The organism is Mesorhizobium sp. ES1-1, from assembly GCF_020164785.1.
Classification (GTDB): domain Bacteria; phylum Pseudomonadota; class Alphaproteobacteria; order Rhizobiales; family Rhizobiaceae; genus Mesorhizobium.
Map to the genome: position 1 here is coordinate 223,195 of NZ_JAIUGX010000007.1, position 86,446 is coordinate 309,640.

At 61.4% G+C, this 86,446-nt stretch carries 92 protein-coding genes and 4 tRNA genes (1 of these 96 cut by a window edge); 79 read left to right on the forward strand and 17 right to left on the reverse strand.

From position 1 onward, the window contains the following. A protein-coding gene (locus LB513_RS14410) for a penicillin-binding protein 1A (RefSeq protein WP_224664175.1) crosses the window boundary here: on the forward strand, nt 1–1,344 show its 3' portion. 1,113 nt of this gene lie to the left of the window's left edge; 1,344 of the gene's 2,457 nt are visible here — the last part of the coding sequence; its start codon lies beyond the left edge, outside the window; its stop codon occupies nt 1,342–1,344. 123 nt (nt 1,345–1,467) lie between these two features. Beyond that, nucleotides 1,468–2,599 (forward strand): peptide chain release factor 2 gene (gene prfB, locus LB513_RS14415; protein WP_224664176.1). Its coding sequence is split into 2 segments (ribosomal slippage): nt 1,468–1,533 and nt 1,535–2,599, totalling 1,131 coding nucleotides; the frame shifts between segments, so codons are not numbered across the junction. 116 nt (nt 2,600–2,715) lie between these two features. On the opposite strand, the gene LB513_RS14420 is transcribed toward prfB, so the two are convergent. The 5 genes from LB513_RS14420 to LB513_RS14440 all read right to left on the reverse strand — a co-directional run bounded on the left by LB513_RS14420 (nt 2,716) and on the right by LB513_RS14440 (nt 7,675). Continuing rightward, nucleotides 2,716–3,309: a DJ-1/PfpI family protein gene (locus LB513_RS14420; RefSeq protein WP_224664177.1), complete on the reverse strand. Its 594-nt coding sequence runs from the start codon at nt 3,307–3,309 to the stop codon at nt 2,716–2,718. 65 nt (nt 3,310–3,374) lie between these two features. Next, on the reverse strand, nt 3,375–4,325 hold the full coding sequence (locus LB513_RS14425) for a substrate-binding domain-containing protein (RefSeq protein ID WP_224664178.1): 951 nt from the start codon (nt 4,323–4,325) through the stop codon (nt 3,375–3,377). Between the two features lie 55 nt (nt 4,326–4,380). After that, the gene (locus LB513_RS14430; protein ID WP_224664179.1) at nt 4,381–5,379 is read right to left on the reverse strand and encodes an ABC transporter permease; all 999 of its coding nucleotides are present in this window, start codon (nt 5,377–5,379) and stop codon (nt 4,381–4,383) included. Next, complete coding sequence (locus tag LB513_RS14435) at nt 5,376–6,962, reverse strand: sugar ABC transporter ATP-binding protein (RefSeq protein ID WP_224664180.1); 1,587 nt, start codon at nt 6,960–6,962, stop codon at nt 5,376–5,378. The genes LB513_RS14430 and LB513_RS14435 overlap by 4 nt, the downstream gene beginning before the upstream one ends. A gap of 11 nt (nt 6,963–6,973) precedes the next feature. Then, nucleotides 6,974–7,675 carry a GntR family transcriptional regulator gene (locus tag LB513_RS14440; RefSeq protein WP_224664181.1) on the reverse strand — a complete coding sequence of 234 codons (702 nt, stop codon included), beginning with the start codon at nt 7,673–7,675 and terminating at the stop codon, nt 6,974–6,976. A 192-nt stretch (nt 7,676–7,867) separates the two neighbouring features. Here LB513_RS14440 and LB513_RS14445 point away from each other — a divergent pair, with 192 nt between their 5' ends. The 4 genes from LB513_RS14445 to LB513_RS14460 all read left to right on the forward strand — a co-directional run bounded on the left by LB513_RS14445 (nt 7,868) and on the right by LB513_RS14460 (nt 12,269). Next, the gene (locus LB513_RS14445; RefSeq protein ID WP_224664182.1) at nt 7,868–9,094 is read left to right on the forward strand and encodes an iron-containing alcohol dehydrogenase; all 1,227 of its coding nucleotides are present in this window, start codon (nt 7,868–7,870) and stop codon (nt 9,092–9,094) included. Between the two features lie 17 nt (nt 9,095–9,111). Continuing rightward, entirely contained in the window at nt 9,112–10,599 is a 1,488-nt protein-coding gene (locus LB513_RS14450; protein ID WP_224664183.1) for an NAD-dependent succinate-semialdehyde dehydrogenase, read from the forward strand. 10 nt (nt 10,600–10,609) lie between these two features. Next, the gene (locus LB513_RS14455; protein WP_224664184.1) at nt 10,610–11,437 is read left to right on the forward strand and encodes an alpha/beta hydrolase; all 828 of its coding nucleotides are present in this window, start codon (nt 10,610–10,612) and stop codon (nt 11,435–11,437) included. A gap of 181 nt (nt 11,438–11,618) precedes the next feature. Then, nucleotides 11,619–12,269 carry an OmpA family protein gene (locus LB513_RS14460; RefSeq protein ID WP_224664185.1) on the forward strand — a complete coding sequence of 217 codons (651 nt, stop codon included), beginning with the start codon at nt 11,619–11,621 and terminating at the stop codon, nt 12,267–12,269. Nucleotides 12,270–12,357: 88 nt separating this feature from the next. Here LB513_RS14460 and LB513_RS14465 read toward each other — a convergent pair whose 3' ends face one another. Both LB513_RS14465 and LB513_RS14470 read right to left on the reverse strand, forming a co-directional pair. Further along, nucleotides 12,358–13,950 carry a DEAD/DEAH box helicase gene (locus LB513_RS14465; protein WP_224664186.1) on the reverse strand — a complete coding sequence of 531 codons (1,593 nt, stop codon included), beginning with the start codon at nt 13,948–13,950 and terminating at the stop codon, nt 12,358–12,360. A 193-nt stretch (nt 13,951–14,143) separates the two neighbouring features. Beyond that, nucleotides 14,144–14,917 carry an NAD kinase gene (locus LB513_RS14470; protein WP_224664187.1) on the reverse strand — a complete coding sequence of 258 codons (774 nt, stop codon included), beginning with the start codon at nt 14,915–14,917 and terminating at the stop codon, nt 14,144–14,146. A gap of 629 nt (nt 14,918–15,546) precedes the next feature. Between LB513_RS14470 and LB513_RS14475 the strand changes: the two genes are divergently transcribed. After that, the gene (locus LB513_RS14475; protein WP_224664188.1) at nt 15,547–16,500 is read left to right on the forward strand and encodes an NAD-dependent epimerase/dehydratase family protein; all 954 of its coding nucleotides are present in this window, start codon (nt 15,547–15,549) and stop codon (nt 16,498–16,500) included. A gap of 34 nt (nt 16,501–16,534) precedes the next feature. Here the strand turns inward: LB513_RS14475 and glf are convergent, their stop codons facing one another. Continuing rightward, complete coding sequence (glf, locus tag LB513_RS14480) at nt 16,535–17,713, reverse strand: UDP-galactopyranose mutase (protein ID WP_224664189.1); 1,179 nt, start codon at nt 17,711–17,713, stop codon at nt 16,535–16,537. 23 nt (nt 17,714–17,736) lie between these two features. Continuing rightward, the gene (locus LB513_RS14485) at nt 17,737–18,621 is read right to left on the reverse strand and encodes a hypothetical protein (RefSeq protein WP_224664190.1); all 885 of its coding nucleotides are present in this window, start codon (nt 18,619–18,621) and stop codon (nt 17,737–17,739) included. 169 nt (nt 18,622–18,790) lie between these two features. On the opposite strand from LB513_RS14485, the gene LB513_RS14490 reads away from it, so the two are divergent. From LB513_RS14490 to LB513_RS14505, 4 genes are all read left to right on the forward strand, one after another. Next, nucleotides 18,791–19,807, forward strand: coding sequence for a hypothetical protein (locus LB513_RS14490; RefSeq protein ID WP_224664191.1), 1,017 nt, complete (start codon nt 18,791–18,793; stop codon nt 19,805–19,807). Further along, the gene (locus tag LB513_RS14495; RefSeq protein ID WP_224664192.1) at nt 19,804–20,046 is read left to right on the forward strand and encodes a hypothetical protein; all 243 of its coding nucleotides are present in this window, start codon (nt 19,804–19,806) and stop codon (nt 20,044–20,046) included. The genes LB513_RS14490 and LB513_RS14495 overlap by 4 nt, the downstream gene beginning before the upstream one ends. 172 nt (nt 20,047–20,218) lie before the next feature. Then, the gene (locus tag LB513_RS14500) at nt 20,219–21,508 is read left to right on the forward strand and encodes a sensor histidine kinase (RefSeq protein ID WP_224664193.1); all 1,290 of its coding nucleotides are present in this window, start codon (nt 20,219–20,221) and stop codon (nt 21,506–21,508) included. Between the two features lie 90 nt (nt 21,509–21,598). After that, nucleotides 21,599–22,759, forward strand: coding sequence for a sugar ABC transporter substrate-binding protein (locus LB513_RS14505; RefSeq protein WP_224664194.1), 1,161 nt, complete (start codon nt 21,599–21,601; stop codon nt 22,757–22,759). 534 nt (nt 22,760–23,293) lie between these two features. Here the strand turns inward: LB513_RS14505 and LB513_RS14510 are convergent. Beyond that, nucleotides 23,294–23,662, reverse strand: coding sequence for a DUF6894 family protein (locus tag LB513_RS14510; RefSeq protein WP_224664195.1), 369 nt, complete (start codon nt 23,660–23,662; stop codon nt 23,294–23,296). A gap of 29 nt (nt 23,663–23,691) precedes the next feature. On the opposite strand from LB513_RS14510, the gene LB513_RS14515 reads away from it, so the two are divergent. Then, nucleotides 23,692–24,411, forward strand: a complete 720-nt coding sequence (locus LB513_RS14515; protein WP_224664196.1) for a Crp/Fnr family transcriptional regulator — start codon at nt 23,692–23,694, stop codon at nt 24,409–24,411. A gap of 91 nt (nt 24,412–24,502) precedes the next feature. On the opposite strand, the gene LB513_RS14520 is transcribed toward LB513_RS14515, so the two are convergent. Continuing rightward, nucleotides 24,503–24,578 (reverse strand) — tRNA-Thr (locus LB513_RS14520). Nucleotides 24,579–24,733: 155 nt separating this feature from the next. Between LB513_RS14520 and LB513_RS14525 the strand changes: the two genes are divergently transcribed. From LB513_RS14525 to hyi, 4 genes are all read left to right on the forward strand, one after another. Further along, complete coding sequence (locus tag LB513_RS14525) at nt 24,734–24,901, forward strand: hypothetical protein (RefSeq protein ID WP_224664197.1); 168 nt, start codon at nt 24,734–24,736, stop codon at nt 24,899–24,901. A gap of 173 nt (nt 24,902–25,074) precedes the next feature. After that, a complete protein-coding gene (locus LB513_RS14530) occupies nt 25,075–25,284 on the forward strand; it encodes a hypothetical protein (RefSeq protein ID WP_224664198.1) in 210 nt (69 codons plus the stop codon). 229 nt (nt 25,285–25,513) lie between these two features. Then, entirely contained in the window at nt 25,514–25,825 is a 312-nt protein-coding gene (locus LB513_RS14535) for a BA14K family protein (RefSeq protein WP_224664199.1), read from the forward strand. A 220-nt stretch (nt 25,826–26,045) separates the two neighbouring features. After that, complete coding sequence (gene hyi, locus LB513_RS14540; protein ID WP_224664200.1) at nt 26,046–26,843, forward strand: hydroxypyruvate isomerase; 798 nt, start codon at nt 26,046–26,048, stop codon at nt 26,841–26,843. 67 nt (nt 26,844–26,910) lie between these two features. Here hyi and rlmB read toward each other — a convergent pair whose 3' ends face one another. Further along, on the reverse strand, nt 26,911–27,768 hold the full coding sequence (gene rlmB / locus LB513_RS14545; RefSeq protein ID WP_224664201.1) for a 23S rRNA (guanosine(2251)-2'-O)-methyltransferase RlmB: 858 nt from the start codon (nt 27,766–27,768) through the stop codon (nt 26,911–26,913). A gap of 198 nt (nt 27,769–27,966) precedes the next feature. On the opposite strand from rlmB, the gene LB513_RS14550 reads away from it, so the two are divergent. Both LB513_RS14550 and LB513_RS14555 read left to right on the forward strand, forming a co-directional pair. Continuing rightward, a tRNA-Tyr gene (locus tag LB513_RS14550) sits at nt 27,967–28,051 on the forward strand. Between the two features lie 86 nt (nt 28,052–28,137). Continuing rightward, nucleotides 28,138–28,211 (forward strand) — tRNA-Gly (locus tag LB513_RS14555). A 79-nt stretch (nt 28,212–28,290) separates the two neighbouring features. Here the strand turns inward: LB513_RS14555 and LB513_RS14560 are convergent. Then, on the reverse strand, nt 28,291–28,740 hold the full coding sequence (locus LB513_RS14560; protein ID WP_224664202.1) for a YidB family protein: 450 nt from the start codon (nt 28,738–28,740) through the stop codon (nt 28,291–28,293). A 130-nt stretch (nt 28,741–28,870) separates the two neighbouring features. Between LB513_RS14560 and LB513_RS14565 the strand changes: the two genes are divergently transcribed. Beyond that, nucleotides 28,871–29,128, forward strand: a complete 258-nt coding sequence (locus LB513_RS14565) for a GlsB/YeaQ/YmgE family stress response membrane protein (RefSeq protein ID WP_224664203.1) — start codon at nt 28,871–28,873, stop codon at nt 29,126–29,128. A gap of 246 nt (nt 29,129–29,374) precedes the next feature. Here the strand turns inward: LB513_RS14565 and LB513_RS14570 are convergent, their stop codons facing one another. Further along, a complete protein-coding gene (locus LB513_RS14570) occupies nt 29,375–30,262 on the reverse strand; it encodes a DMT family transporter (protein ID WP_224664204.1) in 888 nt (295 codons plus the stop codon). A gap of 288 nt (nt 30,263–30,550) precedes the next feature. On the opposite strand from LB513_RS14570, the gene tuf (LB513_RS14575) reads away from it, so the two are divergent. The 13 genes from tuf (LB513_RS14575) (at nt 30,551) to LB513_RS14635 (ending at nt 48,846) form a co-directional block, all read left to right on the forward strand. Then, nucleotides 30,551–31,726 carry an elongation factor Tu gene (tuf, locus tag LB513_RS14575; protein ID WP_224664205.1) on the forward strand — a complete coding sequence of 392 codons (1,176 nt, stop codon included), beginning with the start codon at nt 30,551–30,553 and terminating at the stop codon, nt 31,724–31,726. Between the two features lie 222 nt (nt 31,727–31,948). Continuing rightward, on the forward strand, nt 31,949–33,643 hold the full coding sequence (locus LB513_RS14580; RefSeq protein WP_224664206.1) for a hypothetical protein: 1,695 nt from the start codon (nt 31,949–31,951) through the stop codon (nt 33,641–33,643). Between the two features lie 116 nt (nt 33,644–33,759). Beyond that, nucleotides 33,760–35,415, forward strand: coding sequence for a hypothetical protein (locus tag LB513_RS14585; RefSeq protein ID WP_411962706.1), 1,656 nt, complete (start codon nt 33,760–33,762; stop codon nt 35,413–35,415). A 78-nt stretch (nt 35,416–35,493) separates the two neighbouring features. Then, nucleotides 35,494–35,569 (forward strand) — tRNA-Trp (locus tag LB513_RS14590). Between the two features lie 364 nt (nt 35,570–35,933). Further along, nucleotides 35,934–36,137: a preprotein translocase subunit SecE gene (gene secE, locus LB513_RS14595; RefSeq protein ID WP_224664208.1), complete on the forward strand. Its 204-nt coding sequence runs from the start codon at nt 35,934–35,936 to the stop codon at nt 36,135–36,137. Nucleotides 36,138–36,164: 27 nt separating this feature from the next. Next, on the forward strand, nt 36,165–36,692 hold the full coding sequence (gene nusG, locus LB513_RS14600) for a transcription termination/antitermination protein NusG (protein WP_224664209.1): 528 nt from the start codon (nt 36,165–36,167) through the stop codon (nt 36,690–36,692). A gap of 186 nt (nt 36,693–36,878) precedes the next feature. Further along, on the forward strand, nt 36,879–37,307 hold the full coding sequence (gene rplK, locus LB513_RS14605) for a 50S ribosomal protein L11 (RefSeq protein WP_224664210.1): 429 nt from the start codon (nt 36,879–36,881) through the stop codon (nt 37,305–37,307). Between the two features lie 4 nt (nt 37,308–37,311). After that, entirely contained in the window at nt 37,312–38,010 is a 699-nt protein-coding gene (gene rplA / locus LB513_RS14610) for a 50S ribosomal protein L1 (RefSeq protein ID WP_224664211.1), read from the forward strand. A 395-nt stretch (nt 38,011–38,405) separates the two neighbouring features. After that, a complete protein-coding gene (rplJ, locus tag LB513_RS14615) occupies nt 38,406–38,924 on the forward strand; it encodes a 50S ribosomal protein L10 (RefSeq protein ID WP_095089664.1) in 519 nt (172 codons plus the stop codon). 54 nt (nt 38,925–38,978) lie between these two features. After that, nucleotides 38,979–39,356, forward strand: coding sequence for a 50S ribosomal protein L7/L12 (rplL, locus tag LB513_RS14620; protein ID WP_224664212.1), 378 nt, complete (start codon nt 38,979–38,981; stop codon nt 39,354–39,356). Nucleotides 39,357–39,620: 264 nt separating this feature from the next. Further along, nucleotides 39,621–43,757, forward strand: a complete 4,137-nt coding sequence (gene rpoB, locus LB513_RS14625) for a DNA-directed RNA polymerase subunit beta (RefSeq protein WP_224664213.1) — start codon at nt 39,621–39,623, stop codon at nt 43,755–43,757. 145 nt (nt 43,758–43,902) lie between these two features. After that, nucleotides 43,903–48,099, forward strand: coding sequence for a DNA-directed RNA polymerase subunit beta' (rpoC, locus tag LB513_RS14630; RefSeq protein ID WP_224664214.1), 4,197 nt, complete (start codon nt 43,903–43,905; stop codon nt 48,097–48,099). A gap of 81 nt (nt 48,100–48,180) precedes the next feature. After that, nucleotides 48,181–48,846 carry an O-methyltransferase gene (locus LB513_RS14635; RefSeq protein WP_224664215.1) on the forward strand — a complete coding sequence of 222 codons (666 nt, stop codon included), beginning with the start codon at nt 48,181–48,183 and terminating at the stop codon, nt 48,844–48,846. A gap of 129 nt (nt 48,847–48,975) precedes the next feature. Here LB513_RS14635 and LB513_RS14640 read toward each other — a convergent pair whose 3' ends face one another. After that, nucleotides 48,976–49,902, reverse strand: coding sequence for a Gfo/Idh/MocA family protein (locus tag LB513_RS14640; protein ID WP_224664216.1), 927 nt, complete (start codon nt 49,900–49,902; stop codon nt 48,976–48,978). 93 nt (nt 49,903–49,995) lie between these two features. Beyond that, nucleotides 49,996–50,277, reverse strand: coding sequence for a hypothetical protein (locus tag LB513_RS14645; RefSeq protein WP_027028835.1), 282 nt, complete (start codon nt 50,275–50,277; stop codon nt 49,996–49,998). Nucleotides 50,278–50,774: 497 nt separating this feature from the next. Here LB513_RS14645 and rpsL point away from each other — a divergent pair, with 497 nt between their 5' ends. The 40 genes from rpsL (at nt 50,775) to LB513_RS14845 (ending at nt 79,781) form a co-directional block, all read left to right on the forward strand. Continuing rightward, the gene (rpsL, locus tag LB513_RS14650) at nt 50,775–51,146 is read left to right on the forward strand and encodes a 30S ribosomal protein S12 (protein ID WP_006333356.1); all 372 of its coding nucleotides are present in this window, start codon (nt 50,775–50,777) and stop codon (nt 51,144–51,146) included. A gap of 60 nt (nt 51,147–51,206) precedes the next feature. Beyond that, nucleotides 51,207–51,677, forward strand: a complete 471-nt coding sequence (gene rpsG / locus LB513_RS14655; RefSeq protein WP_008875664.1) for a 30S ribosomal protein S7 — start codon at nt 51,207–51,209, stop codon at nt 51,675–51,677. Between the two features lie 29 nt (nt 51,678–51,706). After that, nucleotides 51,707–53,797 (forward strand): elongation factor G, encoded by a 2,091-nt coding sequence (fusA, locus tag LB513_RS14660; protein ID WP_224664217.1) that lies wholly within the window; start codon nt 51,707–51,709, stop codon nt 53,795–53,797. 66 nt (nt 53,798–53,863) lie between these two features. Continuing rightward, the gene (gene tuf / locus LB513_RS14665) at nt 53,864–55,039 is read left to right on the forward strand and encodes an elongation factor Tu (protein WP_224664205.1); all 1,176 of its coding nucleotides are present in this window, start codon (nt 53,864–53,866) and stop codon (nt 55,037–55,039) included. Between the two features lie 69 nt (nt 55,040–55,108). After that, nucleotides 55,109–55,417: a 30S ribosomal protein S10 gene (gene rpsJ / locus LB513_RS14670; RefSeq protein WP_010909272.1), complete on the forward strand. Its 309-nt coding sequence runs from the start codon at nt 55,109–55,111 to the stop codon at nt 55,415–55,417. Nucleotides 55,418–55,478: 61 nt separating this feature from the next. After that, a complete protein-coding gene (gene rplC / locus LB513_RS14675; RefSeq protein WP_224664218.1) occupies nt 55,479–56,189 on the forward strand; it encodes a 50S ribosomal protein L3 in 711 nt (236 codons plus the stop codon). Then, the gene (rplD, locus tag LB513_RS14680; protein ID WP_224664219.1) at nt 56,189–56,809 is read left to right on the forward strand and encodes a 50S ribosomal protein L4; all 621 of its coding nucleotides are present in this window, start codon (nt 56,189–56,191) and stop codon (nt 56,807–56,809) included. The genes rplC and rplD overlap by 1 nt, the downstream gene beginning before the upstream one ends. Further along, nucleotides 56,806–57,099 carry a 50S ribosomal protein L23 gene (locus LB513_RS14685; RefSeq protein WP_224664220.1) on the forward strand — a complete coding sequence of 98 codons (294 nt, stop codon included), beginning with the start codon at nt 56,806–56,808 and terminating at the stop codon, nt 57,097–57,099. Before rplD ends, LB513_RS14685 begins: the two co-directional genes overlap by 4 nt. Nucleotides 57,100–57,121: 22 nt before the next feature. Next, nucleotides 57,122–57,955 (forward strand): 50S ribosomal protein L2, encoded by an 834-nt coding sequence (gene rplB, locus LB513_RS14690; protein WP_024505067.1) that lies wholly within the window; start codon nt 57,122–57,124, stop codon nt 57,953–57,955. A 16-nt stretch (nt 57,956–57,971) separates the two neighbouring features. After that, on the forward strand, nt 57,972–58,250 hold the full coding sequence (gene rpsS, locus LB513_RS14695; protein ID WP_006205463.1) for a 30S ribosomal protein S19: 279 nt from the start codon (nt 57,972–57,974) through the stop codon (nt 58,248–58,250). A 2-nt stretch (nt 58,251–58,252) separates the two neighbouring features. Then, nucleotides 58,253–58,642 (forward strand): 50S ribosomal protein L22, encoded by a 390-nt coding sequence (rplV, locus tag LB513_RS14700; RefSeq protein WP_006205462.1) that lies wholly within the window; start codon nt 58,253–58,255, stop codon nt 58,640–58,642. After that, nucleotides 58,642–59,367, forward strand: coding sequence for a 30S ribosomal protein S3 (gene rpsC / locus LB513_RS14705; RefSeq protein WP_224664221.1), 726 nt, complete (start codon nt 58,642–58,644; stop codon nt 59,365–59,367). The genes rplV and rpsC overlap by 1 nt, the downstream gene beginning before the upstream one ends. A gap of 27 nt (nt 59,368–59,394) precedes the next feature. After that, nucleotides 59,395–59,808: a 50S ribosomal protein L16 gene (gene rplP / locus LB513_RS14710; RefSeq protein ID WP_013531427.1), complete on the forward strand. Its 414-nt coding sequence runs from the start codon at nt 59,395–59,397 to the stop codon at nt 59,806–59,808. A 13-nt stretch (nt 59,809–59,821) separates the two neighbouring features. After that, nucleotides 59,822–60,022 (forward strand): 50S ribosomal protein L29, encoded by a 201-nt coding sequence (rpmC, locus tag LB513_RS14715; protein WP_006205459.1) that lies wholly within the window; start codon nt 59,822–59,824, stop codon nt 60,020–60,022. 11 nt (nt 60,023–60,033) lie between these two features. Next, nucleotides 60,034–60,273: a 30S ribosomal protein S17 gene (gene rpsQ, locus LB513_RS14720; protein ID WP_010909280.1), complete on the forward strand. Its 240-nt coding sequence runs from the start codon at nt 60,034–60,036 to the stop codon at nt 60,271–60,273. Between the two features lie 86 nt (nt 60,274–60,359). Then, nucleotides 60,360–60,728 (forward strand): 50S ribosomal protein L14, encoded by a 369-nt coding sequence (gene rplN, locus LB513_RS14725; protein WP_006205457.1) that lies wholly within the window; start codon nt 60,360–60,362, stop codon nt 60,726–60,728. 12 nt (nt 60,729–60,740) lie between these two features. Further along, nucleotides 60,741–61,055, forward strand: a complete 315-nt coding sequence (gene rplX, locus LB513_RS14730; protein WP_224664222.1) for a 50S ribosomal protein L24 — start codon at nt 60,741–60,743, stop codon at nt 61,053–61,055. Continuing rightward, the gene (rplE, locus tag LB513_RS14735) at nt 61,048–61,647 is read left to right on the forward strand and encodes a 50S ribosomal protein L5 (protein WP_224664223.1); all 600 of its coding nucleotides are present in this window, start codon (nt 61,048–61,050) and stop codon (nt 61,645–61,647) included. Before rplX ends, rplE begins: the two co-directional genes overlap by 8 nt. A gap of 27 nt (nt 61,648–61,674) precedes the next feature. Next, nucleotides 61,675–61,980 carry a 30S ribosomal protein S14 gene (gene rpsN / locus LB513_RS14740; RefSeq protein ID WP_010909282.1) on the forward strand — a complete coding sequence of 102 codons (306 nt, stop codon included), beginning with the start codon at nt 61,675–61,677 and terminating at the stop codon, nt 61,978–61,980. A gap of 12 nt (nt 61,981–61,992) precedes the next feature. Next, entirely contained in the window at nt 61,993–62,391 is a 399-nt protein-coding gene (gene rpsH / locus LB513_RS14745) for a 30S ribosomal protein S8 (RefSeq protein WP_006205453.1), read from the forward strand. Between the two features lie 86 nt (nt 62,392–62,477). Continuing rightward, nucleotides 62,478–63,011, forward strand: coding sequence for a 50S ribosomal protein L6 (gene rplF / locus LB513_RS14750; protein ID WP_224664224.1), 534 nt, complete (start codon nt 62,478–62,480; stop codon nt 63,009–63,011). Nucleotides 63,012–63,150: 139 nt separating this feature from the next. Beyond that, complete coding sequence (gene rplR, locus LB513_RS14755; RefSeq protein ID WP_224664225.1) at nt 63,151–63,510, forward strand: 50S ribosomal protein L18; 360 nt, start codon at nt 63,151–63,153, stop codon at nt 63,508–63,510. A gap of 85 nt (nt 63,511–63,595) precedes the next feature. Continuing rightward, on the forward strand, nt 63,596–64,159 hold the full coding sequence (gene rpsE / locus LB513_RS14760) for a 30S ribosomal protein S5 (RefSeq protein WP_006333394.1): 564 nt from the start codon (nt 63,596–63,598) through the stop codon (nt 64,157–64,159). A 24-nt stretch (nt 64,160–64,183) separates the two neighbouring features. Beyond that, nucleotides 64,184–64,381, forward strand: a complete 198-nt coding sequence (gene rpmD / locus LB513_RS14765) for a 50S ribosomal protein L30 (RefSeq protein WP_224664226.1) — start codon at nt 64,184–64,186, stop codon at nt 64,379–64,381. A 22-nt stretch (nt 64,382–64,403) separates the two neighbouring features. Further along, nucleotides 64,404–64,880 (forward strand): 50S ribosomal protein L15, encoded by a 477-nt coding sequence (gene rplO, locus LB513_RS14770; protein WP_224664227.1) that lies wholly within the window; start codon nt 64,404–64,406, stop codon nt 64,878–64,880. Between the two features lie 189 nt (nt 64,881–65,069). Continuing rightward, complete coding sequence (gene secY / locus LB513_RS14775) at nt 65,070–66,410, forward strand: preprotein translocase subunit SecY (protein ID WP_224664228.1); 1,341 nt, start codon at nt 65,070–65,072, stop codon at nt 66,408–66,410. Continuing rightward, on the forward strand, nt 66,407–67,015 hold the full coding sequence (locus tag LB513_RS14780) for an adenylate kinase (protein ID WP_224664229.1): 609 nt from the start codon (nt 66,407–66,409) through the stop codon (nt 67,013–67,015). Before secY ends, LB513_RS14780 begins: the two co-directional genes overlap by 4 nt. Nucleotides 67,016–67,222: 207 nt before the next feature. Then, nucleotides 67,223–67,591 carry a 30S ribosomal protein S13 gene (gene rpsM / locus LB513_RS14785; RefSeq protein ID WP_006205445.1) on the forward strand — a complete coding sequence of 123 codons (369 nt, stop codon included), beginning with the start codon at nt 67,223–67,225 and terminating at the stop codon, nt 67,589–67,591. Between the two features lie 126 nt (nt 67,592–67,717). Further along, on the forward strand, nt 67,718–68,107 hold the full coding sequence (gene rpsK / locus LB513_RS14790; protein WP_006205444.1) for a 30S ribosomal protein S11: 390 nt from the start codon (nt 67,718–67,720) through the stop codon (nt 68,105–68,107). A gap of 103 nt (nt 68,108–68,210) precedes the next feature. After that, on the forward strand, nt 68,211–69,221 hold the full coding sequence (locus LB513_RS14795) for a DNA-directed RNA polymerase subunit alpha (RefSeq protein ID WP_013531438.1): 1,011 nt from the start codon (nt 68,211–68,213) through the stop codon (nt 69,219–69,221). 99 nt (nt 69,222–69,320) lie between these two features. Continuing rightward, a complete protein-coding gene (gene rplQ, locus LB513_RS14800) occupies nt 69,321–69,752 on the forward strand; it encodes a 50S ribosomal protein L17 (RefSeq protein ID WP_224664230.1) in 432 nt (143 codons plus the stop codon). A gap of 191 nt (nt 69,753–69,943) precedes the next feature. Continuing rightward, nucleotides 69,944–71,431: a DegQ family serine endoprotease gene (locus tag LB513_RS14805; RefSeq protein WP_224664231.1), complete on the forward strand. Its 1,488-nt coding sequence runs from the start codon at nt 69,944–69,946 to the stop codon at nt 71,429–71,431. Nucleotides 71,432–71,478: 47 nt separating this feature from the next. Then, on the forward strand, nt 71,479–72,786 hold the full coding sequence (locus LB513_RS14810; protein ID WP_224664232.1) for a replication-associated recombination protein A: 1,308 nt from the start codon (nt 71,479–71,481) through the stop codon (nt 72,784–72,786). Nucleotides 72,787–72,792: 6 nt separating this feature from the next. Beyond that, a complete protein-coding gene (locus LB513_RS14815; RefSeq protein WP_224664233.1) occupies nt 72,793–73,461 on the forward strand; it encodes a DUF930 domain-containing protein in 669 nt (222 codons plus the stop codon). A gap of 157 nt (nt 73,462–73,618) precedes the next feature. Beyond that, complete coding sequence (locus LB513_RS14820) at nt 73,619–74,449, forward strand: aspartyl/asparaginyl beta-hydroxylase domain-containing protein (protein ID WP_224664234.1); 831 nt, start codon at nt 73,619–73,621, stop codon at nt 74,447–74,449. 111 nt (nt 74,450–74,560) lie between these two features. After that, the gene (gene crcB / locus LB513_RS14825; RefSeq protein WP_224664235.1) at nt 74,561–74,935 is read left to right on the forward strand and encodes a fluoride efflux transporter CrcB; all 375 of its coding nucleotides are present in this window, start codon (nt 74,561–74,563) and stop codon (nt 74,933–74,935) included. A gap of 60 nt (nt 74,936–74,995) precedes the next feature. Further along, complete coding sequence (locus LB513_RS14830; protein ID WP_224664236.1) at nt 74,996–75,976, forward strand: RluA family pseudouridine synthase; 981 nt, start codon at nt 74,996–74,998, stop codon at nt 75,974–75,976. A 47-nt stretch (nt 75,977–76,023) separates the two neighbouring features. Then, nucleotides 76,024–76,896: a DMT family transporter gene (locus LB513_RS14835; protein WP_224664254.1), complete on the forward strand. Its 873-nt coding sequence runs from the start codon at nt 76,024–76,026 to the stop codon at nt 76,894–76,896. Nucleotides 76,897–76,908: 12 nt separating this feature from the next. Next, the gene (locus LB513_RS14840) at nt 76,909–77,700 is read left to right on the forward strand and encodes an ATP12 family chaperone protein (protein ID WP_224664237.1); all 792 of its coding nucleotides are present in this window, start codon (nt 76,909–76,911) and stop codon (nt 77,698–77,700) included. 191 nt (nt 77,701–77,891) lie between these two features. Then, the gene (locus LB513_RS14845; RefSeq protein WP_224664238.1) at nt 77,892–79,781 is read left to right on the forward strand and encodes an MFS transporter; all 1,890 of its coding nucleotides are present in this window, start codon (nt 77,892–77,894) and stop codon (nt 79,779–79,781) included. A gap of 82 nt (nt 79,782–79,863) precedes the next feature. On the opposite strand, the gene LB513_RS14850 is transcribed toward LB513_RS14845, so the two are convergent. Then, on the reverse strand, nt 79,864–80,061 hold the full coding sequence (locus LB513_RS14850) for a DUF2735 domain-containing protein (RefSeq protein WP_224664239.1): 198 nt from the start codon (nt 80,059–80,061) through the stop codon (nt 79,864–79,866). Between the two features lie 305 nt (nt 80,062–80,366). Between LB513_RS14850 and LB513_RS14855 the strand changes: the two genes are divergently transcribed. From LB513_RS14855 to LB513_RS14885, 7 genes are all read left to right on the forward strand, one after another. Then, the gene (locus LB513_RS14855; RefSeq protein WP_224664240.1) at nt 80,367–81,407 is read left to right on the forward strand and encodes a glutamine synthetase beta-grasp domain-containing protein; all 1,041 of its coding nucleotides are present in this window, start codon (nt 80,367–80,369) and stop codon (nt 81,405–81,407) included. Between the two features lie 307 nt (nt 81,408–81,714). Next, a complete protein-coding gene (locus LB513_RS14860) occupies nt 81,715–81,951 on the forward strand; it encodes an Lrp/AsnC family transcriptional regulator (protein ID WP_010909609.1) in 237 nt (78 codons plus the stop codon). Nucleotides 81,952–82,122: 171 nt separating this feature from the next. Beyond that, a complete protein-coding gene (locus tag LB513_RS14865) occupies nt 82,123–83,535 on the forward strand; it encodes a circularly permuted type 2 ATP-grasp protein (protein ID WP_224664241.1) in 1,413 nt (470 codons plus the stop codon). Nucleotides 83,536–83,556: 21 nt separating this feature from the next. Then, the gene (locus LB513_RS14870; protein ID WP_224664242.1) at nt 83,557–84,498 is read left to right on the forward strand and encodes an alpha-E domain-containing protein; all 942 of its coding nucleotides are present in this window, start codon (nt 83,557–83,559) and stop codon (nt 84,496–84,498) included. An 85-nt stretch (nt 84,499–84,583) separates the two neighbouring features. After that, complete coding sequence (locus tag LB513_RS14875) at nt 84,584–85,378, forward strand: transglutaminase domain-containing protein (RefSeq protein ID WP_224664243.1); 795 nt, start codon at nt 84,584–84,586, stop codon at nt 85,376–85,378. Nucleotides 85,379–85,408: 30 nt separating this feature from the next. After that, on the forward strand, nt 85,409–86,140 hold the full coding sequence (locus LB513_RS14880) for a peptidase (RefSeq protein WP_224664244.1): 732 nt from the start codon (nt 85,409–85,411) through the stop codon (nt 86,138–86,140). A gap of 105 nt (nt 86,141–86,245) precedes the next feature. Next, nucleotides 86,246–86,389 (forward strand): hypothetical protein, encoded by a 144-nt coding sequence (locus LB513_RS14885; protein ID WP_224664255.1) that lies wholly within the window; start codon nt 86,246–86,248, stop codon nt 86,387–86,389. Nucleotides 86,390–86,446 lie beyond the last annotated feature (57 nt).

Here is an 86,446-nt window from a genome sequence, read left to right on the forward strand (position 1 = left end):
CGGCAGGCATCTGGGGATATCGTCAAGGAACGTGTGCAGGGGACCGTCAGCAAGGAGGACATGGGCTTTGCCATGCGCCATGTTGTCGGCGGCAAGACCGTCAAGGCAAAGTCCCCCGCGGATGTGTTGAAGCCGGGCGACGTTATCTTCGTTCAGAAGAACGATGGCGCTGACGGGGCCTACAGCCTGCGGCAGGTTCCGGAAGTGGAAGGCGGCCTGATTGCCATGGATCCGCACACCGGCCGGGTGCTGGCGATGGTCGGCGGCTTCTCCTACGCGCAGTCCGAGTTCAATCGCGCCACCCAGGCCATGCGTCAGCCCGGTTCCTCGTTCAAGCCGATCGTCTATTCGGCGGCGCTCGACAATGGCTACACGCCGGCCTCGGTGATCATGGACGGACCCATCACCATCCAGAGCGGCAACACCACCTGGACGCCGAAGAACTACGACGGGGGGGCAGCCGGGCCGGCGACCCTGCGCTCGGGCATCGAGAAGTCGCGCAATCTGATGACGGTCCGCCTTGCCAATGACATGGGCATGAAGCTGGTCGTAGAATATGCAGAGCGCTTCGGCGTCTACGATCATCTGGCGCCCTATCTGCCGATGGCTCTGGGTTCCGGCGAAACGACCGTCATGCGCATGGTCTCGGCCTATTCGATCATGGCCAATGGCGGCAAGTCGATCAAACCGTCGCTGATCGACCGCATTCAGGACCGCTACGGCAAGACGGTCTTCAAGCAGGACGAACGCGGCTGCCAGGGCTGCAACGCACCCGAGTGGCAGAACCAGCAGGAGCCGGAACTCGTCGACAATTCCGAGCAGGTGCTCGATCCGATGACCGCCTATCAGATCACATCGATGATGGAGGGCGTCGTGCAGCGCGGCACCGGCGCCACCATCGGCGAGCTTGGCCGTCACATCGCCGGCAAGACCGGAACGACCAATGACGAGAAGGACGCCTGGTTCATCGGCTACACGCCCAATCTCGTTGTCGGGCTCTATATGGGCTACGACACCCCGCGTGGTCTTGGCCATGGTGCCACCGGTGGTGGTCTCGCCGCGCCGATTTTCAAGGACTTCATGCGCGTGGCGCTGGATGGCACGCCCAATGTCGACTTCAAAGTGCCGGAGGGCATGAATTTGGTCGCGATCAATCGCAAGACCGGCATGCGCTCCGCGGAGGGCGATCCCGGGACCATCATCGAAGCCTTCAAGCCCGGCACCGGGCCGGCCGACAGCTATTGGGTGATCGGCATGGGCGCCGACGGCTCCAACGCCACCGGCGGCGCGCTGTCGCCGCAAGCCAACCAGGAAATCCAGGACGGCGGCGGCGGACTTTACTGACGATTGTCACGAGCCGGTGGGCTGGTCATGCGCCGGCCCATTTCGCTTTACAGCCGGGGGCGCCATCCCTATGTATCGCGCCGACCGAACGCCATTTAAGCAACCAGGATAGAACAGCCAGCCATGCGCGCGGAAACGCAGAACATTGTCGACGAGATCAGGCAGGCGATCACCCTGCTGAGGAGGCATCTTTGACTGGGATCAGGCCATAAAGCGGCTTGAATACCTGAACGTGCGCGCCGAGGACGCCAGCCTCTGGAACGAGCCCCTGGAGGCGCAGAAGCTGATGCGCGAGCGGCAGGGTCTCGAGGATGGGATCGCCTCGGTGAAGCGCCTGACACAGGCGCTTGAAGACAATATCGGGCTGATCGAACTCGGCGAGGAAGAGCGCGACGAGGGCGTCATCGCCGAGGCGGAGGCCGCGCTCCGTTCGATGCAGGGCGAAGCCAAGGCGCGCCAGGTTGAGACCTTGCTTTCGGGCGAGGCCGACTCCAACGACACCTATCTCGAAGTGCATGCCGGCGCCGGCGGCACTGAAAGCCAGGACTGGGCCTCGATGTTGCTGCGCATGTATACGCGCTGGGCCGAGCGCCGCCGCTTCAAGGTCGAAGTGCTGGAAATGCATGACGGCGAAGAAGCCGGCATCAAGTCCGCCACGCTGTTGATCAAGGGCCACAATGCCTATGGCTGGCTAAAGACGGAATCGGGCGTGCATCGCCTGGTGCGCATCTCGCCCTATGACAGCAATGCCCGCCGCCACACCTCCTTTGCCAGCGTCTGGGTCTATCCGGTGATCGATGACACGATCGAGATCGATGTTTCGGAATCGGATGTCCGCATCGACACCTATCGGTCGTCGGGCTCGGGCGGGCAGCACGTCAACACAACCGATTCGGCGGTGCGCATCACCCATCTCGCCACCGGCATCGCGGTCGCCTGCCAGGCCGAGCGGTCGCAGCATAAGAACAAGGCCAAGGCGTGGGAGATGCTGCGCTCGCGCCTTTACGAGGAAGAGCTGAAGAAGCGCGAAGCGGTGGCAAACGCCACCGAAGCGTCGAAGAGCGATATTGGCTGGGGCCACCAGATCCGCTCCTACGTGCTGCAGCCCTATCAGCTGGTGAAGGACCTTCGCACAGGCGTTGAGAGCACGAGCCCGTCGAGCGTGCTGGATGGCGACCTGGACGATTTCATGGAAGCTTCGCTGTCGCAGCGCATCGAGGGTGGCGCCGGCGAGGTGGTCGCCGACCTGGATTAAGCCCAGACATCGTCGTTTCAAGCAAACGGCGAATTGCTCTATCAGCTTGTGTCTACTGAACTCTCCGGGGAAAGCGCCATGCGCTTTCCCCGGAGCCGTTTCACAAGCGCCTTGATCTAGGCGTGGCGGATTTCCGTTCCGAGCACCTTCAGGCATTCGCGGATGAAGGCGGCAAGCGCTGTCCAGCCCTTTGCCGAAACCATCGTACCGTCGACATAAGCATCGGTGGGTGACAGGTCGATATAGGTGCCGCCCGCCAGCGTCACTTCCGGCTCGCAGGCCGCCAGTGCGGCGACCTTCTTGCCCCGCACGACACCGTCAACGGCAATCAGGATCTGGACGCCGTGGCAGATCGTGAAGATCGGCTTCTTGGCTTCATGGAAATGGCGAACGATCGCCTGCACGCGCTTGTCGGTGCGGATGTATTCGGGGCCGCGGCCGCCCGCGCAGTACACGGCGTGATACTGGTCGAGCTGCCGCTCAGCTTCGGAGAAAGTCTTATTGATAAGCGCGTAGTGGCCCATCTTTTCAGTATAGGTCTGGTCGCCTTCGAAATCGTGCAGCGAAGTCTTGATCACGTCGCCGGCATTCTTGTCGGGGCAAACCACGTGAATTGTGTGGCCTACGGCTTCCATCGCTTGCTGGTAGACGAAGATCTCGTACTCTTCGGTGAATTCGCCGGTGAGCATCAGTATTTTCTTGCCTGGCATGGTCGCTTCCTCTCTTGAGTGATGCGCGGGACGCAGTTCCAGCGTCCCGCATTGGCTTCTTGAAATCAGAACGGGGAGTCGGGGAAATAGTATTCCTTGGCGTTTTCCTGGGTGATCAGCGGCGCGTCAAGTTTGACGGTGCCACGCACCGGCGCCTGGCCAACCAGATTGGCGACGGTCATGTAGATCGCGGTCTTGATCATCGCCGGAGGGTAGGGGGTCTCGATCGGCGTCATCGCATCGCCGTCGATCACCTTCTTGACGATATCTTTCATGCCGTTGCCGCCAAGGGCCAGCTTGATATCTGTCCGGCCCGATTGCTTGACCGCTTCCAGCACGCCGAGCAGCATGTCGTCGTCATTGGCCCACACCGCATCGATATGTGGATATTTGGCCAGATAGTCCTGCATCAGTTTGAACGCTTCATCGCTGTTCCAGTGCGCGTACTGAATGTCCAGCACCTTCAGGCCTGTACCCTTGATCGTATCCTGGAACCCCTTGATGCGCTCGTCGTCGATAACGGTCGGGATGCCGCGTAGAACGACCAGGTCGCCCTTGCCACCAAGCTTGTCGATCATAAACTTCGCCGTATTGGCGCCCACGGCGATGTTGTCACCCGCAAGATAGAGATCCTGGACCGAGGCGTCGGTGAGGCCCCGGTCGACGACGGTGATGAAGGTTCCCGCACCCTTGATGGTCTTCACTGGCTGGGTCAGTTCTTCCGAACTGTAGGGCAGGATGACCAGCGCATCCAGTTTGCGGCTGGCGGACAGGTCCTCGAGGGCGCTCACCTGCTCGGCGGCCGACGGAGACGTCTTGACGACGACTTCCACGCCCGGAAACGCCGCGTTGATTTCCTTGGCAGCCTGTTGCGCATGATAAACGACGCCCGCGGTCCAGCCGTGGTCGGCCGCCGGTATCGAAACCGCGACCACTTTCTTGTCTTGGGCCATGACCTGGCCGGCAAGCAGCAGCGAGCCGAGTGCCGCCGCGGCGATCCATTTTGTACCGAACATTAACTTCTCCCAGTGGACCTGCAAAAACTTGACCCCGCGTGGTCCGAAAGCGGGGCTATTTCGAATTGGAAAACCGCTGGATCAGCATGGCGATGATGATGATCACGCCTTGTACGGCGGCAACCAGATATTCGGAGACGAAGTCCGACAGCACCATGAGGTTGGCGATCAGCTCCAGGATCACCGCACCGGCCACGGTTCCCCAGACATGCCCCTTGCCGCCACGCAACGCCGTGCCGCCGATCACCACTGCGGTGATCACCTGCAACTCCCAAAGCTGTCCGGTGGTCGGCGTTGCGGCACCCAGCCGAGGCACATAGCAGATGGCCGCGATCGCGACGCAGACCCCCTGAACGATGTAGGCGATGGTGCGCGTCTTGATCACGGAGATTCCGGAATAGCGCGCGACATCCTCATTGGCGCCGACAGCCGCGCATTTGCGACCATATTTCATCTTGTAGAGGATGAAGGATGCGACGGCGGCGACCGCCACCGAGATCAGGATCGGAATGGGGATGCCCGCTACCGTGCCGAAATAGACCGGCCGGTAGGCTTCACGCAGCGAGCGGTCGATTGGTATCGTGCCGCCGTCGGTCAGGTAGGTGATCAAAGCGCGGAAAATTCCCATCGTACCGAGCGTGGCGATGAAAGGTTCGATGCGGCCGACAGTGACGATGAGGCCATTGGCGAGCCCGCACGCCATTCCCACCACGATCGCTACCGCCATGCCGGCGGGGATGGCCCAGATGCCAGCGTGCGGCGCCACCGCGTTCATGAACATGATGGTGATGCCGGTGATGAAGGCGGCCATCGAGCCCACGGAAAGATCGAGCCCGCCCGACGAGATGACGAAAGTCGCGCCGACCGCGATAATGGCGATGAAGGCGCTGCGGGTGATGACATTGGCGAGGTTGGTGGCGGACAGGAAGTCCTGGTTGATCATGAAGCCGACAACCAAAAGCGCTGCCAGCGCAAGGAAGGGTCCGATATCGGTCCAACTGATGTTGAACTCGCGTTCGCGCCGTGTCGGCGCCGATCCGGTGATCGCGGTCATTTTGTCTCTCCCTCGGCAACCAGCATCGGCTTCGCGCCACTGGTCGCCAGCAATGCGACATTGCTTTCGGTCATCGTTTCGCCGGAAACCTCGCCGGTCACTCGCCCCTCGCGCATCACCAGGATGCGATCGCAGATGCCGATCAGTTCCTGCATCTCCGAAGAGATGACGATGCAGGCCTTCCCCTTGGCGACGAGGCCCTGGATGAAGGCGTAGATCTGCGCCTTGTTGGCGATGTCGATGCCGCGCGTAGGCTCGTCGATGATGACCACCGAAGGATCGGTCAGCAGCACCTTGGCCAACAGCAGCTTCTGCTGGTTGCCGCCTGACAACTGGCCGGCCTTGGCGCCAAGCGACTTCAGCCTGATGTCATACGTCCCGACGGCCACTTCCAACGCCGCAGCCTCGCGGCGTCTCCCCATGGCTAGGCCGGGATGGAATGCGCCGAGCGCGGAAAGCGTCAGGTTCGGGGCAAGTCGTTCATGCAGCAGCAGTCCCTTACCCTTGCGATCCTCTGTCAGGTAGCCGATGCCGGCATCGATGGCGGCGCGCTGCGAATGGAAGTGGACCGTCTTGCCCTCGAGTTCGACCGTCGCGGTCGCAGGGCGCAGACCGACGATGCCTTCGAACAGTTCGGTGCGCCCGGCGCCGATCATGCCGGCAAAGCCGAGGATTTCGCCTTTGTGGACGGTGAAGGACACGTCCTTGGCATGGCCGGGGACGGTGGCGTTGCGCACGCTCAGCATGGGGACGCCGCAAGGCGCGGCGCTCTTTTGCGGGTAGAGCGCTGCCAGTTCGCGGCCGACCATCAGACGCGCCATGTCCATCTGGTTCAACGTCTTGCCGGGATAAGTGCCGACCATCTTGCCGTCGCGCAGCACCGTGACCTTGTCGGCGATCCGCTGCACCTCGTCCAGCCGGTGACTGATATAGAGCACCGCCGTCCCATGCGCCTTCAACTGCAGGACGATCTCCAGCAGCCGCTCGACCTCATCGCCGGTCAACACGGCGGTCGGTTCGTCGAAGATCACCACCCGGTAGTCGTCGAGCAGCGCGCGGGCGATCTGCACCATCTGCCTGTCGGCGAGGGAGATGTCGCGCACCAGCGCTGTCGGCGAGACCATACAGCCGATCTGTGCCAGTTTCTCCGCCGCCAGCCGCCGCATGGCGCGGTCGTCCACAACGGCCCCGTGCGAAAGCTCGCGTCCGAGAAACAGATTGTCGGCCACCGTCAACGCTTCGGCGAGCAGGATTTCCTGATGGACCAGCGCTATGCCGGCATTCTGCGCCTGGGCTGGCCGAATGAATTTCACCGGGACGCCGCCCATGGACAACGAGCCCCGCGTCGGTTCGACATAGCCTGAGAGCAGCCGCATCAAGGTGGACTTGCCGGCGCCGTTCTCGCCGATGATGGCGTGAATCTCGCCGGGCAGAATGTCGAGCTTGATGTCGGACAGTACGGTCACCGGGCCATACTGCTTCGACAGGTTTTCAGCATGCAGAACCGGTTCGGCGGCACCCGGCGCCTCGCCGAGTCGCAACGTGCTTCCTCCCTCTGCGACAATATTGGCGGCAAGCGACATCGGTTACGGCCTCAATCGAACGCCGGCAGCAGGCGATCGCGCGAGTGCTCGATGTGGACGCGCATGGCCCGCTCGGCGGCATCCGGGTCGGCTGAGCCGAACGCTGCCAGGATCGCCTCATGCTCGTCGAGGGCGTCCTCGGTCACGCGTGAATGGAACATCAGGCGAAAGATATGGAAGTGGGTGTGCTGGTGGCTCAATGTCTCGCGAATGAGCTGGTTCTCGGAGAACTCCATGATCTTGTCGTGGAAGATTGCGTCCTGCCTTGCGAAGTTCGAATAGCGCAGCCGATCGTCCTTGCCGCCGCGGCGCGACATGACGCCGGCCGCCTCGAGCAAGACGTTGAGCTTGGCCTCGTCCATGACGGCGGCAGCTTTCGCCGCGCCGTGCGGTTCGAGCAGAAGGCGCATCTCGTACAATTCGTCGAAACGGCGCCGCGTGATCTGCGGGGAGGCGCGATAACCAATCAGATGGGTCTTAAGCACCAGCCCTTCGCCTTCGAGGCGGCCGAGCGCCTCGCGGATGGGGGTGTGCGAGACATTGAACTCCTTGACGAGGCTGTCGACCGTGATGCGCGAACCGGGCGCGATCTTCAGTGCCATCAGTTGGGCGAAAATCGCCTCGTAGACGTCCTCGACCAGACTATTGGAACGCTGGATGCGGCCGGCGCCAGCGATCGTATCGGTCGTATCGGGTATGTTCGCAGTCTGCATCTTTTGCCTCTTGACAGAGAGGATGGCTAACACGATGCTCCGGTCGATGCAATCCTATATCCTATACGATTTTAAAGCGGATATGTTCTAGCGGTCGGGGCGAGCTTGAGACGGTGATTTTTCCGAGCCGAGTTCGCCTGGCCGTGCTCCACCCGCAACTGAAACAGCCGAAGCCAAAGGACGCTGATCATCATGAGCCTTTTCGCCGCCCTCCGGCTTCCGCGCGAAATCCTGTTCGGGAAGGGACAGCGCCATGTGCTGCCGACCGTAGCCGCCAGGCTGGGTAGGCGCGCGCTGGTCTGTACCGACGAACGTTTCGCCGGCACGGCGGTGTTCGCCGAGATGATCGAATCTCTGCGATCTGCAGCGATCGACGTGCTGGTGCACGACCGCGTTCTGCCTGATGTGCCGCGCGATACGGTCCGGATTTGCGTCGACGAAGCGGAAAGGTTCGGGCCTGAAATGGTCATCGGCATCGGTGGCGGCAGCTGCCTCGATTTCGCCAAATGCGCCACCTTGCTGCTTAGCCATGGCGGCAAGCTCGAGGAGTACTACGGTGAGTTCAAGGTGCCGGGCCCGACGCTGCCGCTCATCGCCGTGCCGACGACCGCCGGCACAGGATCCGAAGTTACGCCGGTAGCGGTGATCGCGGATCCGGATCGGACACTGAAGGTGGGCATATCCAGTCCCCATCTCATCGCCGCCGTCGCTCTGTGCGATCCCGAACTGACGATGACCTGTCCCCCCGGCCTGACCGCCATTGCGGGGGCCGACGCATTGACGCACGCGATCGAGGCGTTCACCGCTATGCGACGCGGCGAGGATCCAAATCTGCCGCAACAGCACGTGTTCATCGGCAAGACGGCGCTGACAGACCACTTCGCGCTGTTGGCCATCAAGCTGCTGGGCCGCAGCCTGGAGAAGGCCTGCGCGGACGGCGCTGACGCAGATGCCCGCGCCGACGTGATGATGGGCGCTCTGGCAGCGGGCTGCGCCTTCGGCACGGCTGGAACGGCGGCGGCGCATGCCGTGCAGTATCCCGCCGGCGCGCTGACCCACACTGCGCACGGGCTCGGGGTCGCAACGATGATGCCCTACGTCATGGCTTACAACAGCCGTGTGGCGTCAGCCGAAATTGCCGAGATAGGCACGGCGCTCGGCCTCGAGGCCGAGGGGCGGAGCGCCGAGGATATGGCGGCCGCGACGATCGAGGAAATCAGGCGCCTGTTCTCGGCGATCGGCATCACCCCGACACTGGCGGCTCTGGGCCTTCCCGCAGACAAGCTGGACTGGGCTGCCGAGCAGGCGCTCGGCATAGAGCGCCTGATCAAGAACAATCCGCGCCCGTTCGATCTCGCCGCCATGAGACGCCTGGTCCAGGCGGCCCATGACGGCGATCTCGCCGCCTGCGCCATGTGAACCCACGGAACGAGACAATGAACATTTCCCCAAACGCTCCGCGAATCGATCAGGACGGTTACGACGTGCGCGGCTTCTCCCACGGGCTTTACATCGGTGGCACATGGCGCCAGTCGTCGGATGGCCGCCTCATCGATGTCGTCGATCCGTCCTCCGGGGCGGTGATCGCGGCGGTTCCCAATGCAACGCTTGAGGACGCAAGCGATGCCGTCGAGGCCGCCGCCAAGGCGGCCAAGGGTTGGCGAGAGACAGCCCCTCGCAAGCGCTCGGAAATCCTCAGGCGTTGTTTCGAACTCATGGTGGAACGGTCGGAAACCCTGGCCATGCTGATCTCGCTGGAGAACGGCAAGGCGCTGCGCGACGCGCGCGGCGAGGTGGCCTACGCCGCCGAGTTCTTCCGCTGGAACGCCGAGGAGGCCGTACGCATCACAGGCGAGTTCGGCACCGCGCCCTCAGGCACCAATCGCATCGTGGTCGACTATGAGCCGATCGGCATCTGCGTGCTGATCACGCCGTGGAATTTCCCAGCCGCCATGGCGACACGCAAGATCGCCCCGGCGCTGGCGGCCGGCTGCACGGTTATCCTGAAGCCGGCGAGCGAGACCCCACTGACGGCTTATGCCTTGGCCGCACTCTACAGCGACGCAGGCGTTCCGGCCGGCGTGGTCAACGTGCTCACCACGACCAATCCCGGCCCAATGACATCGGCGATGCTGGCCGACCCGCGGGTCCGCAAGCTTTCCTTCACCGGTTCGACCGGCGTGGGGCGCACCTTGCTCGGTGAGGCGGCGAAGCACGTGATCTCCTGTTCGATGGAACTCGGCGGCAATGCGCCTTTCCTGGTCTTCGACGATGCTGATCTGGATGTCGCTCTCGACGGGGCCATGATCGCCAAGATGCGTAATGCCGGCGAGGCCTGCACCGCCGCCAACCGCCTCTATGTGCAGTCGGGCATCCATGACGCCTTTGCCGAGGGGCTGAGAAAGCGCATGGCTGCGCTCAAGGTGGGCATCGGCACGAATGCCGCCACCGAATGCGGACCCATGATCACCAGGAAAGCCGTCGACAAGATCGACCGCCTTGTCAAGGACGCGGTGGGCCGCGGAGCCAAAGTGCTGTGCGGCGGTTCGGTTCCGGAAGGAGACGGCTTCTTCTATCCGCCGACGGTGTTGACCGAGGTGTCGCCCGAAGCGGAGATGGCGCATGAGGAGATCTTCGGGCCAGTGGCCCCCATCACCCGGTTCGAGACCGAGGCGGAGGCCATAGCGCGCGCCAATGACACCGAGTACGGCCTTGCAGCCTATATCTATACACGCGATGTCGGGCGCGGGATGCGGGTGGCCTCCGGCATCGAGGCCGGCATGATCGGCCTGAATCGCGGGCTGATGTCCGATCCGGCAGCACCATTCGGCGGCGTCAAGCAGAGCGGCCTTGGCCGGGAGGGGGGTCAGCATCACGGCATCGCGGAGTTCATGGAGGCGAAATACATCGCCGTCACGTTCTAAGACGGCTTCCATGGCGAACGATCCATTTCGCATTCGCGACTATGTCCCCGATTTCGATCACATCGTGGCCGACATAGTCGCTCGCAGTGCGGCGACGCGCGCGACGCTGCCCATGGTGGCCGATATCGGCTATGGCTCTCACCTGACGGAGCGGCTCGACCTGTTCTTTCCGAAGGACCGGAGCCGCAACCTGCCGGTGCACATGTTTATCCATGGCGGCTATTGGCGCATGTTTTCGAAAAGCGACTATTCCTATGTCGCCGATACGGTGACGAGTTCGGGCGCCATCGCGGTCATCATTGACTATGCGCTGATGCCGTCGGTGCGAATGGCCACGATCGTCGATCAGGTGCGGCGTGCCAAACAATGGGTCTTGGATAACATTTCGACCTATGGCGGCGACCCTGACTGTTTCACCATCAGCGGACATTCTGCCGGTGCTCATCTTGCAACGATGCTGTTCGACGAAGCAGGTGCGCCATCGAAAGTCCGGGCGGCGCTGCTGCTTGGCGGTCTCTACGACTTGGAGCCTCTCCAGAATTCGTTTCTCGCTGCCGAGATCTCAATCACCGACCAGGAAGTCGCGGCGTTTTCGCCGCTGACGCATGAGTTCGACAGGGATGTTCACGTCAGCATCCTGGTGGGAGGAGAGGAAACTCCGCCTTTCCATCTCCAGGCACAGGCCCTTGCGGCTCGCCTGGAAACTCAGGGCCTGGTCGTAGAGCGAATAGCGCTGCCGGGCAGTAATCACATGAGCAGTGTCCGCGACCTCGGCGTGGCGGGCACGAGGGAAGCAAGCCTGCTGATGAGAGTCGTTGGCGGCATCGCCGCGCGCTGATCGCGCCTTTTCCGGCTGGACGGAGCCGTGGACGTCTAGCGGAGCGTCGGAAATTGCCGCCGGGAAAAGCCGCGGTTCGTCCTTTTCCCGTTCCGTTTTTCGCCGCATTTCATGGTACAAGTCGCCGCAAGGGCTGATTTGGCGCCACTTTATAAGGCGTGATTTGGAGAGGGACCGACCTATGAAGAAGACCGTGCTCGTCGTCGTGGCGACGGCTTTGCTGGTGAGCGCCTGCACCACCACCGATCCGTATACTGGTGACCAGAAGATTTCCAACACTGCGGCCGGCGCCGGCCTTGGCGCGCTGGCTGGTGCAAGCCTTGGCCTGCTTGCCGGCGGCAATGACCGCCGCAACGCCCTGATCGGCGCTGGCATCGGCGCGCTGGCCGGCGGCGCCATCGGCGCCACAATGGACCAGAACGAGGCCGAACTGCGTCGCCAGCTCGAAGGCACCGGCGTGAGTGTCACCCGCAGCGGCGACCAGATCATCCTCAACATGCCGTCCGACATCACCTTCAACACGGATCAGGATGCGGTGAAGCCCGGCTTCTATCGGGTGCTGAATTCGGTCGCGCTGGTGCTGAAGAAATTCAAGCAGACAACGGTCGACGTCTTCGGCCACACCGATTCGACCGGCGGCGATCAACACAATTTCGACTTGTCGCAGCGTCGCGCCTTGGCGGTGGCCAACTATCTCTCCGGTCAGGGCGTCGATCAGCGCCGCTTTGCCGTTACCGGTTTCGGCGAGACGCGGCCGATCGCATCCAATGCAACGGCGGAAGGCCGCGCCCAGAACCGGCGCGTCGAGATCCAGCTGTCGCCGCTTACCTGAACAAGGCGGAATTGAAAAAGAAAACGGCCCTGCGACGGGCCGTTTTTGTTTGAAGCGCCGCCGTCATTGGCGGATCGAACTTCCAGGATCAGACCTTGGCGACGATCCGCATGAAGGCCGGCATGTCGTCACCAAAGCCGACGGTGGAGTCGTTGTCTTCCTGATGGCGCTGGTGGCGGGCAGGGCGGCTGTTATCACGTTGCGGGCGCGTATCGCCCCGCTCTGGCGCGCGCGGTTCGTTGCGATCGGATGACTTGCGCTCGACGTTTTCCGAGCGGATGGCGTCCTTCCGTGCGCGCCGTTCGCTGGTCTCCGCGGTTGCTTGCTCGGCCGCCACGGGCTGTTCGACCTGCGCCACGGCAGCCGGAGCATCCGCATCGGCGCTCCTTGGCTGGCGTTCGCGCGGCTTGCGCTCGCCCCTGTCCTTGCGATCGTCGTCCTTGCGTCCGGCGCGGCGGGGCGCACCCTTGCCACGGCGCGGAGCATCGTCCTCGCCGCCCTCGCTGGCAACCACGGTCGAAAGGTCGCCGTCATGCCACTCGATCTTGGTGCCGATCAGCCGCTCGATCGCGTCGATGTATTTTGTGTCCGACTTGGTGGCGATGGTGAAGGACTTGCCGGAACGACCAGCGCGGCCGGTGCGGCCGATGCGGTGGACATAGTCTTCCGCATGGATAGGCACGTCGTAGTTGAACACATGGCTGACATCGGGGATGTCCAGGCCACGCGCGGCGACGTCGGACGCGACCAGATAGCGAAGCTTGCCGTCACGAAAATTGGCCAGCATCTGCATGCGCGCGCGCTGGTCCATGTCGCCATGCAGCGCGCCGGCGTCGAAATCATATTTCAGCAGCGAGCGGAACAGCTCCGACACCTCGACCTTGCGGTTGCAAAAGATGATGGCGTTCTTCAACTCGGCGTCTTCAGCCTTCATCAGGTTGCGAAGAGTCTCGCGCTTGTCCCATGGCTTGGAGCCGGATTTGACCAGCCGCTGGATGATGTTGGTGGCGGCGGAGGCTGCCTTGGAAACCTCGACGCGCACCGGCGCATGAAGGAATTTCTCGGTGAGCTTGGTGATCTCGGGCGGCATGGTCGCCGAGAAGAACAGCGTCTGCCTGGTGAACGGGATCATTTCGCAGATGCGCTCGATGTCGGGGATGAAGCCCATGTCGAGCATCCGGTCCGCTTCGTCGATGACCAGGATCTCGACGCCGTTCAGCAGCAGCTTGCCGCGCTCACGATGGTCGAGCAGGCGGCCGGGTGTCGCGATCAGCACGTCGGCGCCGCGCTCAAGCTTCTTGTCCTGTTCGTCGAACGACACGCCGCCGATCAGGAGCACGATGTTGAGCTTATGGTTCTTGCCGTATTTGACGAAGTTTTCCTCGACCTGCGCCGCGAGTTCGCGCGTCGGCTCCAGAATGAGCGTGCGCGGCATGCGGGCGCGGGCCCGGCCTTTCTCCAGCCGTGTAAGCATGGGGAGCACGAACGAGGCCGTCTTGCCGGTGCCGGTCTGGGCGATACCCAGTACATCCTTGCCCAGCAAGGCATGCGGAATGGCACCAGCCTGGATCGGCGTCGGCATGGTGTAGCCGGCATCGGTGACTGCGGAAAGGACCTTCGGCGACAGGCCGAGGTCTGCGAAGGTCAACGCTTCTTGAGCGGTCGTGGTGTCTGAGGACAAGTGTTGCTGTCTTTGGCTGGTTCGGGGAAGCGCAACGGCGTCTGTCGCGGCAAGCGCCACGCGCCTGCAAGATTGATATTGCGATTAGGGGCAAGTCCGCGATTTGTCAACAGAAACGGGCGGAGACCGAACCGATTGCGCCGTTGTAAGCTTAATCGAGATGCTTAATCGTGCTTGGGACAGTACTGCCGGCTCAATAGCGGAACTGCTCGGCGAGAATGCGTTCGTTCCAAGAATGATTGGGATCGAACAGCAAAGTGGCCGTCGCCGTCGGTGATTCTCGCACCGTCACCGAGGTGACGGCTTTGACTTCGGTATGGTCGGCGGCAGCGTTCACAGGCCGCTTTTCCGACTCGAGGATATCGAAGCGCACCGTGGCCTTATTGGACAGCAGCGCGCCGCGCCAGCGGCGCGGACGGAACGGGCTAACGGGGGTCAGGGCGAGCAGCGGGGCATCGAGCGGCAGGATGGGGCCGTAAGCCGAAAGATTGTAGGCCGTGGATCCCGCCGGTGTTGCGATCATCACGCCGTCGCAGTTCAATTCGTCGAGCCGGACATGATCGTCGACGGTGATGCGGATCTTGGCCGTCTGATAGGATTGGCGCCAGAGTGCGACTTCATTGATCGCCAGCGCCGAAACCGTTTCGCCTTCCGACGTTACAGCCAACATCTCCAGCGGGCGGATCGTTTCTGCGACGGCCGACGCGATGCGCTCGGTGAGGCCGCCGGAACGATATTCATTCATCAGGAAGCCGATCGTGCCGCGGTTCATGCCGTAGACCTTCTTGCCGGTACCCATCGTGTCGCGCAGGGTCTGTAGCAGGAATCCGTCACCACCAAGCGCTACGACGATCTCCGCGTCCTCGATCGAGCACTGGCCGTAACGTGCTGAAAGGCTGTCCAGCGCTGCCTTGGCGTCAGCAGTGTCGGACGAAACGAATGCGATGCGGCTGGCGGCTGTGCTCATGGCTTTCCGATGACGACCGGTGGGCGATGGCCTGTTGCCGGGCCATTCGAGCGCCGGGGTAGCATGCGCCGGGCACGTCTGCAAAGAGAGACGCCCCGTGCTCGTATGAAGACGTGATGACGGCGTTGGCGCACTCGCGTTTCGTTGCGCCCCACAAGCGAAAGTGATGGTTAAGTCCAGGGTTAAACTCTCGTAAAGGCCGATCGATCATGTTAGCCGAAAATGGACGGGTGGCGTGGGGCCTAGCCAGTCGAGATCGTGCCATTGCCGGTGACGCGCCTGATCATCGTATTCCTGATGCTGGGAAGCTTCGCGCTTGTCTTTGCCGAACTGGTGCGCCGGTCCGAAGAGATGAGCTTCCGTTCCCAACCCACGGCGTCCCGCTGCGGTGATCCCACCGGAACGCCTTGCCCCCAAAGGTCGCTCTGAGCCGTCAGCACCGTTCGATTTTCGGGCATTCAGCCAGGGGACTTGCCTTGGCTGGCTCGTTGCGCTCGCGACCCTCCATGGCGTAGATGGGCGCCGGCGGAAAGGCATTGGACATCGGACACCGATGGCTCCTTGTCCGCTGTTTCTTGGGGACAAGGCCTTCGGCACATCAGCTGCCGGATGTCTTGAGGGGGAAGTCCATGGCGCGCAGTGTTTTGGTTTCGGGTGGGTGCGGTTTCCTTGGGTCGCATCTGGTCGACCGCCTGCTGCGGCGAGACGATGTTGAGAAATTGGTCGTCGTCGATAATCTGTGGACTGGAACGAAAGACAACACCGCGCACATCGTCGACCCACGCTTCAGCCTGCAGATCGTCGATGCGGAGAGTTTTTCGGCCAGCGACCGTTTCGACGAGATCATCCATCTGGCGTCGCCGGCTTCGCCAGTCTGGTACATGCGCGAGCCCACCCGCACCATCCGCGCCAACATAGGCGGCGCGCTCAATCTCCTGTCGTTGCTGAGGCCTGGCGGCCGTTTCTGCTTTACCTCGACGTCCGAAGTCTACGGCGATCCTCTGGTGTCCCCGCAGCCCGAAAACTACAGGGGATCGGTGGACTGCACGGGGCCGAGGTCCTCCTATGATGAAAGCAAGCGTTGCACCGAAGCATTGTTGTTCGAGCAGCAGCGGGTCGGCGATCTCGACGTCCGTGTCGTGCGCCTGTTCAACACCTATGGGCCGCGTACCCGCATCGACGACGGCCGCGCCGTTTCTAATTTTGTCAGCCAGGCGCTGACCACAGGCATCCTGACCGTCTACGGCGATGGCTCCCAGTCGCGCAGCTGGGGTTACGTCGACGACATTGTCGAGGGATTGGAGCGCTTCTTCTGGCGCGACAGCATCTCGCATCGCGGCCCGCTGAACATAGGCAACAACCACGAGGTGTCGGTGCTGGAAACCGCCAGGTTCATCAGCTCGCTCGTCCCGGGCAGCCGCATCGAGCATCATCCTCCAACGCCGCAAGACCCGACCAACCGGTGTCCTGACCTGACAATGGCAAGGCGTGTTCTGCCTGGCTGGGAAGCCAGGACCGGCTACCAGGATGGCATCGCGCGCACACTCGAATGGTTTCGCCGTCAGATCGCGTCGAAACAATAGAGCCGAAGCAGGCGGTGGCAGTTGGCGCAGCCGTTCAGGCCGCTGGTGACGTACGCTCCGGCCTGCCGGCGAAATGCGGTACGAAAACGGTTTCGAAGGCGTTGAGCGCTGCGCCGATCGCCTGATGCATGTCGAGATATCGGTATGTGCCCAGCCGCCCCCCGAGATGCAGGTCCTTCTCGTTGGCCGCCCGCTCGAGATAGCGGCGATAGGTGGCCTGATCGCCGCGCGTGTCGATGGGATAGTAGGGTTCGTCGACGCGGCGCGCGAAGCGGGAAAACTCGCGGCCGATCAGCGTCTTGTCGCTCTTGTGCAGACGCTCCGGATTGAAATGTCTGAACTCCACGATACGCGTGTATGGCACGTCTTCGTCCGCATAGTTCATGATCGCGGTGCCTTGATGATCGGGCGTGTCCATCACCTCGAACTCGATATCGATGGTCCGCCAGCCGAGCTCCCCCTCGCAATAGTCGAAATAGCGGTCGATAGGACCGGTGTAGACGACCGGAAGCCCCTTCGGCAGCGAAGCCTTGATGTCGAAGAAGTCGACATCAAGCCGTGTTTCGATGAGCTCGTGCGCCAGCATCCTCTTGAAGATTGCCGTATAGCCGTCCACCGGCTGTCCCTGGTAGCGATCGTTGAAATAGCCGTCCTCGAATGTATAGCGGACCGGCAGGCGCGCGATGATCTGAGCCGGCAATTCGCGCGGATCGGTCTGCCACTGCTTGGCGGTGTATCCCTTGATGAAGGCTTCGTAGAGCGGGCGGCCCACCAGGGAGATCGCCTTTTCCTCGAGATTGGCAGGCGCGCGGTCACCAAGCTCGGACGCATGGCTGGCGATCAGGGCGCGTGCCTCGTCCGGGCTCAGTCGTCGGCCGAAGAACTGGCAGATCGTGGCCATATTGATCGGTAGTGGATAGACCTTGTCGCGGAAGGTCGAGAACGCCCGGTGGCGATAGGCGGTGAAGCCGGTGAAGTTGTGGAGGTAGGTCCAAACCTCTTCATTGGGTGTGTGGAAGAGATGAGGCCCATAGCGGTGGATTTCGACCCCGGTGATCGGATCCTGCTCCGTATAGGCATTGCCGCCAATATGCTGGCGCCGGTCGATCACCAGCACGCGCCGACCAAGCTGGGTCGCGATCCGCTCTGCAAGCGTCGCGCCGTAGAATCCAGCGCCGACAATAAGGATGTCGGCTTTGGTCAGGAGGTTCATGTCCATTCGCGGCGCTGTCGGTTTCATGGATCGAGAATGACCGGGGAGAGGTCCACCGGCTTGGAAAATTGCCGGCGCAGAAGATGCCAGAGCCGTTTCTTCAGCCGATGCGCCTGACGAAAACTCTTACGGTCAATGAGATAGTCCGCCACCATGCGCAGGCCGATGATCGGCGGCGAGCGCCAATGCCTGCCTTTCCGGTCAACGGCCGCATAGGAAACCGGAAAGAACTCTTTGAAACCGTATTTCGACCCCAGTTGGCGCCCTTCGGATTCAGGTGTCCGGCCGGATTTGAGCATATTCGTTGCGAGGAAAATCCCGACTGGCCTGGTGTGGCGGACCGGCAAGGCATCGAAAACCGCGGATGTTCCGGCATTGTCTGATGAAAGCCTCGTCCACAAGGAATCGAGCCCAAAGCCGCTCATGGAAGTTTTGAACAATGGCAGCATCCTGGCCATGACATCCGCTCTCAGGCAGGGCGCCATGATCTCGATCCTGTCCACCAGGCGGAACTCGAAGCTCTTGCATCGCAGAAACGCCAGATGCGTAAAGTAGCTATCCAGCGTCAGCGCCGGCTGTCCGACATGCAGGCCAAGCCGGCGCATGCCGGCGAACAGGCCTTCGATCGTCGGCCGGTCGGCCTCGAGATCGTCGTCCGGTAACCAGACATATTGGTATTGCTTGAGCAAATCCGGCCGTTGCGTGATCAGGGCGTGGATGCCGTCCCATTTTCCACCATGGTGGTCGACCCGGTTTTCGAATGGCAACCGGAATGCCGACGGATCGCTTCCGTAATAGCTGACGATCAAATCGAATGCGCAACCGGCATCGCCGGCTCCCCACCCGCGATGCAGGGACCCGTCGCCAGCCCTCACGATCACCAGGTTTCGATGGGAGGCGCTCGTCAAAAGTCTGCTTCCATTCCAGCATGGTCCCTGAATTCATGGGCGTGGTGAGCGGTACACCAAAGCAAGATCAATGCGAAGGCAGCAATGCGACCTTGTGGCTGTTCGACATGGGCCTCACGTCACGCGCACTCAGGGCAGGGGACGAATCGGAATGAGCCTGCTACGGCTGTTGCTGGCGCCGCGGCACGACCAGGATTGCAATGGCGAATTTGCCGGCCAACACGGACTCCCGGTCGCACGCGCATCGAGGAATGACCTTGCCATGAAGCTGATCATTGTGACCCCCGCGGGCAGGGAAAGATATCTTCGCCTGCTCAGCCATCATGTTCTGAAATGCCCGGATGTGGATGAGTGGCATTTGTGGGACAATTGCCGCAATGAAGCGGACCGCGCCTATCTGCAGCATCTGGCTGCGGCCGATCCTCGTTGCAAGATAAAGACCCTTCCGCACGCCGATGGGACCTTCAACGTCATCGGTGATTTTTACCAGTTTTGCGACGATTCTGACGCTTTCTATCTGCGCCTCGACGATGATGTGATTTTCGTCGAGGACGGTTTCTTTCCGAAGTTCATGGCCAGGGTTATGGCGGAAAGAGGCTCCGCCCTCTGGTACGCCCCGCTGATCATCAACAACGCCATATGCAACTCGTTGATCAAGCAGCTCTCCAGGGTACGGGTGGATGGCCCGCTGACATGCCAGGCCTCGTGCCAATTTTCCTGGGCCCATGCGAGCTTTCCGCAGGCGCTTCACCCGGTCTTCGTCGAAGCCGTCCGCACCGGCCGGCTGGATGATTTCCGCGTGCCGGACCGCGACATCGGGCTGTCGCGTTTCTCGATAAACGCGCTCGGTTTCTTCGGATCGGACATTGTCGATCTTGGGGACGCATTTCACCCGATCGGTGACGAGGAGGAATGGCTGTCGGCGACCCTGCCAATGAAGCTCGGCCGGCCGGGCAAGATCTTTGGCGACCTGATCGTGGCGCATTTCAGCTTCTATACGCAGGAGCGCCAATTGCTGCGCACCAACATCCTGGACAGCTACTACCAACTCGCGGGCCTCGCTCCTCCGATTTACGAGAAGCATCCGATCCGCCTGAGGGACCGGCTAAAGCAATGGAGGAGAGGTCGACGGGCATCGAGACCGCCGCGCTATACCATCTCGTTGCCCACGGCCGTCTCGGATTGACCTATCCGGTTCTCTACCAATGGTTGGCGATCCCGCTATTGTTCAGCCTGGACACGCTCTGGATCTCGTCGATCATGGGGGTGCCCGTCAGTCAGCTGATTGTCGGAGAGGCCCTGGTAACCCTCCTGGTCTCGTTCATGGTGACCGGCCTCTGGGTCGCTTACGTGTACCGGTCTGTTCGGGTAAGGAACACCTTCACCGATGAAAACGCGTCGGTCCGGGCTGTGGCCGCCTCATAGGTAGCTCCGCTTCGCGATTGAGGGCTCAGTTTGCGAAGCAAATTGCCTGTCCGTATTCACGAGATGATGGCGCCTCCGCTGAAAATCGGGCAGAGATGCGCCAATGCCTGCCTCAAGCCGAAACTTTGTCCGACTGACAACCACCGCTCTCCTGATAGGGTTTGTGGCGCTCATGGCTATCGTCGCCACCAACTTCTGGCTGGGGCAGAGAGCTCAATCCTATTTCGACAATGCGATCGAGGCGCGCGACACGCGGATCGCGGCCGTTGAGCTGAGAAACGCGATGCAGACGGCAGAGGCGAGCGAGCGCGGCTTTGTGATCACCGGAAACGAGATCTATCTAGGCCCTTACCAAACCGCCAAGGCCCAGGCGCAGCGCCATCTCAAGGCGCTGCAGGCCTTGCTGACGACCTATCCCGATTCCGAATCCACCCTGCGCAGGCTCTCGGCGATCTTAATCACCAAATTCGACGAACTCGATCAAACAATAGCGCTCAAAAGAGACAACCGCGACGCGGAGATACTGGCGATATTCCGCACCAACAGGGGCAAGGCGCTGACCGACGAAGCGAATGTGTTCTTCTCGGGCATCATTGGAAGAGCGGATGACCGGCTGACGTCGGGCGTGGCCGAGCAACGCGCCAACAGCAGGTGGCTGCGGCTTGTTTCCGCCATCGGCGGGCTTGTGATCGTCGCCGTTGTTGCCGGTGCCGCCTATGGGGCCGCTCGCTACACCAGGGAATTGCGCGATACACGCGACCAGGTCAATGAACTCAACAGCGAGTTGGAGGAACGCGTCGCTGCCCGGACAGAGGATCTGGCAAAGGCGCGCGATCGCGCCGAGGTGCTCCTATCGGAGGTCAATCACAGAGTCGCCAACAGCCTCGCGCTTGTCTCGTCACTGGTAAACCTGCAGTCGAAGGCCGTTGCGGATTCTGCCGCGAAGGACGCTCTCGCCGAGACACACGATCGCATCCTCGCGATTTCGATGGTTCACAGGAGGCTGTACGGCTCCTCCGACGTTCGGTCAGTATCGATGAACGAATATCTTGCAGGTCTCCTCGACCACCTGCGCACGTCGTTGCGCGCCCAGGTCCAAGGCGTCAGCCTGACTTACCATATCGAGCCGATCGAACTTGAAACCGATACCAGCATAAGCCTTGGTGTGGTGGTCACCGAACTCGTCACCAACGCTTTCAAATATGCCTATCCCGGGGGCGTTGGAGAGGTACGGGTGGGGCTCGGCAGACTGGCGGACGACCAAGCCGAACTGGTGGTGGAAGACGACGGAATTGGAAGGACCGACGGCGCGCCCGCAAAGGGGACCGGCGTGGGCAGCAGGATCATCAATGCCATGTGCATGAACCTCGGCGCCCGGATCGACTATCGGCTCCTCCAGCCTGGAACGGCAGCTCATCTGGTATTTTCGACAAAACCACGACGCGCTGCCTCGGTACAGTAGACCGCGCGATCGCAAGATGAAAAACTGCCCGCGACGACACGATGGGTAGAGTGTTGTGATCGTCACGAAGGGAACGCCGGGGGGATAAGCTTGGTTGATCTGAAGACTGCTGCCGGCCGGCGGCCGAATTGGGCCGCGATAGTCGTCCTTGCCATCGCCTCGACAGCGGGAAGCGCCATGGCTGGCCCGCAGCCCGGCGGCGCCGGCATCACGCAGCCAACAGTGTTTCCAGTTTTCAATCCGAACGCACCCTCCTGCAATGCCCCAACCGATCTCTCCAAGGTGCTGGCTTATGTCCAGGAGAACGACCGCGAGTTCCTGCAAGGGGTGGGTCATGGCCTGTCCATGGCGGCGAAGGATCGCGGACTGGAGTATCGGCAGTTCCTGGTGCAGAACGATGTCGGCAAGGCGATCGTTGAGGTGCAGTCCCTCGTAGCCGAGAAGGTCGGCGCCATGGTTGCCACTTCTCCGGATCCAGCGGCGTTCGCTCCCGCTCTTCAAGGCGCGATCTGGTCCGGAGCATTCGTCGGCACTGTGGTGCCTCCGCCGGCGACTTTGCTTCTCAATGCTCCGCAATATCGGACCGGCAAGGTGCTGACCGATGCGGCGATCAACCATATCAACACCAGGCTGGGCGGAAAGGCGAAGGTCGTTCTGCTGACACAGGACACGATGGAGTTTCTGGCGCCCCGGTTCACGGCAATGCGCGATGGGCTGAATGCCTTGCCGGGCGTAACCATCGTTGCCGATATCGCGCCTAGGCCGGTTACCAAGCAAGGCGGCTTCGCCACGATGCAGACCATCCTTGTGGCCAACCCGGACGTGGACGTGGTGCTGGGCGGCGACGCTGTCGTGCTGGGTGCGCTCGAAGCGTTGCGGGCCGCGAAGAAGGACAGACCGGACCAATTTCTGGGCGGCATTGACGGCGAGCCGGAGGCAGTGGCTGAAATACGGAAGGGGAACAGTCCCTATAAGGCGAGTATCTCCCTGGCCTCACCGGTTTTCGGCTATGCAATGGGCCAGTTTGCGGCCGACTGGCTTGCCGGCAAGAGCATTCCCCAAGCGATGGACATCCTGCCCGTAGCCCTGACGAGCGCCAATCTGGCCCGTTACGAAGCTGATCTCGCTGACCCGGCTTCTGTCTATGCCGACGGGGCGCGCCGCAACGCCTATCTCAACATGTATGGGAACATTTGCTTCGACAGCCGCGACCAATATGTGAACTTCCCGTGGTCGTCCGAGCGGGAGTAGCCGCGAAGCATCCTCGCTTTACAGGCCCGTATAGTACGGGGCAGGGGTCAGGCAAACAACCAGAGGGCCAGCGATCCCACAGCTAAAAACAGCAGCGGCGCTACAGCCAGGATCATGCTTGCTGGGTCAGCGGATGGCTCTGGATAGGATGGCATCATAAAACCCAAATCGACAGGAGAAGCACACCGAAGGCGACAGGCAATGCGATGGCTAGGACGGTCTCGACTAATCTTAATTCGCGATCGTTAAACACTTGGGATGCTCGTCGAATTCAGATTTTAAATCTCCAGAACGCCCAACGGTTCCCCCGCCTGGGGTGGAAATCCAGGCGATGCATGCCGAAAGTTCAGCATGGTTGGCTGCAGGCCGCCCCCGGTTCACTGCGACCCTCGCCGAGTTGTTTGCTCGGGACCTTCCAGCCGCGAATATTCACAGGCCTGATGGAAGGGCGATTGCCGATGTCGCGGCTCGTGGGAAACTCGGACAGCATAGCATCGCGGCCGACAAAGCTCCGGACAATCAAGCTTGACGCGCCTAGGCACTCCACCCGGAGGTCAAGATGAGCGAGGCCTCGAACAGTTGGGCGCCGGTGTGGCTTCTCACCTTGACAGTGAGTTTGACAAGGTCGCGATCAGGCATCTCTTCATGCGCGACGTCATGTAGAATTCGCAGAGCTTCTGTTTTGGCGCGCTCTTTTGTCTCGAACAACTGCCCTTGTTCGTCCAGGACAGGCCCTTCGCTGTTATAAAAATCGAAAAAGTATCGGTCCATTGCGCGCTCGTCCGACGATGTAATTGAACAAATTTCCTCAAGGGACGATCGTTCCCCGTCCTGAACCGAAAGAACTGGTATTCCGCGCGAAAATAGAGCAGCTTCGCGAGCCGGGATGGCGCGAAGGATCATTTTCTGACGCGCCCCGTGGGAGGATCTGTATGCTGGAATCCTTATTTCTTCAGCTTAGACGGCACGACGTCCTGACCGACGCCGAGACGTCGATGTTGGCTGAGGCGATTACGACCGGGCGCGAGTTCGATACCGGGCAGGATCTGGTTTCGATAGGCTCGCGGCCAGCCTACAGCACCCTGCTGGTCGAGGGGTTCGCGGCGCGATACAAGGTTCTGGAAAACGGCGGCCGGCAGTTCACCTCGCTCCAGGTTCCGGGGGATTTCGTCGATCTCCACGCCTTCTTGCTCAAGACGATGGACCACGGAATCGTTGCATTGACGCCATGTCGCGTGATGCTTGCCGACCACAACCGCCTGCGAAGGATCACGGAAGAAGCCCCGCATTTGACTCGGATACTGTGGCTAGACACCCTTGTCGACGGAGCAATCCATCGAGAATGGATCGTTGCCATGGGGCGCCGCTCCAAAACCTCTCACCTAGCCCACCTGTTTTGTGAACTCTTCGTCCGGCTGGAGACCGTGAAGCTCACCGAGGGCAATACTTTCCATCTCCCTTTGACGCAGGCAGAACTCGCCGATGTGATGGGTCTGTCGGTCGTTCATATGAACAGGGTCATCGGCGCGTTGAGAAAGTCCGGCGCGGTCAATTGGTCGGGGCAGAAAGTGACCATTCTCGATTGGGAACGATTGCAAGCTGCTGCCGAATTCGACCCCACATACCTCAGCCTGAACAACGAGCCGAGGTAACCGCGGTTCGGCACCCGACAAGGCTTGTCGACAGGCAGTCGGGTTAGGAGACGGCGGGACCCGGGATAGCTTATCAGGCAGCATAAGCCTTTGGTGCCCCCGGACGGAATCGAACCGCCGACCTTCGGTTTACAAAACCGCTGCTCTACCAGCTGAGCTACAAGGGCATGGCGCTCCGGTTAGCATATTTGTCGCGCCAGTAAAGACAAAACTGGGTTCGATTGCCTGGCTGGTGGAGCAAGCCACCAAATCTGCATGCTGAAATCGGTCACCACGCTTCCTACATTCGGGAAGGCTGCAATCGTTTCGGAAGGGGTGCCGCATGATCAGACTTGTCATCATTCTCCTTCTCGTCATTATCGCCTGGATGCTGCTTGTGAAGCTCATCAGCGACATCAAGAAAGCCAATGTCGACTGGACCGGCGTCACCACCATTGTCGGCTTCATCGCGCTCGCTTTCTGGCTTCGCCATGTCACTGGCATGGGGTGAGAGGGAAAGGGTGGGAGTAGGGAGTTGCGTCGTTCGTATTGGGATGGCGCCTTTCACTACTGCCACAGCCTCTCTCGGAAAATCTCCTCGACCTTTCGAACCTTTTGGCCTGCCGCCCCGACTGATCTCCAGGGGCGAATGGGTCGCCTCGGTCAAGGATCCAGGAGATCATCATGTTGAAGCGTACTCTCACTTCAGGCCTCATCGCCTTTTTCGTCGCGACCGGTTCGCTCGCCGGCACCGTCGGCACGACGTCAGCCCACGGCATGCACGGCCATCATCACCACCATCACAAGAAGCACTTCAAGAAGTTCTGGTGGAAGCACCATAACCATCATCACAAGCACCATTACGGGCACGGCAAGGTGATCATTTTCCTTTGATGGAGGGACCCATTCTTCGACGGGGCGGCTTAGGCCGCCCTTTTTCGTTCGGCGCCCGTTTTGTGAAGAGGAACCGCTTGCTGCGCTAGAACTCATTCGCCCGCATGAGTTCGGCCGTTCGATTCAGCTGCAGAAAGGCAATAAAGATTCGAACCTTTCTCCCTCCCGCGACGACAGACAATCAAGAGGCGGATGGATCGCCTCGGTCAACGCAGCAAAGGAGATCATCATGTTCAAGCGCACGTTCGTTTCCGGCCTCATCGCCACCACAGTCGCCGCCACCATGCTGGCCGGCACCGTACAACCTTCGGCCGCGCATTCCTTCCACCACCACAATGGCCTGGGCATCGGCATCGCCGCTGGTGTCGGCGGTTTCGTCCTCGGCAGCCTGCTCACGCAACAGCAGCCACGCACGGTTTACATCGACGAAGGTGGCGATTCCTGGCACGTTCGCCGCTGCTACGACCGCTACCAGAGTTACGATGCCTATTCCGACACCTATCTCGGACACGATGGCTATCGCCACTACTGCCGGCTCTGAGAAGATGGAAGAGGGGCGTCCGCTGCCCCTCTTTCCCTATCAGGGCCGATGAAGGAACACGGGTGCGTTAGGGCTCGAATTCCGTTATGGAGTGAGGCACCAGTATCTCGATGCGCACCGAGATCGACAATGTCACCGAATTCGACGACCCTGCTTAACCCACGAAGGGGCAACGGCTGGTCGTCATGCTCTGTGACTCATTTGTTGAGGAAAGTGCACTATGCCCCGGTTTTCAGCCAATGTTTCCATGCTCTTCGGCGAGTATGATTTCCTGGACCGGTTCGACGCGGCCGCCGCCGCCGGCTTCAAAGGCGTTGAATATATCGGCCCATATGACCATGCGCCCGACGTGGTCGCCGGGCGGCTGAACAAGAATGCCCTGACACAGGTGCTGTTCAATCTCCCAGCCGGGGATTGGAGCAAGGGCGAGCGCGGGATCGCCGTGCTGCCGGACCGCGTGCCGGAATTCCGCCAGGGCATCGCCAAGGTCATCACCTATGCGCAGGCCCTCGGCTGCCAGCAAGTCAACTGCCTGGCAGGCATCGCGCCGGCGGGTGCCGACCGCAAGTTGCTTGAGGATGTCTTTGTCGAAAATCTCGCCTTCGCGGCGGAGACGTTGGAGCAGGCCGGCATCAGGCTGCTGATCGAACCGATCAACACACGCGACATTCCGGGCTTCTTCCTCAACTATGCAGAGCAGGCCATGGCGCTCATCGACCGCGTAGGCTCAACGAACCTGTTCCTGCAATATGACATCTATCACATGCAGATCATGCAGGGGGATCTCGCCCGTACCATCGAGGCCAACCTCGGCCGCATCGCGCATATCCAGCTTGCGGACAATCCCGGTCGTCACGAGCCGGGGACAGGCGAGATCAATTTTCCTTTCCTGTTCGAGCACATCGACCGCATCGGGTATTCCGGTTGGGTCGGAGCGGAGTACAAGCCGAAGGCGGGCACCGAGGCCGGGCTCGGTTGGTTCAGGGATTTCAGCGGGCAGGGGAGTGCGGGGGCGTAGCGTCAGCGAAATCGCTCAGCGCCAGTGTGCCGGACCAGTTAGTAGGGATTGCAGATGAATACCGTGGCTACTCGTTACTCGCGAGATATCTCCGCGCCGCGTAGAGGCTCACCGCCGCAGCGTTCGACACGTTGAGCGAACGGATCGCGCCCGGCATATCGAGCCTTGCCAGCACCGTCACGGTCTCGCGGGTCTTCTGGCGCAGGCCCTTGCCTTCGGCGCCAAGCACCAGCGCGATCTTTTCGCCGGCAAAGCTGTTTTCGAGTTCGGCCGGCCCTTCCGAATCAAGCCCGATGGTGCGGAAACCAGCCTCGTGCAACTGGTCGAGCGCCTCGGCGAGGTTTTTCACCTCGATCTGATCGATATGCTCGAGGGCACCGGAGGCTGCTTTCGCCAGAACGCCGGATTCCTGCGGGCTGTGGCGCGCCGTGGTGATCAGGGCGCCTGCGCCGAAGGCGACCGCCGAGCGCAGGATGGCGCCGACATTGTGTGGATCGGTGACCTGGTCGAGCACCAGCACCAGCTTTGCATCCCCCAATGCATCAAGCCGCTTTGGCTTGAGCGGCTCCGCCTCAATCAGCACGCCCTGGTGCACGGCGTCCGAGCCGGTGATCTTGTCGATCTCCCTGGGTTCTACCAGTTCCGTCTTGAAGGGCAGGGCCGCGATATCTTCTATCTCCAGGCGCTCGGCCGCATTGCGCGTCACCAGCATTTTCCTGATCTTGCGGCGCCGATTGTCGAGCGCAGCGCGGACCGTGTGAAGGCCGTAGAGCCGCACCAGCCCGTCGGCCGCGCTTTCGCCCGGCGGTACATGCTGCTTTGGCCTGAACGCCGGCGCACCGCCGCTCTTCTCGTCGCGATAGGCGCGGCGCAGCTTCGCGTAATGCGTGTCTTTAGGTGTCTTGGAATTGCTGTCGTTGCTCATGGCGGTTCTATAGCCGGGTGGCGCGGCGATGGATACCACCGCGTCGAAAAGCCTGCTCGATAGCGGGCGAAATTCATCACGTTTTGCCGGGATGTTGCGGTTGACAGTTTTGGACGGTGCCGCCATAAGGCGCTTCGCGGAAGGCTGCTAGGCAGTCGCTCGCGTCGATGCCTTGTTGCATGGCTCCGGCGGCAGACTGGAGAGGTGCCCGAGTGGTTAAAGGGGACGGACTGTAAATCCGTTGGCTATGCCTACGTTGGTTCAAATCCAACCCTCTCCACCACTGCCGGCCCGGAAGCCCTGAAACGCAAGCATCGAACCGAAAAGTGTGTCGCGTTTTTCGGGTGAATCCGATACTCACTAAAAGGCGCGGGTATAGCTCAGTGGTAGAGCAGCAGCCTTCCAAGCTGAATATGCGGGTTCGATTCCCGCTACCCGCTCCAGAATTCCATTCATTCAACGTGCTGGCGGAAGCGCGGAACGCGACGCGCTAGCGCTCCGGCCGCGGTATCGTACGTCGCGCTAACTGTTGAACGCCGACGCCACCTGGTGCTGAGGTGGCACCTGACCGTTCGGCGTCAGCTTGTCGACAATGCCTGGCAAGGCCGTCGACAACTGCTTCAGCAGTTCCTGCTCATCCATGCCGGTGCGCTGCGCGATCTCATGTATGACTTGCGGGCCGAGCGCCGAGCCAAGATCGTTGGCGTTGATCGACTGGTTCTGCCCGGTGCCAACCCAAGAGTCAGCCACGTTGCCGTGGCCGGCATCCCTGAGCTTGCCGAGCAGGCCGCCGAGTCCGCCGAGAAGCCCGCCGTCGCCGGAGTTGGCGTCGGTTGGTGTAGCAGGTTGAGGCTGGCCCGGCTGTTCTGCGTCTCGTCCGCTCAGCATCTTTCCGACCAGCAAAGCGCCAAGGGCGATCATCAATGGTTTGGCGATGTTGCCGCCGGGAACGGCGTTGTCAAAAAGTCCCATGGTGGATCCTCCATTTTCGAACCAGGCCCAGCCCTCGTTCAACATGGCGCATCAGGGCGCAATTTCAAGCTGGCTTGAGCTTTTGCCAATCCTATGGAAATGTCGGCTGGGCGGGGAATGGAGAGGAAAAATGGGTATCATCAGCTGGATTATTCTCGGCGCGATCGCCGGCTTTCTGGGCAGCAAGATCGTCAACAAGACTGGCCAGGGCCTGATCATGGACATCGTTCTTGGCATTGTTGGTGCCGTCGTCGGCGGCGTGATCTGCAGCCAACTTTTCGGCGTGGGTGTCTCCGGCCTCAACATCTCCAGCCTGATTGTCGCCGTAGTCGGCGCAGTGATCGTGCTGTGGGCCTACCACCAGTTCAGCCGGCGTCGGACGCTTTAGCGCGAGCTGGATCGTCGTATCTCGAGGGCCCGTCTCAGGCCTGGCCATGGCATGTAATGCGTCGGCGTGCCTAAAGAAGCAACGTTGCACGGATCAACATCGCCCTGCCGCATGCGGCAGGGCGGATAACGGCCTTACGGGCGTCGTCGCAGTGCTGGTTGTTGTAAAAATGAGTCCAGGCAACACTCTTGTCTGAGTGATCATGTCGTTGTCTGCTGACGTGCCTATGTGCTCTCCGAGACAAGGCTAGGCGACGACGCTCAGCCTGCGTCTGCGCTGGTCCAGCGAGACAATGGTCAGGCCGCTGCCGACGACCAGCAGGATGCCGCACACCGCCAGCGCATTGGGAAACTGGCCGAACACCAGCAGGCCTGATATCACGGCCCACACCGTGAAGCAGTAGTAGAATGGCGCCACGGCGCTGGTCGGGCCGACGCGGTAGGCCATGAAGATGAAGAAGTGGCCGAAGATCAGGAACAATCCCGCGCCGGCCATCAGCAGCAAATGGCGTGCCTCGGGCATAACCCATTGCTCAGAAACGACATGCGCCACGCCCGCACCGATCAGCACAACCACGACGGCGGAAATCGCCACGATCATGCCCGGCACTTCGGCGGCGACCCGCCTGCCGGCGAGGTCGCGCGCCGCCGCCAGGGCCGCGTTGCCCAGCGCCAGCAGGGCATAGACCGAGATGCCTTCCATGGTCGGCTGCGCCACCATCAGGGCTCCGACAAAGCCGAGGCCGATAAGGCCCATCCGCAGGCTGCCGATCCGCTCGCCAAACAGAACGGAGGAGCCGACCAGCATCAGCAGCGGCGTGATCTGCCCCAGCGCCGTCGAATCGGCAATCTGCATGTTGGCGAGCGCCACCACGTAGCAAAGGATGGCCGCCAGTTCGAGCATGTTCCTGCGCAGAACGTGGCCGTCGAAGATCAATGGAATCTGCTTGCCGTAGCCCAGGGCGAACAGCAGCGGAAAGCCCCAGAGCGTTGCCGCCGCTCCCCGCAAAAACAACACCTCGTAGGCCGGCAGGCCTGACGTTGCGAGTTTCATCATCGTATCGTTGACGAGATACGATCCCGTCGAGACGATCATGAACAGCGGGCCGCGGATGGAAGCAGGGATGAAATGCATCCGCGCAGGAGATCAGACCTTGCTGGCGACCGCAATGGCCACAGCCGGCCATGGGCTGGACAGGGCTACGGATAAACGGGCGCGAGGCCGGGCCCGATCGCCCGCCATTCACCCATTTCATTTGCTCCGGAGTCTTCTTATATCACCGCATATCCCCGCAATCGGATCACAGGTTCGGATCGAGTGAGACAACGCCCGGCCAAAAGGCGCTTGTGTTTTTTGGCCTTTGTCGCTAATCGCCGCGCATTCGACTGAACTGAAGGTCAAGGCCGTCCAAGGAAAGAGACTATGGCAAAAGGTAAATTCGAGCGTAACAAGCCTCATGTGAACATTGGCACGATTGGCCACGTCGATCATGGCAAGACGTCGCTGACGGCGGCGATCACGAAGTATTTTGGCGAATACAAGCGCTATGACCAGATTGATGCGGCGCCTGAAGAGAAGGCCCGCGGCATCACGATCTCGACGGCGCATGTCGAATACGAGACGGCCAACCGCCACTATGCCCATGTCGACTGCCCCGGCCACGCCGACTATGTGAAGAACATGATCACCGGTGCCGCGCAGATGGACGGCGCGATCCTGGTCGTGTCGGCCGCCGACGGTCCGATGCCGCAGACGCGCGAACACATCCTTTTGGCCCGTCAGGTCGGCGTGCCGTCGATCGTGGTGTTCCTCAACAAGGTCGACCAGGTTGACGATGCCGAGCTTCTCGAACTGGTCGAGCTCGAGGTTCGCGAGCTTCTGACCAAGAACGAGTTCCCTGGCGACGACATTCCGATCGTCAAGGGTTCGGCGCTGGCTGCCCTGGAAGATTCCGACAAGAAGATCGGCGAGGACGCGATCCGCGAGCTGATGGCGGCTGTGGACGACTACATCCCGACGCCGGTTCGTCCGCTCGACAAGCCGTTCCTGATGCCGATCGAGGACGTGTTCTCGATTTCGGGCCGTGGCACGGTTGTCACCGGCCGCGTCGAGCGCGGCGTGGTCAAGGTCGGCGAGGAACTCGAGATCATCGGCATCCGTCCGACGACCAAGACGACCTGCACGGGCGTCGAGATGTTCCGCAAGCTGCTCGATCAGGGCCAGGCCGGCGACAACATCGGCGCGCTGCTGCGCGGCGTTGACCGTGAAGGTGTCGAGCGCGGCCAGGTTCTGGCCAAGCCCGGCACGGTGAAGCCGCACAAGAAGTTCGTGGCCGAAGCCTACATCCTGACCAAGGACGAGGGTGGCCGTCACACGCCGTTCTTCACCAACTACCGTCCGCAGTTCTACTTCCGCACGACCGACGTGACCGGCATCGTGTCGCTGCCGGAAGGCACCGAGATGGTGATGCCGGGCGACAACATCACGGTCGATGTCGAGCTGATCGTGCCGATCGCCATGGAAGAGAAGCTGCGCTTCGCCATCCGTGAAGGCGGCCGCACCGTCGGTGCCGGCATCGTCGTCACCATCAAGGAATAAGCTGAGCCGGCATTGCCGGATCGACAAGAAAGGGCGGCCTTCGGCCGCCCTTTCTTTTGCAAGCAGTATTGCGTGGTTCATTTCAACCCTGTTGCAAGCACCGTGGCGACAACTAGTATGGTTGCGCAAAGGGGGCATTCGCCGGGCGTGGTTGCGCAACGACGTTCAGAGAAGATGGCAGGGTGGTGGCGCGGGCTCATTTGCCTGGTGCCGGCGCTCGCAATGGCGTTGTTTGCGCTTGCTGCTAGGGCGGCCGACTCCTCCGACCCCAACAGCTGGAATCCCGAGACATGGACCATTCAGCGTCTTTTGGACGATGGCCTTTCGGAGATGCGGTTCGTGATCGTGCGCAGCAATGCGTCAGGCTGTGAGCCCAACTGCCCGGAATGGATCTCGGCCGAAGGCGCGATCGAGGCCGGCACTCCGGCCAAACTCAAGCGTCTCTTGAAGGGGCTCAGGCCCCGCAGATTGCCGATCATCGTCAACTCGCCGGGTGGAAACGTCGACGCCGCCCTGCAACTCGGCCGCATAATTCGCAAGGCCAAACTCGATATCGCGGTGGGCAAGACCAGTTTTTCCCGATGTCAACCAGGCGCGGTGGGCTGCCCGGCCGATGCAGGCAAGGGAGTCACTCAACTCGGAGTAGCGTCCGACGGCGGCGCCATGTGCAACTCGGCCTGTCCGCTCATGTTTGCGGGAGGTACACAGCGGCTCGTCGGGCGCTGGGCCTATCTGGGCGTCCATCAGATCACCTCCACATTCCAGCGCCAGCAGGTCTACTACCGCACCACGTACAGGATGGTGCATGGCAGAAAGAAGATCATCAGCAGCAAGGTCATCAGCCGCACGAATCTCGGCACCTACCAGACCTACGAGATGAGCAAGGCGCTCGAGAAGAAGCTGTCGGGTTATCTCAAGGAAATGGGAGTGGGGCGCGGTGTTGTAGACCTCATGAAAGTAACGCCGGCGGGCGACATTCGTCAGATTTCCCTCGAAGAAATGACGACCACGAATCTGGTTACCAGCAAGGGCGCTGTCGACTTGCTTGTTTGGGGGGGCATATGCCGGAGAAGTCCCGCCCCGGCGAATTGCCGGGAGATACCAGCCAATGTCCAGCAGCCAGCTTTTGAGGTGAAAGCCACCCCATCGGAAACGGTAATAGCGGCAGATCGTTCCTCAAACGCTGAAGGCCGGGTTTCGCAATTGGCGAGGGGTGCGGAAATTGAGCAATTTCAAGGAGCAGCAGGGAACTCTGCGCGGCAAATGCGTATCGTGGTCGTTCGAGGCAGTGACCCGCTCTGTGAACCTGACTGCCCGGAGTGGATCTCAGCGGAAGGCGCGATTACGCTCCAGGCAACGGATAAGCTTCGTCATATGCTCATCATGATTGGCGACCGGCGGCTGCCGGTTGTGATCAGCTCGCGGGGAGGCGACCTGTTCAGCGCGTTGACGATGGGGCGGCTCATCCGCGAACGAAAACTCGACGTCGTCGTCGCCCGCACCAATGTCACAGGCTGCAGATCGGCCAGGTCTGGTTGTTCGGATGACAATGGCGGCTATGTGGGGCTGATCAGTGAATTTGGGGTGGAGTGCGACTCAGCATGCGCCCTGGTGCTTGCCGGCGGCGTCAAGCGCCTGGTCGATTCCAAGGCGCGGCTCAGCATGTATGCAATGGAGCCGATCGGGATCGTCAAGGCCTACCTGGAGGCTATGTCGGCCAATCCTCTTCTATTTGCTGAGATCAAGCAGCAGTCGCTCGAGCGGCAGTTCGAACCGAAATTCGCGCTCAGAGTTGGTTTGACCACAGGGCCGCAATCGGCGGATGTGCTGACTGGCCCCGCGATATGCAAATCGGTGCCAAGACCGAGCAATTGTAGGGTATGGATGGGGACCGTGGCGACGGCGAAGACACCCTAAACATTGGCGCATGTTTTCAGGTCTTGGCTAATCGCGGTGTGGCGCAGCCCTGACAGACGTTGCAGCCGCCATCGCGGCAGCTAATATAGGTTGCATTGAGGGAGCTTTGCCGAAGATTGGTTCCAGCGCGCTATTTCGATGGGGAAGCATGGCGGTTGCGGGCCTTGGCCCGCCTTATGCTGCTGACCGCAATCATGCTGCTTGTCCCGCTGGCGCGGGCTGAGGATCGGCCGCCGGACATTTCGCCAATGCGCTTCGCCGTCGTGCGCAGCAATGCGCCGGGTTGCGAGCCCAATTGTCCGGAATGGATATCGGCGGAAGGCAGCATCGAGGCTGGTACGCCGTCTCTGCTCAAGCGCACGCTCAAGGCGCTCAAGGGCCGGAAATTGCCCTTGGTCGTAAATTCCCCCGGCGGCAATGTCGAAGCCGCGCTGACTCTTGGCCGGCTGATCCGCAAGGCCGGTCTCGATGTCGCGGTTGGAAAAACGGTGTTCTCAGGCTGCCAGCCGGACTTGAAGGGTTGCCAGGACCCTGACAGGAAAGGCAGCCGGTACTTTGGCGATGTCATCGACTATGGCGCCATGTGCAACTCGGCCTGTCCGCTGATGTTTGCCGGCGGCGCGAGACGTTTGGTCGGTGAATGGGCCTTTCTCGGCGTTCATCAGATCACCACGACCTATGTCCGCACAAGATTGCAATACCTGACCACCTACCGGATCGTGGGCGGCAAGAAGAAGGTGCTCAAGACAAAAATCGTCGGCCGCAAGAACACCGGCAGCTACAAGACCTACGAGATGAGCAAGGCGGTAGCCAAAAGGCTGGCGGCCTATCTCAAGGAGATGGGCGTCGAGCAAGGCGTACTCGAGGCGATGAAGAACACGCCCGCCAGCGAGATCCACCAGATCACCCTCGACGACATGCTGGCGATGAAATTGGTGACGGGCCCCCAAACCGCGGACCTGTTGACCTCGGCCAGCCTGTGCCGGCTGGATCGCTCGGCCGCGAACTGCCGGGAGATACCCGGGAACAAGCCGGGCACTGGTCAGACCGCGGAGGCCAAAGTCACCGCGCGACCGGTGGAACCCCAGCTTATGCCGCCGAATGGGGAGATGCGTTTTGTGGTGGTGCGCGGCAGCAACCCGCTCTGTAATCCGGACTGTCCTGAATGGATCTCGGCAGAAGGCGCGATTACGCCCCAGACCCCGTCGAAGCTACGCCAGCTGCTCGCCACGCTCGGCGACCGGCAGCTGCCGGTGGTGATCAACTCGCGGGGAGGTGACCTGCTCAGCGCCCTGGCAACGGGACGACTTCTCCATGAAAAAAGGCTCGATACCGCTGTTGCCCGCACCGATTTTGTTGGTTGCGACCCGACCGAATGGGATTGCCTGGCTGAAGATGGCGCCTATGCAGGGCTGACCACGGACGTGGGGGTCGAGTGCGATTCGGCCTGCGCGATCATGCTTGCCGGCGGCGTGAGACGCCTTGTCGGCTCCCAGACGCAGCTTAGCCTTGATCTCAGGGGCCAAAAAAAGATGGTCGAGGCCTACCTCGATGAAATGGGGATTGGTCCGGAGTTGGTCAGGGTGGTCGCACAACGCGCGGACGAGCGTGAACTCGATCCTGATTTGATGCTGAAGGCGGGACTGACAACGGCACGGCAATCGGTAGACGTGCTGACTGGCGCCACGATCTGCGACGCGAGGCCGAGACCTGGGAACTGTCGTGTAATGTCATCGTCCAACACGCGAGCCGAGGCTCCAGCGAAGTTGTAGCCGTTTGCATGCGAACCACCCTTTACAGGGCGCGTGGAAGCTTTTAGGAAGCGCCTGCTGCGCCGACATGCGCACGATACGGGCATAGCTCAGTTGGTAGAGCGGCGGTCTCCAAAACCGCAGGTCGTAGGTTCGAGCCCTGCTGCCCGTGCCATTCCTAGTCGGATTGGATGAAACACCACCTTTTGCATCCCGCAGTTTGAAAATAGGGCGCCCGCTTGCCATATGGGAGCAGTTGGGGCATAAGGGCGCGATAGCCGGGACGGGACGACTGGATGGTTCCGAGGCGGCGTTTGGTCATAAAGCGGACACTTGCCACTTGCGTGGATCAAGAATCGGTTTTATGTAGACGAAACAGACACGCGACGCGTGGAGCTGGGAAGCCGGCTTTACGCGTCTGATTTGCATGGGCGAAATGATCGCGCCGATTCGGTGCGAACTTGGGCTCAGGCGGCACGTCCCGGCCAGCGGGATCATCCAGGAGACCCGGCCAACGGGTCTTGAAGACAGAGCGGCATATGGCTTCGAAAACCACAAATCCTTTCGTCTTTCTCCAGCAGGTTCGCACGGAGACCGCCAAGGTTACCTGGCCGTCGCGCCGCGAAACGATGATCTCGACGGTAATGGTTCTGGCCTTCGCTGTGATTGCGATGGTCTTTTTCTTCACCGCCGATCAGCTCATGGGCCTTGCGGTCGAACAGATTCTGGGCATCGGACGCTAAGTCCGGCGATTACGGAGAAGTCTTGAAATGACCGCGCGCTGGTACATCGTCCACGCCTATTCGAACTTTGAAAAGAAGGTCGCCGAGGACATCGTCAACAAGGCCAAGCAGAAGGGCCTGTCGGGTGATATCGAGCAGATCGTGGTGCCGACCGAGAAGGTCGTCGAGGTTCGTCGTGGCCGCAAGGTCGATGCCGAGCGCAAGTTCTTTCCAGGCTACGTGTTGCTGAAGGCCAACCTGACCGATGCCGTGTTCTCACTTGTGAAGAACACGCCGAAGGTCACCGGGTTCCTGGGCGACTCGAAGCCGGTGCCGATCACCGAAGCCGAGGCTCAGCGCATCCTCAATCAGGTGCAGGAAGGCGTCGAACGGCCGAAGCCGTCGGTCACGTTCGAGATCGGCGAGGCGATCCGTGTTTCGGATGGCCCCTTCGCCTCGTTCAACGGCTTCGTCCAGGAAGTGGACGAAGAGCGCGCGCGGCTCAAAGTGGAAGTATCGATCTTTGGGCGCGCCGTGCCCGTCGATCTGGAATTTGGTCAGGTCGAGAAGGGCTGATCCGAAATCCCGGATGCTGGCTGGCGACGCTGGTTTAGCAATAAGGGGAGGCGGCGCGAGGAATTGCGCGGCTTGAGACGGTGGGAGGCGAAGGCAGCTGTAGCCGGCCGCGTGACCCGCACCACCAGACTGCAACCGCCGGGTTTCCAGAAATTGGGAGCGGCATGAGAAGAAGGCAGGAAAGAGATGGCTAAGAAAATCGCAGGCCAGCTCAAGCTTCAGGTGAAAGCGGGATCGGCAACGCCGTCTCCCCCGATCGGCCCGGCGCTTGGTCAGCGTGGCATCAACATCATGGAGTTCTGCAAGGCGTTCAACGCGCAGACCCAGGAAATGGAAAAGGGATCGCCGGTTCCGGTCGTCATCACCTACTATCAGGACAAGTCCTTCACCTTCGCCATGAAGACGGCGCCGGTGAGCTACTTCCTGAAGAAGGCGGCGAACCTGACTTCCGGTTCAAAGGAGCCCGGCAAGGTCAAGGCTGGCACCGTTTCGCGCGAAAAAGTCCGCGAGATCGCGACCGCCAAGATGAAGGATCTGAACGCGAACGACGTCGAGGCGGCCATGCGCATGGTCGAGGGCTCCGCCCGCTCGATGGGTCTGGAAGTGGTGGGCTGAGATCATGGCAAAGATTGCAAAGCGTGTATCGAAGTCCCGCGAAGGCGTTGATCCCAACAAGGCTTATGCCCTGGGCGATGCGCTCCAGCTGCTCAAGGACCGGTCCTCGGTCAAGTTCGATGAGACCATCGAAGTCGCCATGAACCTCGGCGTTGACCCTCGCCATGCCGACCAGATGGTCCGCGGCGTCGTCAACCTGCCGAACGGCACCGGCCGCTCCGTGCGCGTCGCCGTGTTTGCGCGCGGCGACAAGGCTGAAGAAGCACGCGCCGCCGGCGCCGACATCGTCGGCGCCGAGGATCTGGTCGACATCGTTCAGAAGGGCACGATCGATTTCGATCGCTGCATTGCCACGCCGGACATGATGCCGCTCGTCGGCCGTCTCGGCAAGGTGCTCGGCCCGCGCGGCATGATGCCCAACCCGAAGGTCGGCACCGTTACCACCGATGTCGCTGCAGCCGTAAAGGCATCCAAGGGCGGCGCGGTCGAGTTCCGCGTCGAGAAGGCGGGCATCGTTCATGCCGGCGTCGGCAAGGTCTCTTTCGATGTCAAGGCATTGGAAGAGAACGTCCGCGCCTTCGCCGATGCGGTGACCAAGGCTAAGCCTGCCGGCGCCAAGGGCAACTACGTCAAGAAGGTGTCGGTCACCTCGACGATGGGCCCCGGCCTCAAGCTCGACGTCTCGACGCTCGCGGCGTCCTGATTGGTTTAGCCGGATCGGCTCTGGATGAGCCGATCCATAGAAGAATTCCGGGCCTCCGATTCAGGTTGGCGGCCCGGTACCGGAAGTCGAAAGACTTCCGGACATCCTGTCCGAGATTGCAGGCGGCCCAACAGCCTTAATTCATGTGGGCCTGCATGAGACGGGTGAAGACCGGACAACGGAGCGACTGCTCCAATGAAAGGTTCGAACCGTGTTTGCCTTTTGTCTGCGCATCTCCGGCTTGGCTGTAGATGTGGCGAAAGGGGGCAGGATCCTCGAGCGTCGTTCGGGAGATCCGTTACTGGATGGCCCGGCCGACAAAAGGCAACCCGACGCCTGTCCTCGTGAATGGGAATGTTCCCGCTAGCAGGGCAGGGGTCAACTGGAGATAGGCAGTGGACAGAGCGGAAAAACGCGAACTCGTCACGGGCCTGAACGGTGCGTTCTCGAACGCAGGTTCAGTGGTCGTGGCCCACTACGCCGGTATCACCGTCGCGCAAATGAACGACCTTCGGTCGAAAATGCGCGCCGCCGGTGGCACCGTCAAAGTCGCGAAGAACCGTCTCGCCAAAATCGCTCTTCAGGGCACGGACTCCGCATCGATCATCGACCTGTTCAAGGGACAGACGCTGATCGCTTATTCGGAGGATCCGATTGCGGCGCCGAAGGTCGCGTCCGATTTCGCCAAGGGAAATGACAAGCTCGTCATTCTCGGCGGCGCGATGGGCACGACCTCGCTCAACGCCGACGGTGTGAAGGCACTCGCCACACTTCCGTCGCTCGACGAGCTGCGCGCCAGGCTGGTTGGCATGATCGCCACGCCGGCAACCCGGATCGCCCAGATCGTCAATGCGCCAGCGGCTTCGGTCGCGCGCGTCATCGGCGCTTACGCCCGGAAGGACGAGGCGGCATGAGGCCGTTCCTCGCTATCACAAACACACGTTCGAACCTTATGAAGGAACATAACAATGGCTGATCTGGCAAAGATCGTAGACGACCTTTCGAAGCTGACCGTCCTCGAGGCGGCCGAGCTATCGAAGCTTCTGGAAGAAAAGTGGGGCGTTTCCGCCGCTGCTCCGGTGGCTGTCGCCGCCGCTGGCGGTGGTGCGGCCGCGGCTGCTCCGGCCGAGGAAAAGACGGAATTCGACGTCGTCCTCACGGAAGCGGGCGCTCAGAAGATCAACGTCATCAAGGAAGTCCGCGCCATCACCGGTCTTGGCCTCAAGGAAGCCAAGGATCTGGTCGAAGCGGCTCCGAAGCCGGTCAAGGAAGGCGTTTCCAAGGCCGACGCTGACAAGTTCAAGGCTCAGCTGGAAGCAGCCGGCGCCAAGGTCGAACTGAAGTAAGCGTAAAAGCGGCGGGCGGCCTCGCGCCGTCCGCCACTCCCTTCGCGTTGAAGGGAGGCGCGTAACGCGAGATGTAGGAGAACCTCTTTCCTGAGGGCCGCGAAACCGGCCCTCAGGAAACGGGTTTTCTCCCGTTTTAGCCGGCGCTGCCAAGAAATTGGTTGGGGCAGCCGGAGGACAGACAAAGGGCCGCCGCCACGGTGGCTCGGCATGCAAGACGAGCCGCGGCGAGGCTCGTCCCGAGTTTAGAGCTAAGGAGCGACGATGGCCCAGGCACAGACTTTCAATGGCCGCAGACGCGTACGCAAGTTCTTCGGAAAGATTCCGGAAGTTGCGGAGATGCCGAACCTGATCGAGGTTCAGAAGGCATCCTATGATCAATTCCTGATGGTGGAAGAGCCCCAGGGTGGGCGCCCGGACGAAGGGCTCCAGGCCGTATTCAAGTCGGTTTTCCCAATTCAGGACTTTTCCGGCTCCTCCATGCTGGAGTTCGTGAAGTACGAGTTCGAAGGACCGAAATTCGACGTTGACGAATGTCGTCAGCGCGACCTTACCTACGCTGCGCCGCTGAAGGTGACGCTGCGCCTGATCGTATTCGATATCGACGAAGATACCGGCGCGAAGTCGATCAAGGACATCAAGGAGCAGGACGTCTACATGGGCGACATGCCGCTCATGACCTTGAACGGCACCTTCATCGTCAATGGCACCGAGCGCGTCATCGTTTCGCAGATGCACCGCTCGCCGGGCGTCTTCTTCGATCACGACAAGGGCAAGTCGCACTCGTCGGGCAAGCTGCTGTTCGCTGCGCGCGTCATCCCCTATCGCGGCTCGTGGCTCGATATCGAGTTCGATTCCAAGGACGTCGTGCACGCCCGCATCGACCGTCGCCGCAAGATTCCGGTGACGTCGCTGCTGATGGCGCTCGGCATGGACGCGGAAGAGATCCTGTCGACCTTCTACAACAAGATCACGTACAAGCGTGCCGGCGACCACTGGCGCATTCCGTTCAACGTCGAGCGTTTCCGCGGCCTGAAGGCCGTCGGCGACCTTGTCGATGCCGATACGGGCGAGGTCGTTGTCGAAGCCGGCAAGAAGATCACCGCTCGCCAGGCCCGCGCTCTTGGCGAAAAGGGTCTGAAGGCGATCAAGGCGACCGACGAGGATCTGCTCGGCAACTATTTGGCTGAAGACATCGTCAATTACGCCACCGGCGAGATCTTCCTCGAAGCCGGCGACGAGCTCGACGAAAAGACGCTGAAAGTGTTGCTCGGCACGGGCGAGAACGAGATCAAGGTTCTCGACATCGACCACGTCAATGTCGGCGCCTATATCAGAAACACGCTCAACGTCGACAAGAACGAGAGCCGCCAGGACGCGCTGTTCGACATCTATCGTGTCATGCGCCCCGGCGAGCCGCCGACGCTCGAAACCGCTGAAGCGATGTTCAACTCGCTGTTCTTCGATTCCGAGCGCTACGATCTGTCGGCTGTCGGCCGCGTCAAGATGAACATGCGCCTCGAGCTCAAGGCCGAGGACACCGTGCGCGTGCTGCGCAAGGACGACATCCTCGCGGTGGTCAAGACGCTGGTCGAACTGCGTGACGGCAAGGGCGAGATCGACGACATCGACAATCTCGGCAACCGCCGCGTTCGGTCCGTCGGCGAGCTGATGGAAAACCAGTACCGCGTCGGCCTGTTGCGCATGGAGCGTGCGATCAAGGAGCGCATGTCCTCGATCGAGATCGACACGGTGATGCCGCAGGACCTGATCAACGCCAAGCCGGCTGCGGCCGCCGTGCGCGAGTTCTTCGGTTCTTCGCAATTGTCGCAGTTCATGGATCAGACCAACCCGCTGTCGGAAATCACCCACAAGCGTCGTCTTTCGGCGCTTGGACCGGGCGGTCTGACCCGCGAGCGTGCCGGCTTCGAGGTGCGCGACGTGCATCCGACCCATTACGGCCGCATCTGCCCGATCGAGACGCCGGAAGGACCGAATATCGGCCTGATCAACTCGCTGGCGACCTTCGCGCGCGTCAACAAGTATGGTTTCATTGAAAGCCCGTACCGCAAGATCGTCGACGGCAAGCTGACCAATGACGTCGTCTATCTCTCGGCGATGGAAGAAGCCAAGCACCATGTCGCGCAGGCCAATGCCGAACTCGACAAGAACGGCGGTTTCGTCGACGAGTTCGTCATTTGCCGCAGCGCCGGCGAAGTGATGATGGCGCCGCGCGAAAACGTCGACCTGATGGACGTGTCGCCTAAGCAGATGGTGTCGGTGGCCGCGGCCCTGATCCCGTTCCTCGAGAACGACGACGCCAACCGCGCGCTCATGGGCTCGAACATGCAGCGTCAGGCCGTGCCGCTGGTGCGCGCCGAAGCGCCGTTCGTCGGCACCGGCATGGAGCCGATCGTTGCCCGTGACTCTGGCGCCGCCATCGGCGCGCGGCGCGGCGGCATCGTCGACCAGGTGGACGCGACGCGTATCGTCATCCGCGCCACCGAGGATCTCGATCCGGGCAAGTCCGGCGTCGACATCTACCGGCTGATGAAGTTCCAGCGTTCGAACCAGAACACCTGCATCAACCAGCGTCCGCTGGTGCGCATGGGTGACAGGGTCAACAAGGGCGACATCATTGCCGACGGTCCGTCGACGGAGCTCGGCGATCTGGCACTCGGCCGCAACGTTCTGGTCGCGTTCATGCCGTGGAACGGCTACAACTACGAGGACTCGATCCTGCTTTCCGAGCGGATCGTGGCCGACGACGTCTTCACCTCGATCCACATCGAGGAATTCGAGGTCATGGCCCGCGATACCAAGCTCGGACCGGAGGAAATCACGCGCGATATCCCGAACGTTTCGGAAGAAGCGCTGAAGAACCTCGACGAAGCCGGCATCGTCTATATCGGCGCGGAAGTGCAGCCGGGCGACATCCTGGTCGGCAAGATCACGCCGAAGGGCGAAAGCCCGATGACGCCGGAAGAGAAGCTTCTGCGCGCCATCTTCGGTGAAAAGGCCTCCGACGTGCGCGACACCTCGATGCGCATGCCTCCCGGCACATTCGGCACCGTCGTCGAGGTGCGCGTGTTCAATCGCCACGGTGTGGAGAAGGACGAGCGCGCCATGGCGATCGAACGCGAGGAGATCGAACGCCTCGCCAAGGACCGTGATGACGAGCAGGCCATTCTGGACCGCAACGTCTATGCGCGCCTCTCCGACGTGCTCGTCGGCAAGGAAGCGATCGCCGGACCGAAGGGCTTCAAGAAGGGCTCGACCCTGTCCAAGGATATGCTCGATGAGTATCCGCGTTCGCAGTGGTGGCAGTTTGCCGTGGAGAACGAAAAGCTCCAGAGCGAACTGGAAGCCCTGCGTGGCCAGTACGACGACTCCAAGAAGGCTCTTGAACAGCGCTTCATGGATAAGGTCGAAAAGGTGCAGCGCGGCGACGAAATGCCTCCGGGCGTCATGAAGATGGTCAAGGTCTTCGTGGCCGTGAAGCGCAAGATGCAGCCGGGCGACAAGATGGCCGGCCGTCACGGCAACAAGGGTGTCGTGTCGCGCATCGTTCCGGTCGAGGACATGCCGTTCCTGGAAGACGGCACGCATGCCGATATCGTGCTCAACCCGCTGGGTGTGCCGAGCCGCATGAATGTCGGCCAGATCCTGGAGACGCATCTGGGCTGGGCCTGCGCCGGAATGGGCAAGAAGATCGGCGAGCTGATCGACACCTACAAGGCTGCCGGTGACATCAAGCCGCTGCGCAAGACGCTGGAAAGCTTCATTCCGGCCAATGACCGCAACGAGCCGGTCCGCGACTATGACGACGAGAGCATCGTTCGCCTCAGCGAGCAGATGCGCCGCGGCGTCTCCATCGCGACCCCGGTGTTCGACGGCGCGCACGAGGCTGACATCAACATCATGCTGGAGCAGGCGGGCCTGCACACCAGCGGTCAGTCGCAGCTCTATGACGGACGCACGGGCGAGCCGTTCGATCGCAAAGTGACGATGGGCTACATATATATGCTCAAGCTTCACCACCTCGTGGACGACAAGATCCACGCGCGTTCGATCGGTCCGTACTCGCTCGTCACCCAGCAGCCGCTGGGCGGTAAGGCGCAGTTCGGTGGCCAGCGCTTCGGCGAGATGGAGGTCTGGGCCCTGGAGGCCTATGGCGCCGCCTACACGCTGCAGGAGATGCTGACCGTGAAGTCGGACGACGTCGCCGGCCGCACCAAGGTCTATGAGGCGATCGTCAGAGGCGACGATACCTTCGAGGCCGGCATCCCGGAGAGCTTCAACGTGCTGGTCAAGGAAATGCGGTCCCTGGGCCTCAATGTCGAGTTGGAGAACACCAAGCTTGACGACAGCCCGGTCCGGCTGCCCGACGCGGCCGAATAGGGCACGGCCGATCAAGGAAATGGCGCGCCGCGCAAAGCTGCGGCGCGCCTATCGAATTCGACGGCCAGTGGCCGACAGAGACGGCGGGCGTTTGGTCCGCGACTAGATGCAAGGGGTTTTCGAGGACCCCTATAAGGAGAACGGCATGAACCAAGAGGTCATGAATCTCTTCAATCCCCAGGCGCCTGCGCAGGTGTTCGATTCCATCCGGATATCGCTTGCCAGCCCTGAGAAGATTCTGTCCTGGTCTTTCGGCGAGATCAAGAAGCCGGAGACCATCAACTACCGCACCTTCAAGCCGGAGCGTGACGGTCTGTTCTGCGCGCGCATCTTTGGTCCGATCAAGGACTATGAGTGCCTGTGCGGCAAGTACAAGCGTATGAAGTACAAGGGCGTCATCTGCGAGAAGTGCGGCGTCGAAGTCACGCTGTCGCGCGTTCGCCGCGAGCGCATGGGCCATATCGAGCTCGCAGCGCCGGTCGCCCATATCTGGTTCCTGAAGTCGTTGCCGTCGCGCATCGGCACGCTGCTCGACATGACCCTGAAGGACATCGAGCGCGTTCTTTACTTCGAGAACTATATCGTCACCGAGCCTGGCCTCACCGCGCTGAAGGAGCATCAGCTCCTCAGCGAGGAGGAGTACATGATTGCCGTCGACGAGTATGGTGAGGATAGTTTCACCGCCATGATCGGCGCCGAGGCCATTCATGACCTCCTGGCCGGCATGGATCTGGAAAAGATCGCCGGCGATCTGCGCACGGAACTGGCTTCGACCACCTCCGAGCTCAAGCAGAAGAAGTATCTGAAGCGGCTCAAGGTCGTCGAAAACTTCATGGAATCCGGCAACCGTCCGGAATGGATGATCATGAAGGTCGTGCCCGTGATCCCGCCGGACCTGCGCCCGCTCGTCCCGCTGGACGGCGGCCGCTTCGCCACGTCCGATCTTAACGACCTCTATCGCCGCGTCATCAACCGCAACAACCGCCTGAAGCGGCTGATCGAACTGCGCGCTCCCGGCATCATCGTGCGCAATGAAAAGCGCATGCTGCAGGAAGCCGTCGACGCGCTGTTCGACAATGGCCGTCGCGGCCGCGTCATCACCGGCGCCAACAAGCGTCCGCTGAAGTCGCTGTCCGACATGCTCAAGGGCAAGCAGGGCCGGTTCCGCCAGAACCTGCTCGGCAAGCGCGTCGACTATTCCGGCCGCTCGGTCATCGTCACCGGTCCGGAGCTCAAGCTGCATCAGTGCGGCCTGCCGAAGAAGATGGCGCTGGAGCTGTTCAAGCCCTTCATTTACGCCCGTCTTGACGCCAAGGGTTATTCCTCGACGGTCAAGCAGGCCAAGAAGCTGGTCGAGAAGGAGCGTCCGGAGGTCTGGGATATCCTCGACGAGGTTATCCGCGAGCATCCGGTTCTGTTGAACCGCGCGCCGACGCTCCACCGCCTCGGCATCCAGGCGTTCGAGCCGATCCTGATCGAAGGCAAGGCGATCCAGCTGCACCCGCTGGTCTGCACGGCCTTCAACGCCGACTTCGACGGCGATCAGATGGCCGTCCACGTGCCGCTGTCGCTGGAAGCCCAGCTTGAAGCCCGCGTCCTGATGATGTCGACCAACAACATCCTGCACCCGGCTTCCGGCGCGCCGATCATCGTGCCGTCGCAGGACATGGTTCTTGGTCTCTACTATCTCTCGATCGTCAATCAGAACGAGCCGGGCGAAGGCATGGTGTTTGCCGACATGGGCGAACTCCAGCATGCGCTCGAGACCAAGGCGGTGACGCTGCACTCGAAGATCAAGGGTCGCTTCCGCACGGTCGACGCCGAAGGCAAGGTCGTGTCGAAGATCTACGACACCACGCCTGGCCGCATGATCATCGGCGAGCTTCTGCCGAAGAACGTCAATGTGCCCTACGAGACCGCAAACCAGGAGATGACCAAGAAGAACATCTCCAAGATGATCGACACCGTCTACCGCCATTGCGGTCAGAAGGAGACGGTCATTTTCTGCGATCGCATCATGGCTCTCGGCTTCAGCCACGCCTGCCGCGCCGGCATTTCCTTCGGCAAGGACGACATGCTGATCCCGGATGCCAAGATCAAGCTGGTGTCGGACACCGAGGCCTTGGCCAAGGAATACGAGCAGCAGTACAATGACGGCCTGATCACGCAGGGCGAGAAGTACAACAAGGTCGTCGACGCCTGGGCCAAATGCTCCGAAAAAGTCGCCGACGAAATGATGGCCCGCATCAAGGCGGTCGAGTTCGAGGACAATGGCCGTCAAAAGCCGATGAACTCGATCTACATGATGTCGCACTCCGGTGCGCGTGGCTCGCCCACCCAGATGCGCCAGCTCGCCGGTATGCGCGGCCTGATGGCCAAGCCGTCGGGTGAAATCATCGAGACGCCGATCATCTCGAACTTCAAGGAAGGCCTCACCGTGCTCGAGTACTTCAACTCGACCCACGGCGCCCGCAAGGGTCTGGCAGACACCGCCTTGAAGACCGCGAACTCGGGTTACCTCACTCGTCGTCTGGTCGACGTGGCGCAGGACTGCATCGTCAACTCCGTCGACTGCGGCACCGAGAAGGGCCTCACCATGCAGCCGATCGTCGATGCCGGTCAGGTCGTCGCTTCGGTTGGCCAGCGCGTTCTGGGCCGCACCTCGCTCGACGACATCACCCATCCGGTGTCGGGCGAAGTCTTGGTAAAGGCCGGGACGCTGATGGACGAGCGTGACGTGGAACAGATCGAAAAGGCCGGCGTCCAGTCGGTCCGCATTCGCTCGGCACTGACCTGCGAAGTCAGGGTCGGGGTCTGCGCGGTCTGCTACGGACGCGATCTGGCCCGCGGTACCCCGGTCAACCAGGGCGAAGCGGTTGGCGTCATCGCGGCGCAGTCGATCGGCGAGCCGGGCACCCAGCTCACCATGCGTACCTTCCACATGGGCGGCACGGCGCAGGTGGTGGACTCCTCGTTCCTTGAAGCCTCCTATGAGGGCAAGGTCGAGATCCGCAACCGCAACGTGGTGCGCAACTCCGACGGCCAGCAGATGGTCATGGGCCGCAACATGGCGGTTCTGATCCTCGACGAAGCCGGCAAGGAGCGCGCCTCGCATCGCCTGACCTATGGTTCGCGCATCTTCGTGGACGATGGTGACAAGGTGAAGCGCGGCCAGCGTATCGCCGAGTGGGATCCCTATACCCGCCCGGTCCTCACCGAAATCGAGGGCAGGGTGTCGTACGAGGATCTGGTCGACGGCATCTCCGTGCAGGAAACGGCCGACGAGTCGACCGGCATCACCAAGCGTGAGGTCATCGACTGGCGCTCGACCCCGCGCGGCAACGACCTGAAGCCTGCGATTGCCATCCAGGACGCCAAGGGCAAGGTCGGCAAGCTGTCGAAGGGTGGCGATGCCCGCTTCCTGCTTTCGGTCGAGGCCATTTTGTCGGTCGAGCCCGGTTCGCAGGTTCGTCCCGGCGACGTGCTGGCGCGTATCCCGATGGAAAGCGCCAAGACCAAGGACATCACCGGCGGTCTGCCGCGTGTTGCCGAACTGTTCGAGGCACGCCGTCCGAAGGATCACGCCATCATCGCAGAGATCGATGGCACGATCCGCTTCGGCCGAGATTACAAAAACAAGCGTCGCATCATCATCGAGCCGCATGACTCGACGCTCGAGCCGGTCGAATACCTGATCCCGAAGGGCAAGCCGTTCCATCTCCAGGACGGCGACGTCATCGAGAAGGGCGACTACATCCTGGACGGCAATCCGGCGCCGCACGACATCCTCGCGATCAAGGGCGTGGAGGCACTTGCTTCCTACCTCGTCAACGAAATCCAGGAAGTCTATCGTCTGCAGGGCGTGTCGATCAACGACAAGCACATCGAGGTTATCGTTCGCCAGATGCTGCAGAAGGTCGAAATCACGGTGCAGGGCGACTCGACCTACATTCCGGGCGATCATGTCGACGTGATCGAACTGGAAGAGGTCAACGATCGCCTGGTCGAGGACGGCAAGAAGCCGGCCGAAGGCCAGCCGGTGCTGCTCGGCATCACCAAGGCATCGCTGCAGACGCCGTCCTTCATCTCGGCCGCCTCCTTCCAGGAGACGACCAGGGTGCTGACCGAAGCTGCGGTTGCCGGCAAGACCGACATGCTGCAGGGCTTGAAGGAAAACGTCATCGTCGGCCGGTTGATCCCGGCCGGTACCGGCGGCACGATGAGCCAGATCCGGCGCATCGCCACCTCGCGCGACGAATTGATCATCGACGAGCGCCGCAAGGCCTCCGGTGTGGAAGTTGCCGAGCCGATGCTGGCCGATATGACGACCCCGGCCGAGTAAGCCGGCGGGGAGATAAGTTGGAAGAGGGGCCCAAGCGGCCCCTTTTCGCGTTTTGGTCCCCATGGAGTGGAGGAGAAATCGATGAACCAGAAGAGTTGGGCTGCCGTCGACGACTATATCGTCGATGCCCTGTTCGAGGCCGATCCTGTCCTCGAAGCCGTCATCGCTGCCAATCACGACCAGGGCTTGCCCGCGATCGACGTTTCGCCGGCGCAAGGCAAGCTGCTCTCACTGCTAGTGCGCATCCGGGGCGCGAAGCGGGTCCTCGAAGTCGGGACGCTGGGCGGCTATTCGACGATTTGGATGGCGCGCGCATTGCCCGCCGACGGCAAGATCGTGACGCTTGAACTCGATCCGCATCATGCCGGCGTCGCTCGGTCGAATTTCGAGCGGTCGGGCGTCTCCGAGCGCGTGGACCTGCGGGTCGGGCCTGCGCTTCAGTCACTGTCAGCCCTCGGCGCCGAGAATGCCGAACCATTTGATTTCGTCTTCATCGACGCCGACAAGCCGAACAATCCTAACTATCTGTCCTGGGCCATGCGGCTGTCCCGGCCAGGGACAGTCATCGTCTGCGACAATGTGATCCGTGATGGTGCTGTGCTCGATGAGGATGGCCATGACGCCAACGTGGAAGGCGCCCGCGCAGCGTTCTCGTTTATCGGCGGTGACAAGCGGCTGGACGGCACGGCTATCCAGGCGGTTGGCTCCAAAGGCTATGATGGCTTTGCGATTGCCGTCGTCGAGTGATCACCTCGTGATTGCCCTCTCGCCCGTCGATCGGGGGAGAGGTGGCTCGGCGAAGCCGAGACGGAGTGGGGGTCGCCCTGGCGCAAGCCGACATTCAAGCCAGGTCCGCGATCTCCAAGCATACAAAACTCAATCGAAAAACGCCTCGACGACGTTGCGCTTGCCGAGCATGAAAGCGTCGGCCACATGCTGGAGCGGAGCGAGATCGACATCCGAGGCGCCGGCGCGGACAATCTCGGCGAAACGCATGTAGAGCATCTGATATTCCGCCTCCGGTTCGTCGTGGACGACCTTGCCGTCGATGGCGAGCTTGGAGCCGCCGCCGGAAAGCACCATGGCGCCCTTGTCTGTCTGGGCCAGTATGTCCCAGCTTTGCGGGCCGGTCTGCAGCCAGTCGAGTTCCATCGTCACCGGCACTCCGTTCGAAGTGCGGAAGACGACATGTGCCGCGACCGGCGAGGCGCGGTTCTCAGGAAAGTCGAGAACGGCCGAGGTGATGAACATCGCTGGCAGGATGTGTGTCACGATCGACAGCGCGTTGATGCCCGGATCGAAGACGCCGAAGCCGCCCGGCGTCCAGATCCACTCCTGGTTCGGATGCCAGCGACGCACGTCCTCCTTCCAGATGACGGCGGCGGAGCTGATGCGGGCAGTCTCCAGAAACGCGCGTGCGGCCTCGACCGCGGGCGCATAGCGCGAGTGCCAGCTGGCAAACAGCGAGACGCCGTTTTTCGCGGCCAAAGTCTTCAGGTCCTCGACCTCGCTGACCGTGGCACCCGGCGGCTTCTCCAGGAAGACGTGTTTTTTCGCTTCCAGCGCCGTACGCGCGGCGTCGTAGCGGAATTGCGGCGGCATGCAGAGCGACACGGCCTCGAGCTCGGGAACCTGGTCGAGCATCGCTTCGATAGTCGGGAAGTTTGGGATGCCGTCGACTTGGCCATGCCGGCTCGCGGCCGCGATCAGTCGGTAATCCTGATCTTTACCCAAGGCCGGGAGATGCTGGTCGCGCACGATCTTGCCGACGCCGACAATGCCGATCTTGATGGGATGGGACACGGAAGCTCCGTCTGTTGAAGGGTGGTGCGCGTTTCTAGCAGAAGACTGGCCCCGGGCAAGCCGACCCGACATCGAGGCTCGGTGCGCCTCAGGTCAGATTGGCACGTCGAAGGTCACGATCGAGACTTCGCCTTCCAGTGCGCCCTGGAAGGCGGACAGATGCGGCTCATCATCGGGAACGCCCTCCATATCGCCGATCTGATCGAGCTCGGCTTCGGCGTAACCTTCCGCGGCAAGCGATTCGAGCACGCGGCGCACCGCCGAATCGTCGTCGGGGGCAACCAGCATCACATGGACGCCCTCCGGCTTGCCGCCCTTCTTCTTCCAAACCCGTCCGGTCACGATGGTGACCGGCCGCTCTTCATTGTCGTTCACGGGCCGATTCCTTTTGGCGGATTGCGGGCGGGCGAGGGGATTGCGACTGCTCATGCCGCCTTTTCGCATGAAGCAGGGACTTGCGACAGCATCAAGCCGGTCACTTCGCCAAAAACCCCGGCACTTTCTTCCCTGTCCTTGCAAAACAGCGAAACAAAATTACATGCGGTTTCTGCATGGCTGCCAAGCCCCGGCTTCAATGCAATATTTGCCGCGCCGGGGTTGACGCTTCGCAGCCTTGCTAGTAGAAGCCGCCCAGTCAGAACCGATGTGAGGCTCTCCCTTCCGAAGCGACACGCTTTGGAGTTTGCCTCAAACAGGGTTCGTTTTACGAGCGAAAAGACATTTCCGGCGTGCACGAAGCGGCTTCCGCTTCCTCTGCCATTTGTTCGGGCAAGACCGCGAGGCGCGGTTTGTGGCCCGAATTTGCGTATGGAAATGGCGCTTTGAGCGGCCCTGACAGGGCGAGACACGGAATTGAGAGACAAGAGGGTTTAATGCCTACCGTCAACCAGCTGATCCGCAAGCCGCGCATTGCGCCGGTGAAGCGCAACAAGGTCCCGGCCATGCAGCAGAACCCGCAGAAGCGGGGCGTCTGCACGCGCGTCTATACAACGACGCCGAAGAAGCCGAACTCTGCGCTGCGCAAGGTGGCCAAGATCCGCCTGACCAATGGTTTTGAAGTGATCGGGTACATCCCCGGCGAAGGCCACAACCTTCAGGAACACTCCGTGGTCATGATCCGCGGCGGCCGCGTCAAGGATCTTCCGGGCGTGCGTTACCACATCATCCGCGGCGTGCTCGACACGCAGGGCGTGAAGAACCGCAAGCAGCGCCGTTCGAAGTACGGCGCCAAGCGTCCGAAGTAAGATTTTCCGGCCCTGGCGCTGCTTGAATGCGTCGGGCTACGAGATTGAGAGACAAAAGCCATGTCGCGTCGTCACAGTGCAGAAAAGCGTGAGATCAACCCGGACCCGAAGTTCGGCGATCTGATCGTCACCAAGTTCATGAACGCCGTCATGTATGACGGCAAAAAGTCGGTCGCCGAGACCATCGTTTACGGTGCGCTCGACCAGGTCCAGTCGAAGACCAAGCAGGAGCCGGTCACGGTCTTCCATCAGGCGCTCGACAATGTCGCGCCGCATGTGGAAGTGCGTTCGCGTCGCGTTGGCGGCGCCACCTACCAGGTTCCGGTCGACGTGCGCCCCGAGCGCCGCCAAGCATTGGCCATCCGCTGGCTGATCGCGGCCGCCCGCAACCGCAACGAGACCACCATGGTCGACCGCCTCTCCGGCGAACTGATGGACGCGGCCAACAACCGCGGCACCGCCGTCAAGAAGCGTGAAGACACCCACAAGATGGCTGAAGCCAACCGCGCTTTCGCGCACTACCGCTGGTAAAGCGCGAACGAGACTGAGAGGCAGCTACGATGGCCCGCGAATACAAGATCGAAGACTACCGCAATTTCGGTATCATGGCGCATATTGACGCCGGCAAGACGACGACCACCGAGCGCGTCCTCTATTACACGGGCAAGTCGCACAAGATCGGCGAAGTGCACGACGGCGCTGCCACCATGGATTGGATGGAGCAGGAGCAGGAGCGCGGCATCACCATCACGTCGGCCGCGACGACGACCTTCTGGAAGGGTCGCGACGGCAAGATGTACCGCTTCAACATCATCGACACTCCCGGACACGTCGACTTCACCATCGAAGTCGAGCGTTCGCTGCGCGTGCTCGACGGCGCGATCGCGCTGCTCGATGCCAATGCCGGTGTCGAGCCGCAGACGGAAACCGTCTGGCGCCAGGCCGACAAGTACCGCGTCCCGCGCATGATCTTCTGTAACAAGATGGACAAGATCGGCGCTGACTTCTACCGCTCGGTCGAGATGATCGGTTCGCGCCTCGGTGCGCATGCCGTCGTCATGCAACTGCCGATTGGCGCCGAGACCGAATTCAAGGGTGTCGTCGATCTCGTCGAGATGAAGGCGCTGGTCTGGCGCGACGAAACGCTGGGCGCTGCCTGGGATGTCGTCGAGATTCCTGCAGACCTTCAGGCCCGTGCCGAGGAATACCGCGAGAAGATGATCGAGGCCGCCGTCGAGATGGACGAGACGGCGCTTGAGAATTACCTCGAAGGCAAGATGCCTTCGAACGACGAGATCCGTGCCTTGATCCGCAAGGGCACCGTCGCGGTCAAGTTCTACCCGATGTTCTGTGGCTCGGCCTTCAAGAACAAGGGCGTGCAGCCGCTGCTCGACGCCGTCGTCGAATATCTGCCGTCGCCGGCCGATGTTCCGGCCATCAAGGGCGTCGATGCCAAGACCGACGCCGAGATCGAGCGTCATGCCGACGACAACGAGCCGCTGTCGATGCTGGCGTTCAAGATCATGAACGATCCGTTTGTGGGTTCGCTGACCTTCGCCCGCATCTATTCGGGCAAGTTGACCAAGGGCATCTCGGTCGACAACACCGTCAAGGGCAAGAAGGAGCGCATTGGCCGCATGCTGCAGATGCATGCGAATTCGCGCGCCGACGTCGAAGAGGCTTTTGCTGGCGACATCGTTGCTCTTGCCGGTCTCAAGGACACGACCACCGGCGATACGCTGAGCGATCCGCTGCATCCGGTCATTCTTGAGCGCATGGAATTCCCCGATCCGGTCATCCAGATCGCGATCGAACCGAAGACCAAGAACGACCAGGAAAAGATGGGCCTCGCCCTTCACCGCCTCGCCGCCGAGGATCCGTCCTTCCGCGTCAAGACCGACGAGGAAAGCGGTCAGACCATCATTTCCGGCATGGGCGAGCTTCACCTCGACATCATCGTCGACCGCATGCGTCGCGAGTTCAAGGTCGAAGCCAATGTCGGCGCTCCGCAGGTGGCTTATCGCGAGACGATCACCCGCCGGCACGAGCAGGATTACACGCATAAGAAGCAGACCGGCGGTACCGGTCAGTTCGCTCGCGTCAAGATCGTCTTCGAGCCGAATCCGGACAGCAGCGAGTTTGAGTTCGACACCAAGATCGTTGGCGGCGCCGTGCCGAAGGAATACATCCCCGGCGTCGAGAAGGGCATCAACAGCGTCATGACTTCGGGTCCGTTCGCGGGCTTCCCGATGATCGGCGTCAAGGCAACCCTCATCGACGGCGCCTACCACGACGTGGACTCCAGCGTTCTGGCCTTCGAAATCGCCGGCCGCGCTTGCTTCCGCGAAGCCGCACCCAAGCTTGGCGTGCAGCTGCTCGAGCCAATCATGAAGGTCGAGGTGGTGACGCCGGAAGACTACGTCGGCAGCGTGATCGGCGATCTGAACGGCCGTCGCGGCCAGATCCAGGGCCAGGAAGCTCGCGGCGTGGCCGTCGTCATCAACGCGATGGTGCCGCTCGCCAACATGTTCAAGTACGTCGACAATCTGCGCTCGATGAGCCAGGGCCGCGCGGCCTACACGATGCAGTTCGATCATTATGAGCCTGTGCCGACCGCGGTCGCCCAGGAAGTCCAGAAGAAATACGCGTAACCCTGAGCGGTTGCAGCAGTAACTTAATTCAAGGCCCGCACGGGCGAGCAGGATTGGAGACATCACATGGCAAAAGGTAAATTCGAGCGTAACAAGCCTCATGTGAACATTGGCACGATTGGCCACGTCGATCATGGCAAGACGTCGCTGACGGCGGCGATCACGAAGTATTTTGGCGAATACAAGCGCTATGACCAGATCGATGCGGCGCCTGAAGAGAAGGCACGCGGCATCACGATCTCGACGGCGCATGTCGAATACGAGACGGCCAACCGCCACTATGCCCATGTCGACTGCCCCGGCCACGCCGACTATGTGAAGAACATGATCACCGGTGCCGCGCAGATGGACGGCGCGATCCTGGTCGTGTCGGCCGCCGACGGTCCGATGCCGCAGACCCGCGAGCACATCCTTTTGGCCCGTCAGGTCGGCGTGCCGTCGATCGTGGTGTTCCTCAACAAGGTCGACCAGGTTGACGATGCCGAGCTTCTCGAACTGGTCGAGCTCGAGGTTCGCGAGCTTCTGACCAAGAACGAGTTCCCCGGCGACGACATTCCGATCGTCAAGGGTTCGGCGCTGGCTGCCTTGGAAGATTCCGACAAGAAGATCGGCGAGGACGCGATCCGCGAGCTGATGGCGGCTGTGGACGACTACATCCCGACGCCGGTTCGTCCGCTGGACAAGCCGTTCCTGATGCCGATCGAGGACGTGTTCTCGATTTCGGGCCGTGGCACGGTTGTCACCGGCCGCGTCGAGCGCGGCGTGGTCAAGGTCGGCGAGGAACTCGAGATCATCGGCATCCGTCCGACGACCAAGACGACCTGCACGGGCGTCGAGATGTTCCGCAAGCTGCTCGACCAGGGCCAGGCCGGCGACAACATCGGCGCGCTGCTGCGCGGCGTTGACCGTGAAGGTGTCGAGCGCGGCCAGGTTCTGGCCAAGCCCGGCACGGTGAAGCCGCACAAGAAGTTCGTGGCCGAAGCCTACATCCTGACCAAGGACGAGGGTGGCCGTCACACGCCGTTCTTCACCAACTACCGTCCGCAGTTCTACTTCCGCACGACCGACGTGACCGGCATCGTGTCGCTGCCGGAAGGCACCGAGATGGTGATGCCCGGCGACAACATCACGGTCGATGTCGAGCTTATCGTGCCGATCGCCATGGAAGAGAAGCTGCGCTTCGCCATCCGTGAAGGCGGCCGCACCGTCGGTGCCGGCATCGTCGTCACCATCAAAGAGTAATTTGGACTTAAACCGATCTGTCGCGGGCGCAGGATTTGCCCGCGCCGCGCCAGAACAAGGAAGTGACGCATGAACGGACAGAATATCCGCATCCGCCTGAAGGCGTTTGACCACCGCGTGCTCGACGCCTCGACGAAGGAAATCGTGTCGACGGCCAAGCGCACCGGTGCCAACGTCCGCGGCCCCATTCCGCTGCCGACGCGGATCGAAAAGTTTACGGTCAACCGGTCGCCTCACGTCGACAAGAAGAGCCGCGAGCAGTTCGAGATGCGCACGCACAAGCGTCTGCTCGACATCGTCGATCCGACCCCGCAGACAGTCGATGCTTTGATGAAGCTCGATCTGGCCGCCGGCGTCGACGTCGAGATCAAGCTCTAAGGGAATGAGAGCGCGGTAAGGGGCGGTGCCCCTGGCCCGGAACTCTAAAGGAATTGAACCGATGCGTTCAGGTGTGATTGCAAAGAAGGTGGGAATGACCCGCATCTACAACGATGCCGGGGAACATGTTCCCGTCACCGTTCTCCAGATGGAGAACTGCCAGGTCGTGGCGCAGCGCACGCAGGAGAAGAATGGCTACACCGCCGTTCAGCTCGGCGTTGGCCTTGCCAAGGTGAAGAACACGTCGAAGGCGATGCGCGGCCATTTCGCGACCGCTTCCGTCGAGCCGAAGGCGAAAGTCGCCGAGTTCCGCGTTTCCGCCGACAACATGATCGATGTTGGCGCCGAGATCACCGTTGAGCACTTCGTCGCCGGCCAGAAGGTCGACGTAACGGGCACGACGATCGGCAAGGGTTTCCAGGGCGTCATCAAGCGCCACCACATGGGCGGTGGCCGCGCCACGCACGGTAACTCGGTATCCCACCGCACGCACGGTTCGACCGGCCAGCGTCAGGATCCGGGCAAGGTGTTCAAGGGCAAGCACATGGCTGGCCATATGGGCGACACCCGCGTCACGACGCAGAATGTCGAGATCGTTTCTACCGACGCGGATCGCGGCTTGATCCTGATCCGCGGTGCGGTTCCCGGATCGAAGGGTGCCTGGATCCTGGTCCGCGACGCGGCCAAGGTGGCGCTGCCGGCCAATGCGCCGAAGCCCGCCGCGATCCGTGCCGCCAAGAACGAGGCTCCGGCCACAGAGGGAGCGGAATAATGGATCTCAAGATCACGACGCTTGGCGGCGAAGACGCCGGCAAACTGGAACTTTCGGACGGCATTTTCGGCCTTGATCCGCGCGAGGACATCCTGCAGCGCGTCGTGCGCTGGCAGCTTGCCAAGAAGCAGCAGGGCACGCACAAGGCCAAGGGCCGCGCTGAAATCGCACGCACCGGCGCCAAGATGTACAAGCAGAAGGGTACGGGCCGCGCCCGTCACCACTCGGCACGCGCTCCGCAGTTCCGCGGCGGCGGCAAGGCTCACGGCCCGGTCGTTCGCAGCCATGAACATGATCTGCCGAAGAAGGTTCGCGCGCTTGGCCTCAAGCATGCTCTCTCGGCCAAGGCCAAGAGCGCGTCGATCATCATCGTCGACGAGCTGAAGCTGACCGAGGCGAAGACGAAGGCTTTGATCGCCAATTTTGCGACGCTTGGCCTGACCAACGCCCTGGTGATCGGTGGCGCCGAGCTGGACAAGAACTTCAAGCTGGCGGCCACGAACATTCCGAACATCGACGTCCTGCCAATCCAGGGCATCAACGTCTACGACATTCTGCGCCGCGGCACGCTGGTCCTTTCCAAGGCCGCCGTCGAGGCTCTCGAGGAGCGCTTTAAATGACCGACCTTCGTCATTACGACGTGATCGTCTCGCCGGCGATTACCGAAAAGTCGACCATGGCCTCCGAAGTCAACCAGGTGGTCTTCAACGTCGCCAAGAAGGCGTCGAAGCCGGAGATCAAGGCTGCCGTCGAAGCGCTGTTCGGCGTCAAGGTGATGGCCGTGAACACGCTTATCCGCAAGGGCAAGACCAAGCGCTTCCGTGGCACGGTTGGCCGCCAGGGCGATGTCAAGAAGGCGATTGTGACGCTGGCAGACGGCCAGTCGATCGACGTCGCGACAGGTCTCTGAGCAAGGCCGCGAGGACAGAACAATGGCACTGAAAAAATTCAACCCGGTAACGCCGAGCACCCGCCAGCTGGTCATCGTTGACCGCTCGGGCCTCTACAAGGGCAAGCCCGTCAAGGGCTTGACCGAGGGCCTAACCAAGTCGGGCGGCCGCAACAACCATGGTCGCATCACCGCCCGCTTCATCGGCGGTGGTCACAAGCGTTCGTACCGCATCATCGACTTCAAGCGCCGCAAGTTCGACGTCGTCGGCACGGTCGAGCGTATTGAATACGATCCGAACCGCACCGCCTTCATCGCGCTGATCAAGTATGACGATGGGGAATTGTCGTACATCATTGCCCCGCAGCGTTTGGCTCCCGGCGACAAGATCGTCTCCGGTGAATCGGTCGACGTGAAGCCGGGTAATGCGATGCCCCTGGCTTCGATGCCGGTCGGCACCATCGTCCACAACATCGAGCTAAAGCCGGGCAAGGGCGCCCAGGTGGCACGCTCGGCCGGCGGCTACGGCCAGCTGGTCGGCCGCGACCAGGGCATGGCTATCCTGCGCCTCAATTCGGGCGAGCAGCGTGTCGTGCACGGTTCCTGCATGGCCACCGTCGGTGCCGTGTCCAACCCGGACCATGGCAACATCAATGACGGCAAGGCCGGTCGCACCGTCTGGCGCGGCAAGCGCCCGCACAATCGCGGCGTGACCATGAACCCGGTCGACCATCCGCACGGCGGCGGCGAAGGCCGCACCTCGGGTGGCCGCCATCCGGTTTCGCCCTGGGGCAAGCCGACCAAGGGCAAGAAGACGCGGTCCAACAAGGCGACCGACAAGTTCATCCTGCGCTCGCGCCATCAGCGCAAGAGCTAAGAAGAGGTAACGCCAAGTGACTCGTTCTATTTGGAAAGGCCCCTTCATCGACGGCTACCTTCTCAAGAAGGTGGACAAGGTTCGTGAAGGTGGTCGCAATGAGGTGATCAAGATGTGGAGCCGTCGCTCCACCATCCTGCCGCAGTTCGTCGGCTTCACCTTCGGTGTCTACAACGGCCAGAAGCATGTTCCCGTCTCGGTCAACGAGGACATGGTCGGTCACAAGTTCGGTGAATTCGCTCCGACCCGGACCTATTACGGTCACGGCGCGGATAAGAAGGCGAAGAGGAAATAATCATGGGCAAGGCCAAAGCTCCGCGAAGGCTTGCTGACAACGAGGCGCGCGCCGTGTTGCGCACGATCCGTATCAGCCCGCAGAAGCTGAACCTGGTTGCCGCGCTCATCCGCGGCAAGAAGGTCGCGACAGCGCTTTCCGACCTCGAATTCTCGGCCAAGCGGATTTCCGGCACGGTCAAGAAGACGCTGGAATCGGCGATCGCCAACGCGGAAAACAACCACGACCTCGACGTCGACGCGCTGATCGTGGCGGAAGCCTATGTCGGCAAGTCGATCGTCATGAAGCGGTTCCATGCTCGTGGACGTGGTCGCGCCAGCCGCATCGAGAAGCCGTTCTCGCACCTCACGATCGTCGTTCGTGAAGTCGAAGAAAAAGGGGAGGCCGCATAATGGGCCAGAAAGTCAATCCGATCGGTTTGCGCCTCGGCATCAACCGCACCTGGGATTCGCGCTGGTTCGCGAACACCGGCGAATACGGCAAGTTGCTGCATGAGGACATCAAGATCCGCAAATATCTTGAGAAGGAACTCAAGCAGGCTGCGATCTCCAAGGTCGTCATCGAGCGGCCGCACAAGAAGTGCCGCGTCACCATCCATGCCGCGCGCCCGGGTCTGATCATCGGCAAGAAGGGCGCCGACATCGAGAAGCTTCGCAAGAAGCTGATGGAGATGACGAAGTCCGAGACGCACCTCAACATCGTCGAAGTGCGTAAGCCGGAGATCGACGCGACCCTAGTCGCGCAGTCGATCGCCCAGCAGCTCGAGCGCCGTATCGCGTTCCGCCGCGCCATGAAGCGCGCCGTCCAGTCGGCGATGCGCCTTGGGGCCGAAGGCATCCGCATCAACTGCGCGGGACGCCTCGGCGGCGCCGAGATCGCGCGCATGGAGTGGTATCGTGAAGGCCGCGTGCCGCTGCATACGCTGCGTGCCGACGTCGACTACGGGACCGCTGAAGCGCAGACGGCTTACGGTATCTGCGGCGTCAAGGTCTGGGTGTTCAAGGGCGAGATCCTGGAACACGACCCGATGGCTTCGGAGCGTCGCGCGACCGAGGGTGATGCCGCGCATGGCGGTGGTGGTGATCGCGAACGCGGTCGTCGTCGCGAAAACGCCTGAGACATTTAGGAATTTGGAGTTAGAACGATGCTGCAGCCAAAGCGCACAAAGTTCCGCAAGCAGTTCAAGGGCCGTATCCATGGTACCGCAAAGGGCGGCACCAATCTGGATTTCGGTGGTTTCGGGCTGAAGGCGCTTGAGCCGAACCGCGTTACCGCGCGTGAGATCGAGGCGGCCCGCCGCGCCATCACTCGCGAAATGAAGCGCGCCGGCCGCGTCTGGATCCGTATTTTCCCGGACGTGCCTGTCACCTCGAAGCCGACCGAAGTCCGCATGGGCAAGGGCAAGGGCGCGGTCGATTATTGGGCGGCGCGCGTCAAGCCGGGCCGGATCATGTTCGAGATCGACGGCGTCAACGAGGAAACCGCCCGTGAGGCACTGCGTCTCGGCGCGGCCAAGCTCTCGGTCAAGACGCGCTTCGTGCAGCGCATCGCAGAATAAGGACGGGCTGATCATGAAAGCCGAAGACATCCGGACCAAGACCCAGGACCAGCTGACCGACGACCTGGCCAGCCTGAAGAAGGAGCAGTTCAACCTGCGCTTCCAGAAGGCCACCGGCCAGCTCGAGAAGACCGCGCGCGTGAGACAGGTCCGTAAGGACATTGCGCGTATCAAGACCATCGCCGCGGAAAAGTCCGCGGCTAAGAAGGCTTAAGGACGAAAACCATGCCAAAGCGCATTCTGCAGGGCACCGTCGTCAGCGACAAGAACGAGAAGACGGTTGTCGTCAAGGTCGAACGGCGCTTCACGCATCCCGTGATGAAGAAGACCGTGCGCATGACCAAGAAGTACAAGGCGCACGACGAGAACAACGCCCACAAGGTTGGCGATCAGGTGTTCATCCAGGAATCGAAGCCGATTTCCAAGGACAAACGCTGGATCGTCGTGTCTTCGGACCAGGCCTGACCGGCCGGCGTGAACAAGCGAATTTTGGACAGACCGGGGAGGGGCTTTGAGCCCGTCCCGTTAAGAAGAGAAGAAGGCGGCCAGTCATGATTCAGATGCAAACAAACCTCGACGTCGCGGATAATTCCGGCGCGCGTCGTGTCATGTGCATCAAGGTGCTGGGCGGCTCGAAGCGGAAATACGCTTCCGTGGGCGACATCATCGTGGTGTCCATCAAGGAAGCCATTCCGCGCGGCCGCGTTAAGAAGGGCGATGTGATGAAGGCGGTCGTGGTTCGCACGGCCAAGGACATCCGCCGCCCGGACGGCAGCGTGATCCGTTTCGACAAGAACGCGGCCGTTCTCGTCGACAACAAGAAAGAGCCTATCGGCACGCGTATCTTCGGACCGGTTCCGCGCGAACTTCGCGCCAAGAACCACATGAAGATCATCTCGCTCGCGCCTGAAGTGCTGTAAGGAGCCGGACCAATGCAGAAGATTAGAAAAGGCGACAAGGTCGTCGTGCTGGCCGGCAAGGACAAGGGCCGCTCGGGCGAGGTCCTCTCGGTTCAGCCGAAGGACGACACCGCGCTTGTGCGCGGAGTCAACCTGATCCGCCGTCACCAGAAGCAGTCCCAGTCCCAAGAGGGCGGGATCATCACCAAGGAAGCGCCGATCCAGCTGTCGAACATCGCGCTGGCCGACCCCAAGGATGGCAAGCCGACCCGTGTCGGCTTCATCGTCCAGCAGGACGGCAAGAAGGTGCGCGTCGCCAAGCGCTCGGGAGAAGTCATCAATGGCTAAGGCTCAAACCACGAAGCCCAAGGCTGAAAGCAATCAGTCCAAGGCCCAGAACACGCCGCGCCTCAAGCAGGTCTACAACGAGACCATCCGCAAGGCGCTGCAGGAACAGTTCGGCTACGAGAACGAGATGCAGGTTCCGCGCATCGACAAGATCGTGCTCAACATGGGTGTCGGCGAAGCGACCGGGGATTCGAAGAAGCCTTCGATCGCGGCCGAGGACCTGGCCATGATCGCCGGCCAGAAGGCCGTCGTCACCCGCGCCCGCAACTCGATCGCCGGCTTCAAGGTGCGCGAGAAGATGCCGATCGGCGCCAAGGTCACGCTACGCAAGGAACGCATGTATGAGTTCCTCGACCGTCTCGTGAATATCGCACTGCCGCGCGTCCGCGACTTCCGTGGACTGAACCCGAAGAGCTTCGATGGCCGTGGCAATTACGCCATGGGCATCAAGGAACACATCGTGTTCCCGGAGATCAACTACGACAAGGTTGATCAGATCTGGGGCATGGACGTCATCGTTTGTACGACTGCGAAGACGGACGACGAAGCCAGGGCATTGCTCAAGGCCTTCAACTTCCCCTTCCGCCAGTAACGGCAGCGAGAAAAGGAAAAATCTGAAATGGCAAAGACCAGCTCAGTCGAGAAGAACAACAGGCGCCGCAAGCTCGCCGACCAGTACGGCCCCAAGCGAGCCGCCCTCAAGGCGATCATCATGGATCAGTCCAAGCCGATGGAGGAGCGCTTCCGCGCCCAGCTCAAGCTTGCCGCCTTGCCGCGCAACTCGGCCAAGATCCGCATCCGCAACCGCTGCGAAGTCACCGGCCGTCCGCGCGCCTATTATCGCAAGCTCAAAGTATCGCGCATCGCGCTTCGGGATCTCGGCAACAACGGCCAGATCCCGGGCCTGGTGAAGTCGAGCTGGTAAGGAGGACATACGATGTCATTGAGCGATCCTCTCGGCGATATGCTGACCCGCATCCGCAACGCCTATGGCCGCAAGAAGTCGAGCGTTTCGACGCCGGCTTCGCGCCTGCGCACCCGCGTCCTCGACGTGCTGAAGGCTGAAGGCTATATCCGCGATTACAGCCAGACCGACTTCGACAACGGCAAGTCCGAAATCGAGATCGAGCTGAAGTATTTCGACGGCGCGCCGGTCGTGCGCGAAATCGCCCGCGTTTCGAAGCCGGGCCGCCGCGTCTATGTTTCGGCGAAGTCGATCCCGCACGTCGCCAACGGCCTCGGCATTGCCATCCTTTCGACACCGAAGGGCGTGATGGCCGACCATGAAGCGCGTGAACAGAATGTCGGCGGCGAGATACTCTGCCAGATCTTCTGATCCGGCAGCTCCGCAAAGTGGAATCCGGTCTTCGGATCGTTCCGAAGACCGAGACCTGAAACAAGAGAAGTGACGAGGACAACAAAATGTCTCGTATTGGAAAGAAACCCGTTTCGCTGCCGCAGGGCGTGACCGCGACCGTCAACGGCCAGACCGTGACGGCGAAGGGCCCCAAGGGTGAGCTGAAGTTCGTGGTGAACGAAGAAGTCCTGGTTAAGATGGAGGATGGCGAGATCGCTGTCCAACCTCGCGACCAGAGCAAGACCGCCCGCTCGAAATGGGGCATGTCGCGCACGCAGATCGTCAACATCCTGCAGGGCGTCAAGGACGGCTTCGAGAAGAAGCTCGAGATCACCGGCGTCGGCTATCGCGCCGCCCTCCAGGGCAAGAACCTGCAGCTGGCGCTTGGCTTCAGCCATGATGTCGTATACGAGACGCCGGCCGGCATCACGATCACTGTGCCGAAGCCGACGGAAATCACCGTTGCCGGTATCGACAAGCAGCAGGTCGGCCAGGTTGCGGCCGAGATTCGCGAATATCGCGGTCCTGAGCCCTACAAGGGCAAAGGCGTCCGTTACGCTGGCGAGAAGATCGTGCGCAAGGAAGGCAAGAAGAAGTAGTGATCCTCGCCCAGAAAGGCTACGGCCTTTTCGGCAAGGACCACGTCAAGGAAGTGTAACGCCGCGGGGAGCGGTCGCGGGAGGCGCTATCGCCTACCGCACAAGGCGGCCCCTGTTTTTTGAAGGCAAGGAAGACATTATGGGTACCAAGGAATCCACGCAGCGCCGTGCGCAGCGCGTTCGCCGCCAGATCAAGAAGGTTGCGGGCGAACGGCCCCGCCTTTCCGTGCACCGCACGTCGAAGAACATCTATGTTCAGGTCATCGACGATGCCAAGGGTCACACCATCGTTGCCGCCTCGACGCTCGAGAAGGACCTCAAGGGGTCGCTCAAGACTGGTGCCGACACAGCGGCAGCCGCGGCGATCGGCAAGCTGATCGCCGAGCGCGCCACCAAGGCCGGCGTCAAGGAAGTCGTCTTCGACCGCGGCGCCTATATCTATCACGGCCGCGTCAAGGCGCTCGCCGACGCCGCCCGTGAAGGTGGCTTGAGCTTCTAATTCCGAGAATTTCGCCCCCGGTGACCCACAGAGGCGCCGGATCTTATCAGCAACCGTGCTTCCGGAAAAAAACAAGGAACAGGATATGGCACAGGAACGTAGGGATGGCGGCCGCGGCCGCGATCGTGAAGAACGCGATGACGGGATGGTGGACAAGCTCGTCCACATCAACCGCGTCGCCAAGGTCGTCAAGGGCGGCCGTCGCTTCGGTTTTGCGGCACTCGTTGTCGTCGGTGATCAGAAGGGCCGCGTCGGCTTCGGTCACGGCAAGGCGCGCGAAGTGCCAGAAGCTATCCGCAAGGCAACCGAGTCCGCCAAGCGCGACATGATCTTCGTGCCGCTGCGCTCGGGCCGCACGCTCCACCACGACGTCGAAGGACGCTGGGGCGCGGGTCGTGTCCTGCTGCGCGCCGCCAAGCAGGGTACCGGCATCATCGCCGGCGGCCCGATGCGCGCTGTCTTCGAGACGCTCGGCATGCATGACGTGGTCGCCAAGTCGATGGGGTCGTCGAACCCCTACAACATGGTTCGCGCCACCTTCGACGCGCTGAAGAGCCAGATGCATCCCAAGGATGTGGCTGCCGCTCGCGGCATCAAATATTCGACCCTTCAGGCCCGCCGCGGCACCGCCGTCGCGGCTGAAGAATAGTCGATCTGACCAGGGATTTTGACCATGGCCAAGCAAACTACCAAGACCGTCACCGTTGAGCAGATCGGCTCGCCGATCCGCCGCCCGAAGGAACAGCGCGCGACGCTGGTCGGGCTCGGTCTCAACAAGATGCACAAGCAGCGCACGCTGGAGGATACGCCCTCCGTGCGCGGCATGATCGCCGCCGTCCAGCATCTCGTCCGCGTCGTGGACGAGGGCTGAGCGAGAGCGCAGGAGAACCCAGATGAAACTCAACGATCTGCGTGACAAGGACGGCGCGACGCATTCCAAGAAGCGTCTCGGCCGCGGCATCGGCTCCGGCTCCGGCAAGACCGCCGGCCGCGGCGTCAAGGGTCAGAAGGCGCGCTCCGGCGTTGCCGTCAACGGCTTCGAGGGTGGCCAGATGCCTCTCTATCGGCGCCTGCCCAAGCGTGGCTTCAACAACATCTTCGCCAAGAGCTTCACCGTCGTTTCGCTGGCCCGCATCCAGGTCGCCATCGACGCCAAGAAGCTGGACACCAAGGCAACCGTGACCGCTGACTCGCTTGTTGCAGCCGGCGTGATCCGTCGAGTCAAGGACGGCGTGCGGATCCTGTCCGACGGCGAGATCACGGCAAAGCTCGACTTCGACGTTGCCGGCGCCTCCAAGGCCGCCATCGAGAAGATCGAAAAGGCCGGCGGTTCGGTCAAGCTGCCGGAGAAGAAGGCGGCTGCCGAGTAATGGCGATCTGAAGCGCGGTCGGCAAGGCGGCTTCCGTTTCTGTCGATCATCGCGCTTTGATCCGCTCAATCAGGTGGCCGCGTCAACGCGGCCGCTTGCATGTTTAGGGCCCGGAGCTTATCTCGTGAGCCTGGGTGAGACGCGCCTGACCCCACGGGCCAACAAGCGTTACCAAGCGGAGAATCAGGCATGGCTTCGGCTGCTGAACAATTAGCCTCGAATCTGAATTTCTCGGCCTTCGCCAAGGCGGAGGATCTGAAGAAACGCATCTGGTTCACCATCGGCGCGCTGCTCGTCTATCGCCTCGGTACCTACATTCCGCTTCCCGGCATCAATCCAGACGCCTTTGCGCAGGCTTTTTCCTCGCAGAGCAAAGGCGTGCTCGGCATGTTCAACATGTTCGCCGGCGGCGCCGTGCAGCGCATGGCGATCTTTGCCCTCGGCATCATGCCTTACATTTCCGCGTCCATCATCATGCAGCTGATGACCTCGGTCATCCCATCACTGGAAGCGCTGAAGAAGGAAGGCGAGCAGGGCCGCAAGGTCATCAACCAATACACGCGCTACGGCACCGTGCTGCTGGCGCTGGTCCAGGCCTATGGTATTTCGGTGGGCCTCGAGGGCGGCAACGGCATCGTCAGCGATCCCGGCATGTTCTTCCGCATCTCAACTGTCGTCACGCTGGTTGGCGGCACAATGTTCCTGATGTGGCTCGGTGAGCAGATCACCGCGCGCGGCATCGGCAACGGCATTTCGCTGATCATCTTCTCCGGCATCGTCGCCGGCCTGCCGCACGCCATCTCAGGCACTCTGGAACTCGGCCGTACCGGCGCGCTTTCGACCGGCCTGATTCTGGCGATCATCGTCTTGGCCGTCGTCGTCATCGCACTCATCGTGTTCTTTGAGCGCGCTCAGCGCCGCCTGCTGATCCAATATCCGAAACGCCAGGTCGGCAATCGGATGTTCCAGGGCGATACCTCGCACCTGCCGTTGAAGCTCAACACATCGGGCGTCATCCCGCCGATCTTCGCTTCGTCGCTGCTGTTGCTGCCGGCGACTGTCGCCGGCTTCTCGCAGACGACCAATCTGCCGGGCTGGGCAAGCACAGTGCTGGCCTCGCTTGGCCACGGCCAGCCGCTCTACATGGCGTTCTACGCCGCGATGATCGTGTTCTTCGCCTTCTTCTACACCGCGATTGTCTTCAACCCGAAGGACACCGCCGACCAGCTCAAGAAGCATTCGGGCTTCATCCCCGGCTATCGTCCGGGCGAGCGCACCGCCGATTACATCGATTACGTTCTTACCCGCATCACTGTCGTCGGCGCCATTTACCTGGTGCTGGTATGCCTGCTGCCGGAGTTCCTGATCTCGGCGACTGGCGTACCGTTCTACCTCGGTGGCACATCGCTTCTGATCGTGGTCAGTGTCACGCTCGATACCGTCGCGCAGATCCAGGGCCATCTGATCGCGCATCAGTATGAAGGCTTGATCAAGAAGTCGAAGTTGCGTGGGGGAAAGAAAGCCAGATGAGGTTGATATTGCTTGGGCCGCCAGGGGCGGGCAAGGGGACGCAAGCACAAAGACTGGTAGAAAAACACGGCATACCACAGCTCTCGACGGGCGATATGCTGCGGGCTGCCGTCCAGGCCGGCACCGAGGTCGGCAAGCGCGCCAAGGCGGTCATGGATGCCGGTGAACTGGTCTCGGACGCCATCGTCAACGCCATCGTCGCCGAGCGCATCGACCAGGCTGATTGCGCCAAGGGCTTCATCCTCGATGGATACCCGCGCACCCTGGTGCAGGCTGATGCCGTCGATGCGATGCTCGCGCAACGTGGCATGAGCCTCGACATCGTCATCGAGCTCGTCGTCGACGACCGGGCGTTGGTCGGACGGATTGTCAAACGGGCTGATGATGCCAAGGCTGCCGGCCAGCCGGTCCGGAAGGACGACAACCCCACGGTGTTCGAAGACCGTCTACGGGAATATTACAAGAAGACCGCCCCGCTGATCGGCTACTACTACGCCAAGGGCAAACTCAAGGCCGTCGACGGCATGGCGGACATCGATGCGGTCACCGGCGAGATCGAAACTGTGCTTGCGGCGACGGTCGGGGGACCGGAGCCGGTAAATTAACGATTGTACTTGACGGCACCCGCTCGCTGCGGTATGGCGGCCCGTCTTCCTACAGGCATGGGCTTTGCTTGTCCGCAAGGGCAAGGGCAGCCGCTTTGACTGGAAACTCCCGCATGGGCCGGCCTCCACCGGACGCGGGGCAACGTAAAGATTGCGCCGTGCTTGTCTTTTAAGAGGTCGGGCGGCCCACATGGAGCAGAGAAGAATATGGCTCGTATAGCCGGCGTCAACATTCCGACCAATAAGCGCGTTGTCATTGCGCTTCAGTACATTCACGGCATCGGCAAGAAGTTCGCCCAGGAGATCGTCGACAAGGTCGGCATCCCGGCCGAACGCCGTGTCAACCAGCTGACCGACGCGGAAGTGCTGCAGATCCGCGAGACTATCGACCGCGACTACCAGGTCGAAGGCGACCTGCGCCGCGAAGTGTCGATGAACATCAAGCGTCTGATGGACCTCGGCTGCTACCGCGGCCTGCGTCACCGCCGCTCGCTGCCGGTTCGCGGCCAGCGCACGCATACCAATGCACGCACCCGCAAGGGCCCGGCCAAGTCGATCGCCGGCAAGAAGAAGTAAGTCAGCGAATAGCACGCCACCCATTAGCGATTAGGGAGTCCTATCGCTAGTGGCTGCGCACTATTCGCTTTTAAAGGTGGAGCCGCTGGTATTACGGCGGTGTAGAGATCAATCGAAAGGACCATCATGGCCAAGGAAGCCGCTCGTGTTCGCCGTCGCGAACGCAAGAACATCTCGTCGGGCGTTGCCCACGTCAATTCGACCTTCAACAACACGATGATCACCATCACCGACGCGCAGGGCAACTCGATTGCCTGGTCGTCGGCCGGTGCCCAGGGCTTCAAGGGTTCGCGCAAGTCGACCCCGTTCGCCGCCCAGATGGCTGCCGAGGACGTCGCCAAGAAGGCCCAGGAACACGGCATGCGCATGCTTGAGGTCGAGGTCTGCGGACCCGGCTCCGGTCGTGAATCGGCATTGCGCGCCCTGCAGGCGGCCGGCTTCACCATCACCTCGATCCGTGATGTGACGCCGATCCCGCATAATGGCTGCCGCCCGCGCAAGAAGCGTCGCGTCTAAGCATTTATCGAACGCCGCGCGAGCGCCCCACGGGCGTTCCTCCACGGCATTCCAGGTCGCCCGCCACGATTGGATGGTGGCGGGTCAACGGAAGGAAAGCATCATGATCCAGAAAAATTGGCAGGAACTGATCAAGCCGAACAAGATCGAGTTCTCGTCGAAGAAGAAGACGCTGACCACGCTGGTCGCGGAGCCGCTCGAGCGTGGCTTTGGCCTCACCCTCGGCAATGCCCTGCGTCGCGTGCTTTTGTCTTCGCTGCGCGGTGCGGCCGTTACCGCCGTGCAGATCGACGGCGTTCTGCATGAATTCTCGTCCATCGCCGGTGTGCGCGAGGACGTGACCGATATCGTTTTGAACATCAAGGAGATCGCCATCCGCATGGAAGGCGACGGCCCCAAGCGCATGGTCGTGCGCAAGCAGGGACCGGGCGCTGTTCTGGCCGGCGACATCCAGACGGTTGGCGACGTCGAAATCCTCAACCCCGATCACGTCATCTGCACGCTGGACGAAGGCGCTGAAATCCGCATGGAATTCACCGTCGACACTGGCAAAGGTTACGTGCCGGCTGACCGCAACCGTGCAGAGGACGCACCGATCGGACTCATCCCGGTCGACAGCCTCTATTCGCCGGTCAAGAAGGTTTCCTATAAGGTTGAGAACACCCGCGAGGGCCAGGTTCTCGACTATGACAAGCTGACCATGACCATCGAGACCGACGGCTCGATCACCGGCGAGGACGCGGTGGCTTTCGCCGCCCGCATCCTGCAGGACCAGCTTGGCCTGTTCGTCAATTTCGACGAGCCGCAGAAGGAAGTCGCCGCCGAAGCCGTCACCGAGCTCGCCTTCAATCCGGCGCTGCTCAAGAAGGTCGACGAACTCGAGCTCTCTGTGCGTTCGGCCAACTGCCTGAAGAACGACAACATCGTCTACATCGGCGATCTGATCCAGAAGACCGAAGCCGAGATGCTGCGCACCCCGAACTTCGGCCGCAAGTCGCTGAACGAGATCAAGGAAGTCCTGGCGGCGATGGGCCTGCACCTCGGCATGGAAGTGCCGGACTGGCCGCCGGAAAACATCGAAGACCTCGCGAAGCGTTACGAAGATCAATATTGAGCATGAATTCCAAGGATCGGGCGACCGCTCGATCCGACGGTCATGCGGAAAACCATCAGAGGTCTTGGCCTCTTGAACAACTGAAGAAGGAAATGAGCCATGCGCCACGGTTTTAAAGGCCGTCGCTTCGCCAGAAGCATCAGCCATCGCAAGTCGATGTTCGCCAACCTCGCCGTGTCGCTGCTCGAGCACGAGCAGATCGTCACCACCCTGCCGAAGGCGAAGGATCTGCGTCCGATCGTCGAGAAGCTGGTGACGCTCGGCAAGCGCGGCGACCTGCACGCCCGCCGTCAGGTGATCGCGCAGATCGGCAATGAAGGCGTCGTCAAGCGCCTGTTCGAAACCATTGCGCCGCGTTACGCCGACCGCAATGGCGGTTATCTGCGCATCATGAAGGCCGGCTTCCGCCACGGCGACAACGCCGCTATGGCCGTCATCGAATTCGTCGATCGCGACACTTCGGCCAAAGGCGCCGGCGACCGCGCCCGCATCGAAGCCGAAGGCACCGATTCGGGCGCCGAGGCCGCATAAGGTCCGGCTTCCAGGATTGAATTCAAAGGGGCCCCCCGGGGCCCCTTTTTGTTGTCTGATGGCAGGCAAATTGCGGACGTGAGCTGACACAAGGCCACCTGCCCAAAATAATCGGATTTCAGCGGCTTAGCCTTTCATTTTGCACAATCGTCGGGACAATGGCGCCGGAACCCGCCTTGGAGGATTCGTGAATGCGCCCTAACAGACTGTCCCTTGTCCTGGTCTTTGCCATGATGGCGTTGGCGGCCGCACCTATGGTCAGGCAGGCATGGGCCGAGGACGCCAAGACAGATCCGGGCCTGTCCGATGTCTTGACCGATCTGCTGCATGGCGTCGAAGGCGAGAACGCCACGTCCGGCCCCGACAAGCGCGTGCCGTTCGGCCGCGAGGAAGTGCAGTTGTCGTTCGCGCCGCTGGTGAAGCAGACCGCTCCGGCCGTAGTCAACGTCTACGCTTCGCAGACCGCCAAGGTGACGTCGCCTTTCGACGGTGATCCCTTCTTCGAGGAATTCTTCGGCCGTTCGCAGCCACGCGCCCAATCTTCGCTCGGTTCCGGCGTGCTGGTCGACCCGACCGGCATCGTCGTGACCAACTACCACGTCATCAAGGATGCCGATCAGGTCAAGGTGGCGACCGCGGATGGCCGCGAGTTCGAGAGCAAGGTGATGCTCAAGGACGAGTCGCTCGATCTGGCGGTGCTCAAGATCTCCGCTGACAAGCCTTTTCCCGTCATTGCCATAGGCGATTCCGACGCACTTGAGGTCGGCGACCTGGTGCTGGCCATCGGCAATCCCTTCGGCGTCGGCCAGACCACCACCAGCGGCATCGTCTCGGCGCTTGCCCGCAGCCATATCGGTGTGGCCGACTCGAGCTTCTTCATTCAGACCGATGCGGCCATCAACCCCGGCAATTCCGGCGGAGCGCTGATCAACATGGGCGGTCAGCTGGTCGGCATCAACACGGCGATCTATAGCCGCAGCGGTGGCTCTATAGGCATCGGCTTCGCCATCCCGTCGAACATGGTCCGCGCCTTCGCCGACGCTGCCAAGGCCGGCCTCGACTTCTTCGAGCGCCCCTATATAGGCGCTGAGTTCGAGGCGGTTACACCGCAGATCGCCGAATCGCTGGGCATGGAGAAGCCAACCGGCGCGCTGGTCTCGTCGGTAGAGCCGACCGGACCGGCCGCCAAGGCAGGCCTCAAGCCCGGCGACGTCGTGCTGCAACTCAACGGCAAGCAGATCGACAGCATCGAGGCGCTGGATTATCGCATGGCGACGCTGTCGATCGGCACCACAGCCAATTTCGCGGTCCTGACCAAGGGCCAGCAGGCGGCGATGGACATTGCGCTGGAACGCGCGCCCGAGGGCATGAAGGCGGCTGAAGTCACATTGCGTGGCCGCAGCCCCTTTTCCGGCGCCAAGGTGGCGGAACTGTCGCCGAGGCTCGCCCAGCGGCTTGGCCTGCGCACCGACATCAAGGGTGTCACCGTAGTCGATATCAACCGCGACTCTCCGGCCGCCGACTTCGGCTTCCAGCCAGGCGACATCGTGCGCGAAGTGAACGGCACCACCATCGAAACCGCGGCGGCGCTGGAGCAGGCCGCCAAGACGGATACACGCTGGTGGCGCTTTACGGTCGAGCGCGGCGGGCAGATACTGCGTCAGGTGTTGCGTTACTAAATCATGGCCCGTTCGTTCGGGCGGATGCTACGGCGAAAAAGAAGTGCATGGCCGATCTGTTCAGCGTCGATGAACCGGAAAGGGCGCCGCCCGGGCGGCCGCTGGCCGATAGGCTGCGCCCAAAGACGCTCGGTGAAGTCGTCGGTCAGGAACATCTGACCGGCCCCGACGGCGCGCTCACCCGGCTGATCGGTTCCGGTTCGCTGGGTTCCATGATCTTCTGGGGTCCGCCGGGCACCGGCAAGACGACGGTGGCCCGGTTGCTGGCCGGTGAAACCAGCCTGGCCTTCGAGCAGATCTCGGCGGTCTTTTCCGGTGTCGCCGATCTTAAGAAAGTTTTCGAGGCAGCCAAGCTGCGCCGCACCAACGGCCGCCAGACCCTGCTATTCGTGGACGAAATCCATCGCTTCAACCGCGCGCAGCAAGATTCCTTTCTTCCTGTGATGGAGGACGGGACGGTGGTTCTGGTCGGCGCCACCACCGAAAACCCGTCCTTCGAACTCAACGCTGCTCTCTTGTCCCGTGCCCGGGTGCTAGTCTTCCAATCGCTCGGCGAAGAGAGCATCGCCAAGCTGATGGCGCGGGCGGAGGAGACCGAGGGCAGGGCGTTGCCACTCGATGACGAGGCGCGGGCGATGCTCATCCGCATGAGCGACGGCGACGGCCGTGCGTCCCTGACGCTGGCGGAAGAAGTCTGGCGGGCAGCCAAGCCCGGCGAGATCTTCAACGCGGAGGGCCTGCAGCGCATCGTGCAGCGGCGTGCGCCGATCTATGACAAGGGCCAGGACGGCCACTACAATCTGATCTCGGCGCTGCACAAATCCGTGCGCGGCTCCGATCCCGACGCTGCGCTTTACTATCTCGCGCGCATGTTCGATGCCGGCGAGGACCCGCTCTATCTCGGCCGCCGGCTGGTGCGCATGGCCATGGAGGACATCGGACTTGCCGACCCGCAGGCACTGGTCGTAGCCAATGCGGCCAAGGACGCCTACGACTATCTCGGCTCCCCGGAGGGCGAACTGGCCTTCGCCGAGGCGACCGTCTATCTCGCCACCGCGCCGAAATCCAACGCGGTCTACACTGCCTTCAAGGCGGCCACCCGAGCCGCCAAGGAACACGGCTCGCTGCTGCCGCCCAAGCATATCCTCAATGCGCCCACCAAGCTGATGAAGGAAGAGGATTACGGCGCCGGCTATCGGTACGATCACGATGAGCCGGAGGCGTTTTCGGGCCAGGACTATTTTCCAGAAAAGATGGGCCGCCAGGTCTTCTATGATCCGCCCGAGCGCGGCTTCGAGCGCGACATCAGAAAGCGTCTCGACTATTGGGCGAAGCTCCGCAAAGAGAGGGAATAGCACGCTTTGCGTGCTTCTTTGGTCGTCACCCCGCGAGATCAGGCCTCGCCCTGGGGTATCTCCACATCGCTTGTTCTCCATGCGATGCTGGTCGCCGCGTTGGCCTTGATGCCATTGCCAAAGCTGCCGAAGCGCGTGGAAGAGGAACGGGTATCGGTGGACATCGTGACGCTTGCCGAGTTCGAGGCGGCAACGAGGCCGCCACCGATCAAGGCCGCGGTCGAAGCGCCCACCGCAGTGCAGCCGCGCGGTTCGAGCCGGTCTCCAGCTCAACGAGCCCCCGCGCCAGGCATGATCCGGGCGACCGAGATGCTGTCCGCCAAGACGCTGGCCAACCCTCGCAGCCGGCAGGCGCGCGCCGATCTCGCCACCTTCGCTTCCGACGAACGCATGGTCCAACTATGCGATCTCAAGGCGATGGACCAGATCCGACGATGGCGCACGGATTTTCAGCCTGAGCGCGTGGTGCCCTATGCGACGGCGCAGGAGAAAATCACTGGAACCACGATTGCCGCCAATGGCGCGGCTTTCCGCAGTCGTGGAAACTGGTATCGTCTCAAGTTCAGGTGCGAACTCGCTGGAGACGGCGAAAGCGTCGTCGGCTTCGAATTTCTGGTTGGCGATCTGGTACCAAGGACACAATGGGACGAGCTTGGCTTGCCGGCGATGCATTGACGGGATCCGGCAGGATTCACCAGGTCAGCCGCCGGCTGCGATCTCATGCCGTTGTATGGCGACCCAAAAGACCTTATCAAGGCGCACGGCCGGGCGGTGGCCGTTGCCCAGATTTGGCATCTCACTCGCAACAGGATCGCGCTACGCGCGTGGAAAAATGACAAAAACGCTTCGCAAATCCCTTCGCAAATTCGCCATCGCCATCCCGCTTCTGGCCCTCGGCTTTTATTTCATCCCCATCCTGACGACGATCTTCATCGTCTGTGGTCTGATCGACGTGCTGCGCAACGACAGGAAGGACGTTTCGCTTTTTTCAGGCTATTTTCTCGGCAATGGCCTGTTCACCTGGTTGCTTTCGCCGTTCAACCTGCTGGTCGATCTCCTCTGCTACAGGAATCCCGGCGTGTGGAAGCTGGAGCAGTTTCCCCCCGACTATCAGCGCGAAGTCAATGAAGTCCTCAGTGTCTTCAAGGCGCGGCAGGACGAGATCATCGCCGACATCGACGCCAATTTCGGCGCCGGCCGGCGCGGCATGTATGTCTACCAATGGTACGGCAAGCACAAGATCGACAACGTTGCGGAATTCAACAAGGATTTCAAATACATCAAGACCATTGCCGTCTCTGTCTTCAGCAAGCGCGAATCGACCTCCTGGCACTTCGGGCCGCTACGGCTCAGCCTCCGCATCCTCTACAATCTGATTCCGGTGAAGTCGGAGATTTTCGTCGAATGCGGCAACGTCAAGAACTACTGGCATGACAATCCGCTGTTCATCTTCGACGACACGCTGCTGCATCGATCGGTCAATCAATATGACGGCCGCCGCTACTGCGTGTTCATGGATATTATCCGTCCGTCGCCTTTCCCTGGGCTCATCGCCGGCTTGCTCGCCATCGTCTCGGTGAGTGTCGAGCGCATCAATTCCATGTTCTACAAGAACTGGAAGATGATAGGCTCGACCAAGCCGAGGAAGGTTGAAAACACCTGAGCTGCCGGCCTAGGCGGCGCCTGGCCCGTTCAACCATCTGTGTTGGACTGGAAGCCTTGTCCATGGGGTGAGGGATTGACGCTGCCGCGTCGAAGGAGGCAGGAGACGATCATGGCCAATCTCCTTCTCGTTGTGATCGGCGGCGGCATAGGCGCGGGGCTCCGGCATCTTGCCAATATGGGCGCACTCCGCCTCGTCGGACCTAACTACCCCTGGGGCACGATCGCTATCAACATCCTTGGCTCCTTCTTGATGGGCCTGTTCATCGCCTCGTTGATGCGGCGCGGCGGACCCAACGAACTCAGGCTCTTCGTCGCAACCGGCATTCTGGGTGGGTTCACGACCTTCTCGGCCTTTTCGCTGGACTTCGCCACCTTGTGGGAGCGCGGCGCGACCCTTCCGGCCTTCGCCTACGCCCTTGCAAGCGTCCTTGGAGCCATTACCGCCCTGTTTATGGGACTTTGGCTCGCAAGAAGCTTGCCATAGTGCTATTGCGGCGCCGAGAGCAGGCGAAGCCCTGCCCGGAACCGGACAAGCGACAAGACCATGGCAGGCGTTGAACAGATTGCGGTTGAGGCTGGCGAGGCGGGCATGCGGCTCGACCGCTGGTTCAAAACCCACTTCCCGGGCCTCGGCTTCGGCCATTTGCAGAAGCTGCTGCGCTCTGGCCAGATTCGCGTCGATGGCGGCCGGGTCAAGGCCGACACCCGCGTCGAGCCCGGCCAGATGGTCCGCGTTCCGCCGCTTGAGGTCGACAAGAAGGGCGAAAGCGCGCTGACCGGTCATTCGATCCGTAATCAGGGCGACGCCGACGTCCTGGCCAAGATGCTGATCCATGAGGATCCGAAGGTCTTCGTCTTCAACAAGCCGGCTGGGCTGGCAGTGCAGGGTGGCTCCGGCGTCACCCGCAATGTCGACGACATGCTGGAAGCGTGGCGCAACCAGAAGGGCGAGAAGCCGCGGCTGGTTCACAGGCTGGACCGCGACACGTCAGGCGTGCTGGTTGTCGCCCGTACGCGGTTGGCCGCCATGAAATTGTCGGAGGCGTTTCGCGCCCGCGAGACCAAGAAGACATATTGGGCCCTGGTCAAGGGCGTGCCGCCCAAGCGCGAAGACAAGATTTCGACATGGCTGATCAAGGAGCCGACCCCCGACGGCGACCGCGTCCGTGTCGCCGCGCACGGTGAAAAAGGCGCCGATCATGCCGTGTCCTACTATCGCATAATCGAGCAGGCGGCGCAGACGATGACTTGGTTGGAGATGGAACCCTATACGGGCCGCACTCATCAGCTACGCGTCCATGCCGCCTATCTCGGCTGTCCGATCATCGGAGATCCGAAATATTTCGAGGCCGACACCAACTGGGATTTCCCCGGCGGCATCCAGAATCGCCTGCATCTGCACGCGCGCCGCATCATCATTCCCCATCCCGACAAAGGCGTCATCGACGTCACCGCGCCGATGCCGCCGCATATGCGCCAGAGCTGGAACCTGATCGGCTTCGACGACGCCAGCGCGGAGGACTGATTGTGAGCGGCGCCACAGGCGCGTTCGACCGGCGGGAGTCGGTCGACATGGCGGCCGCCGCCATCATGGTCGGGTTGACCTTTTCTTGGGGCCTGAACTACGTCGCCGCCAAGATCTCCTACGCCGGCTACGACCCCGTCTTCCTGTCGATCGCGCGCTCCATCATTGGCGGCCTTTGTGTTTACGCCTGGTGCAGGTGGCGCGGCATTGCGCTTTTCACGCGCGATCGAACATTGCCCGCGGGCATCGCCGTGGGCGTAATCTTCGGGGTCGAGTTCCTTTGCCTCTATGTCGGCCTGGAGCACACGACCGTTGCCCGCAACACCTTACTGGTCAACACCATGCCGTTCTGGATGCTGGTCGGAGGCCATTTCCTGCTCGGCGAGCCAATCACGCTGCGCAAGTTCCTCGGATTGGTGCTTGCCTTCGCCGGTCTTGCCGCAGTCTTCTCCGACCAGCTTGGCGGGGGCGGGGACATGCTGTTCGGCGACCTCCTCAGCCTGGCTGCAGGGTTTTTCTGGGCCTTGACCAACATCCTGATCAAGCGGACGAGGCTGGCCGAGGCAAGCGCCGAGAAGCTGTTGCTCTATCAGCTCTGCGGCGCCGCGATCGTTGGCCTGCTGGTGTTGCCTTTGGCCGGTCCCTCCATCCGCGACCCTGCCTTACTGCCGACATTGGCCCTGCTTTTCCAGGCGATCTACATCGTCGCCTTCACCTATGTTCTGTGGTTCTGGCTGCTGCGCCGCTATCCTGCCTCGAGCCTGTCCAGTTTCACTTTCCTGTCTCCGGTCTTCGGCGTCTTGTGCGGGGCCGTGATCTTGAATGAACCGCTTACCATGCGCATCTTTCTAGCACTTGGCCTGATTGCCCTCGGCCTGATCATCGTCAACCGGCCTTCGCGCAAACTGGCGCCGCTGTAAGGAGCACCTTCCATGCGCGACATCCTCAACGACCTCGAAGCAGGTAAGTATCTTTCCGATCCAGATCCGGTGCGCCGTGCCCAGATCCAGATGAAAACGCCCCTGCCCAAGCGCTTCTATGAGACAGCCTCGGTGGCGCCTGTTGCAGAAGGTTTCGCGGTGCATCTGGATGGCAAGCCGGTGCGCACGCCGGGCAGGGCGTTGCTTGTGCTGCCGACGCAAGCAGCTGCGGCGCTGATCGCCGATGAGTTCGCCGCCCAGGGCGAAACGATCGATCCGGTGACGATGCCGGTGATGCGCCTGGTCAACACCGCGATCGACGGCGTCGCCGGCAACACGTTGCCAGTGCAGGAAGATATCTTGCGCTTTGCCTCTTCCGATTTGCTTTGTTACCGCGCCGATGCCCCGCAAGGGCTGGTCGACCGGCAGAACCAGCACTGGGATCCTGTCCTTGACTGGGCGCGCGGCAGCCTGGGCGCGCGTTTCAATCTCGCCGAGGGCATCATCCATGTCGAGCAGCCACGCGAAACCATCGACGCGCTCGGTGTTCATCTCAGCCGGCGGGCCGATCCGTTGCGGCTGGCCGCCATTCACCTCATGACAACGCTGACCGGCTCCGCCCTGCTGGCGCTGGCCGTCGATTCGGGCGAACTCGACGTCGAGGCTGCCTGGGCAGCCGGCCATGTCGATGAGGACTGGCAGATCGAGCACTGGGGGCAGGACGCGGAGGCCGTGGCGCGCCGCGCCGCACGCAAGCGGGACATGCTGGCCGCGGTCAGACTGCTCGAAGCCCTAAAGGGCTGATGGCTCGCTTGGCGCGGCCATGCCGCACCGCACCTAATACCAAAGTCATAATCCCAAAGCAGCGCTGACGCTGCCGACGGCTTTCTGTCATTTTTTCCGTGATGGCAGTGCTTGAGTCCGCGTTCGGAGGAGGACGCGGACAATCACGCGCGGCATCGAGGACAAGCGTCTCACGGGAGGAGGACAAATCCATGGCAATCGCATCGACCGCCGGCGGAGCCAGCCGCGGCATGACAAGGGAGGAGAAGAAAGTCATCTTCGCTTCCTCGCTCGGCACCGTTTTCGAATGGTATGATTTCTATCTCTACGGTTCGCTGGCAGTGTTCATCGGATCGACGTTTTTCAGTCCGACCATCCCGGAGGCGACGCGTAACATTTTCGCATTGCTGGCTTTCGCCGCCGGCTTCCTCGTACGTCCGTTCGGCGCACTGCTGTTCGGCCGTATCGGCGATCTTGTCGGTCGCAAATACACTTTCCTCGTCACCATGACGATCATGGGCCTGTCGACCTTCCTGGTCGGCCTGCTGCCGGGCTACGCCACCTTGGGGATCGCGGCTCCCGTGATCCTGATTATCCTGCGCATGCTGCAGGGCCTGGCATTGGGCGGCGAATATGGCGGCGCCGCCACCTATGTCGCCGAACACGCACCGGACAATCGCCGCGGCTACTACACGTCATGGATACAGACCACGGCCACGCTCGGACTGTTTCTGTCGCTGATCGTGATCCTGATCGTCCAGGCGTCGCTGAGCAAGGAAAACTACGCCGCCTGGGGCTGGCGCATTCCGTTCATCGTATCCTTCCTGCTGCTCGGCATCTCCATCTGGATACGGTTGTCACTCTCCGAATCTCCGACTTTTCAGAAGATGAAGGATGAAGGCAAAGGCTCGAAGGCGCCGCTGACGGAAGCCTTTGGTCAGTGGAAGAACGCCAAGATCGCCATCCTGGCGCTGCTCGGCCTCACCGCCGGGCAGGCCGTGGTTTGGTACAATGGCCAGTTCTACGCGCTGTTCTTCCTGCAGAACGTTCTCAAGGTCGATGCGCAGTCGGTCAATATCATGATCGCCATCGCGCTGGCGCTCGGCTCGGTCTTCTTTGTGGTGTTTGGCTGGCTCTCCGACAAGATCGGCCGCAAGCCGATCATCATGGCGGGTCTAGCGCTCGCCATCGTCTGCACATTCCCGCTGTTCAAAGCGTTGACCTGGGCCGCCAATCCGGCGCTTGCCACGGCCCAGCAGAATACGCGCGCGACAGTGACCGCGGCGCCGGGTGATTGCAGGTTCCAGTTCAATCCGGTCGGAACCGCCAAGTTCACCACCTCCTGCGACATCGCCACCTCATTCCTGACCAAGAACTCGGTTCCTTATGACGTGGTATCGACGGCGCCGGCCGGAACGGCTGCGTCGGTCAAGATCGGCAATGAAACGGTGGAGTCCTACGACGCGATCGCCGCCGGCGATCAGGCCAAGGCCAAGGACGCCGCCTTCGTCAAGGCCCTGAATACGTCTCTGCAAGACAGCGGCTATCCGCTGAAGCGCGCGGCAATCAAGATCCCGGACCAGAAGCTCGACGCATTTATCGCGGCCAATCCGGAACTCAAGCTCGATGCGGCTACCATCCGCGCCGGCGAGAAGGTGACGGTCCCCACCGATCAGGCGGTGAAGGACAAGCTTTTGACAGCTGACGAGGCAGCAGGAGCGACCGAAGTCACCGTCTATACCATACCGGGCGGTGGCGCCTTCGCCATGTTCGCTGATCCGGCCGGCATCAACTGGCCGATGACCATCGGCATCCTGTTCATCCTGGTGTTGTTCGTGACCATGGTTTACGGGCCGATTGCCGCGATCCTGGTCGAGATGTTCCCGACCCGCATCCGCTACACCGGTATGTCGTTGCCTTATCACATCGGCAATGGCTGGTTCGGCGGCTTGCTGCCGGCGACAGTGTTCGCTCTCAGCGCCTATAAGGGCGATATCTACTATGGCTTGTGGTATCCGGTGGTCATCGCCGCGATGTCTCTGGTGATCGGTATGATCTTTGTCAGGGACACGTTGGGAACAAATCTGCACACCAAGCAGTAAACGCGACCCGTCAGACAATGAAAAACCCGGCGCGACACTCGCGCCGGGTTTTCCATTGGTTTGATCAAGCGGCGGGAAAAGTCTAGCTGCGCCTGTCCTGTCTTGCGTCCTCGATGGCCGCGTCATGATACCAGCCGTCACCGAAATCAGTTCGTACACCATGTAGCGAGGCTAGCTCTGCTGCAAACTTAGCCCTATCGCTCAAATATGAGGCAGACGCACGCGTTGTCAGCGGAAACATCAAAATTTTTGCCGACGGTCGGGTGGAAACGCTTTCCATTGTCGGGCTCCTTTCTCTGATTGAACCTGATCGATTCAATTCTCCCGAAGATAGGGCCTGCAATCAAATTAGGCAATATGCTTACAAAAAGATCGGTATTTGCCTACCATTTGTGCAAGTTCTGGCAGTGAGCGGTCGCGATGCACCGTTTACACCGCCGCCGGGTTTTGCATTCATTTTGTCGCACGTTACGGAGCCAGAATGGCACATGATTTGCTTTTTAGTGAAGCGGCAGGTCGGCTGCTGGCTGGGTCGGCATGCGCGGACGCCACCGGAGTCTTCTGATCAAGCAACGAGAGGCTAGAATGACGAAATACAAGCTCGAGTACATTTGGCTCGATGGATATACCCCGGTTCCCAACCTCCGCGGCAAAACGCAGATCAAGGAGTTCGCGGAGTTCCCGACCCTTGAGGAACTGCCGCTGTGGGGCTTCGATGGTTCTTCTACGCAGCAGGCCGAAGGCCACAGCTCCGATTGCGTGCTGAAGCCGGTCGCCGTGTATCCCGATCCGGCCCGTACGAATGGTGTGCTGGTGATGTGCGAAGTCATGATGCCCGATGGCGTGACGCCGCACGCTTCCAACAAGCGCGCCACCATCCTCGATGACGAGGGAGCCTGGTTCGGCTTCGAGCAGGAATATTTCTTCTACAAGGACGGTCGCCCGCTCGGCTTCCCCGAGAGTGGCTATCCCGCACCGCAGGGTCCGTACTACACCGGCGTCGGTTACTCCAATGTCGGCTCCGTAGCGCGCACCATCGTCGAAGAACATCTCGACCAGTGCCTGGCGGCCGGCATCAACCATGAAGGCATCAACGCCGAAGTGGCCAAAGGCCAGTGGGAATTCCAGATCTTCGGCAAGGGCTCAAAGAGAGCCGCCGACCAGATGTGGATGGCCCGCTATCTCCTGCAGCGCCTGACCGAGAAATACGGCATCGACATCGAATACCACTGCAAGCCGCTCGGCGACACTGACTGGAACGGCTCCGGCATGCATGCCAACTTCTCGACCGCCTATATGCGCGAAGTCGGCGGCAAAGCCTATTTCGAATCGCTCATGGCGGCCTTCGACAAGAACCTCATGGACCACATCGCCGTCTACGGCCCGGACAATGACAAGCGCTTGACCGGCAAGCACGAGACCGCGCCGTGGAACAAGTTCAGCTATGGCATCGCTGATCGCGGCGCTTCGATCCGCGTCCCGCACTCCTTCATTAAGAACGACTATAAGGGTTATCTGGAAGACCGCCGCCCGAACTCGCAGGGTGACCCCTACCAGATCGCTTCACAGATCCTGAAGACGATTGCCTCGGTGCCAACCAGCGCCCAGGTTTCGGCTGCCGCCTAACCCTCGTTGGTTTTGGTCGATAGAGGCCCCGGCGTTCGCGCGGGGCCTTTTGTTCTGGGCGCCCAGAACGCGACGGAATTGGTGGAGGCGCCTTCCGTTTCGCCATATCGCTCGCGCATGACGTGGCTTGCTCGTTTGGAATGACGCCCGGCGCAATGATCGGCTGGGCCACCTTTGCGCGGCAAGCATATGGCGGAGTTGCGGAGCCGTAGTGCGCGCCGGCGTCGCTCGTGATTCGAGCGCTTGAAAGCCTGCCTCCAGTCTGCCAGAAGGGCCGCTTGGACTTGGCGTTGAGCGGGACGAAGCCATGAAGGCGTTTTTCGTGCAGATCAAATGTGAGCTTGGCAAATCCTATGAGGTTGCCAGCGCGCTTGCCGACGCCGAGATCGCTTCCGAGATATACTCCACTGCCGGAAACTACGATCTGCTGGCCAAATTCTACGTCGATGACGAGGAAGATGTCGGCCATTTCGTCAATGAGAAGGTGCAGATTCTCCCCGGCATCAAGGACACGTTCACGGTGGTCACGTTCCGGGCGTTCTAGCCGCCAAATGCACCTGCACCGGCACGATGCAGGGACCGATTAGGGTTGCGTGCGGACTGCCTATAATTGAGGCAGGGGCAACTTACTGGTCGCTTGCTCTCGCCAAATCACCGATTGCGCTTGATTTTCTCCGGCGACGCCAGTGAAATGACGTCACAGGGGAGTAAGCGATTGGCAGCGTTCGACGAAATGCTTCCGGAAGTTTCCGGATTGAGAAAACCGTATTCGGCTTATGATCGCTGGTTGAAGGAGCAGGATCCGGCCAGGCTCAACGAGAAGATGCAGGACGCCGAGCGGGTCTTCCGCAAGACCGGTATAACGTTTGCCGTCTATGGCGAACAGGAAGCGTCCGAACGGCTGATCCCGTTCGACATCGTCCCGCGCATCATTTCCGGCAATGAATGGCGGCGCCTGACGCAGGGCATTGAACAACGTGTTCAGGCGCTGAACGCTTTCCTCGACGATATTTACCATCGACAGGAAATCCTGCGCGCCGGACGCCTGCCGAGGGACCTGATCGCCAGGAACGAGGCTTTTTTGCCCGAGATGATCGGGGTCAGGCCGCCGGCCGGGGTCTACACCCACATCATCGGCGTCGACATCGTCCGCATCAGCGAGGACGAATTCTACGTGTTGGAAGACAATGCGCGCACGCCGTCCGGCGTCTCCTATATGCTGGAGAACCGTGAGACGATGATGCAGCTGTTTCCGGAGCTGTTCCAAAAGATCAAGGTGCGGCCGGTGGAGAATTACCCGCAGCTTCTGCGCCAGTCATTGGCAGCGGTGCGGCCCCAAAGCACCAAGGGCGCACCGACCATCGCCGTGCTGACGCCGGGCAGTTTCAACTCCGCCTATTTCGAACATGCCTTCCTTGCCGACCAGATGGGCGTGCAACTGGTTGAGGGTCAGGATCTGCGCGTCGTCGACGGCCATGTCGCAATGCGGACCACAGAAGGCTACAAGCAGATCGACGTGCTCTATCGCCGCGTGGACGATTCCTATCTCGATCCGCTGACTTTCCGCCCGGATTCCGCATTGGGCGTGCCCGGCATCATGGATGTCTACCGCGCCGGCAACATCACCATCGCCAACGCGCCCGGAACCGGTATCGCCGACGACAAGGCGATCTATTCCTATATGCCGGAGATCATCGAATTCTACACCGGCCGCAAGGCGATCCTGGGCAACATTCCAACCTGGCGCTGCTCCGAGCCGGACAGCCTGAAATATGTGCTCGAGCACATCGATGAATTGGTGATCAAGGAAGTACATGGTTCCGGCGGCTACGGAATGCTGGTCGGGCCGGCGGCGACCAAGAAGGAATGCGAGACCTTCGCCAAGAAACTGGCGGCGAGACCTTCGAATTATATCGCCCAGCCGACATTGGCATTGTCGACCTGCCCGATCCTGACCGACAAGGGTCTGGCGCCGCGCCATGTCGATCTCCGGCCTTACGTGCTCGTCTCCGACCGCATCCAGATCGTGCCCGGCGGTTTGACCCGTGTCGCGCTCAAGGAAGGTTCGTTGGTTGTGAATTCTTCGCAAGGCGGCGGCACCAAGGATACCTGGGTGCTGGATGATTGAATTTCACTTGAAGGGTTTTGGATGCTTTTAGGCCGCACTGCCGCCGGGCTTTACTGGATGAACCGCTATATCGAGCGGGCGGAGAACATGGCGCGTCTGGTCGATGCAGGCCTGCGCATGGCCTTGACCCGTACCCAAAGCGCGTCTGAGGAGTGGAGTTCCGTACTGCTCAGTGCAGGTTCGGACTTCACCTTCAGCCAGAAGTATCAGGAATACACCGCCGCCAACGTTGCCGATTTCCTGCTGCGCGACACCTCGAACCCATCGAGCACCATGGCGGCGATCGAAACGGCTCGCAACAATGCCCGCATGGTGCGCACGGCCCTGACGCGCGAGACGTGGGAGAGCATCAACGAGGCCTGGATGTCGCTGAAGCGCATCCTTGCAAGGCCAATCGACGAACGCGACCTACCCACCGTCCTCGATGCAATCAAGCGCGAGACGGCGCTGATCCGCGGGTCGTTCTACGGCACCATGCTTCGCAACGAGATCTTCGATTTTTCGCAACTCGGCACCTATGTCGAGCGCGCCGACAACACCGCGCGTATTCTCGACGTGAAATACTACGTGCTGTTGCCGTCGATCTCCTGGGTCGGTTCGACGCTCGACAACTATCAATGGGAGTCCATCCTGCGCTCCGTTTCGGCGCATCGGTCCTATCGCTGGGTCTATGAGGCGGATTACAAGCCTACCAATATAGCCGACTATCTCATCCTGAACGTCCGGATGCCGCGCTCGCTGACGTTTTGCTACCGCTTCCTGGCAGAGCATCTCAAATTCCTGAGCGACGACTATGGCGAACAGCACGCCTGCCACGCCACGGTCGAGAGGACACAAGCCATGTTGAGGGCAGGGTCGATCAAGAACATATTCGATGCCGGGCTGCACGAATTCCTGGCCAATTTCATTCAAGACAACACCAAGCTCGGCGACGAGATCGCGCTGGATTACCGGTTTAATTGAGCAAGGGTCCCAACCGAGGCACCGCGACAGTCGAGAGCGGTGGCCGGTTTCCGGACAAGGCTACACCCGCGAACGGAAACAGAGCATGCGGCTGAAGATCACCCACAGAACCGAGTACCGCTACGACGCGCCGGTGCAATATCTGTTGCAGCGGCTGCGGCTGCTCCCGGTGAGCGGATCGACGCAAACCGTCCTGTCCTGGAACCTCGACATCGAGGGCGCTCGCGAAGAGGTCCGGTTTGTCGATCATTTCGGCAATGATACAAGGTTGTTGAGCGTTGAGGGCGAGCGCGACTTCATCACGGTGGAAGCGGCCGGCGAAGTGGTGACACGTGACACTGCCGGTGTCTCGGGCCCGCATCAGGGCTTCACGCCCTTATGGCTGTACAGCCAGGAGACGCCGCTGACGATGATCGGCAACGGTGTTCGCGCACTGGCCGGCTCGGTCGGCGAGGGCGCCGATATCGAAAGGCTGCACCGCCTGATGGCTATCATCGGAGAACGCGTGGCCTATACTCCGGGCAGCACCACCGCGGCGACGCCTGCCGAGGAAGCGCTGGGGCTCAAGACCGGCGTCTGCCAGGACCACACCCATATCTTTGCCGCGGCGGCTCGCTGCATGGGTTTCCCGGCTCGCTACGTCAGCGGCTATCTGATGCTGGACGCCGCTGTGGAGCAGGCCGCAAGCCATGCTTGGGCCGAAGCCCATGTCTCTGGCCTCGGCTGGGTCGCCTTCGACGCGGCAAACGGAATTTCTCCCGACGAGCGTTATGTCAAGGTGGCAACCGGCCGGGATTATCGCGACGCGACCCCCGTGTCGGGAATTCGACTGGGACAGGCGCAAGAACGGCTTGCGGTTACGGTCACGGTGGAGCAGTAGTCGCCAAGGATTACTGCAAGAAGAGATTCCATGACCTATTGCGTCGGCCTGAAGATCGATGGCGGGCTTGTGTTCATGTCGGACACGCGCACGAACGCCGGCATGGATTCGATCTCCACCTTCCGCAAGATGCATGTCTGGGAAGAGCCGGGCGAGCGCGTCATCGTCTTGATGTCCGCAGGCAACCTTGCGACGACGCAGGCGGTGGTCAGCCTCCTCGACGAGCGCACCAAGGCGATTTCGGAGCGACACTCCACGCTGCTGGAAACGCCGTCCATGTACCAGACGGTGAGGATGGTCGGCGAGATGGTCAAGGAGGTGATCGCCAGTTCGTCGCCCGTGGGCGAAAAGGCGGATTCCTATTTCAATGCCTCCTTCATCCTCGGCGGCCAGATCAAGGGCAGCGAGCCGCGGCTCTTCATGATCTATCCCGAAGGCAATTTCATCGAATCGACCGACGACACGCCATTTTTCCAGATCGGCGAGACCAAATATGGCAAGCCGATCATCATTCGTGCCTATGACAGGACGCTGAGCCTGGCCGAGACGGTGAAGCTGCTTCTGGTGTCCTTCGATTCGACGCTGAAGTCGAACCTGTCGGTCGGCTTGCCGCTCGATCTGCTATTTCTGGAAAAGGATGCATTCAAGGTTGGCTTGAAGAGGCGCATCGGCCAGGACGACCAGTATTACCGCACCATCTCTGATGGCTGGTCGAAGGCGCTGAAAGCGGCGTTTGCAAGCCTGCCGGATTTTCCCGGCTGAGCGGAGCCGCATCGCCAGCCGACCTTTGCCGGATTGCCAGGAGCAAGGTCACTGGGGCACGGGCCCAGCGAAATCGCGGCCAAGCCGTCACGCCGGGAGGACACGATGAACGAGGATGATTTCCGGCAATGGTCGCGGCGCGCCGCCGACTGGGGCGCCGATTACCGGAGCTCGCTGCGCGAACGGCCGGTGCGTCCGAGGATCGAGCCCGGCGATATCTACAGGAGCTTAGAGCGTTTCACGTTTTGACGGAAGCGTATCCTGCGTTTTCAAAGTAGTTCCTGCATTCGGTTGCCTCAATGGTTT

Excerpts from the sequence above, each read along its gene's own strand:
- LB513_RS14580 (WP_224664206.1), top strand. The coding sequence starts at position 31,949 with ATGGCGTTGTTTGCGCTTGCTGCTAGGGCGGCCGACTCCTCCGACCCC.
- LB513_RS14460 (WP_224664185.1), top strand. The coding sequence starts at position 11,619 with ATGAAGAAGACCGTGCTCGTCGTCGTGGCGACGGCTTTGCTGGTGAGC.
- LB513_RS14870 (WP_224664242.1), top strand. The coding sequence starts at position 83,557 with ATGCTTTTAGGCCGCACTGCCGCCGGGCTTTACTGGATGAACCGCTAT.
- rpoC (WP_224664214.1), top strand. The coding sequence starts at position 43,903 with ATGAACCAAGAGGTCATGAATCTCTTCAATCCCCAGGCGCCTGCGCAG.
- LB513_RS14880 (WP_224664244.1), top strand. The coding sequence starts at position 85,409 with ATGACCTATTGCGTCGGCCTGAAGATCGATGGCGGGCTTGTGTTCATG.
- rplV (WP_006205462.1), top strand. The coding sequence starts at position 58,253 with ATGGGCAAGGCCAAAGCTCCGCGAAGGCTTGCTGACAACGAGGCGCGC.
- crcB (WP_224664235.1), top strand. The coding sequence starts at position 74,561 with ATGGCCAATCTCCTTCTCGTTGTGATCGGCGGCGGCATAGGCGCGGGG.
- LB513_RS14685 (WP_224664220.1), top strand. The coding sequence starts at position 56,806 with ATGACCGACCTTCGTCATTACGACGTGATCGTCTCGCCGGCGATTACC.
- LB513_RS14430 (WP_224664179.1), bottom strand. The coding sequence starts at position 5,379 with ATGACCGCGATCACCGGATCGGCGCCGACACGGCGCGAACGCGAGTTC.
- LB513_RS14855 (WP_224664240.1), top strand. The coding sequence starts at position 80,367 with ATGACGAAATACAAGCTCGAGTACATTTGGCTCGATGGATATACCCCG.
- rplD (WP_224664219.1), top strand. The coding sequence starts at position 56,189 with ATGGATCTCAAGATCACGACGCTTGGCGGCGAAGACGCCGGCAAACTG.
- rplO (WP_224664227.1), top strand. The coding sequence starts at position 64,404 with ATGAAACTCAACGATCTGCGTGACAAGGACGGCGCGACGCATTCCAAG.
- glf (WP_224664189.1), bottom strand. The coding sequence starts at position 17,713 with ATGAACCTCCTGACCAAAGCCGACATCCTTATTGTCGGCGCTGGATTC.
- rpsJ (WP_010909272.1), top strand. The coding sequence starts at position 55,109 with ATGAACGGACAGAATATCCGCATCCGCCTGAAGGCGTTTGACCACCGC.
- LB513_RS14840 (WP_224664237.1), top strand. The coding sequence starts at position 76,909 with ATGCGCGACATCCTCAACGACCTCGAAGCAGGTAAGTATCTTTCCGAT.
- rpmD (WP_224664226.1), top strand. The coding sequence starts at position 64,184 with ATGGCCAAGCAAACTACCAAGACCGTCACCGTTGAGCAGATCGGCTCG.
- fusA (WP_224664217.1), top strand. The coding sequence starts at position 51,707 with ATGGCCCGCGAATACAAGATCGAAGACTACCGCAATTTCGGTATCATG.
- LB513_RS14850 (WP_224664239.1), bottom strand. The coding sequence starts at position 80,061 with ATGGAAAGCGTTTCCACCCGACCGTCGGCAAAAATTTTGATGTTTCCG.
- secE (WP_224664208.1), top strand. The coding sequence starts at position 35,934 with ATGGCTTCGAAAACCACAAATCCTTTCGTCTTTCTCCAGCAGGTTCGC.
- rplQ (WP_224664230.1), top strand. The coding sequence starts at position 69,321 with ATGCGCCACGGTTTTAAAGGCCGTCGCTTCGCCAGAAGCATCAGCCAT.
- rplB (WP_024505067.1), top strand. The coding sequence starts at position 57,122 with ATGGCACTGAAAAAATTCAACCCGGTAACGCCGAGCACCCGCCAGCTG.
- LB513_RS14420 (WP_224664177.1), bottom strand. The coding sequence starts at position 3,309 with ATGCCAGGCAAGAAAATACTGATGCTCACCGGCGAATTCACCGAAGAG.
- rpsL (WP_006333356.1), top strand. The coding sequence starts at position 50,775 with ATGCCTACCGTCAACCAGCTGATCCGCAAGCCGCGCATTGCGCCGGTG.
- LB513_RS14875 (WP_224664243.1), top strand. The coding sequence starts at position 84,584 with ATGCGGCTGAAGATCACCCACAGAACCGAGTACCGCTACGACGCGCCG.
- LB513_RS14525 (WP_224664197.1), top strand. The coding sequence starts at position 24,734 with ATGATCAGACTTGTCATCATTCTCCTTCTCGTCATTATCGCCTGGATG.
- LB513_RS14565 (WP_224664203.1), top strand. The coding sequence starts at position 28,871 with ATGGGTATCATCAGCTGGATTATTCTCGGCGCGATCGCCGGCTTTCTG.
- rplN (WP_006205457.1), top strand. The coding sequence starts at position 60,360 with ATGATTCAGATGCAAACAAACCTCGACGTCGCGGATAATTCCGGCGCG.
- rlmB (WP_224664201.1), bottom strand. The coding sequence starts at position 27,768 with ATGAGCAACGACAGCAATTCCAAGACACCTAAAGACACGCATTACGCG.
- LB513_RS14805 (WP_224664231.1), top strand. The coding sequence starts at position 69,944 with ATGCGCCCTAACAGACTGTCCCTTGTCCTGGTCTTTGCCATGATGGCG.
- LB513_RS14450 (WP_224664183.1), top strand. The coding sequence starts at position 9,112 with ATGAACATTTCCCCAAACGCTCCGCGAATCGATCAGGACGGTTACGAC.
- rplA (WP_224664211.1), top strand. The coding sequence starts at position 37,312 with ATGGCAAAGATTGCAAAGCGTGTATCGAAGTCCCGCGAAGGCGTTGAT.
- rplP (WP_013531427.1), top strand. The coding sequence starts at position 59,395 with ATGCTGCAGCCAAAGCGCACAAAGTTCCGCAAGCAGTTCAAGGGCCGT.
- rpsG (WP_008875664.1), top strand. The coding sequence starts at position 51,207 with ATGTCGCGTCGTCACAGTGCAGAAAAGCGTGAGATCAACCCGGACCCG.
- LB513_RS14445 (WP_224664182.1), top strand. The coding sequence starts at position 7,868 with ATGAGCCTTTTCGCCGCCCTCCGGCTTCCGCGCGAAATCCTGTTCGGG.
- LB513_RS14795 (WP_013531438.1), top strand. The coding sequence starts at position 68,211 with ATGATCCAGAAAAATTGGCAGGAACTGATCAAGCCGAACAAGATCGAG.
- tuf (WP_224664205.1), top strand. The coding sequence starts at position 53,864 with ATGGCAAAAGGTAAATTCGAGCGTAACAAGCCTCATGTGAACATTGGC.
- rpsQ (WP_010909280.1), top strand. The coding sequence starts at position 60,034 with ATGCCAAAGCGCATTCTGCAGGGCACCGTCGTCAGCGACAAGAACGAG.
- rpsC (WP_224664221.1), top strand. The coding sequence starts at position 58,642 with ATGGGCCAGAAAGTCAATCCGATCGGTTTGCGCCTCGGCATCAACCGC.
- rplK (WP_224664210.1), top strand. The coding sequence starts at position 36,879 with ATGGCTAAGAAAATCGCAGGCCAGCTCAAGCTTCAGGTGAAAGCGGGA.
- LB513_RS14835 (WP_224664254.1), top strand. The coding sequence starts at position 76,024 with ATGGCGGCCGCCGCCATCATGGTCGGGTTGACCTTTTCTTGGGGCCTG.
- LB513_RS14885 (WP_224664255.1), top strand. The coding sequence starts at position 86,246 with ATGAACGAGGATGATTTCCGGCAATGGTCGCGGCGCGCCGCCGACTGG.
- LB513_RS14440 (WP_224664181.1), bottom strand. The coding sequence starts at position 7,675 with ATGCAGACTGCGAACATACCCGATACGACCGATACGATCGCTGGCGCC.
- LB513_RS14470 (WP_224664187.1), bottom strand. The coding sequence starts at position 14,917 with ATGAGCACAGCCGCCAGCCGCATCGCATTCGTTTCGTCCGACACTGCT.
- rpsN (WP_010909282.1), top strand. The coding sequence starts at position 61,675 with ATGGCAAAGACCAGCTCAGTCGAGAAGAACAACAGGCGCCGCAAGCTC.
- secY (WP_224664228.1), top strand. The coding sequence starts at position 65,070 with ATGGCTTCGGCTGCTGAACAATTAGCCTCGAATCTGAATTTCTCGGCC.
- LB513_RS14820 (WP_224664234.1), top strand. The coding sequence starts at position 73,619 with ATGACAAAAACGCTTCGCAAATCCCTTCGCAAATTCGCCATCGCCATC.
- LB513_RS14535 (WP_224664199.1), top strand. The coding sequence starts at position 25,514 with ATGTTCAAGCGCACGTTCGTTTCCGGCCTCATCGCCACCACAGTCGCC.
- rpoB (WP_224664213.1), top strand. The coding sequence starts at position 39,621 with ATGGCCCAGGCACAGACTTTCAATGGCCGCAGACGCGTACGCAAGTTC.
- rplR (WP_224664225.1), top strand. The coding sequence starts at position 63,151 with ATGGGTACCAAGGAATCCACGCAGCGCCGTGCGCAGCGCGTTCGCCGC.
- LB513_RS14860 (WP_010909609.1), top strand. The coding sequence starts at position 81,715 with ATGAAGGCGTTTTTCGTGCAGATCAAATGTGAGCTTGGCAAATCCTAT.
- LB513_RS14570 (WP_224664204.1), bottom strand. The coding sequence starts at position 30,262 with ATGCATTTCATCCCTGCTTCCATCCGCGGCCCGCTGTTCATGATCGTC.
- LB513_RS14635 (WP_224664215.1), top strand. The coding sequence starts at position 48,181 with ATGAACCAGAAGAGTTGGGCTGCCGTCGACGACTATATCGTCGATGCC.
- LB513_RS14780 (WP_224664229.1), top strand. The coding sequence starts at position 66,407 with ATGAGGTTGATATTGCTTGGGCCGCCAGGGGCGGGCAAGGGGACGCAA.
- LB513_RS14560 (WP_224664202.1), bottom strand. The coding sequence starts at position 28,740 with ATGGGACTTTTTGACAACGCCGTTCCCGGCGGCAACATCGCCAAACCA.
- rpmC (WP_006205459.1), top strand. The coding sequence starts at position 59,822 with ATGAAAGCCGAAGACATCCGGACCAAGACCCAGGACCAGCTGACCGAC.
- LB513_RS14845 (WP_224664238.1), top strand. The coding sequence starts at position 77,892 with ATGGCAATCGCATCGACCGCCGGCGGAGCCAGCCGCGGCATGACAAGG.
- LB513_RS14435 (WP_224664180.1), bottom strand. The coding sequence starts at position 6,962 with ATGTCGCTTGCCGCCAATATTGTCGCAGAGGGAGGAAGCACGTTGCGA.
- LB513_RS14425 (WP_224664178.1), bottom strand. The coding sequence starts at position 4,325 with ATGTTCGGTACAAAATGGATCGCCGCGGCGGCACTCGGCTCGCTGCTG.
- tuf (WP_224664205.1), top strand. The coding sequence starts at position 30,551 with ATGGCAAAAGGTAAATTCGAGCGTAACAAGCCTCATGTGAACATTGGC.
- LB513_RS14515 (WP_224664196.1), top strand. The coding sequence starts at position 23,692 with ATGCTGGAATCCTTATTTCTTCAGCTTAGACGGCACGACGTCCTGACC.
- nusG (WP_224664209.1), top strand. The coding sequence starts at position 36,165 with ATGACCGCGCGCTGGTACATCGTCCACGCCTATTCGAACTTTGAAAAG.
- LB513_RS14810 (WP_224664232.1), top strand. The coding sequence starts at position 71,479 with ATGGCCGATCTGTTCAGCGTCGATGAACCGGAAAGGGCGCCGCCCGGG.
- rpsK (WP_006205444.1), top strand. The coding sequence starts at position 67,718 with ATGGCCAAGGAAGCCGCTCGTGTTCGCCGTCGCGAACGCAAGAACATC.
- rplF (WP_224664224.1), top strand. The coding sequence starts at position 62,478 with ATGTCTCGTATTGGAAAGAAACCCGTTTCGCTGCCGCAGGGCGTGACC.
- rplX (WP_224664222.1), top strand. The coding sequence starts at position 60,741 with ATGCAGAAGATTAGAAAAGGCGACAAGGTCGTCGTGCTGGCCGGCAAG.
- LB513_RS14455 (WP_224664184.1), top strand. The coding sequence starts at position 10,610 with ATGGCGAACGATCCATTTCGCATTCGCGACTATGTCCCCGATTTCGAT.
- rplE (WP_224664223.1), top strand. The coding sequence starts at position 61,048 with ATGGCTAAGGCTCAAACCACGAAGCCCAAGGCTGAAAGCAATCAGTCC.
- LB513_RS14530 (WP_224664198.1), top strand. The coding sequence starts at position 25,075 with ATGTTGAAGCGTACTCTCACTTCAGGCCTCATCGCCTTTTTCGTCGCG.
- LB513_RS14830 (WP_224664236.1), top strand. The coding sequence starts at position 74,996 with ATGGCAGGCGTTGAACAGATTGCGGTTGAGGCTGGCGAGGCGGGCATG.
- rplL (WP_224664212.1), top strand. The coding sequence starts at position 38,979 with ATGGCTGATCTGGCAAAGATCGTAGACGACCTTTCGAAGCTGACCGTC.
- rpsE (WP_006333394.1), top strand. The coding sequence starts at position 63,596 with ATGGCACAGGAACGTAGGGATGGCGGCCGCGGCCGCGATCGTGAAGAA.
- rpsH (WP_006205453.1), top strand. The coding sequence starts at position 61,993 with ATGTCATTGAGCGATCCTCTCGGCGATATGCTGACCCGCATCCGCAAC.
- LB513_RS14510 (WP_224664195.1), bottom strand. The coding sequence starts at position 23,662 with ATGATCCTTCGCGCCATCCCGGCTCGCGAAGCTGCTCTATTTTCGCGC.
- rpsM (WP_006205445.1), top strand. The coding sequence starts at position 67,223 with ATGGCTCGTATAGCCGGCGTCAACATTCCGACCAATAAGCGCGTTGTC.
- LB513_RS14500 (WP_224664193.1), top strand. The coding sequence starts at position 20,219 with ATGGCTATCGTCGCCACCAACTTCTGGCTGGGGCAGAGAGCTCAATCC.
- rplC (WP_224664218.1), top strand. The coding sequence starts at position 55,479 with ATGCGTTCAGGTGTGATTGCAAAGAAGGTGGGAATGACCCGCATCTAC.
- LB513_RS14475 (WP_224664188.1), top strand. The coding sequence starts at position 15,547 with ATGGCGCGCAGTGTTTTGGTTTCGGGTGGGTGCGGTTTCCTTGGGTCG.
- hyi (WP_224664200.1), top strand. The coding sequence starts at position 26,046 with ATGCCCCGGTTTTCAGCCAATGTTTCCATGCTCTTCGGCGAGTATGAT.